At 35.8% G+C, this 115,343-nt stretch carries 117 protein-coding genes and 1 riboswitch; of the genes, 74 read left to right on the top strand and 43 right to left on the bottom strand.

What is annotated here, in order from left to right; all coding sequences use genetic code 11:
- Positions 1-77: 77 nt before the first annotated feature.
- The 4 genes from kdpA to kdpDN are packed head-to-tail and all read left to right on the top strand — an operon-like array spanning position 78 to position 5,658.
- Positions 78-1,745: a potassium-transporting ATPase subunit KdpA gene (gene kdpA / locus V7S50_RS25440; protein WP_242255793.1), complete on the top strand. Its 1,668-nt coding sequence runs from the start codon at positions 78-80 to the stop codon at positions 1,743-1,745.
- A gap of 13 nt (positions 1,746-1,758) precedes the next feature.
- Complete coding sequence (gene kdpB, locus V7S50_RS25435) at positions 1,759-3,849, top strand: potassium-transporting ATPase subunit KdpB (protein WP_242255794.1); 2,091 nt, start codon at positions 1,759-1,761, stop codon at positions 3,847-3,849.
- Between the two features lie 16 nt (positions 3,850-3,865).
- Complete coding sequence (gene kdpC, locus V7S50_RS25430; RefSeq protein WP_242255796.1) at positions 3,866-4,447, top strand: K(+)-transporting ATPase subunit C; 582 nt, start codon at positions 3,866-3,868, stop codon at positions 4,445-4,447.
- 56 nt (positions 4,448-4,503) lie between these two features.
- A complete protein-coding gene (kdpDN, locus tag V7S50_RS25425) occupies positions 4,504-5,658 on the top strand; it encodes a KdpD-like non-kinase potassium sensor (RefSeq protein WP_242255798.1) in 1,155 nt (384 codons plus the stop codon).
- A gap of 21 nt (positions 5,659-5,679) precedes the next feature.
- Here kdpDN and V7S50_RS25420 read toward each other — a convergent pair whose 3' ends face one another.
- Positions 5,680-6,861: an MFS transporter gene (locus V7S50_RS25420; protein ID WP_242255801.1), complete on the bottom strand. Its 1,182-nt coding sequence runs from the start codon at positions 6,859-6,861 to the stop codon at positions 5,680-5,682.
- 140 nt (positions 6,862-7,001) lie between these two features.
- On the opposite strand from V7S50_RS25420, the gene V7S50_RS25415 reads away from it, so the two are divergent.
- The 3 genes from V7S50_RS25415 to V7S50_RS25405 all read left to right on the top strand — a co-directional run bounded on the left by V7S50_RS25415 (position 7,002) and on the right by V7S50_RS25405 (position 8,774).
- Entirely contained in the window at positions 7,002-7,463 is a 462-nt protein-coding gene (locus V7S50_RS25415; RefSeq protein ID WP_242255803.1) for a MarR family transcriptional regulator, read from the top strand.
- Positions 7,464-7,591: 128 nt separating this feature from the next.
- A complete protein-coding gene (locus V7S50_RS25410; protein ID WP_063223689.1) occupies positions 7,592-8,446 on the top strand; it encodes a patatin-like phospholipase family protein in 855 nt (284 codons plus the stop codon).
- A gap of 124 nt (positions 8,447-8,570) precedes the next feature.
- Positions 8,571-8,774, top strand: a complete 204-nt coding sequence (locus V7S50_RS25405; protein ID WP_242255805.1) for a hypothetical protein — start codon at positions 8,571-8,573, stop codon at positions 8,772-8,774.
- A gap of 96 nt (positions 8,775-8,870) precedes the next feature.
- Here the strand turns inward: V7S50_RS25405 and V7S50_RS25400 are convergent, their stop codons facing one another.
- A complete protein-coding gene (locus V7S50_RS25400) occupies positions 8,871-10,172 on the bottom strand; it encodes an NCS2 family permease (RefSeq protein WP_242255806.1) in 1,302 nt (433 codons plus the stop codon).
- Between the two features lie 201 nt (positions 10,173-10,373).
- Between V7S50_RS25400 and V7S50_RS25395 the strand changes: the two genes are divergently transcribed.
- The 3 genes from V7S50_RS25395 (at position 10,374) to V7S50_RS25385 (ending at position 12,423) form a co-directional block, all read left to right on the top strand.
- On the top strand, positions 10,374-11,240 hold the full coding sequence (locus V7S50_RS25395; RefSeq protein WP_242255809.1) for an SDR family oxidoreductase: 867 nt from the start codon (positions 10,374-10,376) through the stop codon (positions 11,238-11,240).
- Positions 11,241-11,306: 66 nt separating this feature from the next.
- The gene (locus tag V7S50_RS25390) at positions 11,307-12,068 is read left to right on the top strand and encodes a L,D-transpeptidase (protein ID WP_252209194.1); all 762 of its coding nucleotides are present in this window, start codon (positions 11,307-11,309) and stop codon (positions 12,066-12,068) included.
- 103 nt (positions 12,069-12,171) lie between these two features.
- On the top strand, positions 12,172-12,423 hold the full coding sequence (locus V7S50_RS25385) for a hypothetical protein (RefSeq protein WP_000834195.1): 252 nt from the start codon (positions 12,172-12,174) through the stop codon (positions 12,421-12,423).
- Between the two features lie 11 nt (positions 12,424-12,434).
- Here the strand turns inward: V7S50_RS25385 and scrK are convergent, their stop codons facing one another.
- The 13 genes from scrK to V7S50_RS25320 form a co-directional block, all read right to left on the bottom strand.
- Positions 12,435-13,376: a fructokinase gene (gene scrK, locus V7S50_RS25380; protein WP_242255811.1), complete on the bottom strand. Its 942-nt coding sequence runs from the start codon at positions 13,374-13,376 to the stop codon at positions 12,435-12,437.
- Complete coding sequence (locus tag V7S50_RS25375) at positions 13,373-14,848, bottom strand: glycoside hydrolase family 32 protein (protein ID WP_242255813.1); 1,476 nt, start codon at positions 14,846-14,848, stop codon at positions 13,373-13,375. The genes scrK and V7S50_RS25375 overlap by 4 nt, the downstream gene beginning before the upstream one ends.
- A gap of 14 nt (positions 14,849-14,862) precedes the next feature.
- Positions 14,863-16,242, bottom strand: a complete 1,380-nt coding sequence (locus V7S50_RS25370; protein WP_242255816.1) for a sucrose-specific PTS transporter subunit IIBC — start codon at positions 16,240-16,242, stop codon at positions 14,863-14,865.
- A 129-nt stretch (positions 16,243-16,371) separates the two neighbouring features.
- The gene (locus V7S50_RS25365) at positions 16,372-17,358 is read right to left on the bottom strand and encodes a LacI family DNA-binding transcriptional regulator (protein ID WP_242255818.1); all 987 of its coding nucleotides are present in this window, start codon (positions 17,356-17,358) and stop codon (positions 16,372-16,374) included.
- 117 nt (positions 17,359-17,475) lie between these two features.
- Positions 17,476-17,691, bottom strand: coding sequence for a DUF1540 domain-containing protein (locus V7S50_RS25360; protein ID WP_063223698.1), 216 nt, complete (start codon positions 17,689-17,691; stop codon positions 17,476-17,478).
- A gap of 72 nt (positions 17,692-17,763) precedes the next feature.
- On the bottom strand, positions 17,764-18,183 hold the full coding sequence (locus V7S50_RS25355) for a thioredoxin family protein (RefSeq protein ID WP_000738460.1): 420 nt from the start codon (positions 18,181-18,183) through the stop codon (positions 17,764-17,766).
- 12 nt (positions 18,184-18,195) lie between these two features.
- Positions 18,196-18,615, bottom strand: coding sequence for a disulfide formation protein C (locus V7S50_RS25350; protein ID WP_000532269.1), 420 nt, complete (start codon positions 18,613-18,615; stop codon positions 18,196-18,198).
- Between the two features lie 165 nt (positions 18,616-18,780).
- Positions 18,781-19,029, bottom strand: coding sequence for a YhdB family protein (locus V7S50_RS25345; RefSeq protein WP_001195459.1), 249 nt, complete (start codon positions 19,027-19,029; stop codon positions 18,781-18,783).
- Positions 19,030-19,146: 117 nt separating this feature from the next.
- Entirely contained in the window at positions 19,147-19,656 is a 510-nt protein-coding gene (locus tag V7S50_RS25340) for a PCYCGC domain-containing protein (RefSeq protein ID WP_242255820.1), read from the bottom strand.
- A gap of 45 nt (positions 19,657-19,701) precedes the next feature.
- Complete coding sequence (locus tag V7S50_RS25335; protein ID WP_063223699.1) at positions 19,702-20,811, bottom strand: GerAB/ArcD/ProY family transporter; 1,110 nt, start codon at positions 20,809-20,811, stop codon at positions 19,702-19,704.
- Positions 20,812-20,827: 16 nt separating this feature from the next.
- Complete coding sequence (locus V7S50_RS25330; protein ID WP_242255822.1) at positions 20,828-21,910, bottom strand: Ger(x)C family spore germination protein; 1,083 nt, start codon at positions 21,908-21,910, stop codon at positions 20,828-20,830.
- Positions 21,907-23,424 (bottom strand): spore germination protein, encoded by a 1,518-nt coding sequence (locus V7S50_RS25325; protein ID WP_242255824.1) that lies wholly within the window; start codon positions 23,422-23,424, stop codon positions 21,907-21,909. Before V7S50_RS25325 ends, V7S50_RS25330 begins: the two co-directional genes overlap by 4 nt.
- A 126-nt stretch (positions 23,425-23,550) precedes the next feature.
- Positions 23,551-24,147 carry a hypothetical protein gene (locus tag V7S50_RS25320; protein ID WP_242255826.1) on the bottom strand — a complete coding sequence of 199 codons (597 nt, stop codon included), beginning with the start codon at positions 24,145-24,147 and terminating at the stop codon, positions 23,551-23,553.
- A 240-nt stretch (positions 24,148-24,387) separates the two neighbouring features.
- Between V7S50_RS25320 and V7S50_RS25315 the strand changes: the two genes are divergently transcribed.
- From V7S50_RS25315 to V7S50_RS25305, 3 genes are all read left to right on the top strand, one after another.
- Positions 24,388-24,948: a nitroreductase family protein gene (locus V7S50_RS25315; RefSeq protein ID WP_000214810.1), complete on the top strand. Its 561-nt coding sequence runs from the start codon at positions 24,388-24,390 to the stop codon at positions 24,946-24,948.
- A gap of 114 nt (positions 24,949-25,062) precedes the next feature.
- A complete protein-coding gene (spoVR, locus tag V7S50_RS25310) occupies positions 25,063-26,478 on the top strand; it encodes a stage V sporulation protein SpoVR (protein WP_063223703.1) in 1,416 nt (471 codons plus the stop codon).
- 107 nt (positions 26,479-26,585) lie between these two features.
- Complete coding sequence (locus V7S50_RS25305; RefSeq protein ID WP_242255828.1) at positions 26,586-27,848, top strand: neutral/alkaline non-lysosomal ceramidase N-terminal domain-containing protein; 1,263 nt, start codon at positions 26,586-26,588, stop codon at positions 27,846-27,848.
- A gap of 107 nt (positions 27,849-27,955) precedes the next feature.
- On the opposite strand, the gene V7S50_RS25300 is transcribed toward V7S50_RS25305, so the two are convergent.
- Positions 27,956-28,426: a MarR family winged helix-turn-helix transcriptional regulator gene (locus V7S50_RS25300; RefSeq protein WP_063223705.1), complete on the bottom strand. Its 471-nt coding sequence runs from the start codon at positions 28,424-28,426 to the stop codon at positions 27,956-27,958.
- 146 nt (positions 28,427-28,572) lie between these two features.
- On the opposite strand from V7S50_RS25300, the gene V7S50_RS25295 reads away from it, so the two are divergent.
- The 11 genes from V7S50_RS25295 to V7S50_RS25245 all read left to right on the top strand — a co-directional run bounded on the left by V7S50_RS25295 (position 28,573) and on the right by V7S50_RS25245 (position 36,324).
- Positions 28,573-29,157 (top strand): DUF3238 domain-containing protein, encoded by a 585-nt coding sequence (locus V7S50_RS25295; protein ID WP_242255830.1) that lies wholly within the window; start codon positions 28,573-28,575, stop codon positions 29,155-29,157.
- Between the two features lie 133 nt (positions 29,158-29,290).
- Positions 29,291-29,875 (top strand): DUF3238 domain-containing protein, encoded by a 585-nt coding sequence (locus V7S50_RS25290; protein ID WP_242255832.1) that lies wholly within the window; start codon positions 29,291-29,293, stop codon positions 29,873-29,875.
- A gap of 208 nt (positions 29,876-30,083) precedes the next feature.
- Complete coding sequence (gene cdr, locus V7S50_RS25285; protein WP_242255834.1) at positions 30,084-31,748, top strand: CoA-disulfide reductase; 1,665 nt, start codon at positions 30,084-30,086, stop codon at positions 31,746-31,748.
- 185 nt (positions 31,749-31,933) lie between these two features.
- On the top strand, positions 31,934-32,197 hold the full coding sequence (locus V7S50_RS25280) for a metal-sensitive transcriptional regulator (RefSeq protein ID WP_000456206.1): 264 nt from the start codon (positions 31,934-31,936) through the stop codon (positions 32,195-32,197).
- An 88-nt stretch (positions 32,198-32,285) separates the two neighbouring features.
- Positions 32,286-32,846 (top strand): sulfurtransferase TusA family protein, encoded by a 561-nt coding sequence (locus V7S50_RS25275; RefSeq protein WP_242255836.1) that lies wholly within the window; start codon positions 32,286-32,288, stop codon positions 32,844-32,846.
- 38 nt (positions 32,847-32,884) lie between these two features.
- Positions 32,885-34,015, top strand: coding sequence for an MBL fold metallo-hydrolase (locus V7S50_RS25270; protein WP_242255838.1), 1,131 nt, complete (start codon positions 32,885-32,887; stop codon positions 34,013-34,015).
- Between the two features lie 27 nt (positions 34,016-34,042).
- Positions 34,043-34,273, top strand: coding sequence for a sulfurtransferase TusA family protein (locus V7S50_RS25265; protein WP_063223711.1), 231 nt, complete (start codon positions 34,043-34,045; stop codon positions 34,271-34,273).
- Positions 34,274-34,303: 30 nt separating this feature from the next.
- A complete protein-coding gene (locus V7S50_RS25260) occupies positions 34,304-34,663 on the top strand; it encodes a rhodanese-like domain-containing protein (RefSeq protein ID WP_242255839.1) in 360 nt (119 codons plus the stop codon).
- Positions 34,664-34,677: 14 nt separating this feature from the next.
- On the top strand, positions 34,678-34,974 hold the full coding sequence (locus V7S50_RS25255) for a rhodanese-like domain-containing protein (RefSeq protein WP_063223713.1): 297 nt from the start codon (positions 34,678-34,680) through the stop codon (positions 34,972-34,974).
- 72 nt (positions 34,975-35,046) lie between these two features.
- On the top strand, positions 35,047-35,526 hold the full coding sequence (locus V7S50_RS25250) for a DsrE/DsrF/DrsH-like family protein (protein ID WP_000437730.1): 480 nt from the start codon (positions 35,047-35,049) through the stop codon (positions 35,524-35,526).
- Positions 35,527-35,559: 33 nt separating this feature from the next.
- On the top strand, positions 35,560-36,324 hold the full coding sequence (locus tag V7S50_RS25245; RefSeq protein ID WP_242255840.1) for a sulfite exporter TauE/SafE family protein: 765 nt from the start codon (positions 35,560-35,562) through the stop codon (positions 36,322-36,324).
- A gap of 60 nt (positions 36,325-36,384) precedes the next feature.
- Here the strand turns inward: V7S50_RS25245 and V7S50_RS25240 are convergent, their stop codons facing one another.
- Together V7S50_RS25240 and V7S50_RS25235 are read right to left on the bottom strand one after the other, a co-directional pair.
- Positions 36,385-36,825, bottom strand: a complete 441-nt coding sequence (locus tag V7S50_RS25240; protein WP_016089221.1) for a hypothetical protein — start codon at positions 36,823-36,825, stop codon at positions 36,385-36,387.
- Positions 36,826-36,973: 148 nt separating this feature from the next.
- Positions 36,974-38,182: an LCP family protein gene (locus tag V7S50_RS25235; RefSeq protein WP_242255842.1), complete on the bottom strand. Its 1,209-nt coding sequence runs from the start codon at positions 38,180-38,182 to the stop codon at positions 36,974-36,976.
- Positions 38,183-38,498: 316 nt separating this feature from the next.
- On the opposite strand from V7S50_RS25235, the gene V7S50_RS25230 reads away from it, so the two are divergent.
- Positions 38,499-39,497, top strand: a complete 999-nt coding sequence (locus V7S50_RS25230) for a YhdH/YhfP family quinone oxidoreductase (RefSeq protein WP_242255843.1) — start codon at positions 38,499-38,501, stop codon at positions 39,495-39,497.
- A gap of 38 nt (positions 39,498-39,535) precedes the next feature.
- Here the strand turns inward: V7S50_RS25230 and V7S50_RS25225 are convergent, their stop codons facing one another.
- Positions 39,536-41,191 (bottom strand): Na/Pi cotransporter family protein, encoded by a 1,656-nt coding sequence (locus V7S50_RS25225; protein ID WP_242255844.1) that lies wholly within the window; start codon positions 41,189-41,191, stop codon positions 39,536-39,538.
- 350 nt (positions 41,192-41,541) lie between these two features.
- On the bottom strand, positions 41,542-42,744 hold the full coding sequence (locus V7S50_RS25220; RefSeq protein ID WP_242255846.1) for an MFS transporter: 1,203 nt from the start codon (positions 42,742-42,744) through the stop codon (positions 41,542-41,544).
- Positions 42,745-43,064: 320 nt separating this feature from the next.
- On the opposite strand from V7S50_RS25220, the gene V7S50_RS25215 reads away from it, so the two are divergent.
- The 7 genes from V7S50_RS25215 (at position 43,065) to V7S50_RS25185 (ending at position 49,628) form a co-directional block, all read left to right on the top strand.
- Positions 43,065-44,153, top strand: a complete 1,089-nt coding sequence (locus V7S50_RS25215; protein ID WP_242255848.1) for a DUF871 domain-containing protein — start codon at positions 43,065-43,067, stop codon at positions 44,151-44,153.
- A 74-nt stretch (positions 44,154-44,227) separates the two neighbouring features.
- Positions 44,228-46,168 (top strand): BglG family transcription antiterminator, encoded by a 1,941-nt coding sequence (locus V7S50_RS25210; protein WP_242255850.1) that lies wholly within the window; start codon positions 44,228-44,230, stop codon positions 46,166-46,168.
- A gap of 110 nt (positions 46,169-46,278) precedes the next feature.
- Positions 46,279-46,599, top strand: a complete 321-nt coding sequence (locus tag V7S50_RS25205) for a PTS lactose/cellobiose transporter subunit IIA (protein WP_199677941.1) — start codon at positions 46,279-46,281, stop codon at positions 46,597-46,599.
- Position 46,600: 1 nt separating this feature from the next.
- Positions 46,601-46,906 carry a PTS sugar transporter subunit IIB gene (locus V7S50_RS25200; protein ID WP_242255852.1) on the top strand — a complete coding sequence of 102 codons (306 nt, stop codon included), beginning with the start codon at positions 46,601-46,603 and terminating at the stop codon, positions 46,904-46,906.
- 82 nt (positions 46,907-46,988) lie between these two features.
- The gene (locus tag V7S50_RS25195; RefSeq protein ID WP_071747814.1) at positions 46,989-48,299 is read left to right on the top strand and encodes a PTS sugar transporter subunit IIC; all 1,311 of its coding nucleotides are present in this window, start codon (positions 46,989-46,991) and stop codon (positions 48,297-48,299) included.
- The gene (locus tag V7S50_RS25190) at positions 48,275-48,553 is read left to right on the top strand and encodes a hypothetical protein (RefSeq protein WP_151631572.1); all 279 of its coding nucleotides are present in this window, start codon (positions 48,275-48,277) and stop codon (positions 48,551-48,553) included. Before V7S50_RS25195 ends, V7S50_RS25190 begins: the two co-directional genes overlap by 25 nt.
- Positions 48,543-49,628 carry a DUF871 domain-containing protein gene (locus V7S50_RS25185; protein WP_242255854.1) on the top strand — a complete coding sequence of 362 codons (1,086 nt, stop codon included), beginning with the start codon at positions 48,543-48,545 and terminating at the stop codon, positions 49,626-49,628. Before V7S50_RS25190 ends, V7S50_RS25185 begins: the two co-directional genes overlap by 11 nt.
- 273 nt (positions 49,629-49,901) lie before the next feature.
- On the opposite strand, the gene entC is transcribed toward V7S50_RS25185, so the two are convergent.
- The 4 genes from entC to V7S50_RS25165 all read right to left on the bottom strand — a co-directional run bounded on the left by entC (position 49,902) and on the right by V7S50_RS25165 (position 54,676).
- On the bottom strand, positions 49,902-51,275 hold the full coding sequence (gene entC / locus V7S50_RS25180) for a cell wall-binding protein EntC (RefSeq protein WP_336376604.1): 1,374 nt from the start codon (positions 51,273-51,275) through the stop codon (positions 49,902-49,904).
- Between the two features lie 448 nt (positions 51,276-51,723).
- On the bottom strand, positions 51,724-52,875 hold the full coding sequence (locus V7S50_RS25175) for an ABC transporter permease (RefSeq protein WP_412678171.1): 1,152 nt from the start codon (positions 52,873-52,875) through the stop codon (positions 51,724-51,726).
- Positions 52,876-52,901: 26 nt separating this feature from the next.
- Positions 52,902-53,576 (bottom strand): ABC transporter ATP-binding protein, encoded by a 675-nt coding sequence (locus V7S50_RS25170; RefSeq protein ID WP_000609098.1) that lies wholly within the window; start codon positions 53,574-53,576, stop codon positions 52,902-52,904.
- A complete protein-coding gene (locus V7S50_RS25165) occupies positions 53,573-54,676 on the bottom strand; it encodes an efflux RND transporter periplasmic adaptor subunit (protein ID WP_242255855.1) in 1,104 nt (367 codons plus the stop codon). The genes V7S50_RS25170 and V7S50_RS25165 overlap by 4 nt, the downstream gene beginning before the upstream one ends.
- Before the next feature lie 208 nt (positions 54,677-54,884).
- On the opposite strand from V7S50_RS25165, the gene V7S50_RS25160 reads away from it, so the two are divergent.
- From V7S50_RS25160 to V7S50_RS25150, 3 genes are all read left to right on the top strand, one after another.
- A complete protein-coding gene (locus V7S50_RS25160; RefSeq protein WP_242255856.1) occupies positions 54,885-55,619 on the top strand; it encodes a YwaF family protein in 735 nt (244 codons plus the stop codon).
- Between the two features lie 87 nt (positions 55,620-55,706).
- Positions 55,707-56,573, top strand: a complete 867-nt coding sequence (locus V7S50_RS25155) for an ABC transporter permease subunit (RefSeq protein ID WP_242255857.1) — start codon at positions 55,707-55,709, stop codon at positions 56,571-56,573.
- A gap of 1 nt (position 56,574) precedes the next feature.
- A complete protein-coding gene (locus V7S50_RS25150; protein ID WP_242255859.1) occupies positions 56,575-57,579 on the top strand; it encodes an ABC transporter permease in 1,005 nt (334 codons plus the stop codon).
- Between the two features lie 44 nt (positions 57,580-57,623).
- Here the strand turns inward: V7S50_RS25150 and brnQ2 are convergent, their stop codons facing one another.
- The 4 genes from brnQ2 to V7S50_RS25130 form a co-directional block, all read right to left on the bottom strand.
- Entirely contained in the window at positions 57,624-58,940 is a 1,317-nt protein-coding gene (gene brnQ2 / locus V7S50_RS25145) for a branched-chain amino acid transport system II carrier protein BrnQ2 (RefSeq protein WP_242255861.1), read from the bottom strand.
- 219 nt (positions 58,941-59,159) lie between these two features.
- On the bottom strand, positions 59,160-59,729 hold the full coding sequence (gene cotJC / locus V7S50_RS25140; protein ID WP_000265276.1) for a spore coat protein CotJC: 570 nt from the start codon (positions 59,727-59,729) through the stop codon (positions 59,160-59,162).
- A 12-nt stretch (positions 59,730-59,741) separates the two neighbouring features.
- Entirely contained in the window at positions 59,742-60,005 is a 264-nt protein-coding gene (locus tag V7S50_RS25135) for a spore coat protein CotJB (protein WP_001076510.1), read from the bottom strand.
- 8 nt (positions 60,006-60,013) lie between these two features.
- On the bottom strand, positions 60,014-60,229 hold the full coding sequence (locus tag V7S50_RS25130; protein WP_242255862.1) for a spore coat associated protein CotJA: 216 nt from the start codon (positions 60,227-60,229) through the stop codon (positions 60,014-60,016).
- Positions 60,230-60,277: 48 nt separating this feature from the next.
- Between V7S50_RS25130 and V7S50_RS25125 the strand changes: the two genes are divergently transcribed.
- Positions 60,278-60,691 (top strand): VOC family protein, encoded by a 414-nt coding sequence (locus V7S50_RS25125; protein WP_142332735.1) that lies wholly within the window; start codon positions 60,278-60,280, stop codon positions 60,689-60,691.
- A gap of 14 nt (positions 60,692-60,705) precedes the next feature.
- Entirely contained in the window at positions 60,706-61,485 is a 780-nt protein-coding gene (locus V7S50_RS25120; protein ID WP_242255864.1) for a DUF2935 domain-containing protein, read from the top strand.
- A 17-nt stretch (positions 61,486-61,502) separates the two neighbouring features.
- Here V7S50_RS25120 and ku read toward each other — a convergent pair whose 3' ends face one another.
- The gene (gene ku, locus V7S50_RS25115) at positions 61,503-62,315 is read right to left on the bottom strand and encodes a non-homologous end joining protein Ku (RefSeq protein WP_242255866.1); all 813 of its coding nucleotides are present in this window, start codon (positions 62,313-62,315) and stop codon (positions 61,503-61,505) included.
- 350 nt (positions 62,316-62,665) lie between these two features.
- On the opposite strand from ku, the gene V7S50_RS25110 reads away from it, so the two are divergent.
- The 5 genes from V7S50_RS25110 (at position 62,666) to V7S50_RS25090 (ending at position 66,079) form a co-directional block, all read left to right on the top strand.
- Positions 62,666-62,947 carry a YkvA family protein gene (locus V7S50_RS25110; protein WP_048526326.1) on the top strand — a complete coding sequence of 94 codons (282 nt, stop codon included), beginning with the start codon at positions 62,666-62,668 and terminating at the stop codon, positions 62,945-62,947.
- 17 nt (positions 62,948-62,964) lie between these two features.
- Positions 62,965-63,570, top strand: a complete 606-nt coding sequence (locus tag V7S50_RS25105) for a DedA family protein (protein WP_086420865.1) — start codon at positions 62,965-62,967, stop codon at positions 63,568-63,570.
- Positions 63,571-63,676: 106 nt separating this feature from the next.
- Complete coding sequence (locus tag V7S50_RS25100; protein WP_242255869.1) at positions 63,677-64,045, top strand: DUF3992 domain-containing protein; 369 nt, start codon at positions 63,677-63,679, stop codon at positions 64,043-64,045.
- A 20-nt stretch (positions 64,046-64,065) separates the two neighbouring features.
- A complete protein-coding gene (locus V7S50_RS25095) occupies positions 64,066-64,410 on the top strand; it encodes a DUF3992 domain-containing protein (protein ID WP_000525812.1) in 345 nt (114 codons plus the stop codon).
- Between the two features lie 202 nt (positions 64,411-64,612).
- A complete protein-coding gene (locus V7S50_RS25090) occupies positions 64,613-66,079 on the top strand; it encodes an RNA-guided endonuclease InsQ/TnpB family protein (RefSeq protein ID WP_242255870.1) in 1,467 nt (488 codons plus the stop codon).
- A 50-nt stretch (positions 66,080-66,129) separates the two neighbouring features.
- On the opposite strand, the gene V7S50_RS25085 is transcribed toward V7S50_RS25090, so the two are convergent.
- Positions 66,130-66,555 (bottom strand): S-Ena type endospore appendage, encoded by a 426-nt coding sequence (locus V7S50_RS25085; RefSeq protein ID WP_242255872.1) that lies wholly within the window; start codon positions 66,553-66,555, stop codon positions 66,130-66,132.
- 353 nt (positions 66,556-66,908) lie between these two features.
- On the opposite strand from V7S50_RS25085, the gene V7S50_RS25080 reads away from it, so the two are divergent.
- The 3 genes from V7S50_RS25080 to V7S50_RS25070 all read left to right on the top strand — a co-directional run bounded on the left by V7S50_RS25080 (position 66,909) and on the right by V7S50_RS25070 (position 69,829).
- Positions 66,909-69,368 carry a LamG-like jellyroll fold domain-containing protein gene (locus V7S50_RS25080; protein WP_242255873.1) on the top strand — a complete coding sequence of 820 codons (2,460 nt, stop codon included), beginning with the start codon at positions 66,909-66,911 and terminating at the stop codon, positions 69,366-69,368.
- Between the two features lie 80 nt (positions 69,369-69,448).
- Positions 69,449-69,652 (top strand): hypothetical protein, encoded by a 204-nt coding sequence (locus V7S50_RS25075; RefSeq protein WP_063223751.1) that lies wholly within the window; start codon positions 69,449-69,451, stop codon positions 69,650-69,652.
- 39 nt (positions 69,653-69,691) lie between these two features.
- Entirely contained in the window at positions 69,692-69,829 is a 138-nt protein-coding gene (locus V7S50_RS25070) for an RpiR family transcriptional regulator (protein ID WP_242255875.1), read from the top strand.
- A gap of 34 nt (positions 69,830-69,863) precedes the next feature.
- Here the strand turns inward: V7S50_RS25070 and V7S50_RS25065 are convergent, their stop codons facing one another.
- Positions 69,864-71,267 carry an amino acid permease gene (locus V7S50_RS25065; protein WP_063223753.1) on the bottom strand — a complete coding sequence of 468 codons (1,404 nt, stop codon included), beginning with the start codon at positions 71,265-71,267 and terminating at the stop codon, positions 69,864-69,866.
- Between the two features lie 278 nt (positions 71,268-71,545).
- Between V7S50_RS25065 and V7S50_RS25060 the strand changes: the two genes are divergently transcribed.
- The 9 genes from V7S50_RS25060 to V7S50_RS25020 all read left to right on the top strand — a co-directional run bounded on the left by V7S50_RS25060 (position 71,546) and on the right by V7S50_RS25020 (position 79,220).
- Positions 71,546-72,673: a cation:proton antiporter gene (locus V7S50_RS25060; protein ID WP_060633091.1), complete on the top strand. Its 1,128-nt coding sequence runs from the start codon at positions 71,546-71,548 to the stop codon at positions 72,671-72,673.
- 143 nt (positions 72,674-72,816) lie between these two features.
- The gene (locus tag V7S50_RS25055) at positions 72,817-73,113 is read left to right on the top strand and encodes an outer surface protein (RefSeq protein WP_242255955.1); all 297 of its coding nucleotides are present in this window, start codon (positions 72,817-72,819) and stop codon (positions 73,111-73,113) included.
- 17 nt (positions 73,114-73,130) lie between these two features.
- On the top strand, positions 73,131-73,994 hold the full coding sequence (locus V7S50_RS25050; protein WP_242255876.1) for a MurR/RpiR family transcriptional regulator: 864 nt from the start codon (positions 73,131-73,133) through the stop codon (positions 73,992-73,994).
- A 148-nt stretch (positions 73,995-74,142) separates the two neighbouring features.
- Complete coding sequence (gene murQ / locus V7S50_RS25045) at positions 74,143-75,027, top strand: N-acetylmuramic acid 6-phosphate etherase (RefSeq protein ID WP_242255878.1); 885 nt, start codon at positions 74,143-74,145, stop codon at positions 75,025-75,027.
- A gap of 24 nt (positions 75,028-75,051) precedes the next feature.
- Positions 75,052-76,416 (top strand): PTS transporter subunit EIIC, encoded by a 1,365-nt coding sequence (locus V7S50_RS25040; protein ID WP_063223761.1) that lies wholly within the window; start codon positions 75,052-75,054, stop codon positions 76,414-76,416.
- A 48-nt stretch (positions 76,417-76,464) separates the two neighbouring features.
- Positions 76,465-77,529, top strand: coding sequence for a DUF871 domain-containing protein (locus V7S50_RS25035; protein WP_242255880.1), 1,065 nt, complete (start codon positions 76,465-76,467; stop codon positions 77,527-77,529).
- A 160-nt stretch (positions 77,530-77,689) separates the two neighbouring features.
- Positions 77,690-78,094, top strand: a complete 405-nt coding sequence (locus tag V7S50_RS25030) for a DoxX family protein (protein WP_242255882.1) — start codon at positions 77,690-77,692, stop codon at positions 78,092-78,094.
- 154 nt (positions 78,095-78,248) lie between these two features.
- A complete protein-coding gene (locus V7S50_RS25025; protein ID WP_199677935.1) occupies positions 78,249-78,650 on the top strand; it encodes a nuclear transport factor 2 family protein in 402 nt (133 codons plus the stop codon).
- Positions 78,651-78,737: 87 nt separating this feature from the next.
- On the top strand, positions 78,738-79,220 hold the full coding sequence (locus V7S50_RS25020) for a PRK06770 family protein (protein ID WP_242255884.1): 483 nt from the start codon (positions 78,738-78,740) through the stop codon (positions 79,218-79,220).
- A gap of 33 nt (positions 79,221-79,253) precedes the next feature.
- Here the strand turns inward: V7S50_RS25020 and V7S50_RS25015 are convergent, their stop codons facing one another.
- Positions 79,254-80,165, bottom strand: a complete 912-nt coding sequence (locus V7S50_RS25015) for a DMT family transporter (protein ID WP_063223769.1) — start codon at positions 80,163-80,165, stop codon at positions 79,254-79,256.
- A gap of 205 nt (positions 80,166-80,370) precedes the next feature.
- Here V7S50_RS25015 and V7S50_RS25010 point away from each other — a divergent pair, with 205 nt between their 5' ends.
- The 6 genes from V7S50_RS25010 to V7S50_RS24985 all read left to right on the top strand — a co-directional run bounded on the left by V7S50_RS25010 (position 80,371) and on the right by V7S50_RS24985 (position 84,609).
- A complete protein-coding gene (locus V7S50_RS25010; RefSeq protein ID WP_098555725.1) occupies positions 80,371-80,865 on the top strand; it encodes an Lrp/AsnC family transcriptional regulator in 495 nt (164 codons plus the stop codon).
- Positions 80,866-80,993: 128 nt separating this feature from the next.
- The gene (locus V7S50_RS25005) at positions 80,994-81,449 is read left to right on the top strand and encodes an N-acetyltransferase (RefSeq protein WP_242255886.1); all 456 of its coding nucleotides are present in this window, start codon (positions 80,994-80,996) and stop codon (positions 81,447-81,449) included.
- A 356-nt stretch (positions 81,450-81,805) separates the two neighbouring features.
- Positions 81,806-82,150 carry a DMT family transporter gene (locus V7S50_RS25000; protein WP_242255889.1) on the top strand — a complete coding sequence of 115 codons (345 nt, stop codon included), beginning with the start codon at positions 81,806-81,808 and terminating at the stop codon, positions 82,148-82,150.
- A 2-nt stretch (positions 82,151-82,152) separates the two neighbouring features.
- Positions 82,153-82,467: a DMT family transporter gene (locus V7S50_RS24995; protein WP_000539670.1), complete on the top strand. Its 315-nt coding sequence runs from the start codon at positions 82,153-82,155 to the stop codon at positions 82,465-82,467.
- A 149-nt stretch (positions 82,468-82,616) separates the two neighbouring features.
- Entirely contained in the window at positions 82,617-83,195 is a 579-nt protein-coding gene (locus V7S50_RS24990) for a TetR family transcriptional regulator (protein ID WP_003293190.1), read from the top strand.
- Between the two features lie 211 nt (positions 83,196-83,406).
- Positions 83,407-84,609 (top strand): MFS transporter, encoded by a 1,203-nt coding sequence (locus tag V7S50_RS24985; protein WP_063223777.1) that lies wholly within the window; start codon positions 83,407-83,409, stop codon positions 84,607-84,609.
- A gap of 169 nt (positions 84,610-84,778) precedes the next feature.
- On the opposite strand, the gene V7S50_RS24980 is transcribed toward V7S50_RS24985, so the two are convergent.
- The 4 genes from V7S50_RS24980 to V7S50_RS24965 form a co-directional block, all read right to left on the bottom strand.
- Entirely contained in the window at positions 84,779-85,294 is a 516-nt protein-coding gene (locus tag V7S50_RS24980) for a type 1 glutamine amidotransferase domain-containing protein (protein WP_242255893.1), read from the bottom strand.
- A gap of 23 nt (positions 85,295-85,317) precedes the next feature.
- Positions 85,318-87,315 carry a catalase gene (locus V7S50_RS24975; RefSeq protein ID WP_242255896.1) on the bottom strand — a complete coding sequence of 666 codons (1,998 nt, stop codon included), beginning with the start codon at positions 87,313-87,315 and terminating at the stop codon, positions 85,318-85,320.
- Positions 87,316-87,507: 192 nt separating this feature from the next.
- Positions 87,508-88,707, bottom strand: coding sequence for an ABC transporter permease (locus V7S50_RS24970; protein WP_309259758.1), 1,200 nt, complete (start codon positions 88,705-88,707; stop codon positions 87,508-87,510).
- Positions 88,708-88,767: 60 nt separating this feature from the next.
- Positions 88,768-90,192 carry an amino acid permease gene (locus tag V7S50_RS24965; RefSeq protein ID WP_001186292.1) on the bottom strand — a complete coding sequence of 475 codons (1,425 nt, stop codon included), beginning with the start codon at positions 90,190-90,192 and terminating at the stop codon, positions 88,768-88,770.
- A 146-nt stretch (positions 90,193-90,338) separates the two neighbouring features.
- A riboswitch (Lysine riboswitch) is annotated at positions 90,339-90,526 on the bottom strand.
- 200 nt (positions 90,527-90,726) lie between these two features.
- On the opposite strand from V7S50_RS24965, the gene racE reads away from it, so the two are divergent.
- Together racE and V7S50_RS24955 are read left to right on the top strand one after the other, a co-directional pair.
- On the top strand, positions 90,727-91,557 hold the full coding sequence (gene racE, locus V7S50_RS24960; protein ID WP_242255902.1) for a glutamate racemase: 831 nt from the start codon (positions 90,727-90,729) through the stop codon (positions 91,555-91,557).
- Positions 91,558-91,657: 100 nt separating this feature from the next.
- On the top strand, positions 91,658-92,743 hold the full coding sequence (locus tag V7S50_RS24955) for a DUF3626 domain-containing protein (protein WP_242255921.1): 1,086 nt from the start codon (positions 91,658-91,660) through the stop codon (positions 92,741-92,743).
- A 77-nt stretch (positions 92,744-92,820) separates the two neighbouring features.
- Here the strand turns inward: V7S50_RS24955 and gapN are convergent, their stop codons facing one another.
- Entirely contained in the window at positions 92,821-94,260 is a 1,440-nt protein-coding gene (gene gapN, locus V7S50_RS24950; protein ID WP_242255924.1) for an NADP-dependent glyceraldehyde-3-phosphate dehydrogenase, read from the bottom strand.
- 590 nt (positions 94,261-94,850) lie between these two features.
- Here gapN and V7S50_RS24945 point away from each other — a divergent pair.
- The 5 genes from V7S50_RS24945 (at position 94,851) to V7S50_RS24925 (ending at position 101,127) form a co-directional block, all read left to right on the top strand.
- Positions 94,851-96,611, top strand: a complete 1,761-nt coding sequence (locus V7S50_RS24945; RefSeq protein WP_242255926.1) for an ABC transporter ATP-binding protein — start codon at positions 94,851-94,853, stop codon at positions 96,609-96,611.
- The gene (locus V7S50_RS24940) at positions 96,608-98,608 is read left to right on the top strand and encodes an ABC transporter ATP-binding protein (RefSeq protein ID WP_063223809.1); all 2,001 of its coding nucleotides are present in this window, start codon (positions 96,608-96,610) and stop codon (positions 98,606-98,608) included. Before V7S50_RS24945 ends, V7S50_RS24940 begins: the two co-directional genes overlap by 4 nt.
- Before the next feature lie 273 nt (positions 98,609-98,881).
- Positions 98,882-99,679: an amino acid ABC transporter substrate-binding protein gene (locus V7S50_RS24935; protein ID WP_242255927.1), complete on the top strand. Its 798-nt coding sequence runs from the start codon at positions 98,882-98,884 to the stop codon at positions 99,677-99,679.
- A complete protein-coding gene (locus V7S50_RS24930) occupies positions 99,666-100,364 on the top strand; it encodes an amino acid ABC transporter permease (protein ID WP_242255958.1) in 699 nt (232 codons plus the stop codon). The genes V7S50_RS24935 and V7S50_RS24930 overlap by 14 nt, the downstream gene beginning before the upstream one ends.
- Positions 100,365-100,392: 28 nt before the next feature.
- Complete coding sequence (locus tag V7S50_RS24925) at positions 100,393-101,127, top strand: amino acid ABC transporter ATP-binding protein (RefSeq protein WP_063223813.1); 735 nt, start codon at positions 100,393-100,395, stop codon at positions 101,125-101,127.
- Between the two features lie 50 nt (positions 101,128-101,177).
- Here the strand turns inward: V7S50_RS24925 and sasP are convergent, their stop codons facing one another.
- Positions 101,178-101,381, bottom strand: coding sequence for a small acid-soluble spore protein, SasP family (sasP, locus tag V7S50_RS24920; RefSeq protein ID WP_000013339.1), 204 nt, complete (start codon positions 101,379-101,381; stop codon positions 101,178-101,180).
- A 371-nt stretch (positions 101,382-101,752) separates the two neighbouring features.
- Here sasP and V7S50_RS24915 point away from each other — a divergent pair, with 371 nt between their 5' ends.
- Positions 101,753-101,998, top strand: a complete 246-nt coding sequence (locus tag V7S50_RS24915; RefSeq protein ID WP_242255929.1) for a hypothetical protein — start codon at positions 101,753-101,755, stop codon at positions 101,996-101,998.
- Positions 101,999-102,014: 16 nt separating this feature from the next.
- Here V7S50_RS24915 and V7S50_RS24910 read toward each other — a convergent pair whose 3' ends face one another.
- Both V7S50_RS24910 and V7S50_RS24905 read right to left on the bottom strand, forming a co-directional pair.
- A complete protein-coding gene (locus V7S50_RS24910; RefSeq protein ID WP_242255931.1) occupies positions 102,015-103,475 on the bottom strand; it encodes a YheC/YheD family endospore coat-associated protein in 1,461 nt (486 codons plus the stop codon).
- 20 nt (positions 103,476-103,495) lie between these two features.
- On the bottom strand, positions 103,496-104,548 hold the full coding sequence (locus tag V7S50_RS24905) for a YheC/YheD family protein (protein WP_242255933.1): 1,053 nt from the start codon (positions 104,546-104,548) through the stop codon (positions 103,496-103,498).
- A gap of 134 nt (positions 104,549-104,682) precedes the next feature.
- Here V7S50_RS24905 and V7S50_RS24900 point away from each other — a divergent pair, with 134 nt between their 5' ends.
- The gene (locus tag V7S50_RS24900) at positions 104,683-105,819 is read left to right on the top strand and encodes a DUF445 domain-containing protein (protein ID WP_242255936.1); all 1,137 of its coding nucleotides are present in this window, start codon (positions 104,683-104,685) and stop codon (positions 105,817-105,819) included.
- 142 nt (positions 105,820-105,961) lie between these two features.
- On the top strand, positions 105,962-106,318 hold the full coding sequence (locus tag V7S50_RS24895; RefSeq protein WP_060629704.1) for a YlbF/YmcA family competence regulator: 357 nt from the start codon (positions 105,962-105,964) through the stop codon (positions 106,316-106,318).
- A gap of 42 nt (positions 106,319-106,360) precedes the next feature.
- On the opposite strand, the gene V7S50_RS24890 is transcribed toward V7S50_RS24895, so the two are convergent.
- Both V7S50_RS24890 and V7S50_RS24885 read right to left on the bottom strand, forming a co-directional pair.
- Entirely contained in the window at positions 106,361-106,957 is a 597-nt protein-coding gene (locus V7S50_RS24890) for an NDxxF motif lipoprotein (RefSeq protein WP_242255938.1), read from the bottom strand.
- A gap of 21 nt (positions 106,958-106,978) precedes the next feature.
- The gene (locus V7S50_RS24885) at positions 106,979-107,539 is read right to left on the bottom strand and encodes an HAAS signaling domain-containing protein (protein WP_242255941.1); all 561 of its coding nucleotides are present in this window, start codon (positions 107,537-107,539) and stop codon (positions 106,979-106,981) included.
- 399 nt (positions 107,540-107,938) lie between these two features.
- Here V7S50_RS24885 and alsS point away from each other — a divergent pair, with 399 nt between their 5' ends.
- Both alsS and alsD read left to right on the top strand, forming a co-directional pair.
- Positions 107,939-109,627, top strand: a complete 1,689-nt coding sequence (gene alsS / locus V7S50_RS24880; RefSeq protein ID WP_242255943.1) for an acetolactate synthase AlsS — start codon at positions 107,939-107,941, stop codon at positions 109,625-109,627.
- A gap of 16 nt (positions 109,628-109,643) precedes the next feature.
- Positions 109,644-110,402 (top strand): alpha-acetolactate decarboxylase, encoded by a 759-nt coding sequence (gene alsD / locus V7S50_RS24875; RefSeq protein WP_242255945.1) that lies wholly within the window; start codon positions 109,644-109,646, stop codon positions 110,400-110,402.
- 138 nt (positions 110,403-110,540) lie between these two features.
- Here alsD and V7S50_RS24870 read toward each other — a convergent pair whose 3' ends face one another.
- Positions 110,541-111,158 (bottom strand): DNA-3-methyladenine glycosylase, encoded by a 618-nt coding sequence (locus tag V7S50_RS24870; RefSeq protein WP_242255947.1) that lies wholly within the window; start codon positions 111,156-111,158, stop codon positions 110,541-110,543.
- Positions 111,159-111,292: 134 nt separating this feature from the next.
- Here V7S50_RS24870 and V7S50_RS24865 point away from each other — a divergent pair, with 134 nt between their 5' ends.
- On the top strand, positions 111,293-112,165 hold the full coding sequence (locus tag V7S50_RS24865; protein WP_242255949.1) for a Cof-type HAD-IIB family hydrolase: 873 nt from the start codon (positions 111,293-111,295) through the stop codon (positions 112,163-112,165).
- 383 nt (positions 112,166-112,548) lie between these two features.
- On the top strand, positions 112,549-115,343 hold a 2,795-nt coding region (locus tag V7S50_RS24860), incomplete at its 3' end, for a SpaA isopeptide-forming pilin-related protein (RefSeq protein WP_336376602.1).

Raw genomic sequence — 115,343 nt, 5'->3', positions numbered from 1 at the left:
TGTTGCAGTAATTACGTTGTACTTAGTGTATGCATTATTAAATCCGGTAAAGTTTTAATTAGGGGGAGTCATTCATTATGATCTGGGTCGCAGTTGTTATTACAATGCTATTGTTTATTCTTGTGGCAAAGCCAACGGGAATTTATTTAGAGAAAGCCTTTCAAGGTAGTAAAAAGCTAGATAAAGTATTCGGGCCTTTTGAAAAACTTATTTTTAAAATTGCGGGTGTAAAAGAATACAATCAAACGTGGAAACAGTACGCATTATCATTAGTTTTATTAAATGGATTTATGATTGTTGTCGTATATTTCATTTTCAGATTACAAGGAGTATTGCCATTAAATCCAGCACACATTGAAGGAATGGAGCCTACGCTCGCTTTTAATACAGCAATTAGTTTTATGGCTGATACAAACTTACAGCATTATAGCGGTGAAAATGGTTTATCTTATTTATCACAATTAATCGGAATTACATTCTTAATGTTTGCAGCACCGGCAACGACTTTAGCGCTTGTTATGGCATTTATAAGAGGACTGGCTGGAAAAGAACTCGGTAACTTTTTCGTTGATTTTACGAGAGCGTTAACGAGAGTTTTTCTTCCTATCGCATGTATTGCGGCACTAGCCTTTGTTGCACTTGGCGTACCACAAACGTTAGACGGAGCAGTTACGGCACAAACGATTGATGGCGCGAAGCAAAGTATTTTACGTGGGCCAGTTGCATCATTCGTTTCAATTAAGGAACTTGGGAATAACGGTGGTGGATTTTTTGGGGCAAACTCTACACATCCTTTTGAAAACCCAGGACAAATGAGTAATATTTTGCAAATGATGCTTATGATGTTATTGCCAACAGCACTACCATTCACGTACGGACGAATGGTAGGAAATAAAAAACAAGGACGTATTCTTTTCGTTTCACTATTCATGGTGTTTTTACTAGGGTTTATAACGATTACGACATCTGAACTAAACGGGAATCCGGCATTAAATGGAATGGGTATTGAACACGTACAAGGAAGTACAGAAGGAAAAGAAGTAAGGTTCGGAACAGTATTTTCTTCCCTTTATGCGACTGTAACGACAGCTGCTGAAACAGGGGCTGTTAATACGATGCATGATACGTTAACACCAATTGGTGGGTTAGTTCCACTTGTAAATATGATGTTAAATACAGTATATGGCGGCGTTGGAGCAGGTTTTGTGAACATTATTATGTATGCGATTATCGCAGTCTTTATATCTGGATTGATGGTCGGACGGACACCAGAGTTTTTAGGTAAGAAAATTGAAGGTAAGGAAATGAAGTTAATTGCGGTAACGATACTATTTCATCCACTGCTTATTTTAGGATTTTCAGCATTAGCTCTTTCAACAAGTTTAGGAACGGATGCTATTTCTCATTTCGGTTTCCACGGTTTGACGCAAGTGGTATATGAATATACATCGTCAGCTGCGAATAACGGATCTGGATTTGAAGGATTAGCGGATAATACACCGTTTTGGAATATTACAACTGGTTTAGTTATGTTTTTAGGTCGCTATTTCAGTTTAATTACGATGCTAGCTGTCGCAGCTTCATTGAAAGAAAAGACGGTTGTACCAGAAACAGTCGGAACGTTCCGTACGGATAATAGTTTATTTGGCGGCATTTTCATCGGAACAATTGTAATTGTCGGTGCATTAACATTCTTCCCGATGTTAGTACTCGGTCCAATTGCAGAATTTCTTACATTGAAGTAATGGAGGGTAAATGATGAGACCGGTAGTAGTAAAAGAAAAAAGAGTAAATCAGTCACAAATACATGCTGTAGAAGATGAGGTTAGACAAGTGAAAGCGATGGATCGTGATATTGTGACACATGCGATGAAACAATCCTTTGCGAAATTGAGTCCGAAAGTCATGATAAAGAATCCAATTATGTTTGTTGTGGAAATTGGATTTATCACTACGTTCATTTTATCTTTTCTTCCAAGCAGTTCTAGTAGTATACCAGGATGGTTTAATATAACAGTTTCTCTCATTCTATTATTTACAGTTTTATTTGCTAACTTTGCAGAAGCTTTAGCGGAAGGTCGGGGGAAAGCGCAAGCCGATTCCTTAAAACAGTCGAAGAAAGATGTATTTGCAAATGTTGTAAAAGAAAATGGAGACACCGTTCAAGTTTCAGCAACTGATCTTAGAAAAGGTGACGTTGTTATTGTAAAACAAGGAGAAATGATTCCAAGTGATGGGGAAGTAATAAAAGGATTAGCGTCTGTCGATGAATCTGCGATTACAGGGGAATCAGCTCCTGTAATAAAAGAAGCCGGAGGTGATTTTTGCTCCGTAACAGGCGGTACGATGGTTGTAAGTGATGAGATTACGATTGTCATTACGAGTAATCCTGGTGAATCATTTATTGATAAAATGATTTCGTTAGTAGAAGGGGCTTCTCGTCAAAAAACGCCCAATGAGATTGCTTTAAATACAGTATTAACGAGTTTAACGCTTATTTTCTTAATCGTTGTTGTGACGCTGCCGATTTTTACAAATTACTTAGGATTTCAAATTGATACAGCTGTACTTGTAGCGTTGTTAGTTTGTTTAATTCCAACGACAATTGGTGGATTATTATCGGCAATTGGTATTGCTGGGATGGACCGGGTGACAAAATTTAACGTGCTAGCGATGTCAGGGAAAGCAGTAGAAGCTGCGGGCGATATTAATACAATTATTTTAGATAAAACAGGTACGATTACTTTTGGGAATCGAATGGCTCATACATTATTACCTGTAGGAAATGAAACGATTGAGCAAGTTGGAAAGTGGGCTGCTATTAGCTCAGTTTTAGATGAAACACCAGAAGGTCGATCAGTTATAGAATATGTAAAAACGAAGTCTATATCATATAATCGAGAAATTGCAGAACAAGGTGAATTTGTTCCATTTAAAGCAGAAACGAGAATGAGTGGTGTTGATTTACAGGACGGAACGAAAGTGAGAAAAGGTGCTGTAGGTAGCGTAATTGAATGGGTTCAGTCACAAGGTGGCACGATTCCGAAAGATGTAAATCAAAAAGCAGATTTCATTTCAAAAGAGGGCGGAACACCACTTGTAGTTGCAGTAAATAATCGTATTTACGGTTTAATCTATTTAAAAGATACAGTAAAACCTGGCATGCGTGAACGTTTTGAACAGTTGCGTCAAATGGGGATTAAAACGGTTATGTGTACAGGGGATAACCCATTAACAGCAGCAACAATTGCAAAAGAAGCAGGGGTAGATGAATTCGTTGCCGAGTGTAAACCAGAAGATAAAATTGCTGTTATTAAAGCAGAGCAAGATAAAGGGAAACTTGTAGCGATGACAGGTGATGGTACAAATGATGCGCCGGCATTAGCGCAGGCTGACGTTGGATTAGCAATGAATAGCGGGACGACAGCTGCAAAAGAAGCAGCAAATATGATTGATTTAGATTCGAACCCAACAAAAATTATTGAGGTTGTAGGAATCGGTAAGCAATTGTTAATGACACGTGGTGCGTTAACGACGTTTAGTATTGCAAATGATATCGCGAAATATTTCGCTATTATTCCAGCGATGTTTACACTTGCAATTCCGCAAATGGAAGCATTGAACATTATGAAATTAACATCACCACTGTCAGCGATTTTATCAGCATTAATATTTAATGCAGTTATTATTCCATTACTCATTCCATTGGCGATGAAAGGTATCGCATATAAACCGATGAGTTCGAATGCACTACTTGGCCGAAACCTACTTATTTATGGGCTGGGCGGAGTGATTGTACCGTTTATTGGAATTAAAGTAATTGATATGATTGTCGGTTTGTTCATATAAGGAAGAGGGGAAAAAGATGGCGAAGAAACAAAGTATACTATCACCGATTATACGTATTACTTTTACATTTTTAGTGTTGTGCGGCCTTGTATATCCGCTTATTGTTACTGGTATTGCGCAAGCAGTAATGAAGGATAATGCGGATGGAAGTCTAATATATAATGATAAAAATAAAGTGATTGGTTCTAAATTAATCGGTCAAAATTTCACAGATCCACGTTATTTTCATGGACGTGTCTCTAGTATTGAATATAAAGCAGAAGCGTCTGGTTCAAATAACTATGCACCGTCTAATCCAGATTTAGAGAAACGAGTAGAGAAAAGTATTGAAGAGTGGAAGAAACAAAATCCCACTGTTCCGGTTACAGAAGTGCCAATCGATTTAGTGACGAATTCAGGTTCAGGGCTTGATCCTGACATTAGTCCGAAGGCAGCTTCCGTACAGGTAGAGCGCATCTCGAAATTAACGAATATTTCGAAAGAAACGCTGGATCAATTGATTAAAGATCAAACGGAAGATGCGGCACTTGGCTTATTTGGAGAAAACCGCGTGAACGTTTTAAAGTTAAATTTAGAATTACAGAAATTAATGAAATAGTAACAGTGCTACCTCAATCTAACGGATTGAGGTAGCGTTGTTTCGAAAGAAAGGTTGTGAATGTTTTGTATGCGGATGACTATAAACCAACTTTTCAAAGGCGAACACCAGAAGAGTATTTAGAATATATTCGTCAGCAAAATCGCGGGAAGTTAAAGTTATATGTGGGGGCTGCTCCAGGAGTAGGGAAAAGTTATAAAATGCTCTTTGATGCAAGAGAGATGAAAAAAGATGGTATGGATATTGTAATTGGTTTAATTGAAACGCACGGAAGAAAAGAGACGGAAGAAGCAATTGCAGATTTAGAAAAGGTTTCTTTAAAAGAAATACAGTATAAAGGAAAAATATTTTATGAACTTGATGTGGAAGAAATTATAAAACGTGCACCGCAAGTAGTCGTAGTTGATGAACTGGCACATAGTAATATACCAGGTTCCAAACATAAAAAACGTTACATGGATGTGCAAGAATTGCTAGAGGCTGGTATATCCGTATTATCAGCGTTTAATATTCAGCATTTAGAAAGTGTTCATGATATTGTAGCTCAAATTACGAATATAAAAGTACGAGAACGAATTCCAGATTTTATTTTGCAAAAGGCGAATGAAATTCAGCTCGTTGATGCAACACCTGAGGTATTAAGGAAGAGATTAATAGATGGAAAGATATATAAGGAAGAAAAAATTCAGCAAAGCTTACAAAATTTCTTTACGCTTAATAATCTAGGGGCACTCAGAGAGTTATCGCTTCGTGAAGTTGCTGATGATATGGAAGAGAAAATTAGCCAAACAGTAATAGAACCGATTGGCGTAAAAGAAAAAATTCTTGTTTGTGTACAATATAGCTCAACAGCGGAGAAATTAATAAGACGAGGATGGCGCATGGCTGATCGGTTAAACGCTGAATTGTATGTATTAAATGTTGAAAGAGAAAATATAGACTCTCTTTCAGCTGGTAAAAAGCAAACAATTGAAGAATGGAAGGCGCTCACGAATCAATTTGATGCGAGTTTTGTGTTAGAAGAGGCAAAAGGGAGAAAGCCAGCGGATGTTATTATTGAAGTCGCGAAAAGATTACAAGTAACGCAAATTTTACTGGGGCAATCGGCAAGAACAAGGTGGGAAGAAATAAGAAAAGGCTCGATTGTAAATGAGATTATGAGACAAACGAAGTATATTGATATTCATATTGTTGCGGATCAACGAGCGTAAAATAGAGACCATCTTAGGTCTCTATTTTACTTTTTGTGTGGCGGGGAAGCGTAGCATTTTCATTGCATATAAGATTATGATTAGAAACATAATTGCACCTAGGAAGAAAATCCAAAAGTAATTTTGATTAAATAAAAGAAATCCACCTACAAGTGGCCCTGTGCTCATACCGAAATAGCGGATGAAGTTGTACATACCGATAGCAGTTGCGCGTTCTTGTACGAATTCTTCCGTTAATAAAGTAGTGTGAGTTGGCATAGACAGTCCCATACTAAAACCGTATAAAGAGGTAACGATAATGATGAATGGAATGTTGAAGCTATATGTGAAAGAGAATAAAGTGACACATATAATATTGAAGAAACTAGTAATGAATAAAGCTTGCTTTGTTGTGAGAAGTTTTTGCAAAAGTTTATAGCAATAACTTCCTAACATGATGGAAAGGGACATTGGTATAAACATAAGACCGATTTCACTTGCAGTTAGGTGAAATGAATTTGTTAAAATGCTTGGTAAAAAAACGAGAAAGCAAAAGTAAATACAAAATTGAATAAAGCCAATAAGAGTAATAGAAAATCCAGTTGTATTTTTTAAGATAAGCCAGTAATTCTTTTTTGCTTGCGGTTGCTTCATTACAGTTGGTTTTGTTTCTGGAAGTAGTGAAATGTTTATAATTAATAAGAGAATGCCAAGTATAGATAAAAACAGAAATACGGATAAGTGGCCATTTATACTGCCGAGATAACCACCAATTAGAGGGCCAACCGCAGGTGCGAGAGCAAGTAACATTTGATAGAGGCTCATTGCTTCTCCGCGTTCTTTTCCTTCAAATAAATCACCAATAATCGTTGCTGCGACTACAGGTATAGCTGCTATTCCTATAGCTTGAACAGCTCTAAAAAATAGAAATAAATAAACGTTCGCCGAAAAAGCACATCCAATTGAACCAATTGTACTAATGACTAAACTAGGGATAAGGACAGATTTTCTCCCTTTTGTATCAATTAAAGGTCCATAGAAGAGCTGCATAATCGCAAGAACGAATGTGAAAATTGAAACTGTTACATTTACAAGATAAAGAGAAGTGTGAAAAGAAGCTTGAATCATAGGCAAGATAGGTGTGTAAATATTTTGAGCGAAGGAACCGAGTAAGGCACTAATACAGATAACATATAAAATGAAATTTAGTTTGGATTTTTTCATTGTGTTAACCTCCTTTTTATTTTGTTTCCTTGGAAACTAAATTTATTTTAACATGTTTTTCTCACTTGTAAATATGAAAAAATGATTTTAAAATGGTATATAGTGAAATTGTTTCTTTGGAAACTTAGGGGGCGAACGGATTGGATTATGCAACGAAGCAAATGGAAATACTTTCGGACATTCGTACACTTTTGCATAAAAAAGAAGAACATTTGAAAGGACAAAATGAGAAGTTTCTTCGTGAGACAGGTGTAAGTGGTATGTCTTTATCTGAGTTACATGTGATCGAGTGTATCGGGAAAAATGGTCTGATGAATGTAACGGCAATTACGACAGAAATGGGAATAACGAAGGGCGCAATCTCTAAAATTTGTACAAAGTTGTTTCAAAAGCAATTCGTTGAGAAGATACAAATGTTAGATAATCAAAAAGAAATTTTTTTCCGCTTAACGGAAAGCGGAAATGAAATATATAAAGCTCATGATAAATTGCATAAACAAGCTGAAGAAAAGTGGCTGTTACTTTTAGATGGATATACGAAAGAAGAGCAAGACTTTATTCAAAGGTTTATAAAGGATGTCTCCAATCATTTGGAAATATAATTGGAAGAAAAAACTCCTTCATTTCAAGCCGTTTGAATATAATTTCTAAAAGAACTCATATATAATAGAAAAAGATACTTAACATAGTGAATAATTAAAGAGTCAATATATAAAGAGGAGAGAATAACATGCTTGAAAATACGGGGTTAGTATTAGAAGGCGGCGGTATGCGTGGTGTATATACGGGCGGGATACTAGAATACTTTATGGAACAAGATTTATATTTTCCATATGTAGTCGGTGTATCAGCTGGTGCTTGTCATGCAGCGTCGTATCTTTCCAGACAAAGAAATAGAAATAAAACGGTCAATATTGACTATGTATCACATCCGAAGTATTTATCGTATAAAAACTTATGGAGAAAACGTCAGTTATTTGATATGGATTTCATTTTTCATGAAATACCAGAAAAGCATGTGCCGTTTGATTTTGAAACATATTTTAATAGTCCCGAACGCTTTCTTGTAGGAACAACGGATTGTGAAACAGGACAGTCTGTTTATTTTGAAAAAGAGGGAACGAATGATGATGCGCTAAATTTATTACAAGCGTCTAGCTCATTACCTTTCATTGCACCAGTAGTAAATTACCGTGGTAAGCAATTATTAGATGGCGGGATTTCTGATCCAATTCCAGTTCGAAAAGCACAGGAGGATGGATTTAAAAAATCAGTCGTTATTTTGACGAGAAATCATGGTTATGCAAAAAAGAAATCAAAATTTGGCTGGGTTGCAGCGAAAGCATATAAAAAATATCCGAACCTTGTTAACACGATGCTGAGTCGTTATGAAGTGTATAATGAAACACTTCACTACATTGAAAAAGAAGAGCAAGCGGGTAATTTATTTGTTATTCGTCCAGAAGTGCCGCTTCAAGTAGATCGTATGGAAAAAGATGCGATAAAACTACAAAGTTTATATGAGCAAGGCTATGAAGATGCAAAGAGACAGTTTGCAGATTTGCAGGCGTTTTTGCAAAAATAATAAAAAGGCTGTGGAGAAGAATTTCTCTGCAGTCTTTTTATTATTGGTTTTAATTATAAATATTGGTTATGCGCGTTTTTGTTATGGTATATTATGGATAAAAGTATGTGGAGAGGTGATACATATGGAAAATGTATATAAAGGACTTAGATATACTGGATTTACTATATTGCTTATTTTTGGTGGGGTATTTTTACTACGCTGGTTCGTTCACGATGAAATGCTACTGGATCAGCTTATTGGGTGTAGTGTAGGGATGATAATGGTTATTTCATCAGTTTTTATTCAAAAGTATAGTAATGAATTACAGGTGAATGAGAAGTGTTAAAAGTAATTCGTGTGATTATTGTAAAAGGAAAGTAGAGCATCGAAATTCGATGCTCTATTTTTTTATGTATAAAAAAATCCCTCAAAAAGAGGAATTTTAATGTGGTAAGAAAATCAATTGATAAGCAAACAAAATTCCAAATACATATACAAGTGGGTGAACAGAACGGAATTTACCTTTTGCCACTTTCATAAGTGGGTATGAAATAAATCCAAGTGCGATACCTGTTGCGATACTTGATGTAAGTGGCATGCTTAAGATTACTAAGAATGCTGGGAATGCTTCATCAAATGCGTCCCAATCGATGTGGCGAACTGAACCCATCATAAGACTACCAACGATAATTAATGATGGTGCAGTAATAGCTGATACACCAGAAACGGCACTTACTAATGGTCCGAAGAATGCTGCTAGTGCGAATAGAACAGCTACTGTAACTGTTGTTAAACCAGTACGACCACCAGCTGCAACACCAGCAGAAGATTCAATGTAAGCTGTTGATGGTGTTGTTCCGAACATAGAACCGATTGTTGCTGAGAATGAGTCAGATAGAAGAGCACGTCCAGCTTTTGGAAGCTTTCCGTCTTTCATAAATCCACCTTGTTGAGCAACGCCAAGTAATGTACCTGTTGTATCGAATAGTGTAACAAGGAAGAATGAGAATACAACGCCGTATAATCCGTAGTTAATTACGTCAGATACAGCAGTGATTGGATTTGAAACGATAATTCCTTCTGGTAATCCTGGCATTGATGTAACACCGTTTGAGAATGTTAATTGTCCTGTGAAGAAAGCAATAACACCAGTTAATAGCATACCGATAAATAGTGCGCCATTTACATTTAAAGACATAAGGACAATTGTAATTCCAAGTCCAGCTAATGCTAGTAGTACTGGAGCAGAGTGAAGGTCACCAAGCCCAACTAAGTTTGCTTCATTTTTTGTAACGATACCTGTTAAACGTAAACCGATAAAGGCGATGAAAAGACCGATACCAGCAGTAATTGCATGTTTTAAGTTTTCAGGAATTGCTTCCATTAATTTTGTACGGAAAGATGTGAATGATAACAAAATTAAAATCATACCTGCTACGAATACAGCAGAGAATGCAATTGCGAAAGTCATGCCTTCATGAGCTTTTACAACAGAGTAAGAGAAGTAAGCATTTAATCCCATACCTGGTGCAATTGCGATTGGTAAGTTTGTAAAGATTGCCATAAATAATGTTCCGACAACAGCAGCGATAATTGTTGCTGTAAATGCTTGTTCAAATGGAACACCTGCATCCCCAAGGATAACAGGGTTTACCACAATGATATATGCCATTGTTAAGAAGGTAATAATACCTGCCATAATTTCAGTTTTAATAGAAGTTTTATGTTTTGAAAGGTTAAACATATAAACATCCTTTCTGTTTACGAATAATTTTCACAACAGTTATATATAATATTCGCTTTTTAACTATTTTGCAATAGTTTTGCATAAAAAGTTTACAACAATTCATATTTTGTGTCTTAAATTCGAATATTAATCGTAACATGATGTGTGAATTTCAGGTTTTATTATGCACATGATAAGGAAAAGGAGTTGAAAGAAGCTATGCCGCAGCAAAAAAACTTTGTAACAATGCCTGCACAACATCAAAATAAACAGCCTGGCATTGAATCATTAATGAATCCTCTACCACAGTTTGAAGATCCCAATTATAAAGGAAGCGAAAAGTTAAAAGGAAAGAACGTATTAATTACAGGTGGAGATAGTGGAATTGGACGAGCTGTTTCCATTGCTTTTGCGAAAGAGGGGGCAAATATTGCGATTGCGTATTTAGATGAGGAGGGAGATGCAAATGAGACGAAACAATATGTTGAGAAAGAAGGCGTAAAGTGTGTATTGTTGCCAGGTGATTTAAGTAATGAACAGCATTGTAAAGATATTGTGCAAGAGACCATACAGCAGTTAGGCAGCTTAAATGTTTTAGTAAATAATGTCGCGCAGCAATATCCGCAGCAAGGATTAGAATATATTACAGCGGAACAGTTAGAAAAAACGTTTCGTATTAATATTTTTTCTTATTTTCACGTTGCGAAAGCAGCACTTTCTCATTTAAAGCAAGGGGATGTCATTATAAATACGGCATCTATCGTTGCGTATGAAGGAAATGAAACGTTAATTGATTATTCCGCAACGAAAGGAGCGATCGTAGCTTTTACAAGATCACTTTCTCAATCGTTAGTGCAAAAAGGGATTCGTGTAAATGGTGTTGCGCCGGGGCCAATTTGGACACCACTTATCCCATCAAGCTTTGATGAGAAGAAAGTATCACAGTTCGGGAGCAATGTTCCGATGCAGAGGCCTGGTCAACCATATGAATTAGCGCCAGCATACGTATACTTAGCGTCTGGGGATTCATCCTATGTTACGGGGCAGATGATACATGTAAATGGGGGAGTTATTGTAAATGGATAGTTTTCATTTATAAGAGCAAAGTAAAGTTAATTCCACTTATTATAGTGAGCGCTAGGGGGGATATAGATGAAAAAGTTATGTTTCGTCATACTATTATTTTTCATCCTACCGGTTAGTGCTTTTGCTGATACAGATCATTTAATATTAGTGAATCTTACGACAAACCAGTTGTCTTTTTTTGAAAATGGAAATTATACAAAAACATTCCCCGTAACAACTGGAAGAGATCGTACACCTACGCCTGAAGGTAATTTTTGTATTATAACTAAATATAAAAATAAAGAATACCATCGAAAAAAAATAGCTGGGGGTGCACCAAATAACCCTCTTGGTACGAGATGGCTTGGGCTAGATAAGAATGAATATGCGATTCATGGGACAAATCGGGAATGGACGATTGGAAGTAGGAAATCAAATGGGTGTATTCGCATGCATGACAGGGATATACAGTGGTTATATGATCGAGTCCAATTACAAACAAAAGTAATCATTTCTCGTTTTCATACGAGCCCCGAATATGAAGCAAATAAGCTTGGTTACCGCGTTGTGAGTTGGAGTGGTCGTAAAGTAAAAGAAGAGCAAATTGGCATGCTTACGTTAGTAGACCGTGCCGATATATATTGGCAAGAACCAAATGGGCAGCTAACGAAAGTGAAAACAGTATTACCAAACGAAAGATATGCAGTGTACTCAAAACGAAAAGATGGAATATATTATATAGGAAACAATTTGTATATTGTGGATGAAACAGGAGGAAAAATTCGTTATGAACAAATTCCTTCTTCGACTTTAAGTAATATATATAAACGGAAATATAATGTTCCGTAATGGCTACCGTATTATAGACGGTAGCTTATTTCTACTTTGAGTTTAACTGCAACTATTGTATTTTGCTGAATATAATACAGTACAGATAGGGGGCGGTTACATTATGAAAAGTGAATTTGCGTTTAAAGTTTTCTTAGTAACGACCTGTTTATTTATCGTGTATTTGTATGCGTTTCTCGTATTTTCGTTTTATGTTCCATATGTTGATTTAATATTGTTCTTCGGATTTATTTGGGCGTTTGTTAAGGCAAGGGAAGGGGAGAAGAGTATATATCGGCGTATTACCTTATGCGGGACGGCCGTTCTCGTTATTTTGTACTTTTTTATTATGCATGATTTTTGGAGGGGAATGTAAAAAGCATACGATTACTCGTATGCTTTTACATCTGTTAATGATGGAAGAGAGGAAATGGCTCCGTAATTTGTACATGTGAGAGCACCTACTTTATTTGCAAAGGAGATAAACGTTGTTAAATCTTCAAAATTATGAAGAAACATTTGTTCACTTTTAGCAATTTGGTATAACATTGCTCCAACGAAAGCATCACCAGCGCCAGTAGTATCAACTTGTTGAATAGAGATAGAAGGTACAATAGTTTGCTTATCCTTTGTTGCAAGAAGAGTACCGTCTTTTCCGAGTGTAATAGCTACGGCTTTCGCACCATGATTTAATAATTTGAGTGCAGATTGTTGTAAATCACTCTCTTTAGAAAGCATAATCGCTTCTTCTTGACTTACTTTTACAAAATGAGCATGTTTTATAAAAGTTAAGCAATCTTGAATAAATTGTTCGGTATTTGTAATGAGCGCATTTCGGTAATTTGGATCAAAAGAAATAAACTGGCCACTTTCTTTTGCATGTTGTAGAAGTTGAAAATATGTGTCTTTTAACGGGCTGGACAATAAAGCTGTCGCTGAACCAAAATGGATTAAATCATTCGTTTTTATTTTTGATAAATCAATGCTATTGAAATGATATTCACCGTCTGCGCCACGCATAAAGGTAAAATCACGCTCACCATTTTGATCGATAGATACGAATGCAAGTGTGGTTTGTTTATCCTTGATGAGCATGGAAGTGTCCACATATGCATGTTGTAAAGTTTGTTCAAGAAATTCACCAAATGGATCGTTTCCTACTTGTCCCATAAATGTAGCGTGTCCACCTAATTTTGTAATAGCAGCAGCAACGTTAGCAGGTGCTCCACCAGCCTTTTTTTCGAAATTTGAACCGTTTACTAAAGAAACATTGGTATTTCGGCAAACGAAATCAATTAATAGTTCACCGATACAAAAGACATTTCTCATACAATCCCTCTTTTCAGCTTATATTGTGTAATGATAAAGTTTAGTTTTGCATCTGAAAAGATTGCTATATGATGTTTCAAGTCTTTTCGAGGAAAAACTCGGGACGTAAAGACTGTTGAACCATCGCATAAGAAAATTTCCACGATGCTTTTATCTACAAATATTTGTAGTTCTATCGTATCTTGAATATTAATTTTTTTATAGCGTTCATAACCATATTCTCCGCCAAATTGATGGCAGAAGTTGCTCCTGTCCATAGAAACAGTACCTTCTTTCCGATTAAATGTAATTGGAAAACATTCCTCCTCATTGTGGAAGAGAGAAAGCCCAAAACGCTTTGCATCTTCTGTTTTAAGGGTAACAATTAATTCATAGGATCCTTCATTATCAAGCGTTGATAATACGTTTAATCCAGCTGTTATATCTCCTGAAATTTCTTTTTTTGTTGTTCGTAGTTTTGTTAATTCTGAAACTGGTTTTTGTTTTAAGATATTATCTTCTAATGTTAATTCACGTGGAAGTGTTAAACAATGAGCCCACATATAATCATCAGAAGGATATGTGATTTCACTTGATCCTGCCCAAGCAAACAATAGGCGACGACTAGTAGAGTCTTCTAAAGTTTGAGGGGCATAAAAATCGAATCCTTTATCAACCTCGTAATAGGAATCAACATGGAAATGTAAATTTTCAATATCGAAATGGCCTATAGCATAAACAACATTGTATACATTTTGGAAATTTTCTTCTTCTTTTTCAATTCCTTGAGGTGAAAAGAGAAGTACATCTTTCCCCGATAATTGGAAGTAATCGGGGCATTCCCACATGAATCCAAATTCTTTTAAGTTTGTTGTAATTTCACCTTGGAAATTCCAATTGTATAGGTCTTGTGACTTATATAGTAAAAGAGTTCCAGTTTTATTTTTGCGTTGTGCACCGAGTAACATATAGTATATATCGTTATGTTTCCATACTTTTGGATCACGCACATGTTTTGTATATCCGTCAGGGATTACATCAATAATAGGATTATTACTATATTTCGTCATCTTATATTGAGAATCCATTATTACCATACAGTGTTTTGCATCACGGGAATTATCAGATTTTTTTATATTTCCTGTATACAGTAAGTGAAGAAGTCCGTCTTTTACGATAGCGCTCCCAGAATATGCACCGTGCGATTCATAGCTTTCAGTAGGTATGATAGCTACAGGCATACGCTCCCAGTTAATAAGATCTTTTGATTTCACATGCCCCCAATGCTTCATTCCGTGAATGGGACCAAATGGATACCACTGATAAAAAACATGATATTCATCATTGTAGTATGATACACCGTTAGGATCATTCATTAGTCCAAAGGATGGGTGGATATGATAAATTGGTTTCCATGAATCTTGGTTTGCAATTTCATATAAAGAATGTAATTCGTCTTTATCAGATTGCAATATTGTTTTATATTTTGACATAGGTTTTCTCCTCGCTATTGTTTACTTTCTTTATATAAAATGAATGTGGCAACAAAAGCAGTGATAACTGCAATAGCGAAGCCAATTATATAGTGAATCATGTTCATCATGCCAAGAGGTGCAACAATTGTAAGCATCGGAATACCTGTTAAACCGTATGCGTTAGCTGCTACTTGCATCCAGACAACGTAAGCGCCTCCAATTGCGCCGCCAATAGCTGCTGCAATAAATGGTTTACCCAGTTTTAAATTGACACCAAAAATAGCTGGTTCCGTAATTCCTAAAAATGCTGAAGCTGCTGCTGGAATTGCAATTTCTTTCGTTTTTTTGTTTTTTGTTTTGAAATAAACTGCTAAAGTAGCCCCACCTTGAGCAACGTTCGCCATTGACCAAATAGGGAGTAAGAAATTGACACCGATATCTTTATTTGCAAGTAAGCCCGCTTCAATAGCGTGGAAGCTATGATGTAAGCCAGTAAGAACGATTGTTGAATACAATCCGCCGAATATAAGTCCAGCTACTGGTCCTGCAAATTGATAAATTGTATTTAAAAGGTACGTAATGCCGTCACCGATTTTATATCCAATTGGTCCGATAATAATAAGTGATAAAAAGCCAGTTATAATAATTGTTAAGAATGGTGTAACTAATAAATCTAAAGAGTTCGGAACACGTTTTCGAAGTTCTTTTTCAATTGTACTCATAACATATACGCATAATAAAATAGGTAAAACAGTACCTTGATAGCCAATCATATCAATATCCATACCAAGGAAATGTAAAACAGTTGGTTTTGCATTTGAAAGAGTCCAAGGATTTGTTAAGCTTGGGTGAGTTAATATACCACCAATAACTGCACCTAAGAAAATATTTCCACCAAATTCTTTAGCGGCACTCACTCCAATTAAAATAGGTAAAATAATGAAAGCTGCACTTGAGAACATATCAAGTAATTGGATAAGTGAGTGATCTCCAGCAACTAATTTAAACGCTTTCAACATTCCGAGTAGACCCATAAGTAAACCGCTTGCGACGATAGCTGGAATAATTGGAACAAAAATATTGGATAGTGTCTTTGCTAGGCGGGCGATAGGATTCATTTTTTTCTTAGGTATATCGTTTGATGTTGTAGAATCTAGTTCGGCTATCCCAATTAGTTTTGAGAATTCATCATATACTTTGTTTACTATGCCAGTTCCAAAAATAATTTGGTATTGTTCAGTCGTTGCAAAAGCACCTTTCACTTCATCGATGTTTTCGATTTCGGAGGCGTTTATTTTGGTTTCATCTTTTAGTACAAGACGAAGGCGAGTAGCGCAATGTGTAGCGCGAACAATGTTTTCCTTTCCACCGATGTTTTGTAATACTTGTGTTGCAATTTGTTTCATATTCATAAAAATTCCCCCTTACTATATTTTTATGGAACCGGTTCCGTAAGTAGTTAAAATAAAAAAACAGGGAATTGATGTGAAGAATCCTGTTTTTTTATGTGGAACCGGTTTTATTTTTATTATAGAGTGCCTTTAAATTTTGTCAACGCTTTCTTGGATTTTTAATGTATAACGAGAGTGTAATATTTTTGGTATAGTTTTGTTTTCGACAAGCTGTGAAAGAGAAGTGGCAGCAAGCTTTCCGGCATACTCATAGTCAAACGCAATTGTCGTTAAGCTAGGGTGTACCATTTCTGAAATATCATATCCCCCAAATCCTGTTACAGAAATATCATTTGGTACAGAAAGAGAATGGGAGTGAATGACTTTCATTGCCCCAAGTGCGATGTTATCTGTAGCACATACGATAAGCGTTGGACGGTTATTACTTAAAATATGTTGTACTTGTTTCATGGCATCTTCTATTTGGAAAGATGTTTCGTAATAACAAACACTGCAAGTTGGTTCTAAATTTTCAATGGCTTTTTGAAAACCGTTTTTTCGATTTATACCAACAGAAATATCATCTTTTTCTACTCCTAAATAGGCGATATTTCTATGCCCTTGTGATAACACGTATGCTCCTAACTCATAAGCTGCATCATAATCATCATGAACGAGGCAATATTGATCTTTATATTCTTGCCCAACGAATAAAATAGGGATATTTGAATTAGCAATAATTTGTTGATGCTTATTTGTTAAAGTTTTGGTTAATAAAATAATGCCAGCTACTCTTTGTTTTATAAAGTTTTCCATTGCTTGTATTTCAGTTTCAATTGTTTGATTTGCATTTGCTACAAGCATTTGATAGTTATTTTCCTGTAACGTATTATCAATCCCAATAAGTGTTTTCATTGTAGCGAAGGAGTCTAATCGGGGGATAATAACACCAATTAAATTTGTTGTTTTTGCTTTTAAGCTTTGAGCAAATGTATTGGGAGAAAAATTTGTTTCTTGAATAATACTTTCGATTTTAAGTTTTGTTTTATCACTTACGTATCCACCGTTTAAGTAACGAGAAACTGTGCTTTTTGCAACTCCAGCCAATTTGGCGATATCTGCAATTGTTTTAGTCATATTATTTCACCTTCGTATTCATAAAAATATTAATTTTATTATAGGGAGAATTGGGGAGGACGTAAACAAGAAGAGGAAAAGAAAAAACCACCTCACGTATATGAGGTGGAGTATGTGTTAATATCTTGGCTTAAAAGTATGACAACAAGTTTCTACACTCGTTGCTACAGAACTTTCTAGCGTCTCGTTTGTTAAAACTGCACTTGTATACGAATCATTTTCAGTTTGACCCGATTCATCTGCATCTGGCTGAACGATAATCGCACTGGCTTGACAAAAGTTACCTTGTCCCCAAAATGAGCAATTGGAAACAGAGCATCTTACTTCTGGCATAAAACCCCCTCCTTATACATTAGTTTGGGAATTTACGCCCATTTCATGTGTAGAAGGAGTTTCCTTTTCTCGTTATTTCTTCGTTTGTTCAAACCATTCTTTGAATTTTTCTTTTGATTGTTCTCCGCTAATACGGCTTACTTCTTTACCATCTTTAAAATGAATAATTGTCGGTGTTCCTTGGATATTGTATTTATCCCAAGGCTCGTTTAAATTTTCAATATCAATTACCTTCATATCAACATTTAAATCTTTCGCTAAAGGTACAACAATAGGAGAGACCTTTTGACAATGAACGCAAGAGGTTTGATAAAAGTAAATCGTTTGTTCTTTTTTATCTTCTATATTTTTATTGAGATCCTCAAGAGAAATTTTATTTGAGTAGTAACCTTTTTCATCTGTCGATGCGTTTTTCTTTTCCATTTGTGTTACAGCAAAGATTGCCGCAAATAAGACGATAATAATACCGCCAAATATAAGCATTTTTTTCATTCTTTCATCTCCTTATTTGTTTTTGATGACAATAAAGCTACAAACAGCGATTGTAATAAAGCCGATAAGTGCTAAAAACGGGATTGTCACAAAGCCGAACCAGTTTATGTATTCTCCCGTACATGGTACACGACCGCAAGCGGCCCCAGCAGCTGAAAATGCTGCGATTTTTTGAATCGCATAGTGATATAAAGAAATACAAGCACCAATACTTGCAATTGGTAAAGAATAACTTGCGATGCGATAGTCTTTTTTTACTACAGCGATACCGAGCCATAACACGAATGGATACATAAAAATACGTTGATACCAACAAAGGACACAAGGCTCAAATTTCATGATTTCGGAAAAGTATAAACTTCCTAGTGTAGCGATAAAAGAAGCTCCCCAAGCGGTAAGTAAAGCATATTCTTGCTTTTTTTCTCGTCCCATATTTTATACCTCACTTATAATAGTTACATACTAAATTATAGTATGAAGTGGCACAGAAAAGAAAGAAAAAATATGTTTATCAATAAAAGTTTTATAAGGGAAAACTTTTATTGATATAAACATTTTAAAAAAGCGCTATTCTCCAGAAGAGAATAGCGCTATATTTTACATTTGAATTTGCTCTACTTCTTCTACATGTGACTTTTGGGATGCGTGGTCAATATATTGAAATAGGAGCTGCAATTGTTTATCAACTTCTGGCAGTTCTTTACTGTATTGATAAGCGTGTAAAAAATGCTCAATACGCTTAGAAAATAATTGATCGTTCGTTTGAACCATGAGAACGAGTAATTTATCCCAATTACAGCAATACGTGTAATAGAGAGCTTTATCATAATCGTTATATGTTTGCACTGTGTACCCTCCTTACCGAGAGTTATATATAGTGTGTGATAAGTAAGGAGAAATACACTTGAAAGAATTTGTTAAGAAAAAAAGTGAATGAAAAAAAACGAGGTGTGTCCTCGTTTTTTAAGCTTTTGGCATTGGCGTAGGTGTTGGTTTGCCATAACCTTCTTTGTATTTATTATCGATATAGTTACGAATTTCAAGCGTTGATTTTCCTTTTTGTTTCATCGAAGCAGATTCAACAGCGATTTCTAAGCAATTGACGCAAGTCGTTGCATGGGAATCCCAAACAACTTCACCATTCTTTTTAATTTCACGAATAAAGCAATTTTTATTATTTTTATGTCCTACACTTTCACCGCAACCACAGTAACATGGAATCCAATTTAATAGCTCTGCATTTTGTCCAGCGACAGTGTAGATATCTTTCATTTGTGGATCAAGCTTGTCTAGGAAGGTAGGAAGTGTGTCGACTCCTTTTGTTTTCTCTTGAATGTCAGCTTGCTGAGTGTGCGATGCATGGTCGTGCTCTTCTTTTGATTCAGATGATTTTTTTTCATTTGTACCACTGCTTCCGCATCCAGCAAGAATTAAACTCAGTACTGCAAGTAAAGAAAATACATATTTCTTCATACGCTTGTCCCCTTTACAAATGTATTAATCAAATTGTATCAGAGATTATGGTGTGTCGGGTGAAGATTTTTTTGACCGATTTTTGAAATGCCATCGTAGTGAATGGAATAGAAATAAAATCGGGATATAAGCGTATACAATATATAAGCCAGCTTGAGATAGTATTGTATTTAATGTGTTTATACTTTCACGGTTTTTAAAAAATAAAGAAGCTATAAAAACGATGAAAATAAAAAACGGTAATGTAAATTTAAATGAAATATGAAATGAACGCTTCATCGTTTGACATGATGACCAAATAGTTAAACAAAGGTTCGGCAAAATAATTAAAAACCAAACAAAAATAATAATATATTCAAACCGTTGAATGAAAGGAACTTTAATTATTTTCAACATTGTTAAAGTAGGCCAAATAGTATGATTTAATTGTCCTTCACTATAATACATAAAAGATACAATAGCTAAAACTACATAAATTAAAGTGCTAAAAACAATTCCTGCATGAGCCCATCTTTTTAAAGATTTTCCTTTTTCAATAAGTGGATAGAAGATAAGAATTGTTTCAAAGCCAAGAAACTCTAATGCAGATTGTTTTGCAGATATAAGTATGTCAACAGGTGAATGTGTAAAAATAGGTAAAATATTACGAAAATGAGCATATTTCATTGGATAGATTAAAAAGAATACAACGAAAATAGGAAGTACAATACCCCAAAAGCATATCCCTGTCACAGAGCGGAAGCCGCCTTTTATAATGTAGTAAGTGACTAATAAAAACATAAGTGTAAGTTTCCATAATTTAATAGTAGGGAAAATCCAAACTTGTATTACTTCCATATATGTACGAAGAACAGTAAGGCAGAATAATAAGCAATAAAGAGTAAAAATCATGGAAAATATAGAACCAATCCATTTTCCAAAAGTTGTTGTGTGAATGCTAATTAAATCTCCATCTTTTTCTAACATTTTTAACATACAAAACAGCACAATATGAGTTGCAATTCCCGCAATAATGAGAGAAATCCAGGCATCATAACCAGCGTTTTTTAAAATTACACGTTGATATCCGAGAACTCCTATTCCGATTTGAAGAGAATGTAATAAGATAAATGCAAAGTATGGAGAGACTGTCTTTGCTTTACTCATTGTATTCATTGCTTATTTCACCTCACTATTCCCCGATTCCAGATTGTACAATATTAAGATCTAAATTTATATCCACTGCTACATTTTTATACATATTTCGAATTTGTTTTATATTCCATTTTCTCGTATGGCTTCTAATTTCATCTCGTATTCCTAAAGGATCAATTTCCTTTTCTTGAAATTGTTTTATTAAATCTTCGCAGTCTTTTTCAACATTTCGTTCAATTTGTTTTTTTATATAATTGATATTTGTTTTTTTTCTTAAATCAATCCAATCAGGAGAGTTTTTAATTAATCCATTTAATTTTAAATGGATTTTTACCTTAGGTATGTCGCCAGTTTGATCTATATCATATTTATTTTTCCCAGCTAAGTTTTGTATAACAACCATACCTTTATGCTTATCCTTTGTTATCGCTGCCTCGTAACGTCCATTTTTCGTAGGATTAATAAGTAATTTTGCTAAAACAGAATGTCTTTTATCCGTATACATAACGACTTTATCGCCTTTTAAAAAAGCAAGTCCTTTGACAGCGACAGAATGATTATCGCCCATTCTAATATAGGGGACGTAGGCATCACATACAGAAGAGTAGTAATTATATAAAAAAATGTTTAATGAGGTTTGTGGAATGTTCTCATTTCTTATATTTTGCTCGAGTAAATCAGCAATATATAACGATCCATTTTTTTTTCCGTAATTTAAAAGTTCTTCAGCCGATCCATCTACAATTGCTAGTTGTACATCACGCCCGATATTTGGGTCACGTTGTAAGTTAGTAATAATTTCTCCCATTCCGCGTTCTCCTAGAGCCTTTCCAAATAGGACGACACGCATTTGACCTACAACAACATTGTGAGGAGATTTCGCATTTAGTCGTGAGGCGATCGTCTCAAGTGAACGGGCAGATGTTGATTGAGTTTCTGGTTTAGACTTTACACCATGTGTGTACTCTGGGAATAAGATAGTCCCTTGGAATCTTTTGTTTTTTGTGATGTCGAATCCAATAATATGAATAATACGCTGTGCATCCACTATATACGTTTGTGTACAGCCAGTTTGTAGAATGAAAAAGATAATAATAAGGTACAATAAAAGTTTTTTCATTCATTATCACCATCACGTTTCTGTTTTGCTTTATTCGGATTATAACGCCATTTTGATTTTGGTCTAAGGAAAGAAGGTCTTTGTGCCGTTTGACTAAATGGTAATCGAAGAAAACCTTCTGCTGTACCTAAACCACGAAATGGATATAAAGGTAATAAATAAGGTGATCCAAGTGATTTTAATTTAATTAAATGAGCTAAAATAAATACAAATCCGACAATAAGGCCTAATCCTCCGAATGCGCCAGCTAAAAGAATAAGCGGAAAGCGTAACAAACGGATAGTAGAAGACATCTTCACAGTCGGTGTTGTGAAAGATGCAAGGGCGGATAAAGCAACTGCAATTAATAGAATTGTACTCGTTAAAGCTGCTTCAACAGATGCTTGTCCAATTACAATCCCACCAACAATCCCAATTGTTTGTCCGACTTTTGTCGGTAAACGCGCTCCCGCTTCACGAAGCAATTCGATTGTAATTTCTAAAAAGAGTGCTTCTAGAATAGGAGGGAAAGGTACGTTAGCCCTTGAGAAAATAATAGGACCTAGTAAATCGGCAGGAATCATTTGATAATGATATGTTAAAGCCGCTGTATAAATAGCGGAGGAAAAAAGAGAAAATATAGCTCCGAAAAAACGAATAATACGAAAGAAAGATCCAATCATCCACGGTAAATAATAATCTTCTGGTGAAATGAAAAAATCCAGTAACGTTGTTGGTCCTGATAAAGCATATGGAGAGCCATCTGTTAAAATTAAAACTTCTCCGTTAATTAAAGCAAATACAGCTCGATCTAATCGTTCTGTAGGTAATAGAACAGGGAAAGGTGAATTGCTATTATCACTAATAAATTGCTCAATCATAGTTGCATCAAATGGGACATCAAAGTCAATGTCCTCTAGCCGTTGTATTGCAGTATTGATAAATTGTTCATTTGTAACTCCGTCTATATAAGCAACTGCTACTTTCGTTTTTGACATAGACCCCACGGTAACTTCTTTAAAAATGAGTTGCTCAGTTACAATGTTTCGGCGTAATAAGTGTATATTTGTATCAAGGTTTTCAACGAAACCGATTTTAGGTCCGATTACGCTATACTCATTTTCTGTATCGTTATATAATCGTGTTCCTAAAACAGTACTCTCGGCACGAATTAAAGCATATTGATCGGGATTCAAATTGTTTTTTAAGCGTATTAAAATATATCCATCTAATAATTTCTCACGAATATCATCAATAGAAGGGGAGGTAATAATATCTTCAATAGAGACGATATTACATAAATCAGAGATGTTTTGGATTTGTTCCGATTCCTTTTTTATAGGAGTTAAAATGAATTGTTTAATAATAAGTGCTTCCACGACAGATTTATAATAAAACAAGCATAACGTTTCATCTTCAAGTACGTTATAAGAGACAAAATCGCTAGATTCTGTCAGGGTTTGTATAAATTCTGGAATAGAACAAAGTGTTTTTGTATTAGTCTTTTTAGATTTCTTAGATGATAAACCGAACATTTTCCCACCCCCTAACATATATCATTTACTTGTGTTAGTTTTTGGGAAAGACGGGAATTTATACTTGAAAATTGAAAGTTCATAAAGAAAAGGAAGAGTATTGAAAATCTCTTCCTTTTTGGCGTGTTAATTTGTTTTCTTTTCCTTAATCGACTTTACTAATTTAATCATTTCTGCGCGTATATCTTCTTTGTTTACATTTAATTTTTCTGCAATTTGTTTAATATCCATTCCGTCTTTTTTCATTTTTAGTACATCATTAAGGGGAGTATTACTTTTTTGAGAGATGATTGTTAATACCGTGAGCTGACGTAATCCGATATTATATTCTTTCATTTTTTGTTTTAGTCCATCTGGTGTAGATTTTTGCATATTTGCTAATTCTTGCAGTAGTGCTTTTTTTGTTTCTTTATTCATATGATGCTTTTTCAATTTATTTGGATCTACACCGAAATATTCGGCTGTTTTCTCCCAAGATTTATTTTGTTTATAGTAAGCTAAAACGTCTTTTATTTCTTTTTTACTAATTCTTGCAATGTGGGCAGCTTTCCAAATTTCATGTTTGTTATAGCCGAGTTTTTCGAGTGACTGCATTTCTTCTTCTGAAATAGGCTTATGGTGATGCAATGTTACTTCTTTTGGCGTAGCAGCGAAGGTAGGGAAGACGGTTGCCCCAAATAATAACGCTGCCATAGTCATACTTACTGCGATTTTTTTGTACATATAAACTCCTCCTAGATGGATAATGTGGAAAACTTTATACATATCATTTCCATAAAATGTGAAAAACTTGTGAACAAGCTAAGTTTTTTTATTCACAGGATGATGGAATGATGTTTTGAAAGTTTTCCAACATAAAACATTGATTAATAGTAAAAAACTAAGGTATAATCGAAATTGAAAATCAATATCAATACTAAAAATAATCTTATACATATAGATAAAAATAAGGGAGAGAAAAATATGACTACATATACTTCCATCGCAAATGTGATTAAAGAAAGACGTTCTGTTCGTACATTTACAGATAAAGCAGTAGACAAAGAGTTATTAATTGAATTATTAAACGACGCAACATGGGCACCGAATCATAAACACCGTGAACCATGGAATTGTAAATTATACATTGGAGAAGGCCGTCAGAAATTAGTAGATGCAGTATTAAACTCTTTCACAGAAGAAGAAAGAGCGAAACGGGGTAAAATTTTATCTGATCGTTTCTTAAGCACACCTGCACAAATCGTTGTATATATAAATGAAGATCCACGTCAAATTCAACGTGACGAAGATTACGCTGCAACATGCGCATTTATGCAAAACTTCCAACTTCTTGCTTGGGAGCGTGGATTAGGTTGTGTTTGGAAATCAGGCGGATTGAACTACAACCCATTATTTATAGAAGGACTCGGTTTAACAAGAGGCCAACGTATTGTTGGAATTCTTCATCTTGGCTATTTCGATAAAGCACCAGAAGGAAAAGCTCGTACACCGATTACGGAGAAGATGGAGATTATTGAGGGTTAATAGATGAGACATTCTCGTTTTTACGAGGGTGTCTTTTTATTATGCAATCAATCCTCATGAAAGCTTGTTCTCAATCATACACTTTCTTAAGGGAAAGTGTAAGGAGGGAAAATAATGAGAGCAAGTGACGATAAAGCACTGCAATATGCGATTGCGGAAATTACGGAAATTGCGACTGGATTTGGGCTTGATTTTTATCCGATGCGTTATGAAATATGTCCAGCGGAAATTATTTATACATTTGGTGCATATGGGATGCCAACGCGGTTTTCACACTGGAGTTTTGGAAAACAGTTTTTCAGAATGAAATTACAATACGATTTAGGTCTTAGTAAAATATACGAACTCGTTATTAACTCTGATCCATGTTATGCCTTTTTACTAGATACGAACTCGTTAATTCAAAATAAATTAATTGTAGCGCACGTTTTAGCGCACTGTGATTTCTTTAAAAATAATATTCGTTTTTCAAATACGAAGCGAGATATGGTAGAAAGTATGTCAGCGACAGCTGAACGGGTGAAAGCATATGAGCATAAGTACGGAAAAGAAGAAGTAGAAACATTTTTAGATGCCGTACTTGCCATTCAAGAGCACATTGATCCTTCGCTCATGCGCCCAAAACTTGCGTGGAGTATTGATGATTTAGAAGAAGAAGTAGAAAAGAAAAAGGTATCACAATACGATGATCTATGGAATTTAGATGATCGAAACAAAAAGAGAGAACGATCCAATATACGCAAAAAGAAGAAGATTCCACCGCAACCAGAGAAAGACTTGCTCCTCTTTATTGAAGAATATAGCCGTGAGCTAGAAGATTGGCAGCGGGACATATTAACGATGATGCGCGAGGAAATGTTATATTTCTGGCCGCAGCTTGAAACGAAGATTATGAACGAAGGCTGGGCTTCCTACTGGCACCAGCGCATACTTCGTGAAATGGACTTAACATCTTCTGAAGCGATCGAATTTGCAAAGCTTAATGCGGGTGTCGTTCAGCCATCAAAAACAAGCATTAATCCATACTACCTCGGTATTAAAATGTTTGAAGATATTGAAGAACGCTATAACAACCCGACAGAAGAAATGAAACGCCGTGGTGTAAAACCAGGGTCTGGTCGTGACAAAATCTTTGAAGTACGCGAAATTGAATGGGATGTATCGTTCTTAAGAAACTATTTAAATAAAGACCTCGTAATGCGAGAAGATATGTACTTATTCCAGCGCCAAGGAAAAGAGTATAAAGTAATAGATAAAGAGTGGGAACATGTGCGTGATCAACTCGTAAATATGCGTACAAATGGCGGCTTCCCGTACCTAGTAGTAGAAGACGGAGACTACTTAAAGAACGGAGAATTATACATTAAACATAGTTACGAAGGAATCGAGCTTGATTTAAAATACTTAGAAAAGGTATTACCATATCTTCATCAGCTGTGGGGAAGAACAGTGCATATGGAGTCAATTGTGGAGAGTAAGGGCGTTGTGTTTTCTTATGATGGGAAGATGGTACATCGGAAGTATGTGTGAAGGAAAGAACGGACATAGAATGCTATGTTCGTTCTTTTTTATTTGGAACAAGGTCAAATATGCTATTCTTGAAAAAGGGAGTTACATAGAGAAATGGAGAGGTTCAAATGAGCAAAGTAGGGGTATGTAAGGTGGATATTACGCCGCCTATAGGTATTGATTTTGTCGGATATCATAGAGAGACAGGAATAAATAATATTGAAGAGCGTATTTATGGGACGGTTTTTGTATTTGAAAAAGGTGAAATGAAAACTGTATTTATAAGCATTGATAATATTGGGATGTTAGTAGAAGATACGAATATGATTCGTGAGCGAGTAGCGAGTGAGCTTCATGTACCATTTGAGCGAATAACGGTTGTTTATACTCATACGCACTCCGGTCCAGAGACAGTCGGTGATGATCCGCTAGTGCAATCGTATAAAACGATTTTAGTAAATAATGTAGTGCATGGTGCTGTTACTGCGAATAAAAACTTGAAGCGATGTGAAGTTGGCTGGGGTGTTACGACAGGTGGTATTGGGGTAAACAGAAGAGAGAGAACATCTGATGGAAGAGCAAAGATGGGAATAAATATAGAGGGTGTTGTAGATAAACGGATTGGGATGTTGGCAATAAGAGATGCTGAAACGAAAGAGTTATCTGGGATTATAGTGTTTTGTACGGCGCATCCGAATGTTTTAAAAGGTGATAGTGATGTATTATCAGCAGATTATCCCGGGATGGCGCGAGAGATTCTTGAGAGAATAGTAAACTGCCCTATTATTATTGTGCAAGGTGCTGCTGGAAATGTGAATGCGAAGTATCGTGGTTCTAGGGAAGCATTAACACAAATGGCTTACATGCTTAGTGGACATGTATTAACGATGTTATCGACAGTTACATATAACCCGATTGTAACTGTAAGAACGATTTCGAGTACGATGCAAATGAAGTTGAAGGATATTCCTGAAATTGATGAGATACGAAGCATGGCCCAGTTAGCTGAGAAGCAGTGGGGCGTGAATACGGATGAATGGCTTACTATCGTTTTAGAGAAATATAAGCAAGGTATGTGGCAGTTAAGTATTGATTTAGAAGTGCAACTGTTTCAAGTTAATGATGGTATGTTCTCCGGTATACCGATGGAACCTTTTTCGGAAATGTCATTAGAAGTGAAAGAGCGTCTTCAAAATGAACTAGTTTTCTTTGGTGGATATATGAACGGATATATTGGTTACTTGCCGACAACGGAAGAATTTGTATATGGTGGATATGAAGTAGAGTTGAATCCTATTGTGTATGGGGTAACTACGAATTTATTGATGCCACCTGAGGAGAACACAGCGGAGTTGGTTGTGAAGAGAGTTATGGAATTATATAACGCGTAAAAAATATATTCAGTAGAATAAAATTTAAAGAAATTAATGATTTTTAATATATCTGTAGAAAACGAATCCATTTTGAAAAAGATGAATCAAAGTGGATTCGTTTTTGTTTACCAGACAGGTCGTATATTTGATGATAACTTCTCTGTATTTTCTTTAGTAACGAATGTTGTTAAATCTTCTTTTAGCATTTGCATTCGTTCTGTACCTATATTTTCAATCCATCGCTGCTCTATTTCAGCTACTATTTCTTCTTTTGCTTTCATTACTGCTAAACCACGTTCGGTTAAAACAATGATTTTACCCCTTTTATCAGTAGGGTGTGTTTTACGTGTAACGTAGCCACTATTCTCAAGAGAATCCACCATTTTACTTATAGCTTGTTTGGAAACCCCTAAATATTCAGCTAGCTCTATACCAGTTGCCCCATTAGGAAGGATGCGTTTGAACATAAAACCATGTGCTGGTCTAATATCTTTAAATCCCAATTCACTTAATCTGTCATGTAGCTCAGTAATTAATGTGCTAAATGATAATGATAAAAGCGATGTAAGATCTAACTCGTTAAATGTTTGATCCATATATATAACCTCCGCGCTTGTAGTCAATTAAGTTGACTATATGTAATACCTATTGTACTATATACAATATAGTCAATCAAATTGACTATATTTTGTTGGTAGAACAAATAATGACTTATATAATATAGAATCAATGGAGGTTTCACATGGTTAATATTGTAAAAATTAGAGGGAGTGTCTTTGCACCATATGCATCGCTGGAACCTATTAAGGATCCTGCAACAGGAAGATCGTTTGAATATGCTGGAGATGCACGTGAGTTTACACCATACGCGGTGAACGCAAAGCGTTCAAGATTAGAACAAGAAGTGAATATTGATTTTTATAAAAGAGAAATTTTCACATATGCAGATGCTTGTATCGTCACAGTGAAGATTACAAATCCAGATGGCTCAACCGAGCATAAAAAAGGAGAAACAAGTACAGAAAACATTGTATGTACTAATATCGTATGGGGCGAGGATGAAGTTTCATTTGAAATGAGAGCAAGTGCCAGTAATCCGTTAAATGCGGCAGCACCTGCAGCTGATTATTTGTTGGCTATACGAGTTAATAAAAGTGGTACTGTGCATGTTGAAGGTGTACATGATGGTTTCCCTTGCTATGAGTTTTATAAACAAGTAGATTTTGGTTCATTTGAATTAATATATATACATGATTTTAGAGAAACAAATGATACTCCAGCAGCACTAGCTGGAGAGATGGAATATAACTTTAAAACGACAGTCTAAACATAAATATAGCGCTATTTTTAGAAGGAAGTAGAAAAGTAAAAGAGAAATTTATTGGTTTTAGCATTGAAATTATGGTCTATTTTACTCAATAGTATTCAGTATCTAAAATAAAATTATAGAGGTGTTTCTTATGACTAACATCGTGAAAATTAGAGCCAGTGTATTTATTCCAATGTCTTGGACTGAAGCCAAAAAGGATATGGAAACAGGAAAAGTAATTCAATTCGAAGGTGATTCGCGTGAATTTACCCCACATGCGGTAAATACGATGCGCTCTAGAGTTGAGCAAGAGGTAGTAGTTGATTTTTATAAAGAAGAAGTGTTTTCATATGCGAACACGGGTATTACGACCGAGAAGGTTACAAGTCCAGATGGTTCTGTGAGTAAAAGAACAGGGAAAGCAAGTACAGAAAATATTGTGTGTGCTGATATCACATGGAATTCTGACGGTGTACAATTCAAAATGAGTGCGAGTGCAAGTAATCCATTAAATGTATATGCACCTCCTGTGGATTATGTATTACATGTATGTGTGAAAAAGGACGGCAGTATTGATGTTCAAGGAGAGCATGATGGTTTCCCTTGTTTTGAATTTTATAAACAAGTAGATTTCGGTTCATTTGAAAAAATATATACACATGATTTTAGAGAAACTGGTGATACAGCGGCAGCGCTAGGTGGGAACATGGAGTATAGTTTTACAAAGAGATTGTAGAAAGTATGACAATGGAACGATTGATTGCTTCATTTGTAAAGAACTTGGAGATGTCTAAGTTCTTTTTTATTTGTTTCAAATTTGTGAAAGAAAGACATATTGATTGAAATTAAATTTTTTATACTCTATTATATACCCATACAGGTATGGGTTTTGAGTGTGTGATACATGAGGAAATTAAATAATAAATAATATGGAGGTTTGAAATGTGTCTAGAAAAATAGTTGTAGTAGGCGGAGTTGCGGGCGGAGCATCAGTGGCTGCAAGGCTTCGTCGTTTAAGTGAAGAAGATGAAATTATTATGGTGGAGCGCGGTGAGTATATTTCATTTGCAAATTGTGGATTACCATACTATATTGGCGGTGTCATTACAGAAAGACAAAAATTATTAGTACAAACTGTTAAAAGAATGTCGAAGCGTTTTAATTTAGATATACGTGTATTGAGTGAAGTAGTACAGATTAATAAAGAAGAGAAAACAATTACTATAAAGAATGTAACGACAAATGAAACATATAACGAGGAATATGATATTTTAATTCTTTCACCAGGGGCAAAACCAATTGTTCCACCTATTCCAGGTATTGAAGAAGCGAAGGCGTTATTTACGTTACGGAATGTACCTGATACAGATCGTATTAAAGTGTATATTGATGAGAAGAAACCACATCATGCGACGGTTATTGGTGGCGGATTTATTGGAGTGGAAATGGTTGAAAACTTAAGAGAACGAGGAATGGATGTTACTCTTGTAGAGATGGCGAATCAAGTGATGCCGCCAATCGACTATGAAATGGCAGCGTATGTGCATGAGCATATGAAAAATCACAATGTTGAGCTTGTTTTTGAAGATGGTGTAGATGCATTAGAAGAGGACGGGACTGTTGTACGTTTAAAAAGTGGTTCAATCATAGAGACAGATATGATTATTTTAGCAATTGGTGTACAACCAGAGAGTAGTTTAGCGAAAGATGCAGGATTAGCATTAGGAGTTAGAGGAACGATAAAAGTAAATGGAAAATTTCAAACATCGGATCCACATATATATGCAATTGGTGATGCGATTGAAGTGAAAGATTTTGTTACTGAAACAGAAACGATGATTCCTTTAGCGTGGCCGGCTAATCGTCAAGGTCGTATGTTAGCAGATATTATTCATGGACATACGGATTCTTTATATAAAGGTACGCTGGGAACTTCTGTAGCTAAAGTTTTTGATTTAACAGTTGCTTCGACGGGAGTAAATGAGAAAATATTAAAACGATTAAATATACCCTATGAGGTAGTACATGTACAGGCAAATTCGCATGCTGGATATTACCCGAATGCTACGCCAGTGCTAATAAAATTAATTTTTGATAAAGATGGCGGAAAAATTTATGGAGCGCAGGCGTTAGGACGTGACGGTGTAGATAAGCGTATCGATGTTATCGCAACGGCAATAAAAGCAAATTTAACTGTAATTGATTTGCCAGATTTGGAATTATCATATGCTCCGCCCTATTCTTCTGCAAAAGACCCAGTAAACATGGTAGGGTATGCGGCAAGTAATATAGTAGATGGTTTTGTGTACACAGTACAATGGCATGAGATAGATCGTATTGTTGAAAATGGTGGATATCTTATTGATGTTCGAGAGACTAATGAACTAAAACAAGGAATGATTAAAGGCTCTATTAATATTCCATTAGATGAATTACGTGATCGTTTAGATGAAGTGCCAGTGGATAAAGAAATATATATTACTTGTCAACTTGGTATGAGAGGGTATGTTGCAGCGCGCATGTTAATGGAAAAAGGATATAAGGTAAAGAATGTAGATGGTGGTTTTAAATTGTATGGGACAGTATTACCAGAACGTGTTGTATATTGATATTTTTTCATCTTCCACTTCAAAATTAGGTGGAAGATGAAAGCCTATAGATTAAGGTTTCATTTTGTGTTTTGTGAATATATAAGGTGGAAATTTAAAATAGGGGTTTACAAAATACCCTATAGGGTATAATATATTGTCATAAGTTATAAATGGTGACATAATGGTAATGAGGTGATTATACAATGGAATATAATCAAGATATGAAAAATAGATTGAAACGTATTGAAGGGCAAGTTCGTGGTGTGCTTCGTATGATGGAAGAAGGAAAAGATTGCCGAGAGGTTATTACACAGTTAACGGCATCTCGTTCTGCACTTGATCGTACAATTGGACTTGTTGTTGGAACGAACTTAGAGCAATGTTTGCGTGAACAGTTTGAAAGTGGTAATGGTTCAAATGAAGAGTTAATTAAAGAAGCTGTTCAATTACTTGTGAAAAGCCGATAATCTGTCAAACGTAAGTGTTGACAGATTTTCAAAAACATTTTATTATACCCCTACAGGTATGTGTATATAAGTTATGGAGGAATCGACTATGAGTATAAAAGTGGATATGAGTTTAGATTGTAAAGGTTTGGCTTGTCCGATGCCGATTGTGAAAACGAAGAAGGCGATGGAAGGGTTGACGCCAGGGCAAGTGATTGAAATTGAGGCAACAGATAAAGGGTCTACAGTAGACATACAAAGCTGGGCGAATAAAGTAGGGCATCAATATATCGGGACGAAACAAGAGGGTGATGTTTTGATGCATTATGTTAGGAAAGCACATGAGCATGAAGTGGATGAAGTAGTGAAGTATCCTCATACAATTACGAATGCGGAATTGCAAGATATAGTATTAAGTGGTGAAGAGTGTACTGTAGTAGATGTTCGTGAAGCGGCGGAATTCGCCTTTGGTCATATTCCATCGGCCATTTCGGTGCCATTAGGTGAACTAGCAAGCGCAGGATTAGATAAGACGAAACAAATTTATGTTGTTTGCCGAACTGGTAACCGTAGTGATGTAGCTTGCCAAATGTTGAAAGAGCAAGGTTATGCAAATGTGAAAAATGTCATTCCAGGTATGGTAGAGTGGCAAGGTAATATAGAGAATTAAATTTTTTTAAATAAAAATATACCTCAGGGGGTAAGAAGATGAGCGTTAAATCATTACAAGCAAAAGATGTGGCAGAGAAAGTTTTATTCGGAGAGTTATTCATTTTAGATGTTCGTAATGAGAAGGATTATGAAGAATGGAAAATTGAAGGGAAACAAGTTTCTTCTATAAATAAACCATATTTTGATTTGTTAGATGGTGTAGATCATATTGTAAGTGAATTACCTAAAGATAAAGATGTTTTAGTAGTGTGTGCAAAAGAAGGGTCTTCTATATTTGTGGCAGAGCAATTAACAGAGGCTGGATTAGAAAATATTTATTATTTAGCTGGTGGTATGAAGGCTTGGAGTGAATATGTAAAGCCTATAAAAGTTGGAGATTTAAAAAATGGCGGAAGTATGTATCAGTTTAACCGCCTTGGAAAAGGCTGTTTATCTTATATGGTCGTTTCAAACGGTGAAGCAGCAGTTATTGATGCAGTAAGAACAGTTGAAGCATATGAAGAATTTGCGAAAGAGCATGATGTTACGATTACGAATGTAATGGATACACATTTACATGCAGACCATATTTCTGGAGGACGTAAGTTAGCGGAAAAAGTAGGTGGTACGTATTGGTTACCGCCAAAAGATGCGGAGGAAGTTGTTTTCGCATACGAACCGCTTGTAGAAGGATCTGTTATTACGGTGGGGGGTACTAAAATTGAAATTGACGCATTATACTCACCGGGTCATACGATTGGAAGTACATCATTTATTGTAGACGATTCCTATTTATTATCGGGCGATATTTTATTTGTAGATTCAATCGGGCGTCCAGATCTTGCTGGGAAGGCTGAAGATTGGGTAAGTGATTTACGTAATACTTTGTATAGCCGATATAAAGAACTATCTCAAAATTTAGTTGTGTTACCGGCTCATTATTCAAAAATAAGTGAAATGAACGAAAGTGGTATTGTTAGCGCAAAATTAAAAGATTTGTTTGCGTATAATGCAGGGTTAAATATTGAGGATGAGGTAGAGTTCCGTAAAACTGTAACAGAAAACTTACCACCTCAGCCAAATGCATATGAAGAAATCCGTCAAACAAATATGGGTAAAATTCATCCGAGTGTAGATGAAGAGCGTGAAATGGAGATTGGTCCAAATCGTTGTGCAGTGCACGAATAATGAAATAAATAAAAACTGGAGGAATAGATGATGAATGTAAAACAAGTATTAGATGCGAAAGATTTAGCATGTCCAATGCCGATTGTAAGAACGAAGAGAGCGATGGATACGTTACAAACTGGAGAAGTGTTAGAAGTACATGTAACGGATAAAGGGTCAGTTAAGGATATTCCAGCATGGGCAAATAAAAGTGGTCATGACATCGTAAAGCATGTAGAAGAAGCTGATGTGCTGAAGTTTTGGATTAAGAAGGCATAGTAGTTTTATAAATGTAGAGAGGTTGGTTATATGAACACAATATTAAGTACGCTTTTCATTGTACTTGCTGCATGGTTTGTTATTTCACGCTTTTTACCTGTGAAAGGTGTTCAAAATATAAACGGAAAAGAATTAAAAAGTATAGTAGGAAAACAAGGGAAGTACTTTATCGATGTTCGTACAGTAGGTGAATATACAGGAAATCATATGAAAGGATTTCAAAATATCCCGTTAAATGAGTTAGCTAGTAGAGCAAGTCAGTTAGATAAAAATAAGGAAGCAATCGTTATTTGTCAGAGCGGGATGAGAAGTAAGCAAGCAGCAAAAGTATTAAAGAAATTAGGATTTCAGCACGTTATTAATGTTTCAGGCGGGATGAATGGTTTGTGAGGAGAAAATTTAAAATGAAAGAAATGACAGCAAAAGAATTAGAAGAAAAATTGTTACGTAAAGAAGCAGTAAATATTATAGATGTACGTGAAGTAGAAGAAGTAGCTGAAGGGAAAATTCCAGAAGCATGTAATATTCCACTAGGGCTATTAGAATTTCGTATGCATGAGCTAAATAAAAAACAGGAATATATTATCGTTTGTCGTTCAGGCGGAAGAAGTGCAAGAGCCGTTCAGTTTTTAGAAAGTTATGGTTTTCAAGTGATCAATATGGTAGGTGGTATGTTAGCTTGGGAAGGTAAAGTCGTATAGTACAGAGGTAAATGATTTGAGCCTTTTTATAAACAATCAAATACCCCTATAGGTAATTGGAGGGAGAACAACATGGAACAACAGAAGAAAACAACAATCGTTTTATTTAGTGGAGATTATGATAAAGCGATGGCTGCTTATATTATTGCAAATGGTGCAGCTGCTTATGATCAAGAGGTTACTATTTTTCATACTTTCTGGGGATTAAATGCTTTAAGGAAAGATGAACATGTGAAGGTAAAGAAAACTTTTATCGAAAAAGTATTTGGAAAAATGATGCCGCGCGGAGCTGATAAGATGGGATTATCAAAAATGAATTTTGCCGGTATGGGACCAAAGATGATTAAAGGTATTATGAAAAAACATAATGCGATGCCTTTACCAGATTTAATGGATTTGGCGAAAGAACAGGGGATTAAACTTGTAGCTTGTCAAATGACAGTAGATTTATTAGGGTTAAAAGAGGAAGAGATTATGGAAGGGGTAGAGTTTGCAGGAGTAGGAGCTTATTTAGCAGATGCTTCAGATGGGAATGTGAACTTATTCATTTAAATCACCTTCTTTTTAGAAGGCGGGGGATATAAGGTGAGTTTAGTCGTATTACTTTTTATAATTGGGTTTATAGGATCATTTATATCGGGAATGGTTGGAATTGGCGGTGCGATTATTAATTACCCGATGATCCTATACATTCCGGTATTGCTAGGATTTACTGGTTATACGTCACATGAAGTGAGTGGTATTACAGCGGTGCAAGTATTCTTTGCAACTTTTGCAGGGGCATGGGCCTATCGAAAAAGTAATGATATGGATAAAACGCTAGTTGTGTATATGGGAGCTAGTATATTAATAGGAAGTTTCATAGGGAGTTTTGGTGCTAACGTATTGGAGGAACATACGGTAAATGTTGTTTATGCAGCATTAGCAACAATTGCTGCTATTATGATGTTCGTACCGAAACGTAATAATGGTAATGAAGTGAAATATAATAAATGGTTAGCAAGCTTGTTAGCTTTTATTGTAGGCGGAGCGTCAGGCATTATAGGTGCTGGAGGTTCGTTCCTTTTAGTTCCAATTATGCTAGTTATTTTAAAATTACCAATACGTACAACAATAGCGACATCTATTGCTATTACGTTTATTTCCTCAGTAGGGATTACAACTGGAAAAGTGATAACTGGGCAAGTAGTTGTAATTCCAGCTCTTATCATTGCGATTGCAAGTATCTTTGCTGCGCCGCTTGGAGCGCGAGTTGGGAAGAGGATCAATCAAAAAGCACTACAATATATGTTATCGATTTTGATTGTAGGCACTGCTGTTAAGATGTGGTTTGATATGATATCGAAATAAAAGGATGGCGCTGCTTGCAGCCCATCCTTTTATTTATCCCGCTATTTGAGGACAGGTTGATTATGCCCAAATAACTTTCATTAAGTTTTTATATTCGTCATTTGCTAATTTATATAGCATTCTCGTATGTTCAAAGACAAGTGCTGGATTAAAGTTTGGTTCTGAGAATGCAAGAGATGCTGAAATATCAATTGCATTTTGCTTGTTTAATGTGAATTTTGCAAATCGATAAGATGTGTTTAATTCATTGATAACGTGCAAAATATCATTTGTTGATGCTTCATTAGGTACGTGAGCAACATTGAAGCAGTATATATCTACAGTAGGATGTTCGTTTTGAAAAGCAGCGATAAGTTGAATTTTTGCTCCAGCTTCTGTCTCTAACCCTACTGAAAAATGAACAGAACCATCATTTTCATCTATATTTTCTTCCATGTATATATCGTTTGACTTTAAGTAGTCTTTAAAATCTGAGATGTTATGTTTTACTGCAGCTTTCATATGTATGAGCCCCCTGATAATTGGAATAGATTGCTACTATTTATTATAATTTAAAAATATTAAAAAAGATAGTTAGAAAGTTCTGATTTTTAATTATGGAGAAATAAAAAGAAGCAGTACTCTACCTCCATAGAGAACTGCTTCTTTTTTATTCATTGTCGTTAGACGATGTTTCTGTGTCTTCACTGCTATTTTTATTCTTATTTTTCACTTCATTGTTACTTGATTCGCGTTCACTTGAATTTTCAGACTTAGATTCTTTTGTTTTCTCTGTACTTGTTTTCTTCGAATCAGAGTCTGTTTTTGTATATGCAGGTAATCCAAGGTGAGTACGAAGTTGGTTTGTAACAGTTGCTAATTCTTTTTTATCTGGATTGTAGTAATACGTTCGGCCACCACCAGCAGATTTGCTACATGTATCGTCACCTTTTTCCATATAGCAGTCGTCACCTTGAATTTGTAATTTCTCAATTGAAGAATCCGCCCCATATTTATAGAATGAAAGCATATCATCGAATGTTAAGTTTGTAACGAATTGCCCGTTAATATCATCAATAATATTACCAACTTTTGTTACAGACCCAACGCTTGTTAGTTTCTTTAAAATTGCTTCAATAACGAGTTGTTGACGTTGTCCACGCATTGCATCACTATCGATGTGGCGCGTTCTAGCAAGAGCGAGAGCTTCTTCACTATTTAGCTTTTGAACACCTTTTTTCAGGTGAATTGCATCAGCATTATCATTACTATCTTGTTCAGTGAATTCAACTGGTACATCGACTTCAATACCGCCTAAATCATCTACAATTTTCATAAATGATTTGAAGTTAAACTTTACAAAGTAATCAACAGGAACATTTAGTAATTTTTCAACTGCATCAATACTTGCTTGTGGTCCACCATCTTTTCCGTTTTTAGTAGAACCGTATGCATGAGCGTGTGTAATTTTATCTTTTTTCTTTTCCACTGGAATATAAGTATATGTATCTCGTGGAATACTTAATAGTTTTACAGTTTTGCTATCTTTATTAAACGTTGCAAGTAATAGTGCATCCGTTCTTATAGCTTCACCGTATTCTTTCCCACGGACATCGCTTTCATCAACACCCATTACTAAGACAGAGACATTGTTCGTAATAGGTTTTACAGCTTTATCACGTAAATCAGATTTATCACCGCGTGCTAAATCGTGTGCGGCATTTCGAACAGCAGAAGATGCTTTATTTACTAAAAACCAAGTATAACCGCCACCTACTATTAAAAAGAATAGAATAACGCTTATAATAATTTTTATTTTTTTCTTACTATTTTTCGGTTTACTGCGTGTATTTTCTTGCAAAGATGGGTTTTGCTCCATTTCTTGTACTCCTTCATTTGAATTGAAATACGACACTCATATCCACTTATTATAATGAAATTTAGCGAAAAAAAACATTACAAATCATTTACATTTCGTAAAAATTCAATTTATTTATAAAAAGTCAGATTTTCTATATTTTATTTTTGAGATGTAGAATAAGTATAAGTTGTTTTAGTAGAAATGAAAATATGTATTATGAGAAAGTAATAGAGAAGTAAGATTTGTTGAAATATAGCCAAGAAGAAATGAGTAGCCGTATGTATATTTTCTATATAATAAAGAAGAATTTTACGGATAAAGGAGAAAGAGCATAATGAATCATACATCATTCCGAGCAATCGTTGTGAACGAAACAGAAAATAAGCAGTTTGTAAGAAACGTTGTCGAGAGAGAAGTAAGTAGTTTACCTGAGGGAGACGTATTAATACAGGTTCATTATTCTTCATTAAATTATAAAGATGCTCTTTCAGCCACAGGTAATAAAGGTGTTACGAGAACATATCCTCATACACCAGGAATTGATGCAGCAGGAGTAGTTGTGAGTAGTGAGGATGAAACTATTAAGCTAGGAGACCAAGTCATTGTAACGGGATATGATTTAGGTATGAATACTTCTGGTGGTTTCGGAGAGTATATTCGCGTGCCAGCATCTTGGATTATCTCTTTGCCAGAGGGAATGTCATTAAAGGAAAGTATGATGTACGGGACAGCAGGTTTTACAGCTGCTTTATCAGTATATAAGCTTATTAGAGCAGGAGTAACGCCTAGTATGGGCGATGTTTTAGTAACGGGGGCTACAGGCGGCGTAGGGAGTGTGGCTGTTAGTATTTTAAGTAGGTTAGGATATAACGTAGTAGGAGCGACAGGGAAAATGGAAGAGGAAGAGATGTTACTACGTTTAGGGGCGAAAAAGGTGATTCATCGCGCGGAATTGAATGATGAATCCGGAAGACCAATGCTTAAAGGAATATACGCCGGAGTTATCGATACTGTAGGTGGACATATGTTAGAAACAGCTTTGAAAACGGTAAAGTATGGTGGTTGTGTAACGACATGCGGTAATGTGGCCGGCCAGGAATTACAAACAACGGTATACCCGTTTATTTTGCGAGGTATAAGCCTTTTAGGGGTAGATTCTGTGCAATGCCCAGTGGATGTGAGAAGAGATGTATGGACACTCTTAGCAAGTGAATGGGAAAATAAAGAGTTACTATCTTATACAGAAGAATGTACATTAGAAGAGTTAGATGAGAAGTTTACACTTATATTGCAAGGAAAGTTAAAAGGAAGAACAATAGTAAATATGATATGAAATGAAAAAGAGACGCTTACATTAGCGTCTCTTTCCTATTATAATGATTGTTTTAAATTGATTTTTCCTTGTTCACCTAAAACACCATCAGCAATATTTACAGCGTGATCACCGATACGCTCTAAGTTACTTACCATATCAACGAAGATGATACTTGCATCGCCAGAACAGCTACGTTCGTTTAGACGTAATACGTGACGTTTACGAAGAACACGTTCCATTTGATCGATTTTACGTTCTTTTGCAATAACCGTTTGTGCTAGTTCAGTATCGAAGTTTGTTAAAGCGTTGATTGCATCTTGTAATGTTGAAATTGTTAATTCAAGCATTTCATTTAATTCAGTTAGTGCTTCGTCTGATAGAGAAACACGATTTGAAATTTGGAAGTCTACAAGTTCTACAAGGTTTTCTACATGATCACCGACACGTTCAATATCTCCAACAACACCCGCTAGAACTGAATGCTTCTCAGAGTCTGTAGGTGAAAGCGGCTTTTCTGATAGTAAAACTAAATACTCGGTAATTTTTTTATCTAAATTGTTAATAGCTCCTTCTAATTGAGTAGCCATATCAGCGTGTTTTTTGTCTTGTGTGTTTAAAAATTGATTTGCTTCGTTTAATCCATGTAATGAAAACTCAGCCATACGGACAACTTCTTTTTGAACTTCTGTTAAAGCGATGGCTGGAGATTGTTCGATAAAGATTGGATTTAAATGTTGTGGTTTGAAATCAATAGCTGCATCTTCACCACGAATGATTTTTGTTACAATCCATGCTAATACAGCGATGAATGGGAACTGAATAATTGTATTCGTTACATTAAATGTTCCGTGTGCAAATGCGATTGTCATTTCTGGATTTAAGTTTAATGACGTTTGGAAATATTGAATTAAACTTGTAAAAGGTACTAATAAAATCGTAAAGATAATCGTACCGACGATATTAAAAATAACGTGAACTAATGCAGCACGTCTTGCAGCAATAGAAGTACCGATAGCTGCTAATACAGCTGTAATTGTCGTACCAATGTTATCACCAAATAATACAGGAAGAGAAGCTTGTAAATCGATTGCACCTTGACCGAATAGTTCTTGTAAAATACCGATTGTTGCGCTTGAACTTTGTACAATTAAAGTGAAAACTGTACCGACAACGATACCTAGAATTGGATTGTCACTCATGCTAACCATTAATTCTTGGAATGATTCTAAAGAGCGAAGAGGCTTCATACCTGTGCTCATTAATTCTAAACCGAAGAATAACATACCAAAACCGAATATAACTTGACCGAAAGAATGTACTTTTTTATTTTTAAAGAAGAATAATAAGATAGCTCCAACTGCCATAATTGGGAGAGCGTATTCTCCGATTTTAATTCCGATAATAAATGCAGTAACTGTCGTACCGATGTTCGCACCCATAATAACACCAATTGCTTGTCTTAATGTCATAAATCCGGCACTTACAAGTCCGACTGTTAAAGCGGTTGTTCCTGAACTTGATTGGATTAATACAGTAACTAACATACCTGCTAGTACACCCATAAGTGGGTTTGTTGTAAAGCGATCTAGAATATCGCGAAGACGATCTCCAGCTGCTTGTTGCAGTCCATCGCCCATGTATTTAATTCCGAATAAGAAAATACCTAATCCACCAATGAACTGGAAGATCATATCTTGAACATTGTATTCCACGCATTCCACTCCTTAAATTTCATGTACGATGTAATTATTAACTAAACCGTGAGCCACTGTAAACGATTTATCAGTAAAATTTACACTAAATTTACAAAGGGATGAAAAGTTTACAATTCTTTAAAGAAACAGCTGTATTTTATTGGTTTTTATCTTTTGTAAATCGTATTTTTGTAAAGAAATCACACTCTTTAGAATAGTGTTTTTCATTTGTATATGAAGGAAAGCGTCTGTGAGTTCATCGTATATTTTTTGATGAAAGGTAAAAAAATATGTAGGAAATGCATGTAGTTTTATAACAGCAAAATAAGGGAGAACCATTCTTTTGACACGATAAAAAAGCCGCTGAATTATCCAGCAGCTTTTTCCGTATTTTTATCACCATGCTTTTGTTTTCTTATACTTGTAATGTAAATGAAGAGGAAAGCAATAAGTAATAGAGAGGAATAGCGATATACCGTTGCGTAGTTTGTAAAATGTGCAATGAATCCAAAAATAATCGCGCCAGCACCAATTCCAAGGTCAAATGCTGAGAAGAATGTAGCTGTTGCAACGCCTCGTCGGTGCGGTGCTACTCGGTCGATCATCCATGCTTGTAGTGCAGGTTGAATCGCTCCGAAACCACTTCCGTAGCATGCTGCTGCAATAATTAAGCTTGGAATAGTAGTCGTATACGACAATAAAATAATACCTGTAAACGTAATAATAACTCCTGGAATTATAACGAATGAATGACCTTTCGCATCATATAACTTTCCAGAAAATGGACGAGTAACAGCGATTGCAAGTGCATTAAATAAGAAGAAGAGGCTTATATCAGCAATGCCGACTTCCGTAGCAAATAACGTAATAAAGCTTCCGATTCCTCCGTACATTAATGTAATACATAATATTAATAATGAAGGAAGTAAAGCTTTGCGCTCAATAAAACCATCGAGAAAGGTACCGGATGTTTGCTTCGGTGGTTGTGGCGATTTTTTGATTTGAAGTAGTTTCGTTAATATTAATGAAACAATTGTACAGGAAAGTGCACATAAAAAAAGAATCGTGAAGTTATATGTTTGCATAAGCCAAAGTCCGATCAGTGGACCGAGCGCCATTGCAATTGTTCCAGAAAGTCCGAAATATCCCATGCCCTCACCGCGGCGAGCTTGCGGAATTAAATCTGAAACGACAGTTCCGTATGTAGTCGTTGTAATACCAAAACCAGCTCCATGTAAAATTCGAACGGCAAGCAATAGGAAAACAGTTGAAGCGAAAAGATAACTACCCATAGCGAGTAAACAAATAGCAGTGCCAATCATTAAAATGATTTTTTTATTGAATTTCTGCAAGGCGTTCCCAGTTAGCGGTCTAACAAAAAGTGCTGCAACGGTAAACATACCGACAACAAATCCGATATTGGAACTTGTGCCGCCAATTTCTTTCACATAAACAGGTAAAGTCGGAATTAACATTTGAAACCCTAAAAACATACATAAGTTTGCCAGAATTAGCGCAAAAAACTCTTTCGTCCATAACGGTTCTCGTTTTACGAGTATTGCTTCTCCCATATATTCATCCCCTATATAAAAAAATTCTCTTTTCTTTCGAGTATATGTATTGGTCAATGTAACAGTCAAGGAAGGTGCCTTGAAAACGTACAACAATTTTCGAGGTAAAAAAACTGACAAATTTGTGGAAAGACTACACAACTATGAAAAAAAGATGTAAAGTATAGATGTATAGACTAGTAATTATTATGAATGATAGAAATTATTTTTTCTTTAACGAAAGCGGATTCAAAGGATAGTGGAAGAGAAGGGGATATATACTTTTTCGCTACATATATTTGAAAAGGTTTACAATATGATGAAGAAAGAGGCGTGTACATATGAGACGATTAGGTATTTCTATTTATCCAGAACATTCAACAGTAGAGAAAGACAAGGAGTATTTAACATTAGCAAGTAAATACGGATTTAATCGTGTATTTACATGTTTATTATCTGTAGATGGTGAAAAAGAGAAAATTATAGAAGAGTTTAAAGAAACGATCTCTCATGCAAATGCATTAGGTTTCCAAGTGTTAGTTGATATTAGTCCAGCTGTTTTTGAACAACTAGGTATTTCGTATAATGATTTATCGTTCTTCCATGAACTAGGTGCGTACGGTATTCGTTTAGATGTTGGATTCTCTGGTTTAGAAGAATCGATTATGACTTACAATCCATACGGCTTAAAAATTGAGATTAATATGAGTAACGGTACGAAGTATGTAGATAATATTATGAGCCATAGACCAAATCGCGAAAATTTAATTGGTTGCCATAATTTTTATCCGCATCGTTATTCAGGATTATCATACGATCATTTTATTAAATGCTCGAAACAATTTAAAGATTACGGTATGAGAACGGCTACTTTTATTTCATCATTTGATGCAACATATGGACCTTGGCCAGTAACAGAAGGATTATGTACGTTAGAGAAGCATCGTGAATTACCAATGACAACACAAGCGAAGCATTTATTTGCGACGGAATTAATTGATGATGTTATTATTGCGAATGCATATGCGTCAGAAGAAGAATTAGAGGCACTAGGTGCATTAAATAAAGAGAAACAAACATTTGATATAGAGTTATATGATACAACGACAGAACTAGAAAGAATTATCGTATTAGACGAACCTCATTTTTATCGCGGGGATGTATCTGAATATATGATTCGCTCGACACAAAGCCGTGTGAAATATAAAAAAGAAGAGTTTAAACCTCATAATACGCGCGAAATTAAGCGTGGCGATCTTTTAATTGATAATGAGCAATATGGTCAATATAAAGGCGAATTACAAATTGCATTAAAAGACATGGTGAATACAGGAAAAACAAATGTAGTTGGCCGAATTGTGGAAGAGGAAATTTTCTTATTAGATTATTTACAAGCATGGGATAAATTCGGATTTACATTAAAGAAATAGATAAAATCAAAGGGAAAAACTACTGACTTCAGCAGCTTTTTCCCTTTTATATATATAGAGTGAGAGGAAGAGCTATGACAAAGGTGCATCAGCGATTAATTTCTATTTTAGAAGAGTTTTTAGAAGAGAAATCGATGTTAAATCGAGCTTTTTTAGCAAGCCGTTTACATGTATCAACGAAGACGATTCAAAAAGATATAAAATTATTAAATGATATATTGGTAGAAAACGGAGCGAAAATTGAATCGCAAAGAGGGACTGGATACGAACTAGAAATTATACAAACGAAGAAGTTTGAAGAGTTTTGCATGAGTCTATTTCAAAAGCAGACGGAAAAGATCCCATCTTCTTATGAAGAAAGGGTAGCTTACATTCTGCAACGTATTTTAACGACAGAGGGATATGTGAAGCTTTCACAGTTAGCAGAGGAGATTTATGTGAGTAAATCGACTGTGAATTTAATTATGAAAGATGTTACAGATATATGTGGTCGCTATAAACTGCAAATTGAAAAGAGACCGTATTATGGTATACGTATTGTGGGTGAGGAGTTTCATATTCGTTCTTGTTTATCACAATATGGTTTACCGCGTTATGACCATACTCCGTTTCATGAGCAATTTGAGCAGAGTGATACATATTTATCGTTACCTCATATACCGCTTATCCGTTCGGTTATATTAAAGTATATTGAGGGAGGGACGATATATTTATCAGATATAGAAATTGATAATTTAGTTATTCATATTGCAATCGCATTAAAGCGTTGTGAGGATCAGCATTATATGAAAGGGCTGAATAAGGAGCAAGCTGAACTTATAATAAAGAAAGAATATGCAATTGCGAAACAGATTGTAGGGGATTTAGAGAAAGAGTTGCATCTTTCATTTCCAGAAGAAGAAGTTTTATATGTGACAATGCATTTATTAAGCACTGCTGTTACAGCAAAAGATCGTTATGAAAATGTGGAAGAACTATTAGGGAAAGATCTATATGCATTCATGCAACATATTCTTTTTAAAGTAGCAGAAGAACGGAATCTTATTTTTTATTATGATGAAGAATTATTATTTGGATTTGGTGTTCATTTAAAAACGTTATTAAACCGTTTGAAGTATAAGTTAAATACGAGAAATCCTCTTTTGGCAGAAGTAAAAAAGAATTATCCGTATGCTTTTGAAATTGCGGTTCTCGTTGGAGATATAATTGGTGAATATACAGGTGAGTCGATTCCGGAAAGTGAAATTGGTTATATTGCGATTCATTTCGGCGGAGCGATGAGCCGTTTACAGGAACAGAATCAAAAGAAAAGATGCTTATTAGTTTGTGCGACTGGTCAAGGAAGCGCCCAGCTATTGAAATATAAAATTTTATCACAGTTCCGAGATAAATTAGAGATTGTAGGTATTACAGGTTATTATCAATTGAAAGTAGAAGAACTTTATAAAGATAAAATAGATTGTATTATTAGTACAATTCATATACCGAGTGGTTTGCCTGTGCCGGTTATAAAAGTGAACTCAATATTTGATGATAAAGAGATTAAATCGATTGGTCAGCAGTTGTTTACGCATGTGAATAATAGTGTACAGCAATATATTAAGAAAGATTTAATCTTTTTAAATCATAGTGCTTCTACGAAAGAAGAGGTAATTCAGTTTTTATGTGAGAAAGCTGCTGAGAAAAACTATGTACCAGAAAACTTTTATGGTTCTGTTATGGAAAGAGAAAATACATCTCCGACAGCGGTTGGGAATTTAGTTGCGATTCCTCATCCGATGCAGTTATTAAGTGCGGAAACATTTTTGATGTTTTGTACACTTGAAAAGGCTGTTGATTGGGGAGATAAAAAAGTACAACTAATTATTTTATTTAGTGTAAAGCGCAATAATAATGAAGATTTACAACGGCTTTATGATTTTTTATATGATATTATGTCTAGTCAAAGTACGATAGAGAAACTAACTCAAACTGAAGGTATTGAAGATTTTCAAGAGATTTTACTATTGGTTTAAAAAAGTATATAAAAACTTCCGTTACATAACGGAAGTTTTTTATGTTTAATTGTATGCGTTTTCATAATAAGATAAAAATATAGAAAAAAGATAGCTTGGGGGAATTTAAAATGACTGATATGCAAACTCCATTTGCGTTAATTTTACATGGTGGCAACGCGAGAAGCGCATCGCTTGAAGCAATTGCTTTTGCAAGACAAGGAGATTTTGAGAATGCGAGTGAAAAGATGAAACTTGCTAGTGAAGAAATTTCAGCAGCTCATCGTATTCAGACGGATTTAATTCAAGAGGAAGCAAGAGGAAATCATGCAGAAATAAGTTTACTGTTAGTGCATGCACAAGATCATTTAATGAATGCAATTACAGTGAAAGAACTTGCGGAAGAATTTATTACTCTTCATAAACGAGTGGAAGAGAAAGTGACAGTATAAGATGTACATTTTATTATGTTGTGCAGCAGGTATGTCAACGAGTATGGTCGTAAGAAAAATGCAAGAAGAAGCAAAGAAGCAAGGAAAGAATTATAAAATTAAGGCGGTTGATTCAGAACTAGTGAAGCTTGAAATTAAGGAAGCTGATGTCGTTTTAATCGGTCCGCAAGTGAAATATTTATTTCCAGCGGTAGAGTTTCTTGCAAATTCATATAATATACCAGTTGCGATTATAGAACAACGAGATTATGGCATGTGTGATGGTTTGAAAGTGCTTAAGCAAGCAGAACAATTAGTTTTAGCATAATTATATTTTTTTAAATATAAACATTATAATGTTATAACTTTATTTTGTTCTTTCGTAGAAAAGAGAAAGAGGAGGGGTATTGATGAATGGATTTATGAGTTTTATGGAACAAAAGATTATGCCAACAACGCAAAAGATTGCGGGACAGCGACATTTATTAGCAATTCGAAACGGGGTTATTTCTACATTACCGTTAACGATTGTCGGATCATTTTTCGTTATCTTTTTAAATTTACCGATTGATGCATATATGGAGTGGATTGCACCGTTTCGTCATATTTTAGATATTCCATTCCGATTTACAGTAGGATTAATGGCATTATACGCAGCATTTGGGGTAGGGGCTTCGCTCGCCAACTTTTATCAGCTCAATCAATTAAGTGCAGGATTATTATCCGTACTCGCCTTTTTACTAGCATCGGTTGAACCAATTCAAATCACGAAAGCTGTGCCAGGTGTTATTGATGCAGGTAGATATATTTCAGTAGGAACATTAAGTGCAACATCTTTATTCGGCGCAATTGTTACAGCATTAATTGCAGTAGAAATTTATCACTTTATGATTAAGCATAATATCTCGATTAAATTACCAGATAGTGTACCACCAGCAGTTGCAAACTCGTTTGCAGCATTAATTCCAACTCTAGTCGTTATTCTTTTATTCTGGGGCATTCGTTACGGTTTAAAATTTGATGTAAATACAACGATCACATATTTAATCGCACCATTAAAATCAGTATTAGTAGGAAATAATTTATTCGGCGGTTTATTAACAGTATTCTTAATCGTGTTCTTCTGGTCATTCGGTATACATGGACCAGCGATTTTAGGACCAATCATTCGTCCGATGTGGGATTCAGCAATTCTTGAAAATATGGAAGTATTCACAGCTACAGGAAATGCACATCAGTTACCAAACTTATTTACAGAGCAATTTATTCAATGGTTCGTATGGATCGGTGGATCAGGCTCAACGTTAGCTTTAGTAATTATGTTTATGTTCTCTAAATCTAAGTTCTTAAAAGAGTTAGGTAGATTATCATTTGTACCAGGTTTATTCAATATTAACGAGCCGATTATTTTCGGGGCACCAATTGTAATGAACCCAATCTTAATTATTCCGTTCGTTATTACACCGTTAGTGACAACGACAGTATCATATTTCGCAGTGGTTTCAGGTATGATTCCGATGATGATGGCGAAGTTGCCATTTACGATGTTAGCACCAATTGCAGCGATTATTAGTACGGACTGGACAATTATGGCTGGTGTACTTGTACTTGTTAACTTTGTTATCTCATTCGTTATTTACTATCCATTCTTCAAAATGTATGAGAAACAACAATTAGCAGGAGAGGAGAAAACAGAATGCTCGGAGCAATTATCATCTTAATTACATTTGTAGCGGGACAGTGTATCGCACATTATTCAAAATGGGTACAAAGTAAATCGTTATTAGTGTTACTACTCGTATCAATTTTATTTATCGGTAGTTCAATGGGTGCCTATGTAATGCTAAGCTTACAATCACCGTACGTTATCATCGTACCAACGATTTTATGTGCAACATGTTTATCTGCAAAATATAGATTTACGAGCATGGCATTAATACAACGTGTGAAGGAGATGCAAAAGCATGGAGCGTAAATTAGGAATTTCACTTTATCCAGAGCATTCAACGAAAGAAAAAGATATGGCATACATTTCGGCAGCGGCACGCCACGGTTTTTCAAGAATATTTACATGTCTATTATCTGTGAATCGTCCGAAAGAAGAAATTGTAGCTGAATTTAAAGAAATTATTAATCATGCAAAAGATAACAATATGGAAGTTATTTTAGATGTAGCTCCAGCTGTCTTTGATCAGCTCGGTATTAGTTATAGTGATCTATCATTTTTCGCAGAGTTAGGTGCAGATGGTATTCGTTTAGATTTAGGATTTGACGGATTAACAGAAGCGAAAATGACGAATAATCCGTATGGTTTAAAAATTGAGCTAAATGTAAGTAACGATATTGCGTATTTAGAAAATATTCTTTCGCATCAAGCGAATAAGCCAGCTTTAATTGGTTGTCATAACTTCTATCCGCAAAAATTTACTGGACTTCCGTATGACTATTTCATTCGCTGTAGTGAACGCTTTAAAAAACATGGTATTCGCACAGCAGCATTTATTACGTCACATGCAGCTAACATCGGTCCATGGGATATTAACGACGGATTATGTACGTTAGAAGGGCATCGTAATTTACCAATTGAAGTACAAGCGAAACATTTATGGGCAACAGGGCTAATTGATGATGTGATTATCGGAAATGCTTATGCAAGTGAAGAAGAGTTAGAGAAACTAGGAAACTTAAATCGTTACATGTTACAGCTAAAAGTAAACTTTGTAGACGAAGCGACTGAAGTAGAGAAGAGAGCGACACTGCAAGAATTACACGTAAGACGTGGTGACATAACAGAATATATGGTACGTTCTACAGAAGTACGTAAAAGATACAAAGACTATGACTTCCCGGTGCGCGAAAGTGTACTACAGGAAAGAGGGCAAGTTGTAATTGGTAACAACTCATTTGGTAAGTATAAAGGCGAACTACAAATCATTCTAAAAGAAATGCCGATAGATGAACGGAAAAATATCGTCGGCACAATAGCGGAAGAAGAGTTATTCTTACTAGATTATGTAGGAGCTTGGACACAGTTTACTTGTGTGGAATAGGGAAGTATAGGGGGCTGTCCGAATTTTGGGCAGCCTTTTTATCATAAAGTACTTTGTAATGTCAAAGTTTGTCGGTAAATCGATATCCCTTGTCGAATAGTTGATATATTATAAGTTACGATAGATATATTCGAAAAATCGTTGATATATTGTAGGTTACGATAGATATATTTGAAAAATCATTGATATAATTTCAGGTAGAAGTATATTTTCCTTTAGAAGGAATGCAAAAAGAGTCAGCCTCAATGAGACTGACTCTTTTTTATATGGTAACTAGTTTAATACTTTAACTGTAACTGTTTTACGTCCCCAGTTACTTGATGTGCCTTTATCAGGCATTAAAACATCAATTTTATTTCCTTTAATAGCTCCACCAGTATCACCAGCGATTGCTACTCCGTAACCTTCAACCCATACTTTTGAACCTAATGGAATGACACTTGGATCAACTGCGATTAGTTTCATGTTTGGATTAGCTGTTAGGTTGTGACCTAAAGCTGATTTTACTTGGTCGCCTGCTTTATAACCATTTTCAAGTGGATCTGCTGTGTAAGCTGTTGCTACAACGCGTAACTCACGAGAAGATGATGGTGCACTTGTTTCAGTTTCTTTTGCAACAGGTTGTTGTGTAGCTGGTTTTTGAGTTTTAGCCGCTTCACGAGCTTTAGCTGCCTCTTGAGCTTTAACTTCTGCTTGAGCTTCAGCTTCTGCCTGAGCTTTAGCTGCTTCACGAGCTTTAGCTGCTTCTTGAGCTTTAGCCGCTGCTTGAGCCTCAGCTGCTTCTTGAGCTTTAGCTGCTTCACGAGCTTTAGCTGCCTCTTGAGCTTTAACTTCTGCTTGAGCTTCAGCTTCTGCCTGAGCTTTAGCTGCTTCTTGAGCTTTAGCTACTTCACGAGCTTTAGCTGCTTCTTGAGCTTTAGCCGCTGCTTGAGCTTCAGCTGCTTCACGAGCTTCAGTTGCTGCCTGAGCTTTAGCTTTTGCTTGAGTTTCAGCTACTTCACCAGCTTTAACTGCTTCACGAACTTTAGCTGTATCTTGAACTTTAGTTGTTTTTTCAGCTTTAACTACTGGCTGTACTTTAATTGGAGCTTTACCTGTTAAGTAAGGAACATGAACATAAGCTGTTTTTCCGTTATATTCAAATTGGATCCAATCATTTTCAACTTGGTGTGTTGTTTCAATTACATCATCTTGTTTCAATTTACCAAGAATTTCTGAGTCTGTGTTTGCACCAGCACGTACGTTTAATACGTTTGCTGTTACGTAGTAAGTGTCTTTTGTGTAGTCAGCGCTAATGAAAGCTTCTTTACCGCTATTCAATTTCACTTTTGACCATCCGTTTTCTGTATGTAAAACGTTAACTTTATATCCATCTAATAATTTTCCTACAACTTTTGATTCAGTAGTTGGGTTTTCTCGTACATTTAGTACATCAGTCGTTACGATTGTTTCTGCTTTAGCAGATGTTGTGAAAATCCCAAGACCAAAAACCGCTGCTGTTGCTATACCCATAAATTTTTTCATAATAGCCTCCATTGCATTTGTTTTCGTTGACCTCATTATAGCAACCATTATTTTCTTATTTGCGAAAAACATCGAATTACAAAACTTTCGTAACGGGGCTTTAATATTCTGTAATAATTCCAGTAATATCCTAAAAGCGCTTTCTTATAGTTTTTAGGGGAGGTTTGAGCATGTTATACATAAAATGGATGGTATTTCAATTTCTAATAGGTTAATAGTGTTTCTGTAGTGTTACATAAATATTTCTTAACTGTTACGAAAATGACGTATTTTGCTGTTGGAACAGGTGATTAGTTATGTAAAAATAACTATTTTAGCTGTGGAGGAATATAAATGAGGTGAAATTTAATAAAAAATCGCCGTAATTGTTACAAAATAAGTCGAGGTATGGAAAAAATTACGCCTTGATTTTGGTCTGTCACATATTATTTTTGCAATAATAGGATTCTATAATAGCTTTAGTAGGTTAAAATAATTAAAGGTGTTTATAACGTGAAACATATATAATAGAAGAAACACGATTTAATAGATAAATAAAAAACGTAAGAGTGTAAACTCCTACGTTTTTTATTTATTCATATCGTAAACATTCAATTGGATCCAGTTTTGCAGCTTTGTTAGCTGGTAGTAGACCGAATATAATACCGATTAACATTGAGATACCTACTGCAAGAAGTCCAAGTTCTTTTGAGACAACGAGTGGCCATCCGGCAAAGATTGAGACGATCCAAGCGAAGAAGATACCGAGCATGAATCCGATGAAACCACCGAGTCCTGTTAAAATACAAGATTCGATTAAGAATTGTGTTAACACTTTACCGCGCGTCGCACCAAGTGCTTTACGAATACCGATTTCACGTGTACGTTCTGTTACAGATACAAGCATAATGTTCATTACACCGATACCACCAACAAGTAAGGAAATAGCGGCAATACCACCGAATACCATCTTCATCATACCGATTGATTCATCTAATTGCTTTGTAAATTCACCTAAGTCTTGTGCTTCGAATTTATGCTCAAATTTAGGAGCTTTCATTTCGTTTAAAACAGAAACGGCTTGTTTTTCTACACTTTTACGCTCTGTCGGAGAGGTCATTGTTAATCTTACAGAGTCATACTCATTTACTCCTGAAATGACAGGCGCGTTTTCAAGTGACGTATAACCTTCAGGCATAGGCATTCCGAAGTCGTTTTTCGTTTCGTATACACCGACTATTTTATACGGCTTTCCTTTTATATCTGTGTATTGATTTGATTCCCAACCACTAAATAATTTGTTGAAAGCTTCTTCATTTAATATAACAGCAGGGATTGCTTGGTTTAATTCGCTGTCGTTTAATTCACGACCGTGAACTAATTTTATTTTCGAATCTGTCATAAAGGCGCCTGTTCCACCTTTTAAGTCAAGATTTACATCTTTTGAACCAGAAGATGCTTTTACTTTCATACTTACATCAGGATACACATCTTTAACGCCTGGTACAGTTTGCAGACGGTTTAGCATATCAGCTGTAATTTTGGCATTATCTGTTCCATAGTCAGGATTGTTGTAGTAAATCGTTACTTCGTTATCTTTTCCTTGGCCTAATTCTTTTTTAAACTTTGCGTTAGTACCATCACCCATTGAAATGATAGTAATAATGGCACTAATACCGATAATAATACCTAACATCGTTAAGATAGAACGCATTTTATGAGCAAAGATAGAGGAAAGGGCCATGCGTATATTTTCACTCGTGTTCAAAATTAACCTCTCCAATCTTGGACGATATTTCCGTCACGAATTACAATTTGGCGGGCTGCTGCTTCCCCAATTTCACGATCGTGGGTAATCATAATGATTGTTGAGCCTTGTTTATTTAATTCGTAAAAGAGGTCCATAATCTGTGTACTTGTTTTCGTATCAAGCGCTCCCGTTGGTTCATCGGCTAAGATGAATTTCGGGTTATTTACGATTGCACGTGCAACAGCGACACGCTGCTTTTGTCCACCTGATAATTCGTTCGGCAGGTGAGTGGCACGATCAGCTAAACCTACTTTTGTTAAAGCAGCTAATGAGCGCTCACGTCTTTCTTTTTTATCGACTCCAGCGTAAATAAGAGGTAGCTCTACATTTTGAAGTGCTGTAAGTCTCGGTAATAACATGAAGTTTTGGAATACGAACCCGATCTCTTTATTACGAACGCGTGCAAGTTCTGTCTCAGACATGTTTGAAATATTTTGACCAGCTAGTTCGTATGCACCTGTCGTCGGTTTATCTAAGCAACCGATAATGTTCATTAATGTTGATTTACCAGAACCAGATGGTCCCATAATAGAAGTGAATTCTCCTTGGTTCAGTGTTACGTCAATGCCGTGTAATATTTGAACGGATTCTGCACCATTTTGGAAAGATTTCGTGATGCCTTTTAAGTTAATCATTCAACGACAACCTCCATACCATCTTTTAAGTCTTTTTCAGGTTTAGAGATAATTTGTTCTCCTTTTTTCACTCCAGAAACTTTTGCTTCGCTATCTGTTTCGAATTCAATAGTAACCGCTTGTTCTTTCGCTTTGCCATCTTTTACAACGAAGACAATATTTTTGTCACCTTTTTTCACGATGCTACTTTTCGGAACAATCGTACCAGTTGCTTCGCCAGATTTACTTGTTACGTAAACGTGGAAGCCGTTTTGTAATTCTTCACTATTATCTAATGTGACAGTGAATTGATAGTTAGAAACTGTTTTGTTTTCATCCATACTCTTTAATGGTGTAGAACCGATTTCTGTTACTTTTCCTGTCCAAGTCTTACCAGCGACCGTTTTTGATGAAACAGTTACTTCTTGCCCAACTTTCATACTAGCAAGCTCATATTCAGAAAGTTGACCTTTTACTTTAAATGGACCAGCGTGACGAAGTGTAATGCCGCTCATACCTGTTTTTTCATCAGCAATTTTTACGATATCATCAATTACGCCATCAGCAGGACTTGTTACAGAAAGTGTATTTACTTTCTCTTTTGCTGCTTTAATCATTTCATCAGCTTTTTCAACTTCAAACTTTTTCATTTCAAGTTGTGATTCTAATTGTTGCACTTCGATTTCGGATGCTTTTAATGCTTCAGCGGGAAGGCCTGCATTTTTATCTTTTTGTAATTTTTGTTTCGCTGTATCAATTTGTTTTTGGAACAATGTTACTTCTTTTTGTGCAATTTTCTTTTGCATTTCTGCTTCTGTTACACCTTGTTTCGCAGTAGGGTCATTATATTTAAAAAGGAGTTGACCTTTTTTCACTTCATCATCTTTTTTTACAGATAATTCATACGTACCTTTTGTTGGATCAAATGAAATTGTTTCGATTCCGCTTGGAATGACTTCACCGCCAAATTTTTGCGCGTTTTCAATTTGTTTTTCTGTTACTTTATATCCGCTATATGCCATTGCAACATCTGAACCACCGCCAGCAAATGCAAAATATGATCCAGCTGCAATACCGATTGCTACTACACTAGTAATTAACACTTTATTTTTCTTCTTCATCTATTTATCACCTTTTCGTTCGTTTTAGTATCTACATTCAGTATAGAAGAGGTGAAGAATCTGACAAATCGTTTTAGCTTACAATAACCTTACAGTTTTGTAAGGTATGAATATGTAAATGTAAGGTAGAGGTTGTCCTAGCTTAAGCAAATGAATTGACGCGTCGTTTTTTTCTTACAATAATATTGTAGGAAGGAGAGGAAAAAAGATGGAAGCTTATTTTAGTGCACATCCATTAAAACCGTTTATTCCATACTCAAGGCAACATGCCATTATATTATTTATTATGTTGGTGGGGATCGTTTTTTTATATCAATACCAAGATGTATTACGTCAAAGTGAGTGGAATATAACGGTTCGATATGCGATTGCATTTCTATTTATAGGGAGTGAAATTGGACTTCATATGTGGGAGTGGAAAGCGGGGATTTTTGAGCTAGCCACTTCATTACCGTTTGAGTTGTGTACGATTAGTTTGTTGTTAGCGTCAATTATGATTGTAACGAAAAGTTATCGCATATATGAGATTGTATTTTTTACGGGAATTATTGGTGCATCACAAGCTATTTTAACGCCGAACTTGCAGTATGCTTTTCCGCATTTTCGATTCATTGAATATTTCATCGCGCATGTATTACTCATTTGGGCACCGCTCTTTACGACTTGGGTAGAAGGGTATCGTCCGACAGTACAATCTATTAAACGCACGATGATATTTTTAAACATATTGATTCCAATTGTTTCGTTTGTGAATTACAAAACGGGTGGAAATTATATGTTTTTAGCTCATAAGCCAGAAACTGCTTCATTACTTGATATGTTAGGACCGCATCCTTACTATATTATTTCATTAGAACTCGCAGCGCTTATTGGATGTTTTATTTTGTATATGCCGTTTGCGAAAAGAGAAAAACAGGTACACAAAGAATCGTTAGGGTCATAACCTAGCGATTTTTATATATTGAATATTTACAATTCAGAAAATTAAGAATAAAATTAAGGGGTAAATTATAGAGAGAGAAGGGCGAAAATGGTCAAAAAAGTATTTTTGAATGGAATGGAAGTGACGATTCAATTTCTTATTTCGATTTTGGGTATTATTATTTTAGGGGCTCTGCCGAAATTATTTTATGGATTTGAGCTGAACGCATCGAAGTACATACAGAGTTTAAAAGAAATATTTACGAACTTAATGGATATTTCCAATTTGCAATATGTGAGAGGTAAATTTTTATTTCCGCAGTTGTTCGTCCATTATAAAGAAACGATTATTATTTTTTTAGCCGCTTTTTTCATTTCATTATTGGTAGCATTTTGTATTGTTTATGTAATTATGAGTAGTTCATCGCGTCTACAACATCGAATTAAATCATTTCTCATCTTTCTAGAATCCATTCCAGATATTCTTCTTATTTTAGGTTCACAAATTTTAGTTGTATGGTTTTTTAAACAAACAGGTTTTTTACCTTTTCAAATTGCTTCAATTGGAGGCGAGTCGATTAGGGGGTTGCCAATATTGTGTTTGAGCATCCCGACTACGATTATGTTTGTAAAAATGGTCGTGCTTCGTTTTGAAAATGAACTAGAAAAAGATTATGTACTATTTGCTAAGGCGAAAGGGCTGGGGCGCTTTCATATTTTAAATCGTCATATTTTACGAAATGTGTTGCTTAGTACATTATTCTTTGCGAAAACGAATATCTTTTTTATGTTATCTAATTTATATATTATAGAATGGATTTTTAATACGGGTGGTATTTTTATGTTTTTGAAATCGTATGAGGGTATTAGAGTTGAAGTTTTTATCGTGAGTGTACTGCTTATTTATATTCCGATTTTTATTTTATTTAAATTGTTTCATTATCTCATTCCGGCTGCGATGAAGGAGAGATTATAATATGTGGACGTATATAAAACGTGATAAAAGATTTTGGATAAGCATTGGGTTTCTTCTCATATTAGTTCTGTTGAGCATTGGAAATACGTTATGGAATGATGGGCACATTAGACAAGTTACATTGCAATATGATGCGGATGAAAATCCACAAGTGCCACCTTTTTCACCTTCATTACAATTTTTACTTGGGACAGATCGGAAAGGGTATGACCTGTTACATTTAGTCATTGAAGGCGCGAAATGGACGATTGGTATATCTATTTTAATTGCGGCACTTAGAATGGTAATAGGTGTATTTTTCGGTGTCGTGCTCGGAACGTACATAAAAAGAGGATTTTCAAAAATTGAAGCTTTCTTTGATAGTTTTACAGTTATTCCGACAGTTATGATTGCGTATTTTTTTCTTCAATTTGCAAGTACATTTGGAAGTGGGGAGGAAACAACAACCTTTTTTGAAAGGGCTTCGTTTCAAGTTATCTTACTTGTAATGCTTGTAATGCCAGTTATTGCACTGTATGTTGCGAAGGAAGTTCGTAAATTGCGAACGGAGGAATTTGTTGATGCCGCGCGCATATTAGGTGGATCGAGAAGACATATTGTTATAAAGCATCTTTTCCCGCATCTTTATATGACGTTTATACTTGTATTTTTTCAGCAGTTTACGCAGACTCTTACTATTTTACTGCACTTAGGGTTACTAGAAATATTCTTTGGCGGAACGGTTAAGTTTTTAGGACCGATAGAAGAAATAGAATCTTACACACATGAATGGTCAGGGTTAATTGGAGTCTATTTTAGATCATTAACAGTGAATCCGTGGATCCCTCTCGTTCCGATTACATTTTTTGGACTTACTATTTTTTCAGGAAATATGATTGTAAAAAGTATCGAAGAGGCGATGATGAAAGTAAGGTTAGGAGGAGAGCTAAAGAAGGATGTTGTAGAAGAGGAACAATCTGTTGTGCAGTCGAAAGAAGAGTTATTTACTTTTAAACATACGATGTGAAGAGAAAAAGAAGCAAGCATGGATTTCATGCTTGCTTCTTTTCTTTATTTTGTAGAAACTTCACCTTCAGCTTCTGTTTGGGGAATGTAGTATCCGATTATACCACCGATGATTGCTGGAATAATCCAACCAATTCCTAAGCTATAAAAAGGAATGGTGTGTACGATATTAGCAATAAAGCTTGGTATCATTTCCACATTATCCAGTGCATGAATACAGCTAATAAGGAATGCTGCGATCATTGCTCCGATGTAGACAGAAGGTTTACGTTTCGTATATTTGTCAATAAATGATACGAAAATTAAAATGATTGTAATTGGATATAAAATAATTAATACAGGTAATGTAATTTTGATTAATAAACTTAATCCTAAGTTTGAAATCACGAAGCTAAAAATACAAACGTATAGTACGAGCTTTTTGTAGGAAACGTTTGTTAGTACTGTTGCAAAATAGTTGGCGAATGCACTTACAACACCAATTGCAGTCGTTAAACATGCAAAAATAATTGCGATACTTAATAAAACATTACCGCTTGTCCCAAAGAACTGGTACATAACAGTAGCTAATAGTTGACCACCGTTCTCGAATTGTCCTAAGTTGCCGTTTGAAGCGCCGATATAACCAAGTAAGAAATAAACAATTGTTAAGAATAGAGCTGCAATGCTCCCACAAATAATTGTATATTTTGCGATCGATTTTTTCTCTTGTATACCGTTTTGGCGAATTGCATTTACAACGATTGTTGATAATACGAGAGCACCAATTGCATCTAATGTTAAAAATCCTTCAAGAAATCCTTTGAAAAATGGAATTTCTTTATAGTCACCAACAGGTTCTGCAAACGTTCCTGGTGAAAGAATCGCTTTTGTTGCCATAATTGCAATAATTACAAGTAGAATTGGCGTTAATATTTTTCCGATATGATCTACTAATTTTGATGGATTTAATGATAAGAAGTAGGCGACTGTAAAGAAAATTGCACTAAAAACTAACATAGAGTACCATTGGTCTGGGAAAAGTGGTGCAATCCCAATTTCGTAAGATACAGATCCAGTTCGTGGAATAACAAATAGTGGGCCGATTGAAAGATAAATAATGATAGCGAATACTGCTGCGAATTTTGGATGAACACGGCTTGCTAAAGTGTTAAAACTACCACCGGCAAGGGCAACAGCGACGATAGCTAGTAAAGATAAACCGACGTCTGTAATAATAAATCCTGTAATGGAAATCCACATATTTTCTCCGGAAGAAAGACCGAGAAGAGGCGGGAAAATCATATTACCAGCACCGAAGAAAACTGCGAATAGTAATAAACTAATCGAAAGTATTTGCGCTGGTTTTAAAGTTGTACGCATATAAAGAAACTCCTCCTAATGAGTGTTTTTGTCGAAAATTCAAACAATTTGTCGAGTAACTGTTATTATTTTAAAGGTCTGATGACTAGAAAGCAATAGGGAATTTTAAAAATATTTTAAAATAATGCGTAAAATTGAATAAATATACTATTTATATGCTTAATATAGGAAGGATTTAACTTTAAACGTAAAAAAACACATATCGCTAGGATATGTGTTTTAAAAAAATATTTTTTTATCACGTTCTTCTTTTAAAATTTCAACTGCTTCTCGGAAACGTTGTGAATGGACAATTTCTCGTTCACGTAAGAATCTCAAGCTATCATTTATATCGGGATCGTCAGATTGGTTAATAAGCCATTGGTATGTGGCCCGTGCTTTTTCTTCAGCCGCAATATCTTCGTATAGGTCGGCAATTGGATCGCCTTTAGCTTGTATATAGGTTGCAGTAAATGGAACACCAGCTGCGTTATGGTAGTGAAGTGCGCTGTCATGGTCGACGTAATGAGGATCGAGACCAGCTGCCTTCATCTGTTCAGGAGTCGCATCTTTCGTCAGCTTATAAACCATCGTAGCAATCATTTCAAGATGAGCAAATTCTTCTGTACCAATATCGGTAAGGAGGCCAATGACTTTATCGGGAATTGTATATCGCTGATTTAAGTAACGGAGTGCAGCAGCTAACTCTCCATCTGCACCGCCATATTGTTCAATTAATAATTTTGCGAGTGCTGGATTGCAAGTTCCTACTTTAACTGGGTATTGCAATTTTTTTTCATAAATCCACATAGTTTCTCTCCTTTATATTTGCCATGGCCAAGGACCTTTGCTCCATTCCCAAGGGGCATTAGAATAGCTATTTCCAAACTGTTGGAGTGGTCCGTATTTTTCTTCCATCTTTTGTTTTAATACTCTTCGTTTATAGGAAAAGTCATTAAATTGATTAATAGCAGCAGTGTCATCTGGATGTGTATCTAAATAAAGAGTAAGTTCAACTAGTACAAAGTCCAGTTCTTGAAGCTCCAGTAAAAGCTGATAGTATTCTTCTGGTAGCGATTGATTCACGTCAATAGTCACCGCCCTTTTTTATAAGGATTTTCATAATAGTCATAAAAAACAGGCCATAAAGTCCCTTTTTGTAGTGCTTCTTTTGGCGTGAATTGCGGTAAGTTTGGCGGTTGAAAGCCTAAAAATAAATTAGGAGGAGTAGAATAATATTTTTTTCCGATAGGAGGACAAGGATCGAGAGGACTATGATAGGGCACGAATGATCTCATATATTGATTCACGAATAAACCTCCTTAAATGTTCATTACTATGTATTCTATTCAGACATAATGAGCATTTATGACACATATAAAAAAGTAATAGGTACGGGGGGAATGAATGTGGAGACTGTGAAACAATTCATTGTATTGAAAGTGAAAAACTTAAAGGAAACTTTGTATTTTTACGAAGGGATTTTAGGGATCAAACCTAGTTTAGAAAGACCACAATCAGATGTAACAGGGGTTTGGTATGATGCTGATTCAACGAGAATTAGTTTTGTTATGAATCGCATGTTGGGTGGACAGGAGAAGAGTGTTATGAATTCATGTGAGGTTATAACATTTTCGATTTCTAACATAGAGAAGTTAAAAAAGAAGCTAGCGTTTTATGAAATTTTATATACAGAAAATAAACGTGAGAAGAGTATTGTAGTACAAGACCCAGATGGATATAAACTTGAAGTAATAGAAAAGGACGAATAAACGGAGGGGATTTAGTGGAGAGGAATTATGAAGAAAGTGCGTTATTTGAGCATCAATTTTGGCTAAAAGTGTTGAGTGATCATTCGCAATTTTTACTTGATGCGTTAGCTCCGAAGGAAAAAGAAGATATAAAAAAAGCTACTTATTTTGTTGAAACATTTACGAATTTGTTAAATAAAGTTCAGAATGTCAATCTTATTGTATTTTCAAAAGAGGCAGAACAAGCTGCAAAGGAAATACGAACGTTTAAATTAAATATTATACAGAAACAGTTGGAAGGGAAGATTACCATTCATTTTACGCCAACTTTTATTAATCATATGGTAAACGAAGTGGAAGAGTATATAATGGTTTTAGAGTTTTTGAAGAAAGGGGAAATTCCACCTGTTTTTCATGAACTGCATTATCATCTCGTTTGGTTAACAGATGCAGCTGGTCATGCAGGCTCTATTTCTGGTGGGTTAGATCTTGTTGAAAAAAGATTAAAAGAGAAAAGTGAAGAATTCGAGAAGCACTTTGAACAATTTTATTTGAAGGCAGTTGAAATGACAGGGTATTTAAGAACAGAGCTTCACCATTTTCCAGCGTTAAAGAAGTTTACAAAAGATGTTTCACTTGAACTAAAATTATTTTCACATTTTTTACATGAAGTTGAAGAATTGGAGTTATCAAATGAAATATTAAGTGAATTATCAGCGAGAATGGCAGATCATATGGCAAGAGAGGAATGTTATTACTTATTAAAATTAGCTCAATCGTCTGGGCTTGAAATGCCGAAGTGTAATCCGCTTTAAAGAACAAGAGGTCAATCTTATTTGGCCTCTTGTTCTTTTTTATTTTCTCTTTTTATTTTTGCTTGTTCAATACTTGCCTGTAATGTCTCCATAATATTGATGATGTTTGGAGCAGGAGAGATTGTTTCCGTTTTTTCCTGTTGTTCAACTTTATTTTCGATTAATTCGGTAAGAGCTTCTTTATACTCATCTGTATACATTTCTTGTTCAAAAGGATTTGTAAGATGGTGGATTAAATTGATTGCCGCGGTGAGTTCTTGTTTTTGGATAGGATAATTCTCGTTACTTGGTAAGTTAGGTGTTTTTGTTATATCGCGAATTTCATTAGGATAGTGAATGGTTTGTAATATAAGCCCATCTTCAAAGTTACGGATAATAGCTAAATGTTGTTTTTTTCTAATGGAAATATGGATCAGACCAAGTTTATTCGTACGTTCAAGAGCTTCTTTTAATAATAGATACGATTTTTCGTGTCCTGGAGTAGGGCCTATAAAATAAGAACGATCATAGAGAACTGAATCAATTTCATTATTTTGGACAAAAGATATAATTCGAATAGATCGTGGTTCGTGAGCTTTTTGCAATGCAGCTAATTCTTTTTCATCCATAATAATGTACTTATGAGGTGCGTATTCATAGGCTTTTACAATATCTTTATCATCAATTTCTTCATCCGTACAATCAGGAGCAAATTTTTTATATTTAATAGGTGTTAAGCATTCTTTATGGAGACTCAAAAATTTTATATCGTTTTCTTCTACGGCACTGTATAGTTTGATTCCTATATTTAATAGTCCAAGTGAGAGTGCACCTTTCCATACGGTATGCAAATAAAGCCTCTCCTTTCCTTAAAAATGATTATGTATATTATGAGATAGTAAGAAATTTCCTATACGTTTTTTGTTTTTACGGAAGGTTAAGCAGAAGGGTGTGGGATATAAAATATATTGACAAGCCCTCCAAAATATTTTAATGTGATTGTATAAAATTGTGTATATAAAGGGGAGTAACTTATTACAGTAAAGTCGTCATTACAGGGAGAAACCCTCGGCTTTATTGGCAACGTTTCGTTGTTAGTGAGACCTTTACCAGCAATGGTAAAGGCCCCTTATTGTCTTTTTTAGGACCCTTACCATATTTGGTAGGGGCCTTTTTGTATACAAGGAGAGGAGATATAAAAATGAAAAAACTTATTAGTAGATTAAGAGTTGTATTTCATGTTCGCCGATTTGTTCCATTCCTATTTGACTTTTTTACTTCAAAAGAGGTTTCAATAAAGAAGAAAATCTTATCCATTGCTTTTTTAGTTGGTTATGTAGTGATGCCGCTCGATTTAATTCCAGACTTCTTACCGTTTATCGGTATTTTAGATGATATTGGAATTGTGTTATTTATTTTGAACCGAATTGTAAAAATGGCGCCAGTTCAATTACAAGAAAAGCATAACGTAAACGTAGGATAGGAGTTGGGATAGAAAATATGGAGCAAATTATTTTAGATATAATTGAGTTTTTAAAGCAGTTTTCTTATTTTGGAGTTGTGTTAGCATTAACTTTTGAATTTATTCCAGCAGAGGTAGTTTTGCCTATGGTTGGATATTGGGTGTACGAGGGTGATATGAATTTTTGGCTAGCTGTATTGGCTGGAACACTTGGCGGAACGACAGGACCATTAACGTTATACGCACTCGGTTATTACGGTGGTCGTCCTCTATTAATAAAATACGGGAAATACTTCTTTATTAAAGAAGAACAAATTCAAAAAGCAGATGATTTCTTTGAGAAGTATGGACCAGTTGTAGCATTTGTTGGCCGCTTTGTACCTGGAGTTCGAACGCTTATTTCTGTTCCATGTGGTATGGCAAAAATGAATATATGGAAATTTAGTATTTATACATTTGTAGCAATGTTCCCGTTAACGACTTTATATGTCTATTTTGGAATGAAATTAGGTCCGCATTGGGCAAAAGCGGCGGATGTTGTTGGACAATATATGTTACCAATATTACTAGTCGTGGTTATTTTTGTAGGTGGTATTTTAATCTATAAATTTATGAAAAAAAGAAATAGAACGGAATCTATCTAGTCAGTAGTAATCAGGTTAAATTTTTGAAAATAGATGAATAGTACAGGCAAAAGACTCTGAAGGACATACACATATAGGGAATATAAAAGAGAGAGGGGAAACAACTATGTCTTGTGAGTGCTCAGGGACAGCATTAACTTGTTGTCCAGATAAAAATTATGTACAAGATAAAGTGTGTAGTCCGTGGTCTGCTACTGTAGTTGCAACAGCAATTGATAATGTTCTCTATACAAATAATATTAACCAAAACGTAGTGGGTACTGGTTTTGTTAAATATGATGTTGGACCAGGCCCAATTACTGTAGAAGCGCTGGATTCTGCTGGTGCTGTAATAGATACACAAACATTAAACCCAGGAACGAGTATTGCTTTTACGTATCGCCGCTTTGATAGTATACAAGTTGTGTTACCTGCAACACCTGCTGGAACGTATCAAGGAGAATTTTGTATTACAACACGTTATCCACTTTCATAGCAGAATAGGAGAGGATCAAAATGGGAATGAGAAGTTCCAGTTTGTCTTGTTGTTCTAATAAAACGCTTGTACAAGATCAAGTATGTACAGACTGGTCTATTACAGGTGCTGGTACTCAAATTGTATATACAAATAATATTACGCAAGAAGTATATGGTTCGGGTTACGTGAAATATGATGTAGGTGCGGCTCCAATTACAGTTGATTTTTTAGTAGGTGCTACAGTAGTTGATACCATTACTGTTCAACCGCAAAGTAGTGGTACTTTCACTGTACGATATTTTACTACCGTTCGAATTACTACAACAGGAACAACTGTTAATCAAGGCGAGTTTTGTATTACAGTACGTTATCCGATTTCATAAAAAAGCATACCGTAAATGGTATGCTTTTTTAATTAAGGAAGTAATGAAATTGGTATTCTATCATGCCTTTCGAGAGGACTCCCACCTCTAAACGTAAGTGAAGGTGGTGAGGTGAATCGAAAGAAATATTTTATTTTCAAGAAAAAAACAGAAACATACGTTCTGTTTTTGCTATAATATCCTTAACAAGGAGGTGAATAAAATGACAAAGGAAAATCCATCAAACTATAAAACTCTTCAAATTTGGATTAAAAAAGGGCATCGTATGTATTCTTATTTTCAAGAATGTTGTCATAACGCTAAGAACATGTACAACACCACAAACTTTTATATACGCCAGGTGTACACTGGATTAACACAAGAAAAAGAGTTGCAGCCTTTGCAAAAAGAAGTTCTGGATAATATTCATAAAAATATTGGTAAGATGAATGACACACAACGTCTTGCCTATCAGAAGAAATTGGAAAAAGAGAAATTAAAGCCTAAAGAAGAACAGAAAGAGATTAAATGTAATTTGTTTTCAGAACCTAATTTTGAAAAACCTTATGTAGATTACAACTTTCTAGATGCACTATTTAAGGCTATGATTCAAAATGATTATCGAGTTTTGCCTACGCAATGTAGCCAGTCAATCATGAAAGGTTTGTTCCAAAATTGGAAATCTTTTTTTGCTAGTTTAAAAGACTATAAAAAGAATCCAAACAAATATGCTGGAATGCCTAGGATTCCAAAGTATATCCGTTCTTCTGAAAAAGAGATTCTGTATACAAACCAAGATTGCATCATTAAAAACGATAGATTTTTAAAGTTTCCAAAGACGAAATTGCAATTAAATATTGGGAAACTAGGTTTCACTGAAGGTAAACTGAAACAAGTTCGTGTGATTCCAAAATACAATGAATATGTAGTGGAATTGGTAATTGATGTTCCTTCTGAACAACAAATTATTGAAGAGAATGCTCGTTATATGAGTATTGATTTAGGGATTGATAACCTTGCAACCATCGTAACAAACACAGGTATGAAACCTGTCCTTGTTAAGGGCAAACATGTCAAAAGCATAAATCAATATTACAACAAAATGAAGAGTCATTTTACAAGCATTCTTAGAAATGGAAAACAAACTAATGAAGGACCTTTTACTTCTAAAAGGATAGAAAAACTTCATCAAAAACGTTACTTGAAAATAAAAGACGTCTTCCATAAAGTTAGTCACCACATCGTAAAACTAGCTCAAGAAGAAGTTTGTAAAATCGTTATTGGTCAAAACAAAAGTTGGAAACAAGAAACGAATATGGGAAAAAGAAATAACCAATCGTTTTGTCATATCCCGCATAATTTACTGCTTCAAATGATTACATACAAAGCAAATGCTGTAGGCATTCAAGTTGTTGTAACTGAAGAATCATATACATCGAAAGCAAGTTTTCTGGATAACGACTTCATTCCAACGTATGGAGAAAATGACCAAAATACAACTTTTTCAGGAAAACGAATAAAGCGCGGCATATATCGTTCAGCAAATAAAACTTTAATTAATGCAGATGTAAATGCTGCGGCTAACATTTTACGAAAAGTAATCCCAAATGCATGGACAAATGGGATAGAGGGGTTAGGCGTGAAACAGCTCGCTAATGTGTTAACTCCCCTGACGTTAATCGTCCGTTAGGTCGAAACGTTAGAAACCCCCACTTCAAGCTTTGCTAAGTGGGGGAGTGTTCATAAGCAGCATGTAAATTGGCAACAGTACTTGCCTTCTAAATATAGTGAAGGATTATTTTGTATATTAGTAAGACTGACTGACTGTAAGTCTTTTCCTGTGTACGATATTGTATTACCAGGAAACACGGTGAAAATATTGGTTACTGCTCCAACAATTTCAATTGTAATTGCTTCTGTGCTGCTAGTACTATTGTAAACCGAGACAGTACCTGATATAGGTAGTATTCCATCACTTTGCCACAGTATCATCGATTGCGATGCACCTTTGGCAGAGGGAATGGTGTTATTCGTTATGAGGAAATTTCCTGCAAATTCATTCGTTACTCGCTCGCAATTTGGGTTTGGAGGAGGGGTCGGTGGACAAGGGTCTGGGAAAATGATAGATAAAGGAGCAAAACAGCCGGTATTTTTTTTGTTATTCAATACAACCCCTCCTTTTTAAGTAGTCTTTTACTACTATTAAATGTAGAAGCATGGCCGATGTGTTAAAAAAAGAAGAAAATGTTAAAAATTAAGATTGTCTAATAGGCTTAAAACTTAAATTATTATTTATGTTATAGAAAAGATTATATGTGAATAGACATGGGAAAAGAATGCTCAGACTCTTTTAGACAAAAAGTGGTTGTATAAGATAATACAAGGAATGTTGGACTTCATTTCTAATTAACTATATATTTACAAAAGTCTAACAAAATTCATTTGTTATTTAAACGACATTAATATGTTTTAGATAAAATAGCCCTTGTAATGAATTAATTATTATGAGGAGGATTCACGTGGACAGAACTGCTTTACGAAAAGTAAAAGGTCTTATTGTATTATTAATGGTTTTTGTATTAGCGTTTGTATCATTTCCGTGGAGTACATCAGTTAAAGCGGAAGAGAAGAAGCAAGAAAAGGCACCTAGTGAAAAGAAGATAGTTTTTCCAGTTGTAAGTGATGTACATATTAAAAATAGTGGAACGGACGATACGTTTCGCTGGAAGCGAGCGATTGAACAGCTCAATACGCTTGCACCAAAGCAAGATGCTTTTGTTATCGTAGGTGATTTCACAGATACAGGGTCTGTGCAGCAATATGATCGTTTCATGCAAGTGTATAACGAAAATGCAAATAAAGATGCAGTACGAATGAATTCTCTAGGAAATCATGATTATTGGAACGGTTTATCTGTAGAGGGAGCGCAGAAGCGTTTCTTAGAAAAAACAGGTATGGAATCAATTTATTATCATAAAGTGATAAAAGGGTATCACTTCCTTGTTATGTCGCCAGAAAATGGGACAACACACGGATATTATTCAGATAAGCAAATTAATTGGTTAAAAGAAGAGATGGTGAAAGCACAAAAAGATGACCCAGAAAAACCGATTTTCGTATTTTTACATCAACACATTAAAGAGACAGTTTACGGTAGTCATGAATGGGGAACACAAGATAGTGCAAAAATTAATGCGGTATTAAAAGAATATCCGCAGGCTATTACGTTTTCAGGTCATTCACATTATCCGCTAGATGATCCAAGATCGATTCATCAAAAAGACTTTACATCAGTTGGTACATCTTCAGTAAGTTATATGGAAGTTGAAGGTGGTAAAGTACAAGGGAATATCCCGCCAGAAGCTAGCACGTTAAGCCAAGGTTTACTAGTAGAAGTAGATGATGAAGAAGTAACGATTAATCGTCGTGATTTCCATACAAATTCTTGGACAGGCGAGCCTTGGAAAATTAAATTACCATCAAAGAAAGAAACATTTACACATGTAGAAGATCGTGATAAAGAAAAACCATCTTTTTCGGCAGATGCGAAGTTATCAGTATCAAATATAACAGAAAATGCAGCAACAGTAACATTCCCGCAAGCTGTGGACAACCTTCTTGTTCACTCTTATCGTGTACAAGCTAGAGATAAGCAAACAGGAGAAATTAAGAATAAGTTGTTAGCATTCTCAGAGTTTTACCGTGACCCAGTGCCGAAAGACCTTACATTTACACTGGCAGGATTAGATGGCGGAAAAACATATACACTTGAAGTAGTTGCAATTGATTCATTTGGTAATGAAAGTGTGCAGCCTTTAACAGCAGAAGTTACTACGAAGAAAGATAATATTGATCCGAATGTAAAAGTGCCAAAGGCGGACGTTTTTGATGTGAATTTCTTAGACGGTACATTTAAAGATAACTCACCGTTTGGAGTAAAAGGTGATGTGAAAGGAAATGTATCTATTGCATATGATAAAGCTTTAAAAACAAATGTAATGAAATTGAATGGACAAGCTAATACATTTGGATATCTTCCGTTTTCAGCAGCACAAAAAGAGAAAGTAGTAAATACGTTCACGCTAGAAACTGTATTTTCAATGAATGAAATTCGCGGACAAGGTATTTTACAAAATACAGAGAGTGGCGGAGTTGGTTTTGAATCTACAGGAAGTGGAAATGTTGAATTATGGGCTCATATTGGTGGTAGCTATAAACGTGTTGGAGTTCAATTAGAAGCGAACAAAACGTATCACTTAACAGGAACGTATAACGGAAGTGAAGTAGCTATTTATGTCGATGGTAAAAAAGTAAATAGCCAGCCAGCTAAAGGGAAAGTGTCTCATCCGAACGTACCATTTGCATTTGGAGCTGACCCTGATAGTAATGGAAATGGCGGTATTCCGTTAAACGGACAAATTGCGCTTGCAAAATTATATAGTAAAGCGTTAAGTTCTTCAGAAGTATTAGCAGCTTACAATGAGTTTTCTAACCGCACGAAGTTAGAGCAAGTGAACGCGTTATATGAAGAGCTTGGAAAAGTAAAAGAAGTGTTAGCTGGTACGTATGAATTTGGTGATAAGCCAGGTCAATATTCAAAGGAAGCATTTCAAGAATTAGAGAAAAGCTATAATCATGCAAAGCAAGTGTTTGAAAATCTAGCAAGTACTGGGGAACAAATTGTTCAAACATATAATGAACTAAAAACTGCAAATCAAACATTTATACAATCTAAAGTAGTAGAACAACCGAAAACATTGAAAGAAAAATTACAAATTAATATTGAATCTGCAAAAGGAGTAGTGAAAAAAGCGCAAGATGCAAATGTAACGGACGGTTCAGTGAAAGCACTGAGTCAAAAAATTACGGTGGCAGAAGCTGTAGTGAAAGATGTAAAAGTAAAAGATGCACAGGTAGAAACGATGAATCGTACATTAGAGTATACGATTTCACTCGTTGAAAAAAGCATAAACAAATAAGAGAGAAGAAAAAGAAGCTTATCATGATAGGCTTCTTTTTTGTTATACTAAAAATAGCATAGAAAAAGGGAGCGAATAATTTGGAACAGAAAAAGCTAAAAAGAATTCTTGAATATGTATGGATCGCGGTTGTGCTCCTTGTAGGATATTATTTATTAAAAGATAAAAGTATATGGATTCTATTTTTAATGACGTTTTTATTAGCGGGTTTAGGCACGTTATTTATTAACTTTTTCTTTGATAGTTTGAATGCATGGAAGAAGAAAAAGAAGGGAACGAAGTAAAGGAGGGAATATATGCAAAAGTGGAAGCTTATATAACAGGTGAGTATTTTCATAGTACTTGTAGGTATTGGCGTTTTTAAATATTCTACACCAATAGGAAATTGGGCATGGTTTACAGCTTGCATCGGCATATTTTTCACTTTACAATCGTTAACGAAAAAGCATAATCAGACATGAAGAGAGCTCGCCGTTTTATCGGCGAGCTATTTTGTTATGCTTTTTTTTGTTCATCATTCTTTTTTTCGCTAGCTAAGTGACTATGTTTTCTAGAGTAGAAGAAATAGAAGCATAAGCCGACTAGAAGCCAAACTGCAAAGCTAATCCATGTCGTTTTAGACAAATTAATCATTAAATATAAACAGCAAAGAATTGCAACAACTGGTAATACAGGTACAAAAGGTGCACGGAATCCGCGTTTTAAGTCAGGATGAGTTTTTCGTAAAATAAGTACAGCGCAGCAAACGAATGTGAAGGCTGTTAATGTACCGATGTTCACTAAGTTAGCTAATACATGTAAGTCTAAAAGTCCTGCTAATAAAGCCGACACAACGCCAGTAATCCACGTGTTTAATAAAGGGATTTTTACTTTTTTATTCACACGTGCTAACGCTTTTGGAAGTAAACCGTCGCGGCTCATCGCATACGAAACGCGAACTTGTCCATACATAACGACTAAGAGAACGGTTGTCATTCCAGTCATTGCCCCAACAGCGAGTAACCCTGCAATGGCATCTTCACCAACGAAATGTAAAGCAAACGCAACTGGATCAGAAACGTCTAATTGTGTATACGGAACCATACCTGTTAAAACGAAAGATACAATCATATATAAAACGGTACAAATGAGAAGGGAACCGATAATGCCAATTGGTAAATCACGCTGTGGTTTTTTCGTTTCTTCTGCAGCGGTTGCGATTGCATCAAATCCTAAGAAGGCGAAGAATACAGTGGCAGCCCCAGTAATAATACCGTCGTATCCGAATGGAATAAACGGTGTCCAATTTTCAGGTTTTACATATTTTGCGCCTGCTACGATAAAGGCGATAATAACAGCTAACTTGATAAGAACCATAATATTATTAATGCGTGCGCTTTCGCGTATACCAAAGCTTAAAAGACCGGTAATGAGTAGTAAAATACAAACAGCTGGTAAATCGATGAGACCACCTTTTCCTACGCCAGGGGCCGAGGCGATTATGGCGGGCAGATGGATGTTAAATCCTTGTAGTAAAGATTGTAAATAACCAGACCAACCGACAGCCACTGCTGCGACTGCAAGTAAATATTCGAGCATTAAACACCAGCCGACGATGAAGGCGACGACTTCTCCAACTGTCATGTATGCGTAAGTATACACACTTCCTGAGACAGGAATAGAAGAAGCAAATTCGGCATAACAAAAGGCTACACAAGCACAAGTAAATGCAGCAATAAGAAATGATAGCATAATACCAGGACCAGAATGTTTCGCTGCGACAATACCTGTTAATACAAAAATCCCTGTCCCAATTACGGCGCCAATTCCTAAAAACGTTAAATCAAGTGCGGTCAATGTTCTCTCTAATTGCCGTGGTGATTCAGTACTAAGCGGTTTTTTTCGTAATAATGACTTCACTTTGGACTCTCCCCCCGTTTTTTCATTTCCATAACTGCGAATATAGTATGAGCCCACTAGAAAAGAGTATGTAAGTAAATGGAGGTACAGTTATGGTGCGTAGTTTTTTAAAATTGCTGGATTAATTTTAATATAATTCAGAATATTTTGTCAAATAAAAATATGACAAATAAAATGCGGATGAATAGGAGAAACTACTTGCAGGAATGGACGAGGGTTAACAGAGTGAAAAAAAACCACTCATAAAAGTTTCACTTTATAAAGTAGGAGAAGATGCTATGTTATTTTATTTTGAACTTGTCGTCATTTTACTTTGTACGAAATTAGCTGGTGATATTAGCGTGAGACTCGGCCAGCCTTCTGTACTTGGTAAGTTACTTGTTGGTATTATTATCGGTCCGGCTGTACTTGGTATTATTAATAGTTCTGAACTAATTGATGAATTGAGTGAGATTGGTGTTTTACTCCTTATGTTTATGGCGGGGCTTGAAACAGATTTAGAAGAGTTAAATCGAAATTTGAAATCATCATTTGCAGTAGCGGCTGGTGGAATTATTTTTCCTTTCATCGGTGGTTATGTAACAGGATTGTTGTTTGGATTGATGCAATCTCATGCGATTTTCTTAGGTTTATTACTTTGCGCAACGTCAGTTAGTATTACGGTGCAAACGTTACGTGATTTAGGGAAAATGAATACGAGAGAAAGTACAACGATTTTAGGTGCAGCTGTATTTGATGATGTCATCGTCGTTATTTTATTAGCGTTTGTGATGAGTTTTTTAGGAACACAAGATGTGAATATAACACTTGTTATCGTAAAGAAAATTATTTTCTTCGTCAGCATTGTTTTTATCGCATGGAAAGTTGTTCCGTGGATTATGAAAATGCTTGTGCCACTTCGTGTAACAGAAGCGTTAATTAGCGCGGCTCTTATTATTTGTTTCTCTTTTTCGTACTACAGTGAAATGATGGGGATTGCAGGTATTATTGGAGCATTTGCAGCCGGAATTGCCATTTCTCAAACAGAGTATAAGCACGAAGTAGAACATAAAATTGAACCGATTGCTTATGCGATATTTGTACCAGTTTTCTTCGTAAGTATTGGAATGGAAATTACATTTCAAGGTATCGGAAGTCAGCTTTGGTTCATTATCATCATGACGCTCGTTGCGATCTTCACAAAGTTAATCGGATCAGGTTTAGGAGCAAGACTAACAGGATTCAACTTACAATCTTCTATTAGTATCGGTGCGGGAATGGTGTCGCGCGGAGAAGTAGCACTTATCATCGCAGCAAATGGACTTACGGCAAATCTATTAGCGAAAGAAAATTTCACAGCGATTGTTATTGTTGTTATATTAACGACAATTATTACACCGCCGCTTTTGAAGAAGTATTTTGTATAGAGGAGAAGAGCTTATCTGATGTAGGTAAGCTCTTTTTTTATTCTAAAAAGCAATGATCCTGTAGCATAGAAGGTTTGTAAGTATGGTAAAATCTATGTATATGATGTGGGCAAGGAGAGGGAAGTGTGAAGGTTATAGGTATAATGATACTCCTGTTGTTGTGCATACCATTTACTGCATGGAAAGAATCAAAAGTGAAAGATTTTCCGGTTTCTATTTTTTCTTTCTATGTAGAAGACGAAAACCTGAAAGACTATAAGTACACTGCTTTTGTACCTGACTTTGCAGTTTGGATAGGTGGTTGGGAAAAACAGCAATCTGAAGGTGAAATAACGTCATATAAAAAAGGGGATCGAACTGTAATTGTTCACCATCCACCGGGTAATGATGGTTTTTATCTTTATGATACAAAAGAGATTAGAGAATATACGCAACCGTAAGAAGTGGAGGTTAAATAGTGAAAGCTTCTACATTACTATTTAAAATTGAAAGTAATATGGATCAATTTTCACCAGCTGAAAAGAAGGTTGCCATGTACATAATGGAGAATGCAGAGATTGTTCCGAATTTAACGACGAAAGAAGTGTCAACGAATGCAGGCGCAAGTGAGGCGAGTGTTGTTCGCTTTTGTAAGTCGATTGGAATCGGAAGTTTTAAAGCATTTAAAATAGCGCTCGTTCGCGAATTAACGATTGCTGATTATAATATTAATGATTTTTCAGTGATGAATACGGAAGATGGACCGTACGACTTGTTTAATAAAGTTACATATGTGAATAAAGCTGCAATTGAGGCGAGCGTTACTGCTATTGATAAGAAGGAGCTTGAGAAAGCTGCAGATCGTATTGTAAATGTGGATAAAATTATATTTTACGGAGTAGGCGGATCAGCTACCCCAGCGATGGACGGGGCTTATAAATTTACAAGGCTCGGATTTACTGCAATGATGCTTTCTGATTTTCATATGATGTTGCCGCTTGTGACAAATTTAAAAGAAGGCGATATATTTGTGGCGATTTCAACATCTGGTCGAACGAAAGATGTACTTGAAATGGCGCAATATGCGAAGAGACAAGGTGCAACAGTTATTGCGATTACGAAGCTTGATCAATCATCACCTCTATATAAAGAGGCAGACATCCGTCTTTGTATGCCAGATGTAGAACAAGATCATCGTATTGCGAGTATTGCTTCAAGAATGACACAATTGAATATGATAGATGCTTTATATGTGATTACGTTTAATCGTATTGGTAATAAAGTGTTGGATCAATTTATGGAAACAAGAGAAGAAGCTTTGCGATTACGGAAGTTAAAATGAAAAGATGGGGAAACCCATCTTTTTTTGTACTGACATAAATTCGTCATGAAAAGAAATTAAATTTCATAAAATAATAAAGTAATGTTGATTTTAAATTTCTTAAAGTTATAATAAAAGTATGAAATTAAATTTCAAAGTGGGTGGTAATATGTTAGAGAATTTATCGACAGAACATCGTAATGAGAAGACGATGAATTTAGACGAGATGAGCATAAAAGAAGTTTTAAAAAGTATGAATGAAGAAGATCGAACTGTTGCATTAGCAGTTGAAAAAGAGATAGAACAAATTGAAAAAGTTGTAGAGGCTGTTATTCAATCTTTTGAAGAAGAGGGACGTTTAATTTACATTGGGGCTGGTACGAGTGGTCGTTTAGGTATTTTGGACGCAGTGGAATGTCCGCCGACATTTGGCACAGATGATAAAATGGTGCAAGGATTTATAGCAGGTGGTTTGAAAGCGTTTACTAAAGCGGTGGAAGGTGCCGAAGACCGCGAAGAGTTAGCAGAAGAAGATTTAAAAAGTATTGGATTAAACGAGAAAGATACTGTGATTGGAATTGCAGCAAGTGGTAGAACTCCTTATGTCATTGGTGGCTTGAAATACGCGCATAGCGTGGGAGCGAGCACGGCGAGTATTTCTTGTAATAAAAATGCTGAAATAAGTAAATATGCAAAACTAAATGTAGAAGTAGAAACAGGCGCAGAAATTTTAACAGGCTCAACGCGTTTGAAGGCTGGTACAGCGCAAAAATTAGTGCTGAATATGATTTCAACAGCTTCTATGATTGGTGTGGGGAAAGTATATAAAAACTTAATGGTAGATGTTCAGTCTACAAATGAAAAGCTAGTAGAACGATCAAAACGAATTATTGTGGAAGCGACAGGCGTCAGTTATGAAGTAGCAGCAGAGCATTATGAGAAAGCAGAACGTAACGTGAAAGCTGCGATTGTTATGGTGTTATTGCAGTGTGAGTATGGGGAAGCACTGAAGAAATTAAAAGAAGCGAAAGGGTTTGTGAAGAAGGCACTATAAAATAATAGGGAGGGGGATTCTATTATGAGGAAAGAAGAGAGAATGGCGAAAGAAATTTCAGAGCAACTTGGGGGAGTAAAAAATATTCGCGGCATTGCTCATTGTATGACGAGACTGCGATTAACACTTCATGATGAAAGTAAAGTAAACATGGACCTTTTGAAAAAGGTTGAAGGGGTTATGGGTGTTATTGAAGATGAGACGCTTCAAGTTGTTGTTGGGCCAGGGACAGTAAATAAAGTAGCAGCTGAAATGGAAGGTTTAACGGGACTCCGAATCGGTGAAGTGGCAGATCATCATCTTGAAGATCTTGGGCAAGAGATGAAGTCAGAGATTAAGAAGAAAAATAATACACCGGTGAAAAACTTTTTAAGAAAAATAGGAAGTATTTTCATTCCGTTAATTCCGGGTCTTGTTGCATCAGGTATTATAAATGGAGTTGCTAACTTTGCGAAAAACGCAGGTGCGGATCCGAATGCAACTTGGCTACAAATGTTACTACTTATCGGCGGCGGTATCTTTACATTTTTAGGGATTTTAGTCGGTTGGAATACAGCGAAAGAGTTTGGCGGGACACCAGTTCTTGGGGCAATTGCTGGTATTTTAATTTTTAACCCGGCGATGGCGAATGTGAAATTATTCGGTGAAGCGCTCGTACCCGGACGGGGCGGATTATTTGCAGTTATTTTTGCAGCGTGGCTTATGGTTGTAGTGGAAAGACAAGTTCGAAAAGCAGTGCCAAATGCAGTTGATATTATCGTGACACCACTCATTACTGTGTTAGTGGTAAGTATCGTAACGATGTTGGCAATTCAGCCGGTAGCAGGTTTCTTATCTGAAGGAATTACTAGCGGAATTAATGGCATTTTAAATATTGGCGGAGCGTTTGCAGGAGCAGTACTTGCTGGAACATTTTTACCGCTCGTTATGGTCGGATTGCATCACGGTTTAACACCGATTCATATGGAGTTTATTAATCAAACGCACGTAACGCCTTTATTACCAGTACTCGCAATGGCTGGTGCTGGGCAAGTAGGAGCAGCCATTGCGATTTTTGTAAAAACAAAAAACAAACGGCTTCGTAACGTAATAAAAGGTGCATTGCCAGTTGGATTTTTAGGAATTGGTGAACCGTTATTATACGGGGTTACATTACCACTTGGGAAACCGTTTCTTACAGCTTGTTTAGGGGCAGCTGTCGGCGGTGCATTCCAAGCAGTTATGCAAACAGCTGCACTCGGAATCGGTGTATCAGGATTATCTTTAATCCCATTAATTGCTGATAATAAATATTTATTATATTTCCTTGGATTAGTAGTGGCATATACTTTCGGATTCATCTTTACGTACTTCTTCGGATTCAAAGAAGAAATGGCAGAAAACATATAGAGAAAGGGATTCCTTTCTCTTTTTCTATTCATAGAAAGGAAGATTCATATGATCGGAGTTTCAATTTATCTTTCAAAAGAACGAGTAAAGAAGCAAGAAGAGTGGCTAAAAGTAGCGAAGGAAAATGGATTTTCATCTATTTTTACATCACTTCATATTCCAGAGGATGACCCTGGTACGTATAAAGATTTAATACAAATACTTGGGAAGCAAGCTCTTGAAAATGAAATGGAATTAATGGTCGATGTTTCTCCAAAATCGCTACAGCATTTAGGAATGACGTACGAAAATGTGGAAGAGTTAGTAGACTGGGGCATTACTGGTTTACGAATGGATTATGGCATCACGCCGAAAGAAATTGCACGCGTATCTCATAAAATGAAAGTAGCTTTAAATGCGAGTACGATTACAGATTCATTTTGGAAAGAGTTACTTTCAGAAAATATACGAGTAGAGAATGTAGAAGCGTGGCATAATTTTTACCCGCGTCCAGAAACAGGACTAGCAAAATCATTCTTACAAAACCAAAACCAATACTTACATGAATGCGGGATAAAAACGATGGCATTTATTCCGGGAGATGGTGAAAAACGTGGTCCGTTACATAAAGGCTTACCAACGTTAGAAAAGCACCGCAATATGCGCCTGCTTGAAGCATACTTAGAACTTGTACAAGATTGTGATGTAGATAAGGTGTTAATTGGAGATATAAGCGGAAGTCTAGAAAGTGTACAAGAAATAGCGAGTGCGAGTAGAGGGATTATTCCGCTGCGGTACAAATCGTTTATATGTGATAAAGAAGTATTAAAAGTGGTGGAGAGAGTGCATACAAATAGACTAGATCCGGCTCGTGATGTCATTCGGTCTGTAGAATCACGAGAAGAACATAAAGTGATGTTACAGCCGATGCATACCATTTCAAGAAAGAAAGGTAGCATTACAATTGATAATGAACTGTACGGTAGATATGCTGGGGAGATGCAAGTTGCCACACATGATTTGCCTGTAGATGAGAAAGTGAACGTCGTTGGCATGGTTGTAGAAGAAGACTTGTCTTTATTGCCGTTTGTTGGCGCTGGAAAAATGTTTCAAATTTTTTGTGCGATAGAGTAAAAGCTTGAATTAGCGCTACTTTGTAAGAAAACATTATCCGTAAAAGGGATAATGTTTTTTGTTTTGGTTAAAAAAGTATTTGACGAATGAAATGAAATACCGTATTGTTTTGACTTGTAAATAAAAGTTCACCATAACAAAACAAAAAGGAGAGAAAAAAATGAATCAATATATTGGGAATTTAATTATTCGTATCGTATTAGGAGTGACATTCTTTGCACACGGCTTAGCGAAGTTTCAATCAGGTATCGATAACGTAGCAGGCTGGTTTACAAGCATCGGCTTACCAGGTGGCCTTGCATATGGCGTAGCAACAGTTGAATTAGTGGGTGGTATATTATTAATTATTGGTTTAGGCGTACGATATGTAGGATTGTTATTTGCTCTTATTTTAGCTGGAGCTATCGTAAAGGTAAATGGAGCGTCAGGATTATTAGGAGATGGAAAGAATCCAGGATATGAATTAGACCTTGCATTATTATCAATGGGTGCGTATTTATTCGTTGTAAAAGCAGAAGGATATGTAGATCGTTTCTTAAAAGAGAAAGTAATGAAAACGAAGTAAACTTATTTATAAATTGTTGACTTGAAGAATGATTGTAACTATAATGATTACAACATATAGATTAAGAATGAAACAATTTAAATATTTTTTTACACAAGTTGTAACTGCAAATGTTACAACTTGTGTAAAAATAAATAAAACAGGAGGAAGTAATATGCCTAAATCAAATTTAGAAATTATTCAAAGCACGTATGAAGGATCCGCTTCTTCAAATGCAAAGCATTTAGCAGAAGCCTTCTCTGAAAAAGTGGAATGGACAGAGGCAGAAGGATTCCCGTACGGGGGAACTTATATAGGTGTAGAAGCAATAATGGAAAATGTATTTAGTCGTTTAGGATCAGAATGGGATGATTATAAGGCAAGTGTAAATACATATCATGAAGTAAGCGGAAAAGATGTAATTATTGCTGAAGGTATGTATTCTGGCGTTTATAAAGAAACGGGAAAATCATTTAAAGCAGAATTTGTTCATGTATGGCAACTTGAGAACGGAAAAATTGTAAAATTCAAGCAATATGTGGATAGTTATATTGTACGAGAAGCAATGAAGGTTTAAAATGAAATAAGGAAACAAATGGAATCGACTGTGCCCAGGCGATTCCATTTGTTTATGTGATTATTAGGGGAATGGGGAGTACATAATATGAAAAAATGGATAATAGGGACAATTACAATGATTGTAATTGTGATAGGAGCTGTATTCGGTACTACTAAACTTCTTAATTATATAGAGGAAGAGGAGAAGAGTCTTAAAACACAAAAAGTAATGGGCCAACAGGAAAAGAAAGTTGAGGCAGAGAAGCCACAATTTAGTGAAGATGAAATTATTTCTACCATGCATAGGATGGTACATCAAAAAGTGAAATCCTCTGAAAAATGGGGATTTATTGAAATGACAAATAAGGAAATTCGTAGTGCGAAGACCGCAGTAGAAAGCAGTACAAATTTTAAACATAAGTCAAAGCTACTTGCCACTTTAGAGCGCTGGGAGAAAGGGGATTTCTCACAAACGGTTGAGGAGCATAACTTTTTGTGGGAAATTCAAGGTGGTGATACTGGAAAGGCAACAGAACGTTTATCGCCAGAAGAAGAAAAGCAGTATGTGAAAGAAATGAAACGTAAATAAAAACATCGCCACTTTGGTGACGATGTTTTTTGATTAAGAATGTTTTCGCATTAAAGCTCTAGTTGGCTGAACAACAACAGTTTTGAAATGAGAAAATAAATAGCATCCTGTCACAACGATAATGGTCCCTAAAATTTGTATCCACGTTAATTCTTCTCCGAGGAACAGGAATGCTAAAATAGCTGTGAAAATCGGATTGAAGTTTAGAAAAATCCCTGATGTAGTTGCTCCTAATTTTTGTACGCCAATATTCCAAAATACCATACAAAGAACTGTGGAAATAAGTCCAGTATATAAAAGTGATGTGATGAAAGAAGTATTTATATTTGAAACAGTGAAACTCCCTATATTAAATGGCAGTAATAAAATAACGCCGAAAATACCAGAATATAATGTCGCCATAAGTGGTGTAGTTGTTTTTGTTGCCCACTTACTGCAAACAGAATACATTCCCCAAATACAAACTGCCCCAATCATCCATAAATCTCCGCTATTAAAATGTAGTGAAAATAATAGTGAGAAATCACCTTTTAATAGAACAAGAATAACCCCAAAGAATGAAAGAATCATGGATAGAATTTGAAGTGTATTTACTTTTTCTTTTAGAAATAATACTGAAAATAGTGCAATTGAAATTGCGTTCAATGTAGAAATAAGTCCTACATTTGTTGCAGATGTTTTTTCTAGTGCTAAAAATTGAAAAATGTTAAAAAGAGCGACCCCTGAAATCCCCATTAGTATTAAAGGAAGTATGGCAGCACGTGGTGGAATGATTTTCTTCTCTTTAAACCATACCATCGGTAATAAACAAACGATGGCAATCATCCATCTTAAGTTTGTAAGTGTCATCGGCGACGCATGATCAACGAGCGATTTTCCAACGACGAAATTTCCTCCCCATAATAAACTCGTTAATAATAGTAAAAAGACATAAAAATAAGGCATACTAAAATCCCCTTTGTTGTAATCAATGTGAATTGTAAATAATTTTAGCATTTTTCTTTATTGTGTAATATATTCTTTTGTATAATGGATAAAAGTCGATAAAATGTTTTGTTATGAATACCATTTGAAGAAAAATATTCAGTTTTATATAAGTTATAAGGTGTTTTTTCGAAGAATCATCGGTAAGAAAAAAGGGGAAATTATAATGGAGTCGTCTGTTATTAAAGTGTTGGATGATTTAGATGTACAAATTTTAGATATATTACAGAAGGAGTCACATGTAAGTAATGCAGAGCTTGCGCGGCGCGTTAATTTATCACCGGCTGCGATGCATGCAAGAATAAAAAGATTAGATGGAGAAGGGTTCATTGATAAGCAAGTAGCCATTTTAAATCAAGAAAAGCTTGGTTTTGATTTGTTATGCTTCATTTTTATGAGTACGAATATTCATCAATCGGATAAACTTGAGGTGTTGGAAAAAGAATTAGAGTCAATGCCTGAAGTGTTAGAATGTCACTGTTTAACAGGGGAGTATGATTATTTATTAAAGGTTGCAAATCGTGATCGTAAAGAATTAGAGCAGTTTATTAGAAAGCTGAATAAGCTTGGTATTACAAAGATACAAACGAGTTTGGCACTTCGTGAAATTAAATATTCGACGGTATTGCCGATACGAAATGAGGAACCAAGCATCGATTAGATTGCTTGGTTTTTTGTTTGTATAAAGTGATTGACGAGGAGAAAAGAGAGATGTATTATTATATGAAATTATGTATTAAAATTCATTTTAAGTTATAAATATTAATATCGGGGGTAAGGGGATAGAATATGAAAATCTGTAATGCGGTTACGAGTGATGTGAAAGGAATTTATAGTCTCATTGAAGTTTATGCAAAAGAAGGAGTGGTTTTACCGCGTTCTCTTTTATCTCTCTATCAATATTTACAGTGTTTATATGTTATGAAAGAAGGAGAGAACATCGTTGGAGTTGCTGGTTTACATGTGTTAGGGGAGGATCTTGCAGAAGTCCGGTCATTAGTCGTTTCGCATACATATGCAGGAAAAGGGATCGGACGTATGTTAGTGAATCATGTCATGAATGAAGCAGCGAAAATAAAAGTGAGTAGAGTTATTTCTTTAACCTATGAAACGGAATTTTTTCAAAAGTGCGGATTTGATTTTGTGAATAGAGATGCATTACCAGAGAAAGTATGGATTGATTGTAGACATTGTCCAAAGGTTGATTATTGTGATGAGGTGGCGATGATTCGGTATGTTGGGTGAAGCAAAAGAAAAAAGAGCAGCTAGCAAAAGCTAACTGCTCTATTTAAGGGATCTCTCCAAGGGGGAGTGGAGAAAATATTATGTTACTAGCAGTATTGACAGATTATTAGGAAATATACAAATCGGATGAAATAAATTTTTAAATAACTTTTCGATATTGACAGTTTTTAAAATATTCATGTACAATACATATGAATGACATTCAGTCATTTTTTGTGGCAGGATGTAGTTAGTTTGAAAACGGAACAAATATAAATGGTAAATGAGGATGATAGTTGTTTATATATAGTAGGGATGAAAGAGTATATTTTTTTAAAACAAAAATGACTGATAGTCAGTCATAAGAGGTGAGAGGTATGAAAAATAAAGCTTGGTTATATGTCATATTAACATGTATCTTTGAAATTTTTTGGGTGTTTGGTTTTAATACAGCTGATACGTGGTGGCATTGGATAATTATTTTAGGAGTTATTGCTGTTGATTTTCACTTCCTTTCTAAAGCGTGTGAACATCTTGCAACAGGGACTGTATATGCTGTGTTTGCCGGAGCCGGTACGGTAGGTACGTTCTTAATGGATGTATTCCTTTTTGGCGGCAGTTTCAGTGTAGGGAAATTATTCTTTATCATGATGGTTGTAGCCGGAGTTATCGGTTTAAAGCTAGCTGATAATAAAGAAGAAACTATGGAAGGAGCTGCTTAAAGATGGGTTGGTTTTTCGTATTTTGTGCTGCAATTAGTGAAATAGTCGGTGTAATCGGTCTTAAAATGTATAGTAAAGATAAGACGTTAGCAAATGGTGCAATTTATATAGGTGGCTTTGCTACATCCTTCGCATTCTTGTATACATCGTTCTTATTCTTACAAGTAAGTGTCGCGTATGCGGTTTGGATTGGTATTGGAACAGCGGGTGCCGTTTTATTAAATATGTTCTTGTTTGGTGAGTCAAAAAGTAAAGCACGTATCATTAGTGTGGCACTTATTGTATGCGGAGTGACAGGATTAAAGGCTCTTTCGTAAAGATATATTACATTTGATCTCCTAATGGTTTGTTAGGAGATTTTTAATATTAAAAAATGATTTCCTCGCAGAGTTCACTATCATTGACAGTACAATCGATTATCTTATAAAATGAGTGACAGTCATTCAATATGTGTGAAAGGGTTTAGATGATGAATAAAAAAGAAAAAATTGTCTATGCAGCGATTGAAGTGTTTCAGGAAAAGGGCGTTGAAAAAACGAAGATTTCTGATATCGTGAAATTGGCTGGCATTGCACAAGGAACTTTCTATTTATATTTTCCTTCTAAGTTATCTGTTATGCCTGCAATAGCAGAAGTGATGGTTGAAAAGATGATACTTACGGTGAAAGAGAAAGTGCAAAATGATGCGCCTTTCTCAAGTAAAGTTACGCAAGTAATAGATGCGGTGTTTCACTTCATAGAGGAATATCGTGAAATACAAGCTTTAATGTATGCGGGTCTTGCATCTACAGAACATATAAAAGAATGGGAAGCTGTGTATGAGCCTCTTTATATGTGGCTAAGTGAATTTTTAAGTGAGGCGAAAGAAGCCGGTGAAATTCGTGAGTCAGTACACGCAGAGCGAACAGCGAAGTTATTTATTGCTCTTGTTGAATCAGCAGCGGAACAAGTTTATTTATATGATCATAAAGATGATGAGCAAGTCGAGCTACAAAAGGCAGAAGTACTAGATTTTTTAACACATGCACTACATATAAAGAAATAGTGGGATGAACCTGTCTGAAAAGGTAGGTTCATTTTTGAGGAAAACTGAATGATAGTCATTCACCTAATACTTATGTATGTGTGGAAGGATAGAGTGAAATTCTAATGAGTGGAGCATCTCCACTCATTATTAGCCCACAAAGAGCAGGATAAAGAAAAAGCTTCTTGGGCATTATTTTTTGAGAGGAATTTACGGGAAGAGGTGTTAAAAAGTGAAGAAACCGATAAAAGAACAAAAGATGGTATTGGTCATTCTTTTGAGTAATATATTTATTGCTTTTTTAGGGATTGGATTAATCATTCCGGTTATGCCGTCCTTTATGAATGATATGGGTTTAACAGGGAAGACGATGGGTTATCTCGTTGCAGTGTTTGCAATGGCTCAGCTTATTGCTTCACCTATTACCGGTCGCTGGGTCGACCTTTATGGTAGGAAGAAAATGATAATCATTGGATTATTTATTTTTGGTGTTTCAGAGCTTCTTTTTGGATTAGGAACAGATGTATGGATGCTCTATGCAGCGAGGGTGTTAGGCGGAATTAGTGCAGCGTTTATTATGCCAGGTGTTACGGCATATGTTGCTGATATTACATCTATGCAGGAACGTCCAAAGGCGATGGGATACTTGTCTGCGGCAATTAGTACCGGATTTATTATAGGGCCTGGAATTGGCGGATTTATTGCAGAATACGGTATACGTGTGCCGTTTTTCGTTGCAGCAGTAATTGCCTTTGTAGCATGTGTGATTTCGATCTTTATTTTAAAAGAACCATTAACGAAAGAAGAGCTTGCAGAGATTTCTTCTAATACGAAAGAATCAAGTTTTATTGGGGATTTAAAGAAATCGTTACATCCAATGTATGCAATCGCATTTATTATCGTATTTGTACTTGCATTCGGTTTATCGGCGTATGAAACTGTGTTTAGTCTGTTTTCTGATCATAAGTTTGGATTCACACCGAAAGATATTGCTGCAATTATTACAATTAGTTCAATCTTTGGGGTAGTTGTGCAAGTATTTATGTTTGGAAAATTAGTTGATATGTTTGGTGAAAAAGTGTTAATTCAAATCTGTCTAATTGTAGGTGCAGTATTAGCATTCGTTTCAACTATCGTCTTTAATTATTGGATTGTACTTCTCGTTACGTGCTTTATTTTCCTTGCATTTGATTTACTTCGTCCAGCTTTAACGACGTTTTTATCAAAAGCAGCTGGAAAAGAGCAAGGATTCGTTGCTGGTATGAACTCGACTTATACGAGTTTAGGAAATATCGCCGGACCAGCGATGGGCGGAATATTATTTGATATGAATATTCATTATCCATATGCATTTTCAGGAGTTGTTTTAATAGTTGGTCTCGGTATTACATTTATGTGGAGAGAGAAACAGCTAGCTGAGAGTTTTGCGAAGTAATAAAGCCCCTTACGATAGTAAGGGGTTTTTGTTTTATCCTGGTATTTATGGGAGTCGGGCTGCCCATAAACGCACGATTGGTGTGAACTAATACTGAGTGGGGATGAAGAAAATCCCCCACCGAGTACATTTTGTTTTTCATACAAATAAAAGAGGTTAACCAAAGTAGCTATCCTAATATACGTAAAGATTCTTCAATAAACGCCGGTATATCTTCTGGCTGTCTACTTGTGACCAGCTGATTTTGGCATACGACTACTTCTTTGTCGTGAAAGTTTCCGCCAGCGTTTTTTAAATCGACTTCAATAGATTTATATCCAGTTACATCACGTCCTTCAAGTGTTTGTGCAGTGATGAGTAGCTGAGGTCCGTGACAAATAGCGAAAACAGGTTTGTCCGCATCCATAAATGCTTTACTAAAGCGTACAAAACGCTCATCTGCACGAAGTATATCAGGGGAAAATCCACCTGGTATGAAGAGGGCATCAAAGTTCTCTGGAGAAACATCATCAATACTTTTATCAATCACGACCTCACTTTTTCCTTGCTTACCCTGTACCGTTTTATCCTTTTCCATTTCAATAGTTGTTAATTCATATCCCTTTTGATTAAAAGCTTCTACTGGCTCTGTGTATTCTGTATCCTCGAAATAATCCGTTATTAAAATAGCAATTTTTTTACTCATTCTAATTCGCTCCTTACATTATATTATCGGTTCCAGGATCTTCCTTGGGCAATGCCTTCTATAAATGATTCAATTGAAGTGTTTGTTAAGTTGTAAACTCCTGCTCCATCCAGTTTAATCTTACTATGGTCCAAAGCATGGGGATTACTAAGGACATGAGCTATCGGTTTAAAATGTTTAAAAGTAGTTTCTGCAAATTCTAAAACAGGGGGGTGAATGACAGACTCACTACTAAACACTAATACTGCATCAAAAAGGGAGGAATCTGTTGTTGTATAAGTATCAGTTACTTTAATGGAATCATTGAACTGATAAATTTTATTATCTATGATGCTATAGTTAATTCGGTGTTGTACAAAAGCTTGAATCCATTCGGACAGAAGTGAGACGCTTGGGTCGCCATTTAATAGAATTGCAACATTTTTGGAATCAGATTTAAAAATAGTATTGGACATGCTGAGTGCAGGTGATTTTGCATCTGAATTTACTTCGTGATTTTCCTTAGGTAAAGGCGCTCCAATAATGTTAGCGACTTCTTGTGCTAATTGACGATCGACGTGGTTTAGGAGAGCAATTACATTTGCCTTCACCATGTCTGATTTACACTTCCCAACTTCAAAGCAAAAAGCTTCTTTTATGTGCTGCTTTTCAATAGGGCTCATACTATTGTAGAAAAGTTTAGCCTGAGAATAAAAGTTAAGAAAGCTTTTACTGCGACCTCTAATTTTATGTCCATCAATCTTTTCCTGATAATGTTCATATCCTCCTTGTTCGGCTTGGACGGTTGCTGGTTGATTGTTATTTAAGCCATTAGGATGATAGCTTGTTTGACCGCGATGAATCTGCATTTGATGCATACCATCACGTTGATTATTATGAAAAGGACATACAGGCTGATTGATAGGAATTTGATGGAAATTAGGGCCCCCTAAACGAGATAATTGTGTATCTGTATAGGAGAATAATCTTCCTTGCAGAAGAGGGTCATTTGAAAAATCAATACCTGGTACGACATGACCAGGGTGGAAAGCTACCTGCTCCGTTTCCGCAAAGAAGTTATCAACATTTTTGTTCAATGTCATTTTACCAACTAGTTTTACAGGAACTTCTTCTTCCGGCCATAATTTCGTTGGATCTAAAATATCAAAATCAAATGTATGCTCATCTTCTTCTGGAATTAGCTGTAATCCGAGCTCCCATTCCGGATAATCCCCTTTTTCAATTGCTTCATATAAATCTTGACGATGGAAATCAGGATTTTTCCCAGCAATCTTTTGAGCTTCATCCCACACTAATGAATGAACCCCAAGGGCAGGTTTCCAGTGAAACTTTACGAAATGGGCTTTTCCTTCTGCGTTAATGAGTCGAAATGTGTGAACTCCAAAACCTTCCATCATTCGTAAACTACGCGGAATAGCTCGGTCGCTCATTTGCCACATGACCATATGAGTGGACTCAGGATTATGCGCAACAAAATCCCAAAAGGTATCATGAGCGCTAGCTCCTTGAGGAATATCATTATGTGGTTCTGGTTTAACTGCATGGACAAAATCAGGAAATTTAATAGCATCTTGGATAAAGAATACTGGCATATTATTACCCACTAAATCATAGTTTCCTTCATCTGTATAAAATTTTGTGGCGAATCCGCGTACATCTCTTACTGTGTCGTTGGATCCTTTAGAACCTTGAACGGTCGAAAACCGTACAAATACAGGTGTTTTCTTTGAAGGATTGGTAAGAAAATCTGCTTTCGTATATGTTTCTAACGATTCATAAAGCTGAAAATAACCATGAGCGCCAACTCCGCGTGCATGAACAATCCTTTCGGGAATTCGCTCGTGATCAAAATGGGTCATTTTCTCGCGAAAGTGGAAATCCTCCATTAAGGTTGGGCCTCTTAAGCCCATCTTTAAAGAAAATTCATCTTCGGCTATTTTTAATCCTTGGTTTGTTGTTAAAGCATGTTTGCATTGATTATTGGTAACGTGTTGTTCCAGTTGTTCCATTTTTTTATTCACAATATAGGCCCCTCCTTTGCCCTGTTAATTTAATAAATACCCTTTTTATTAGGACGTAAACATGTATTATTGTTTTTGTATGTGAAAATCATAAAATATCGGTTGTTTCAGTGATTCTTGTTTGAGGAAGAAAAATAAAAAAGCCAAGGAGATCATTTATTTTCTCCTTGGCTTTTAAGATAATTCTTTTCGTTAAAACGAAGAAATGCGTTGCTTCGTTTTTGGTACAATAATAAATTTGATCCAGAGTAACCCGAAGATCATAATGATAAGGCTATGTAAAATTTGTACGGTAGCAATGAGTATAACACTTGAAAATACAACGAGTTGAATGCTTAGTAATATAAAGATTAAGCTAAGAAATTGCTTCGTTTTTTCTTCAGTAGTAATTGGATATAATGCTGCAATAATATTTCCCGAAAAATATTTCCACAGGGAACGGAGCTGCATAGAAATCATATATAGGACGATGTAAGCGATAGCGCCCTTTACGTATATGTTGGGTATAAAATATAAGGCGAAGGCACCGATTAATCCTAAGCGAATATATATACCGAAATAATCATTCCCGCGTAAAAATGCTAGTGTATATAAATAGAAGAAAGTTGCTCGTTTTTTATGTAATAAAGGTTCAACCCAATTGGTAAGCCATTTTCTTTTATTTACTTGTTTATTCAGTTGCGGAACATCGGTGAAAATGCTAGCAAATTGATAGAAACGAACGTTCATTTTTTCTTCTTGTTCAATTATGTAATCCCACGGTATTCGTTTTGTAGGTTGCTTTTTCGTATATAGAAAAAGGAAAGTAAGTAGTAAGAGTAATCCGCCCAATATGAGAACATTTGCCGCATAAAACAGCATGTAAATAATGAGGGCGTTACAAGCAATACGAATAATTAACCATATGCTTTTTTCATGACTATCACGCCATATCCAATGTATGTATATGTTCCAAGCTTTCGTAATCATTAAAACGATAAAGATTGTACATAAGAAAGGCACAGTTAATTGTAATGATTGCAGTGCAAGCGGGACGAGAATAAGGAACGTAAATAATAATGGGAAAAGCTGAATGATGTAATTATATAGAAGAGATTTTTTGAAATAAGAAGTTAATTTCTCTTCTAATGCAAGCAAATAAACAGCATCAGGCTTTTGGATAAATGTACGTATTGGGGTTCTTGATATAACCACGGTTAGGACGATTGTAATAAGCAATAAGGATACTCCTGTAGTAGGAGTTGCCTTAAGAAACTTTGCGTAATAGTAAGCACCTATACAGGAAACAAAGATGAAGCTATATAGTAAACCGTTAATCATACGTGCAAAGTATGTAATGATATTTTGAATATGTTGTTGGAAGCGACTGCTCCATAGCGATTCGATTGACATGTTTTTCACCTCTTTGTTCTATTATATATGTTTTACAAAAGAAAAAACGAGCAAATTGCGTTATGCAACTTGCCCGTTTTTCTTTTCGTTATTTTTTTTTTGATCACGATTCATTAATGGATAGAAGGCAAAACCGATTACGAATAAACCAATTCCAAGAAGGAACGTTTTAATATCGGAGGCCCCCGTTTTAATAACCCATAGTGCGTAACAAAGTGCAATAACGGCGACTATGCCATCTGTAATTCTTGCTCGCATTTCATTTTTATACGTTTCACCAGTTGCGACTAGTTTTAACTGGAAGATTGGTGAAACTAGATATGGAATGAGATAGGCCAGTGTTGATACGGTAATAACGAATGTATAAGCTTCCGCAATGGTTCCTGATAATGTTGAGAATAGGAACACTTGCGACATAATGTTTGTTAAGCGTAATGAATAAATTGGACTTCCTTTTTTATTTGTTTTTGTGAAGAAGGAAGGGAAGAAACCTTCTTTTGCTGCTTGATAAGGTACTTCTGAGCTTAATAAAATCCAGCCTAAGATCGAACCGAATAGGGAAGTAAGAGCAAGTAATGCCATCAGTTTCCCGCCGCCATGACCCATTGCAGCATTTAGTGCATCTGCTAATGGACGTTCTGAAGCTTGTAATTTATCAACGTGAAGTACACCCATTGTTAAAATTGTAATTCCTAAGTAAATCGCAACTGTAATAAGTAATCCTGCAACTGTTGCACGTTTTACTGTTTTTGGAGAAACAGCACGGTTTGATAAAAGAACCGCTGATTCAATTCCGATAAATGCCCAAAGTGTTGTAAGAGCAGCTAAGTTTACTTGTGAAAGAAGACCGTGTGATACACCTGATTTATCGATCATCGGTGTGTACCATTGTCCAAACTTAGAAGCTTCGAATGCAAATAACGTAACGACGATGAATAAAAGGAATCCAGTTACTTTCGTTGTTGTTGCTAAGAAGTTTAGTTTTCCAGCTCCGCTTACACCGTTTGTTAATATAATATGAGTTCCCCAAAGTAAGATGGAACAAATCGTAAATGTAATTAGTTTTCCGACTTCTATGTTAAAAGAACCGATTGAAAATAGTAGTCGTGTATCTTTCATAATTGGGAAGAAGAGTGATAAATATCCCGCGAAAGATGTAATAATGGCAACATTACTTGCCCAGTTTGCAACCCAATATCCCCATACCATACTGAAACCAGCCATTTTTTTCTTTTTTGGTGTTGAGAATAAAGCATATGCATGACTTTGTGGTCCTGTCGTTAAATCAGGACGACGAATTGCTAAATTACCGAAAACAAGAGCTAGCATTAAAACACCAAACCCTGTTGTTAACCAAGCTAAAGTGACACCGAGAGGGCTTGCTGTTTGTGCCAACGTACTTGGCACCATGAAAATCCCAGCGCCAACCATGTTACCGACAACGAAAGCTGTTAGTACCCAAAAGCCCCATTTTTTTTGTTGCATAGAAAATACCTCCAAAGTTAGTATAACCAAGTCAAGCGAGGAGATATGTATGTCTTCTTAGTAGAGAAGAGAAGTCCCAAACAAAACAAAAAAAGCACGTAATCTGCCGCTACATGCTTTCTATCTTATAAGAAACCCACGACATACCTCTCGATAGCTCTCCACAAACGAAACGTTTCGTTTGTGACAGTTCTGCACTTATTAAATGCAGACCCAGCAAGCGTGCATGGTGGACACGGGCTTACTTCGGCAATCATTCCTTTCTCATTCCTTCATCAATGCCACTACATCTCCTGAAATGATACTCTTAATGATTGCAACCTCTACCTCACCGAGATACGAATGAGGATTTAAATATTAAATTAACGTCTTTAAGAGTAACAAATGAATTTTTATACGTCAATGGATATATTAATAATCAGATTATAGAGAAGAGTTTGTGATTAAAAGGGAGAGGGATTATTATGTAATATTGAATTTTCATAATATAATAAATGTTATTGACGCTAGAAGATTGAAAAGGGGATGAAGTATATGTCTGTATGTCATAAACATTCAGTGATAGGTGTGTTAGATTCGGGAGTTGGGGGATTAACAGTTGCGAGCGAAATTATAAGACAATTGCCTAAAGAGAGCATTTATTATCTTGGTGATAATGAGCGTTGTCCGTATGGGCCAAGAAGTGTAGAAGAGGTACAATCTTTCGTATTTGAAATGGTTGAGTTCCTCAAACAATTTCCGTTAAAAGCTCTAGTGGTAGCATGTAATACTGCTGCAGCTGCTGCATTGACTGCGCTGCAAGAAGCACTGTCCATTCCGGTTATTGGCGTTATACATCCGGGAGCAAGAGCGGCAATTAAAGTGACAAAGAAAGGGGAAATCGGAGTAATTGGAACTGTAGGTACGATACAGTCTAATATGTACGAAAAAGCATTGCACGAGCTTGATACATATTTGGAAGTACATAGTCACGCGTGCCCGACTTTAGCTACAGTTGTAGAAAATCAATTAGAAGATATTGCATATGTAACGCAGCAAGTGAAACAAGCTTTACTGCCATTAACGAAAGTAGATATAGATACGTTAATTCTTGGATGTACGCATTATCCACTTTTAGAGTCCTATATAAAAAAGGAACTAGGGGAAGATGTAACGATTATTAGTTCCGCAGAAGAAACAGCGATAGAGTTAAGCACAATTTTACAGCACAAAGGAATCCTGTCTGATAACCTGAATCCGAAGCATCGCTTTTTTACAACAGGCTCTGCCTTATCATTTGAACAGATTGCTGAGCGCTGGCTAGGGTATCAAATTTCTGTAGAATGTGTGAATTTACCTATAAAAAAGGCTCGTATCTATAACTAGGATTTGTTAAAGTGCTTTTTGTTCAATTTGTATAAGAAGGAAAAAATGCACCTTTAATTGAAAGGATTAAGGTCATTTCAATTAAAGGAGAGGTTTGATTATGGATTTATCAAGGTCTCAATTATTTGCTTTAGAGTATATTTCAAAATATGCAGAGAACGAAAAACGCGGGGCTAAAGCAACAATTAATCATATACTTAACATGTCTAATATTACAGATGAAATATTTGAAGAAGCTGTTGTTAATTTAAAATCTCATGCAAGGATTGCTTTACACTTTCATCCAGACAGACTAGATTCGAATATGAAAAATATTGCTGAAGCACTGCTTGAGCAAGGCATATATAAAAGTCAGTTTGAAACATTGCTGTCTAATGGAAGTGTATCTGCTTACCCTGGTGGTGAGCGTGATCTTTGGGAAAAGAGAATATTTGGAGGAGCATATCAACTAGAGGGTGTAACGAATAACCAACGGCCAAAGTATGGAGCGCTAAATTTGATGTTACACCCAGATGGGCCTGCTCCGCGTTTTGGGTCATGTTACTTTCTCTTATCTCCAAAAGTTTCTTATCGCTCTACATATACGTATTTAGATTCGCATCAAGATCCAAAAGAAAAGGGGACTTATGAAGAGTTTGATATGATTTTAGCTGCTCTTTTGGAAGAGACATTCGTAAGAGAGTTTGCAATTGGGGAAGGGAATTTGAATCCAACAAGATTCATTAATCATTTACTGGCTAATCTGGAAAGGCCGTTAATAGATTCAGCAGACAAAGAGCCAGCCCGTAATCTTAATCATTATATTGAAGCGCAAGTTCATGGAGATATTTCTCTTAAAGAAGACGTGGAAGCGCTTGTTGCGGATCCTTCATTTAAGGGTACGGATGTAGGAAGAACTTTAGAAGAAATTTGCCTGAAGTATTCTATTGATTTGTATTGGCACATGGGCTTTATACTTATGGTAGACGAAATTCCAATGGATTTTAGAGGTTCAAAAATGCCATCTTTAGCAAGACGCATTGCACGGAATAATTGTATCGATGCAAATATAATTGGCTCTGCTGTAGTGGATTTGAAACAAAATCCATTATCTTGGAGTGATCGTGGAACTTATGAGGAAGTGCTTCAGGAATTAAAATTATTATGGCATGTTTTAGTTCGGTTTGGGAAACCAAATCAGAAGTAGAACTACATACTCTGTTTTTTGAAGTATGTATACAAAAAGAAGCTGATCTAAAACTAGATCAGCTTCTACATATAAGATTAAACGAAGTTTAATACAGTTACTTTTTCGCGTGTCATAGACTCAAGGCTCTTACGAATACCTTGTGCGCCCATACCTGAACCTTTTACACCGATGAATGGGAAGTGGTCAGGGCCGCGCTCTGTGCGTCCGTTAATTTGAACAGAACCAGTTTCGATTTTGTTAGCAATTGCAAATGCTTTGTTAATGTCTTTAGTGAAGACACTTGCTTGCAGGCCGAACTCTGATTTGTTAGCAATTTCAATTGCTTGTTCATCTGAAGAAACACGGATGATTGGAAGGATTGGGCCGAATGGCTCTTCCCAAGCAACTTTCATTTCTTCTGTTACGTGGTCGATTAATGTTGGGTAAATTAAATTACGCTCACGTTTGTTACCGATAACGATCGTTGCACCTTTTTCAACAGCGTCGTCAACTAAACCTTGAACGAAGTCAGCAGATTTGTCGTCGATTAATGGAACGATTGTGCTGTCTTGTTCTGGAGATCCAACTGATAGATCAGCTACTTGCGCTTTTAATAAGCTAACAAGCTCGTCCGCTACGTTTTCGTGTACAAGTACACGTTTAATAGCTGTACAACGTTGACCAGAGTAAGAGAATGCACCGCTTACGATATGGTTTGCAGCGTCTTGTAAGTCAGCATCTTCACGAACGATACCAGGGTCTTTACCACCAAGTTCTAATACAAGTGGAATCATTGAAGCTTTTTTCGCTAAATGTTTACCTGTGTTTGTACCACCTGTGAACGATACCATATTGATGCCTTCGTGTTCTACTAAGTAGTCACCAATTACAGAACCACGTCCTGTCGCTACGTTTACAAGACCTTTTGGAAGGCCAGCTTTATGAAGTGCTTCAACCATTTTAATACCGCTAATTGCACCTTGAGTTGCTGGTTTAAAAATAACAGCGTTACCCATAATTAATGCTGGTGCAAGTTTTGCAGCAGATAAGTTTACTGGGTAGTTAAATGGTGCGATTGCTAATACAACACCAAGTGGTGCACGTTGGATGATCGCAAGTTTAGATTTCGTTCCGCCAGGGAAGCTATCGCCCATCATGCTTTCTCCGTGCATATGTAAAGCTTCTTCGATTGTGTAACGAATAAAGTCAGCTGTACGAACAACTTCTTTCTTCGCATCTTTATATCCTTTACCGACTTCTTTCATAATGATATCGGCAATTTCATCTTGCATATTTACGAGCTCATCAGCCCATTTATATAAATACTTTGCGCGATCTTGTAGAGAAGCTTCCGCCCATGATTTTTGAGCTTCTTTTGCAGATGCAATTGCTTCATCTACTTCTCCGCGAGTAATTGCTTGTACTTGTCCAATTACTTCGTGTAAGTATGGAGATGGAATTTCAATTGTCTCTCCTGAAGAGCTTTCTCTCCATTCTCCGTTTAAATAAAATTTGTACGTATTGCTAGTTGTCATGATTAGTCCTCCTAAAATAGCAACTTGTAAGAGTGAGTATAAGGTGATTGTAGGGGGTTTGATAACATTTTTCAAATGAAATGTTTGTGAAAACGATTTCTTATTCTTTTTTTATTTTGTATGCCCTTTCTTACAGAAGATTCCCTTATTTCAAAATGGTGTATTATATATTTTTGTTTAATGTGTGAAAAAACAATTGACAGAATACTCAATAAAGTTGTAAGATTATAAATGGAAAATAAATGAAGGGGGTGTGCGTAATGATTGTAATCGTAAATGTAAAGGGCTTAGCTCTGTTAAATGGCAGAAAACATTTATATCATTACGCAACCCGTGCGGATATATAGGGCATCTTTGTCTTATAAAAAGCGTACGTTGCGTATATCGTAACGTACGCTTTTTATGCATTTTTGTGCATATCGTCAAGCGACGGTATGCTTTTTTTTGTTTATTTTCCATGTTACTATATAAAATTTTGGAAGGTGGAAAAATGTGATGAGATTGTATGGGTTACGAAATGTAAATGTGATGGGTCTGGATAGCGGATAAAGAAATGAGATTGAAACGAGAACGAGAAGGGAGAGGTTACATTGTTATCAGTATTACTAAAGTTAAAATGGTTTTTTCAAGAGCATTGGAAGAGATATAGTATCGCCATTGGAGCTCTTTTAATTGTGAATATAGTTGAGGTTATTCCCCCGAAAGTGTTAGGGGTTACGATTGATAATATAAAAACAGGAACGTTAACGAAAGAAGCAATTATGCAGTCTATTCTTATTTTAATAGGGGTTACAATCGTTGGATATGGTCTTACTTTTGTGTGGCAACATCAATTGTTTGGCGGAGCATTCGTACTTGAGAAAACGATGCGTTCTAAATTTATGGGGCATTTACTTAAGATGACGCCAACATTTTATCAAAAAAATCGTACTGGTGATTTAATGGCGAGAGCGACAAACGATTTAAAAGCAATCGCTATGACAGCTGGTTTCGGTATATTAACGCTCGTTGATTCTAGTTTATATATGCTTACGATTGTCTTTATGATGGGATTTACAATTAGTTGGGAGCTTACATTTGCGGCACTTATACCGCTTCCGATTATGGCGTATGCAATGAATATATATGGAAAGAAATTGCATGAAAGATTTACAGTTGCGCAAGATGCGTTCGGTGATATGAACGATAAAGTACTAGAGTCAATAGCTGGTGTGCGCGTGATTCGTGCATACGTACAAGAAAATGCAGATCAAGAAAGATTTCATCATTTAGGAGATGACGTCTACGAAAAAAATATGAAGGTAGCTAGAATTGATGCACTATTCCAACCAACTGTGAAAATGCTTGTTGGCCTTAGTTATTTAATTGGTTTAGTGTACGGCGCATATCTTGTATTTCAATCAAAGGTGACACTTGGCGAACTTGTTTCCTTTAACGTGTATTTAGGGATGATGATTTGGCCGATGTTTGCAATTGGCGAATTAATTAATGTTATGCAAAGAGGAAATGCTTCATTAGATCGTGTGAATGAAACGTTAGCGTATGAACCAGATGTGAAAAATCCCGAAAATCCAAAGCTTGTACAAGAGCCGGATTATATTCAGTTTGATGACGTTACCTTTTCATATCCTTCATCAACTGAAACAAATTTAAAGAAGGTTTCGTTTACATTAAAACAAGGGGAAACACTTGGGGTTGTTGGAAAAACAGGAAGCGGAAAAACGACACTCGTACGTCAGCTTCTTCGCCAATATCCGCTTGGAGATGGGGATATTGCAGTCTCTGATGTGACGTTAGATAAAATAACGAATGAAAATGTACTTGGATGGATTGGTTATGTACCGCAGGAGCATATTTTGTTCTCTAAAACAGCGAAGGAAAATATTTTGTTTGGGAACAGGGAAGCGACGGAAGAAGAGCTTGAGAAAGCAATTGAAATTGCGGCGTTTAAAAAGGATTTAGAGTTTTTACCAGAAGGGTTAGAAACGCTCGTTGGAGAGAAAGGTGTTTCTTTATCAGGAGGGCAAAAACAAAGGATCTCGATTGCGCGAGCTGTTATTCAAAATCCAGAAATTTTAATTTTGGATGATTCTTTATCAGCTGTTGATGCTCGTACAGAAGCAGCGATTATCGAAAATATAAGAACAGAAAGAAGTGGAAAAACGACGATTATTACGACGCACCGTTTATCAGCCGTACAGCATGCGGATTGGATTCTGGTTATGGATGAAGGTGAAGTAATAGAAGAGGGTACGCATGATCAGCTTATCAAAAGCGGAGGCTGGTATGCGGAGCAGTTTGAAAGACAACAAGGTGAAAGTGAAAGTGCAGATAGTGGGGTGAAAATATGAGCGTTTCAAAACGATTGTTTCAATATGCGATGAAAGTGAAAGGAACGATTTTTGCAGCGATGCTAATGTTATTTATTTTCGTCATAGCAGAGCTTGCTGGTCCTTTCGTCGCGAAAACGATGATTGACGATCATATCGTTGGAATAGAGAAACCTTGGTATGAAACAGAAAAGAGTGAAGAGGCTGTTTCGTATAATGGCACCTTTTATAAGCGAAGCGATCGCTTTGAAGAAGGGGAGAAAAAAGGAAAAGAAGTACGCGTGATGCAGGTCGGTTTTCAATATTATTTTGTACCGAATAAAGTGAATGTTGAAGGATCACGTACTGTAAAAGGTGATATGATTACCGTTCAAAATGGTAAGGCAGTGCAAGTGTATAAAGCGAAAGCATTAACGAAAGAAGAAGTATTTGCGTTTTATAAACCAGAAATAAACCGTTTATTATTACTTGGTGGTGGCTATTTTGCTTTATTAGTAGTCGTGTCATTGTTTGCATATGGAAAGCAGTTCTTCTTGCAGAAGGCAGCGAACAAAATTATTCAAATTATGAGGGAAGATGTGTTTTCTCATATTCAAACGTTGCCGATTCGTTATTTCGATCATTTACCAGCAGGGAAAATTGTGTCGCGTGTAACGAATGATACGGAAGCCATTCGTGATTTATATGTAACGGTGCTGGCAACATTCGTTTCTAGTATCATCTATATTATTGGGATATTCGCTGCGCTATTTTTACTCGATGTAAAGTTGGCAACGTTATGTTTACTCATCATCCCAATTTTAATTGTTTGGGCTATTTTATATAGAAAGTATGCGTCTGTATACAATCATAAAATGCGTTCACGTTTATCAGATATTAACGGAACAGTGAATGAATCCATTCAAGGGATGCCGATTATTCAAGCGTTCCGTCAAGAGCGTGAAACGAAAAAAGAGTTTGAAGAATTAAATGGCGATTATTTTAAGTATCAAAATAAAATTTTGAATTTAAATGCCGCAACTTCGCATAACTTAGTGTCTGTATTAAGAAATATCGCTTTCACAGGTGTGATTTGGTATTTTGGTGGTGCTTCATTAAGTGCTACAGGCGTCATTTCTCTAGGGATACTGTATGCGTTCGTTGATTATTTAACACGATTGTTCTCACCAATTACAAATATGGTAAATCAGCTTGCTAACTTAGAACAATCGCGTGTTGCATCAGAACGTGTTTTTGAATTGTTAGAGGAAAAAGGGGAAGCGGTAGAAGAGGAGCGTATGCCTCGCTTACAAGGGAACGTGAAATTTGATAATGTGTCGTTTTCTTATAATGGAAAAGATGAAGTGTTAAAAAATATTTCTTTTGAAGCGAAACAAGGCGAGACAGTGGCACTTGTCGGTCATACTGGATCAGGAAAAAGTTCCATTATGAATGTACTCTTTCAGTTTTATGAGTTTGAAAAAGGAAAGCTTACAATTGACGGTCACGACGTAAAAGAGATGCCAAAACAAGCAACTCGTGAACATATGGGAATCGTATTGCAAGATCCGTTTTTATTTAGCGGGACAGTAGCATCTAATGTTAGCTTAGAGAATGAAAAAATTTCAAAAGAGCGTATTGTAAAAGCATTGCGTGACGTTGGTGCTGAAAGATTTGCGAACAATATAAATGAAGAAATTACAGAAAAGGGAAGCACACTTTCTACTGGAGAACGTCAGCTTATTTCTTTTGCTAGGGCACTTGCTTTTGATCCAGCCATTTTAATTTTAGATGAAGCGACATCTAGTATTGATACAGAGACAGAAGCGATGATTCAACAAGCACTAGAAGTTGTGAAAAAAGGAAGAACGACATTTATTATTGCTCACCGACTTTCAACAATTAAAAGTGCAGATCAAATTATTGTGCTTGATAGAGGGACCATTTTGGAAAAAGGTTCTCATGATGAACTAATGAAAAAGCGCGGGCGTTATTACGATATGTACAAAACGCAAATGGAAGGAAATCAGAGCGCTTAATATGCACGGGGGGAGAACTTGCGATTTTCGCAAGTTCTTTTTTTAGTGAATCACGGTAGTTAAATAAGAAGTATTATTTTACCTTTCCTACAATAAATGCTATATTAAAAAATGTTACTTATTTTTTGTATGTAGCATTATTTTTCCCTTTTGTTTGATTATGAAGAAAAAGGATAAACTAAATAAGAACATTTTCATTGAAAAATTGTTCAAGATTGCATACAATCAATATAGTTTTTAAATTCCTATCAGAATACTTGGAGGATTACCATCATGAAAAAATTATTTTCAGTACTTGCAGTAACTACATTAGCGATCGGGATTATAGCGGGCTGCGGTAAAGAAGAGAAAAAAGATACAGCTAGTCAAGACGCGTTACAAAAGATTAAACAAAGCGGTGAACTTGTAATTGGTACAGAAGGTACATATCCACCATTTACATTCCACGATTCAAGCAATAAATTAACTGGATTCGATGTTGAATTAGCAGAAGAAGTTTCAAAACGTTTAGGAGTAAAGCCTGTATTTAAAGAAACACAATGGGATAGCTTACTTGCTGGTTTAGATGCAAAACGTTTTGATATGGTTGCGAATGAAGTTGGTATTCGTGAAGATCGTCAAAAGAAATATGACTTCTCTAGCCCATACGTTTCCTCTTCAGCGGTATTGGTTATTGCAAAAGATAAAGATAAACCTGCTACATTTGCTGATGTAAAAGGATTAAAAGCAGCACAATCTTTAACAAGTAACTATGCAGATATTGCTAAGAAAAATGGCGCGGAAATCACGAATGTAGAAGGCTTTAGCCAAGCGGCAGAATTATTAAACACTGGCCGTGTTGATTTCACAATTAATGATAAATTATCAGTGTTAAACTATTTAGAAACGAAAAAAGATGCAAAAATTAAAATTGTAGATACAGAAAAAGAAGCGTCACAAAGTGGATTCTTATTCCGTAAAGGTAGCGACAAGCTAGTACAAGAAGTAAACAAAGCGTTAGAAGATATGAAAAAAGACGGTACGTACGACAAAATAGCGAAAAAATGGTTCGGTGAAAATGTATCTAAGTAGTGCATTGGCTTCAGATCGATTGTCTACTTGGATAGATATTATGCAGTCTTCCTTCATGCCTATGCTGAAGGAAGCTGTTTTTACAACAATTCCATTAACGCTTATTACATTTATTATCGGGATTATACTTGCGACGTTAACGGCGCTTGCACGTATTTCAGGTAGTTGTATTTTACAATGGATTGCTCGTATCTATGTATCTATCATTCGCGGAACGCCACTTCTTGTACAATTATTTATTATTTTCTATGGTCTTCCAACTCTTAATATTGAAGTTGAGCCATATACAGCAGCAGTTATTGGATTTTCATTAAATGTCGGTGCATATGCATCTGAAATTATTCGTGCTTCGATTCTTTCCATTCCGAAAGGGCAGTGGGAAGCAGCTTATACAATTGGGATGACATACCCGCAAGCGTTAAAACGTGTTATTTTACCACAAGCAACGCGCGTATCAATCCCGCCGCTTTCAAATACATTTATTAGCTTAGTGAAAGATACTTCATTAGCATCGTTAATTTTAGTAACAGAAATGTTCCGAAAAGCGCAGGAAATTGCGGCAATGAACTACGAGTTTTTAATTGTTTATTTTGAAGCAGGTCTTATTTATTGGGTTATTTGTTTCTTACTATCAATCGTACAGCAGATGTTAGAGAAGCGTTCAGAACGCTACACGTTAAAATAATCCTTTTACAAAAGGAGTTTTTGTTTTTATGATTTCAATTCAGCACTTACAAAAAAGTTTCGGAGATAATACCGTACTAAAGCATATAGATTTAACAGTTGAGAAGGGCGAAGTTGTTGTTATTATTGGACCGTCTGGATCTGGAAAAACGACATTCTTACGCTGTCTCAATGTGCTAGAAACGCCGAACGCTGGTAGTATCAGCATCGGTAATAAAGAGCTCGATTTCTCTCAAAAAGTATCGAAGAAAGATATTGTAAACCTTCGTACACAAACAGGTATGGTATTCCAGCACCATAACTTATTCCCGCATTTAACAGCACTTCAAAATGTAATGGAAGGTCTCGTTACAGTGAAAAAGATGGGGAAAGAAGAAGCGAAGAAAAAAGCAAACTACTTCCTTGAAAAAGTTGGTCTTGCGGATAAAGTAGACTTATATCCGTTCCAATTATCAGGCGGACAACAACAGCGCGTTGGAATTGCTCGCGCGCTTGCGATGGAGCCGGAAGTGTTACTATTTGATGAACCGACGTCAGCACTTGATCCTGAACTCGTTCAAGAAGTTCTGAAAGTAATGAAAGAACTTGCTAAAGAAGGCATGACGATGGTTATTGTAACGCACGAAATGCGCTTTGCACATCAAATTGCGAACCGTGTTATTTTCATGGATGGCGGTGTCGTTGTCGAACAAGGTACACCAGAAGATGTATTTACAAATCCAAAAGAAGAACGCACGAAGAAGTTTTTACAAATGTTGCAGTAAATAAGGAAGGTCTCAAGGCATATGCCTTGAGACCTTTTTGCCATATATATTTATTTTTGGAATCCGCCAAGGCTTTGCTCAGCCATTGCAACTAGACGTTTTGTAATTTCTCCACCAACAGAACCGTTAGCACGAGCCGTAGAATCTGCTCCTAATTGTACACCAAATTCTTGAGCGATTTCGTACTTCATTTGGTCGATTGCAGCTGTTGCTCCTGGTACTACTAATTGATTTGAAGAATTTTGGTTTGCCATAGGAATATATCCTCCTTAGAGTTATAAAAATTTTTTTTGGTTGGACTAGCTGGAGTTGAACCAGATTATCGCCCCGTTGGCGCTAATCCATCGGTAATTAAGTTTGTACTCATAGTATGGATGTTACCTAGAAAGATATACAAAAAAATAATTTGTAAATTTTGTAAAAAAATCTTAGTGATTTCGTAAAGTATGAAATAAGAGTAATCGTTGTATTTTTTAGAAAGAAGGCTAAACTAAGAGCAATATGAAATATATTTTTCTTTTTGTATCCTGCTATTGTGAGGCAAATCATTAACTTCTTATTTTAAGTAAGAATAGGGCAAGCCGCTCCTATACGTAGCTAGATACAATTATATGGAGGAATCGTGATGGGAATTTGCCCGCTTTGCAACGCATTAGAATCACAAACATATTCTTGTCAAAATTGCCAAGGTATACTCCAAGATTATGGGAAGGCTGTAGATTACATAGACGATTATAGTGCGTATATGGACCAAGAATTATTAAGTGCAGTAGATGGATTAACAAATAATAATTCAAATGAATACTGCAATCATATTTTTTATTGCGGAGTATGTAATGTGGAAACAGAGGTTGTAGTAAAACTTGTATAAATAGAAAACTTCCACCTTATGAATGAGGTGGAAGTTTTTGTTTTCGTATTTGTGAGTGAATCATAGGGGACGGGATATGCTCGGTGCTTGAGGAAGACGCTGATTTTATTTGAGACATTTTTTCTTTTGCATCGCGCAAAGAATGCTCAGTTAAGTAGATGGCATATTCGTAAAATAATTGGCGCGTCAGTTCACTTTGTTCTTTTAACTTTTCATCTTGGAATACAGTTCGCCCAGGTTTAGAATTTGCTTCAAAGAGCCACGGGTTTTCCTGCGTGTCTAAACCGATATCAAAACCAATTTCTCCAATATTTCCGGTTACTTGTTCATCGAGCGCGTAACTAATTTGTAAGGCTGTATGTTTTAATTTATTTTCAATTTGAACTTGTTTTGTTGAATCTGGAAAAAGTTCTTGCAGTAATTTTGTATCACCACCGCTATTTACATGCGTTGTTAAGCTACCTTTGCCAGCAATTTTTGCGACGATTGCACTGACCATCCATTGCCCGAAATGATTTTTATTTGTATGAATGCGGAAATCAACAGGTTGCCCGTCGAAGCGAAGTAAGGAAATACCTTGTTGTACGATAAACTTTTTTAAATCATGTCCTTTTAACACATGGTTCAGAAGCGTTTCTAATGATTGGTACTTTCTTAGTTTATTTTCTTCATTTTCGCGATAACGACAGTAGTAGCAATTCTCTGTTTGAGAATAAAATAGTTGATGAATATTTCTACCGAAGCTACCATGAATCGGTTTCATGTAAATGGATTTATACGTTCCAAGAAATCGTTCAACTTGTTCGAAGTGCTGAAATGTTTCTGTGTTTGGTAATAACGGCACAATGGATTCATCTTTCATAAGAAGTTGATGCACTTCCCATTTATTAAAAAAACCTGGGTTAAACCATGGAATAGCATAGTCATGCTCTAATTTTCTTTTTGCCCTTACGATTGGTTTATAATTTTCGGCTTTCCGATTTGGTAATCGGTCATAAATGACATTCGGCAAAGGGACTTTTTTCTTTATCCACTGCTGCTCTTGAAAGAAATATCCCTCAATTGTTTCGTCTTCCCAGTCAATATGTTGCACACCAAAAACAAATACAAATGGTCGCAAAGTGAATGGCGGCGTTAGTAACTCGCCAAGAGAAGTTGAACGGTTTCCTAAAGGATTAGAAGAGTCATCGTTAAAACCAGTTGTAAAAATCCCGATTAATGGTCCGAAAATAATGGTTTCATTTTGAGTGAATGCATGGATAGTAGTGGAATGAGGAAGTAAAAGCCTTTCTGCAATTTGTTGTCCGATAATGATTTCACGAGTAAAGGAATAATGAATTTTTACATCTTCACTTGCAACATGGCGTACGCCGAAGGAAAGGGATGTAATAGGTGGTGTAATGGAAAAAATATAAGGTAAAGTAATACTATTTGGATGCTCATTAGAAATGTTTAATGTATATATGTGCTCTTTCAAAATGGGTTTACCCCCTTTCATTATGGTGTGAAGCGACTAAATTTTAGTGGTCCATGATATATTTTTTCGGCTAATGAATCACTATGACGAATGTAATGTTCGTACGGGGGAATCGTGTTGACATACATAAGCCAAATAGCCCCCTTTTGATCCATAATGGTGGAAAGCTCTAGCTCGAATAATGAAGAGTAAGATTGATCTAGTGTTTGAAACACTTCATTTATAATGTCTTGTAAAGCGTCTTGTAATAGTTGTACACCGGTACTAGATAGTACGTATTTAATTTTTGAAAATGAATGCAGCGAGGAATCATCCGTTGCCGAAAGTAAAAGTTGATTTGGAAATGAGCTTTTTTGTATAAATTGACCGATAACGTTCCACTCTCGTTCTTTATTTTTTTGCAAAATGGTTCGAATATGGAGTGGGTATGTTAATTGATTTGGTGATTGTAGCATGGTATGGGTGATGTAACGTACTGAACGTATATTAGATTTGTACCAAGATATAAATTCATCAGTCCGTTTAATTGGAGTAGAAGTATGATAGGCGTCATTTATTGTATCAATATGAAACGTTTTATTTTTATAAGCGACCCGGTACAGACTATCATTGGAATGTGTATGAGTAGGACGTATAATAATATCTTTTGTTTTTAATAACAGTTTGAAAACGTTTTGTATCGTTGCTATTTCAAATTTTGGTATATAAGGAGATAATTTTTTATTCGTGAGAAATACATCATGTAGTTCGCTTAAGTCAATGAGTGTGTTATTTAAAAAGGTAGTGGAAGGACGGTTGTGTAATGAGTGAATAATTGACTTTGCTTTTTCGAGGTCTGTTTCCTCGTTAAAAGAAGAACGATCGTATATATAAGAAGGAATAGGGAATATTTGTTCTTTCCATTTTCCTGTATCCGTATCATAAATCAGACCAGAAATAAGATCTGTTTTAGGATCAATACCAAATGGCGTAAACTGGGCAACGACATTATGATAAAGCCGAGCACGTTTAGCGATTTCGGTGTAATACGTTTGCTCATAATGAGGCCAGCAAGTTAAAATACCGAGAACCAACGAAATCACTCCTTTACTAACAAAATGTTGACATAATAGGAGAAGCTATATATTGCAAATACGTTTTTATACCATTATACTTTTGTCCGTATGATGATATGCTATAGTTTTGGAGAAGCGAAAGGTTGATTGTAATGAATATATGGTTAAGTATGTTAACGACGACAGGGCTCGGAGCAATTATTGGGGGATTCACAAATCATTTAGCGATAAAAATGTTATTTCGTCCTCATCGCCCTATTTATATTGGTAAGTTTCAAGTGCCATTTACACCAGGATTAATTCCGAAGCGCCGTGATGAGCTTGCTGTTCAATTAGGGAAAATGGTTGTAGAGCATTTGTTAACGCCAGAAGGAATCGGAAAGAAGTTAACAAATGAAGAGTTTCAAAAAGGTTTAATCCAATGGGCACAAGTAGAAGTGGATAAAGTAATTACGAATGAACAGTCGTTAAGACAAATGTTAGAAAAATGGAACGTAGCGCATGTAGAAAAAGAGGCAACCGGGAAAATCGAACATGTGATTACAGAAAAAATAGAGGCATTTTTAGCGGAGTACTATACATATACATGGGAACAAGCCTTACCTCATTCTGTTCATGAAAAAATAGAGAATGCGATCCCAAATGTCTCGGCGTTTATTTTAGAGCGAGGAATTAGTTTTTTTGAAAGTGAAGAAGGGAAAGCTCGTCTTTCCAAAATGATTGATGATTTCTTTGCTTCCAGGGGAACGCTGCTTAACTTAGTCGGAATGTTTTTAGGGAATGTAAGTGTAGTGGATCGTGTGCAGCCAGAAGTTATTAAGTTTTTAGGGCAAGATGGCACGAAACAACTTTTAACTGATGTACTGCAAAAAGAGTGGGAGAAGTTAAAAGGAAAAGATGTAAAAGAGTTAGAAACGTTTGTAGAAAAAGAAATGATTGTAAGCTCCATATTGTCAGCAGTTAAAGTTGAGGAAACAGTGAGTAAGTTTTTAAACCAATCTGTACAGCAAGTATGTGAGCCAGTTCGAGAAACAATTATTGAAAAGGTAGTCCCGAATGCAGTAACGAAAGGCTTGAAGTGGGGAACAGAAAATGTAGCGAGTATATTAAATAATCTTCACCTTGCGGAAATCGTCCAGCAAGAAGTATCCACATTTTCAACGGAGAGACTAGAAGATTTAGTTCTGTCCATTACAAAAAATGAACTAAAAATGATTACGTATTTGGGAGCATTATTAGGCGGAATGATCGGACTCGTGCAAGGATTGCTATTGTTGTTTCTTAGATAATAAGGTGAGTACATAGAAATAAAAGTGAAATTTCTTCACATCTCTTGCATAGTTTGATATGGTAAGAAGAGGTGCGTATGTAAATGCACGTAAAAGGCAGTGCGAGAGAAAAGCGCTAGCCTTCTAAAGGAGGAAAAATAAAATGACAAAAAACATTCATGATGTAGCATATGAATTACAAAAAGCAATCGCTGAAAACGATGATTTCAAAACGTTAAAAGAGAGCTACGCAGCAGTTCAAGCTGATGCAGCTTCAAAGAACTTATTCGATGAGTTCCGTACAATGCAACTTAGCCTACAACAAAAAATGATGCAAGGTCAAGAAATCACTGAAGAAGACAACCAACAAGCACAAGAAGTTGTAGTTCGCATTCAACAAGATGCTAAAATTACAAAGTTAATGGAAACTGAGCAACGCTTAAATACAGTTATCACTGACGTTAACAAAATTATCATGAAGCCACTTGAAGAATTATATAACGCGCAACAACAAGCGTAATGAGAGAAGACGCTCCTAGTATAGGGGCGTCTTTTTTGTTTGTTATTTGTGGAAATACTCAGTCTCAATATTCTTCTCCTTCAAAAACTTTTCAATTTCTTTTTGCTTCCTACCATTAACTTTCTCAAAGCGTTTTGTAAAAGAAAAATCAGTCTTGAACAAGTTACCATCTTCAGCGAGTTTGTCTAATTCTTGCTCTAGTTCTACTGAAAGTGCCGTAGACGCTGAAATGTAATCATGAATTTCCTTTGAAGGCTGTTTATAATCATTAGGGATCGTATTGTTATTAATAAAATTAAGGAAATTCGCATCGTTTTGTTGCGCTAAATCTACTAGTTGTTTTAATTTCTCCCGAACGGATTCCGTGACTTCTTCGTCAGACATGGTTGACGAAAGTGGAACGATGTTTTTGTCTAACTCTCCGCTATAATCTAAATAAGTTTTTATATTTTGTTCCATCTCGTCTTCATTAATAGTTTCATTCTTTTTTGAAGAAGTGAATATAGTTTCTGGAATTTTAACCGTAACATCTTTAATAGATTGTACATCGTTTTCTTTCTTATGTTGTACACTGTTTGAACAAGCTGATAGAAATAAAATTGTAAGTAACGTGAGTAGGTATAAAATATACTTTTTCATATTAATCTCCTTTTACATTCATTAGTATCTTTGTAAAATAGCTATATTCCATTTCAAATACTTTACTAAAAGTGCGTATATATGTTTGACCATTTGATAACATATGACGGATATGAGTAAACCGACGCAAAAAGCGATGAACACATTATAAACATCGGAATAACTAATTTGATGAAACCCTTTAAAGAATCCTAATCCTATTAATAAAATAGGTGAAATAATTAATAATGGAGTGGCAATGATAAGTGCTAGAAGAATCGGTAATAAAAAGAGTAGTACGAAAAAGGCGATAATGATAAAGGTAAAGTTTAAAACACTTAAGCTCATAACAGAAAATAGTGCGGTTATCATATTTTTAACGCTTCGTTTCTTGTCAGCATTGCTTATTGCATAGGAAACAGTAAGTTCTTTAGCAATAGTTTTAGGGTTTCCTAGTTTTTTAGAAATTTCCTCTTCAGATTTTCCATCTTGTTTACCACTGATAAAATGGGTTTCATACTCCGAAATAATATCTTTCTTCTCTGCATTAGGCATATTCCGCAGGGAAGAACCAAGTTGTTCTAAAAATTCACTTTTGTTCATAACAATCACTTTCCTTTATTGAATGATGAATTAAAGTTGAGAATGCTATATTTTGAAAGGGGGATACGAATTATAAAGTGCATTCCAATTAATGGGTATTCCAATATTTACAAATATATCATTTGCTAGTGTTCTTTGCAAGGTACTGTGAAGTTTTTAATACTGTAACGAAATGGAAGTTTCTCTTACATTTTTAGAGAAGTTATAAAAATATTATTTTAGGATAAACAAAGAGTTGTAAGCGCATTCTCTATTGGTTGTCAAAATAATGTCATATTCATATTCTTGGAAAAATAATGCATTTGTAATATAATGATAAATAATACTTCACCACATTAATTAACTAGGTGAAATTAAAAATCTTTATTACACACATTATGAAATAAAGGAATGATTAGTTTGAGTACAGATGTAAAAGCAAACGACGTGAAGACAAAAACAAAAGGAGCAGATCTTGTTGTTGATTGTTTAATTAAACAAGGTGTTACACATGTTTTCGGTATTCCAGGAGCGAAGATTGACTCTGTATTTGATGTACTGCAAGAAAGAGGACCAGAGTTAATTGTTTGTCGTCATGAACAAAACGCAGCATTTATGGCAGCCGCGATTGGTAGATTAACAGGGAAACCGGGTGTGTGTCTTGTAACTTCAGGACCAGGGACATCAAATTTAGCGACCGGTCTTGTTACTGCGAATGCGGAGAGTGATCCCGTTGTTGCTTTAGCTGGTGCAGTTCCGCGTACTGATAGATTGAAACGTACGCATCAATCTATGGATAATGCTGCACTATTCGAACCAATCACAAAATATAGCGTAGAAGTAGAGCATCCTGATAATGTGCCAGAAGCACTATCAAATGCATTCCGAAGTGCGACTTCTACAAATCCAGGCGCTACTTTAGTAAGTCTTCCGCAAGATGTTATGACTGCGGAAACGACTGTAGGGTCTATCGGTGCGCTTTCTAAGCCACAGCTCGGAATCGCTCCCACACATGATATTACATATGTAGTAGACAAAATAAAATCAGCGAAATTACCAGTTATTTTACTTGGTATGAGAGCAAGCACAAATGAAGTAACGAAAGCTGTTCGTGAATTAATTGCGGATACAGAACTTCCTGTCGTTGAAACATATCAAGCAGCTGGTGCCATTTCACGTGAGTTAGAAGATCATTTCTTCGGCCGCGTTGGATTATTCCGTAACCAACCAGGTGATATTTTACTAGAAGAAGCAGACCTTGTTATTTCTATCGGTTATGATCCAATCGAGTATGATCCAAAGTTTTGGAATAAACTTGGAGATAGAACAATTATTCATCTTGATGACCATCAAGCAGATATCGACCATGATTACCAACCAGAGCGTGAATTAATTGGCGATATTGCCTTAACTGTAAATAGCATCGCAGAAAAATTACCGAAACTTGTATTAAGTACGAAATCAGAAGCAGTGTTAGAAAGATTACGCGCGAAATTATCAGAACAAGCAGAAGTTCCAAACCGTGCTTCGGAAGGTGTTACGCATCCGCTTCAAGTTATTCGAACACTTCGTTCTTTAATTGATGACGATACAACTGTTACGTGCGATATCGGTTCCCATTACATTTGGATGGCAAGATGTTTCCGTTCTTATGAACCACGTCGACTATTATTTAGTAACGGTATGCAAACGTTAGGTGTTGCACTTCCTTGGGCAATTGCTGCTACTTTAGTAGAACCAGGTAAGAAAGTAGTTTCTGTATCAGGTGACGGTGGTTTCTTATTCTCAGCGATGGAGTTAGAAACAGCAGTACGTTTAAATTCTCCAATCGTACATCTTGTATGGAGAGATGGTACGTATGATATGGTTGCGTTCCAACAAATGATGAAATACGGTAGAACATCAGCTACAGAGTTCGGTGATGTTGATATTGTGAAATATGCAGAAAGTTTCGGTGCGACAGGTCTTCGTGTTAACGCGCCTGATGAATTAGAAAGTGTATTAAAATCCGCGCTAGCAGCAGACGGTCCTGTCATTATTGATATTCCAATCGATTACCGTGACAACATTAAATTAAGCGAGAAATTATTACCAAACCAATTAAACTAATGGAGGCAGATTTGAGATGACTGTTGCGCAATTAATTGATATTGATGCAAAAAGAACGAAAACGAATAACGAAGTATATCAAACATCTACAATGCTTGCGCTATTAGATGGTATATATGACGGTGTGATTAGCTTTGAGGAACTAAAAGAACGTGGTGATTTCGGCATCGGTACATTTGATCAATTAGATGGTGAAATGATCGCATTTGATAATGAGTTTTATCATTTACGTTCAGACGGTTCAGCAGAAAAAGTAGAACCAGAAGAAACAACACCGTTTGCGACTGTAACGTTTTTTGAAAAAGAAATGAGTTATACAGTAGAGCGTCCGATGAATCGCGAAGAAGTTGAAGCATTATTACATGAATTAATGCCTAGTAAAAACTTATTTTATGCGATTCGAATGGATGGTACGTTCCGTGAAATAAGAACGAGAACTGTTCCAAGACAAGAAAAACCGTATACACCGCTCGTTGAAGTGACGAAATCACAACCAATCTTTTCATTTAAAGATACAGAAGGTACGCTAGCTGGATTTTGGACACCAGATTATGCGCAAGGTATTGGGGTAGCTGGTTTCCACTTACATTATATTGATGATGAAAGAAGCGGAGGCGGACATGTTTTCGACTATGTTGTTGAAAACTGTACGATCCAAATTTGTCAAAAAGCTCATATGCATTTAGCACTTCCAGAAACAGCTGACTTTATGGCGGCTGAATTATCTAGAGAAAATTTAGAGGATAATATTGCGACTGCGGAAGGTGCGGAGTAAAAGGGAGGGACTGTTCCATTTTGGAACAGTCTTCTTTTATTCGTAATGTCATTATTTGTCGGTAAGTCGATATTCCTTGTCGAATCGTTGGTATATTTTTAGTTATGATAGATATATTTGAAAAATCGTTGATATCGTTTATTTCTTTGAAACAAACGGATGCCCCTCATAATAAAAACGCCACGGATAATGTACAGCTTCTTCTGCATAGTCGATGTTAATACGAGGTCCTGCTGTTATTTTATATTGTGATGATATGTGTTCTTCTTCTGGGACGAGTTCAATATGCAATGTGTCACTTTGTAATGATACGCCTCGTTCTTCTAAAGTAATTCCGAGTGCACGGCATAGTTTGCCAGGGCCATTTGTTAAATTTTTATACTGCGCCTTTGTAATGTCGGTTTTGTTGTAGCGTGCTAGTTTTATTTCTTCTATTCCATCTACTGGTTCAAGGGCTCGAATGAGCACGCCTTGCGGGGTACCAATTGGCGCTGTAATGACGTTAAAACAATGATACATACCGTAAATTAAATATACGTAAGCATGTCCTGGTGCACCAAACATAACTTCCGTGCGATCTGTTCGTCTGCCGCCGTGACTATGTGCGGCTTTATCATCGGGACCTTTATATGCCTCTACTTCAACAATGATGCCGCTTCGCTTTATTCCGTCTACAATATGAACCAGCTTTTGTCCGAGTAATTTCTTTGCTATTTCTAACGTATCGCCTTCATAAAAGGAAGGAGGTGCCTGCATTGTACTATCTCCTTTACTGAGTGTATATGTATATAGTAAACCAAATTTTCAGTAGTAATTCTAACTCGTTCTATTTGCTACATTTATTTCATAAATTATGGATAGAGTACAACAGCGAAGAGGGGGAGTGCGACATGATTTATCGCTTACTAGCTCTTAACATAGATGGGACACTACTATACAACAACGGAAAAATTGCAAAAGGATTAAGAGAAACAATTGAATTTGTGAAAAGAAAAGACGTATACGTTACATTATTTACGAGCCGTAATTTTCAATCTGCTCATAAAGTAGCAAAGGCGTTAAAATTAGATTCTATATTAGTGACACACGGTGGTGCTTTCGTTTCAGCAACGTTAGATAAGCCTTATGTTCAAAGAAGATTATCGGAAGAGAAGACGTTTAACATTGTGCAAGTATTAGAGCACTTTGATTGTAACGTCCGCATTTCTCATGAACGTTTTTCAATCGGAAATCGCGAGAGAAATACACCAAACTTAATTGCACGTACTGTGTTATCGAGTGCAGATCCGTTATTTTATCCAGTTCAATTTGTAGATTCATTAGGTGATGCGCTTCGTGATCATCCAGTAGCGGCGCCCAAAATTGATGTTCTTTTCCAAACAAAAGGTGAAAAAGAACGAGGGCTCAATACACTAGGAAAAGCGTTTCAAGATCTAGAGTATGTTGAATGTGATTCAAAACGAATAGAAATTTTGCCGCAAAACGTATCAAAATTACGTGGATTACAATTGCTTGGAGAGCATTTGAATATTTCGCTAAATGAAATGGTTGCGATTGGAGATAGCATGGAAGATTTAGAGGTAATTGAAAATGTAGGTCTCGGGGTAGCGATGGGAAACGCGCCTGTAGAGGTAAAACAAGCAGCCGACTGGATTACACGTTCAAATAGTGAGAACGGCGTAGAGTATATGATTAAAGAACATTTCCGTAAGCAATTCCCGCTTCCGTTTTTGAAAAATCATAAAAATACACCGAAACAATAAAGGAAAAACGTAGCTTTTGGCTACGTTTTTTATTGGTTTTATTCGAAAAGTGAAAGCGTTTTATAAAGGTGAATTGTGTCTAAAATGTATACAATTCACTTGAATCCTTTAGCAAACTATTGTAAAGTGGATGATGTTGCCAAAATAGTTACACCACATGAAATATTCTCCATGTTAATTTTATTGAGCTCCCATACGTAAAAAATACTTCGCATGTTAGTTTAGTTCACGTGTTATTTCAAAAATGAATTGTAGTAATATTATTAATTAGTTGTAGAGTTTCTTTGGTTTGTTTAAATGGATTATTTTAAGTTAATGTGAGTAAGACCTGGTACATATGAAATGAGCTTCTTTTCGTAAATCTAGGAATTTTAAAAGGGGGAATGAATTTTTTGACGAAATCATATAATCAAAAAATAAAAAAATTAAGTAGTAGTTTTATAGTCGTGTTACTAGTATGTATGAATTTTTTAATCCATTTACCAAATAAAGCAGAGGCAGCTACAACAGAATTAAAAGGTTTAGGTGATGTATCTTATTACAACGCCGTCATTTTTGGAGATCATAGTGCAACGAGTGCAGATATTGAAGGTGCGATGGCCATTCAAAAAAATATGAATGCATCAAGTTATACAGTCTTAGCAGCTGCAACTGGAGCACATAACTTAGCTGGAGCAACATGGGTAGAGGAAGGATATCCATCATTATTACTAGGTGGTCAATTTACGAAAGCGGGAACAGGACAAGTAATTGTTCAAGATGGAACAGTGGCGATGACAAAAGATGGTGACCCAGAAGGTGCAATGAAGTCATCATATGACCGTATTTCTTATAAAGAGCAAGCGGAGATTGATGCTAAATTTAAAGAGTTTAGAAAAGACGTTGATAGCGTAATTGAGGATGCGGGCCAATTACATACTGATAAACCAAAATCGGGTATGACCTTTGGGATCGGTGAAGATGTAAATAATCCTAATATTTACGTTTCTTCAGGACAAAATGGAAAGAAAACATTTGATGTAAAAGACGTTTTCCTTCCGAATGTAGACAATAAAGATTTTATTGTTATTTATTCAGATGCGGAAACAGTTAATTTTGCTAGTGGTGCAATTTTGTATGATACAAAAAACACTGGGATGGCAACAGACTTAATTAATACATCTCAAGCATACGACCCTAATTCATCTTTTACTGAGTTAGCTAGTAAAGTCATTTGGGTATTCCCTAATGCTAAAAAGATAACAACTAAAGGCTATGGTGTAGTAGGGAGTGTATTTGCACCTAATGCAGTTGTAGAGACAAAGGGTGGCTCTATTAACGGACAAGCCTTTGTTGGTGGATTACACCAAAGAGATGGCTTTGAGGTTCATAACTTTAAATTTAATTGGCCGAAATGGAATAAGCCAACAGCTGAAAAAGGAAATTTGCAAATTAAAAAAGTTGATGAAAACAATGAAAACATTGTTTTAAAAGACGCAAAATTTGATGTTATAGATAAAGAGAATAATGTTGTAGATACGGTTACAACAAACGAAAAGGGTATTGCGGAAGTTAAAGATTTACCATTTGGTGACTATTTTGTAAAAGAAATAAGTGCACCAGAGGGATATATAAAAATCGATACACCAGTAAAAGTAACAATTGATAGCACAAACGTAATGAAAATTGTTATGAAGAATACAAAAAAAGTAGAGACTGACCAATTTAAATTATTGAAAAAAGATAGTGAATCTGGTCAACTTCTACCAGGTGCAAAATTTGATGTTGTAGATAAAGATGGGAAAGTTGTGGAAACAATTATTACAGACGATAAAGGTGAAGCTTTATCGAAACAACTTCCAGTTGGAAGCTATACATTAAAAGAAGTAACAGCCCCGAAAGGGTATGAATTATCATCTAGTTCAGCTTCTGTTGATGTAGAGGCTAATAAAGTAGTTACTGTAGATGTGTTGAATAAAAAGATACAAGAAAAAGTAACAGGTCAATTTGAAATCGTAAAAGTAGATGCAAATGATAAAACGAAGCTATTATCGGACGCAGAATTCGCAGTGTATAAAGATGGTAAAGAAGTAGAGACATTACGAACAGATAAAACAGGTAAAGTAATCTCTCAGAAATTAGAACCAGGAACATACACATTAAAAGAAACGAAAGCACCACAGGGATATAAGTTGTTAAAAGAGGAAATTGAAGTCGTTGTGGAAGCAAATAAAGTGTTACAAGTACAAGTAGAAAATGCGAAAGAACTAGGAAGCTTACAAGTAATCAAAAAGGATGCAGAGAATGGAAAAGTTCTAGCAGACGCAGAATTTAAACTAAAAAACGAAGCTGGTCAAGTAGTTGGAGAAGCGAAAACAACGAATAAAGACGGTGTAGTAACATTCGAAAACTTAGTGCCAGGAAAGTATACGTTAGAAGAAACGAAAGCGCCAGAAGGCTACAAAGCAGTAGAAGTAACAGTGGAAGTAAACATTGTAGCAAATGAAGTAGTGAAACAAGAAGTATTGAATGAAAAAGTGAAAGAAAAGATTAAAGGTCAAGTAGAAATTACAAAGGTAGATGCTAATGATATAAATAAAACATTAGCAGGCGCAGTGTTTGAAATTTTGAAAGATGGAGTAAAAATAGACACATTAACATCAGATGAAAATGGTAAAGCAACTTCGAAAGAACTGGTTCCAGGAGATTATATTTTAAAGGAAGTTCAAGCGCCAGAAGGTTATGAGTTATCTGATAAGGAAATCGAATTTACGATTTCTAATCAAAAATTTGAAGTTGTAAAACTTCAAATTACAAATAAAAAAGAAACAGAGAAACCAGGTGAAGAAACAGGAAAACCAGGTGAAGAGACAGGAACACCGGGTGAAGAAACAGAAAAACCAGGTGAAGAAACAGGAAAACCAGGTGAAGAGACAGGAACACCGGGTGAAGAAACAGAGAAACCAGGTGAAGAAACAGGAAAACCAGGTGGAGAGACAGGAACACCGGGTGAAGAAACAGAGAAACCAGGTGAAGAAACAGAGAAACCAGGTGAAGAAACAGAGAAACCAGGTGAGGAAACAGAAAAACCAGGTGAGGAAACAGAAAAACCAGGTGAGGAGACAGAAAAACCAGGTGAGGAGACAGAAAAACCAGGTGAGGAAACAGAAAAACCAGGTGAGGAAACAGAAAAACCAGG

Source organism: Bacillus sp. CCNWLW194 (assembly GCF_037120585.1).
Taxonomy (GTDB): Bacteria; Bacillota; Bacilli; order Bacillales; family Bacillaceae_G; genus Bacillus_A; species Bacillus_A basilensis.
Note: the sequence above shows the minus strand (reverse complement) of the source record. Positions and strands in the feature narration are given on the sequence as shown.

Excerpts from the sequence above, each read along its gene's own strand:
- V7S50_RS25255 (WP_063223713.1), top strand. The coding sequence starts at position 34,678 with ATGAAAGAAATGACAGCAAAAGAATTAGAAGAAAAATTGTTACGTAAA.
- V7S50_RS25170 (WP_000609098.1), bottom strand. The coding sequence starts at position 53,576 with ATGATTAACTTAAAAGGCATCACGAAATCTTTCCAAAATGGTGCAGAA.
- V7S50_RS25320 (WP_242255826.1), bottom strand. The coding sequence starts at position 24,147 with ATGTACAAAAAAATCGCAGTAAGTATGACTATGGCAGCGTTATTATTT.
- V7S50_RS25165 (WP_242255855.1), bottom strand. The coding sequence starts at position 54,676 with ATGAAGAAGAAAAATAAAGTGTTAATTACTAGTGTAGTAGCAATCGGT.
- V7S50_RS25020 (WP_242255884.1), top strand. The coding sequence starts at position 78,738 with ATGAAAAAATGGATAATAGGGACAATTACAATGATTGTAATTGTGATA.
- V7S50_RS25150 (WP_242255859.1), top strand. The coding sequence starts at position 56,575 with ATGTGGACGTATATAAAACGTGATAAAAGATTTTGGATAAGCATTGGG.
- V7S50_RS25420 (WP_242255801.1), bottom strand. The coding sequence starts at position 6,861 with ATGAAAAAATCCAAACTAAATTTCATTTTATATGTTATCTGTATTAGT.
- V7S50_RS25395 (WP_242255809.1), top strand. The coding sequence starts at position 10,374 with ATGCCGCAGCAAAAAAACTTTGTAACAATGCCTGCACAACATCAAAAT.
- V7S50_RS25215 (WP_242255848.1), top strand. The coding sequence starts at position 43,065 with ATGAGACGATTAGGTATTTCTATTTATCCAGAACATTCAACAGTAGAG.
- brnQ2 (WP_242255861.1), bottom strand. The coding sequence starts at position 58,940 with ATGCGTACAACTTTAAAACCAGCGCAAATACTTTCGATTAGTTTATTA.
- V7S50_RS25360 (WP_063223698.1), bottom strand. The coding sequence starts at position 17,691 with ATGCCAGAAGTAAGATGCTCTGTTTCCAATTGCTCATTTTGGGGACAA.
- V7S50_RS25035 (WP_242255880.1), top strand. The coding sequence starts at position 76,465 with ATGATCGGAGTTTCAATTTATCTTTCAAAAGAACGAGTAAAGAAGCAA.
- V7S50_RS25095 (WP_000525812.1), top strand. The coding sequence starts at position 64,066 with ATGGGAATGAGAAGTTCCAGTTTGTCTTGTTGTTCTAATAAAACGCTT.
- kdpA (WP_242255793.1), top strand. The coding sequence starts at position 78 with ATGATCTGGGTCGCAGTTGTTATTACAATGCTATTGTTTATTCTTGTG.
- V7S50_RS25055 (WP_242255955.1), top strand. The coding sequence starts at position 72,817 with ATGATACTCCTGTTGTTGTGCATACCATTTACTGCATGGAAAGAATCA.
- V7S50_RS25025 (WP_199677935.1), top strand. The coding sequence starts at position 78,249 with ATGCCTAAATCAAATTTAGAAATTATTCAAAGCACGTATGAAGGATCC.
- V7S50_RS25365 (WP_242255818.1), bottom strand. The coding sequence starts at position 17,358 with ATGACTAAAACAATTGCAGATATCGCCAAATTGGCTGGAGTTGCAAAA.
- V7S50_RS25340 (WP_242255820.1), bottom strand. The coding sequence starts at position 19,656 with ATGAAGAAATATGTATTTTCTTTACTTGCAGTACTGAGTTTAATTCTT.
- V7S50_RS25410 (WP_063223689.1), top strand. The coding sequence starts at position 7,592 with ATGCTTGAAAATACGGGGTTAGTATTAGAAGGCGGCGGTATGCGTGGT.
- V7S50_RS25305 (WP_242255828.1), top strand. The coding sequence starts at position 26,586 with ATGAGCAAAGTAGGGGTATGTAAGGTGGATATTACGCCGCCTATAGGT.
- V7S50_RS24915 (WP_242255929.1), top strand. The coding sequence starts at position 101,753 with ATGGGAATTTGCCCGCTTTGCAACGCATTAGAATCACAAACATATTCT.
- V7S50_RS24955 (WP_242255921.1), top strand. The coding sequence starts at position 91,658 with ATGGATTTATCAAGGTCTCAATTATTTGCTTTAGAGTATATTTCAAAA.
- V7S50_RS25350 (WP_000532269.1), bottom strand. The coding sequence starts at position 18,615 with ATGGGACGAGAAAAAAAGCAAGAATATGCTTTACTTACCGCTTGGGGA.
- kdpB (WP_242255794.1), top strand. The coding sequence starts at position 1,759 with ATGAGACCGGTAGTAGTAAAAGAAAAAAGAGTAAATCAGTCACAAATA.
- V7S50_RS25060 (WP_060633091.1), top strand. The coding sequence starts at position 71,546 with ATGTTATTTTATTTTGAACTTGTCGTCATTTTACTTTGTACGAAATTA.
- V7S50_RS24935 (WP_242255927.1), top strand. The coding sequence starts at position 98,882 with ATGAAAAAATTATTTTCAGTACTTGCAGTAACTACATTAGCGATCGGG.
- V7S50_RS24995 (WP_000539670.1), top strand. The coding sequence starts at position 82,153 with ATGGGTTGGTTTTTCGTATTTTGTGCTGCAATTAGTGAAATAGTCGGT.
- V7S50_RS25385 (WP_000834195.1), top strand. The coding sequence starts at position 12,172 with ATGAAAAGTGAATTTGCGTTTAAAGTTTTCTTAGTAACGACCTGTTTA.
- V7S50_RS25210 (WP_242255850.1), top strand. The coding sequence starts at position 44,228 with ATGACAAAGGTGCATCAGCGATTAATTTCTATTTTAGAAGAGTTTTTA.
- V7S50_RS25030 (WP_242255882.1), top strand. The coding sequence starts at position 77,690 with ATGAATCAATATATTGGGAATTTAATTATTCGTATCGTATTAGGAGTG.
- V7S50_RS25270 (WP_242255838.1), top strand. The coding sequence starts at position 32,885 with ATGAGCGTTAAATCATTACAAGCAAAAGATGTGGCAGAGAAAGTTTTA.
- V7S50_RS25205 (WP_199677941.1), top strand. The coding sequence starts at position 46,279 with ATGACTGATATGCAAACTCCATTTGCGTTAATTTTACATGGTGGCAAC.
- scrK (WP_242255811.1), bottom strand. The coding sequence starts at position 13,376 with ATGAGAAATGTCTTTTGTATCGGTGAACTATTAATTGATTTCGTTTGC.
- V7S50_RS25040 (WP_063223761.1), top strand. The coding sequence starts at position 75,052 with ATGAGGAAAGAAGAGAGAATGGCGAAAGAAATTTCAGAGCAACTTGGG.
- V7S50_RS24890 (WP_242255938.1), bottom strand. The coding sequence starts at position 106,957 with ATGAAAAAGTATATTTTATACCTACTCACGTTACTTACAATTTTATTT.
- V7S50_RS25200 (WP_242255852.1), top strand. The coding sequence starts at position 46,601 with ATGTACATTTTATTATGTTGTGCAGCAGGTATGTCAACGAGTATGGTC.
- V7S50_RS24900 (WP_242255936.1), top strand. The coding sequence starts at position 104,683 with ATGAATATATGGTTAAGTATGTTAACGACGACAGGGCTCGGAGCAATT.
- V7S50_RS24965 (WP_001186292.1), bottom strand. The coding sequence starts at position 90,192 with ATGCAACAAAAAAAATGGGGCTTTTGGGTACTAACAGCTTTCGTTGTC.
- V7S50_RS25325 (WP_242255824.1), bottom strand. The coding sequence starts at position 23,424 with ATGTTCGGTTTATCATCTAAGAAATCTAAAAAGACTAATACAAAAACA.
- V7S50_RS25280 (WP_000456206.1), top strand. The coding sequence starts at position 31,934 with ATGGAATATAATCAAGATATGAAAAATAGATTGAAACGTATTGAAGGG.
- V7S50_RS24885 (WP_242255941.1), bottom strand. The coding sequence starts at position 107,539 with ATGAACAAAAGTGAATTTTTAGAACAACTTGGTTCTTCCCTGCGGAAT.
- V7S50_RS25190 (WP_151631572.1), top strand. The coding sequence starts at position 48,275 with ATGCTCGGAGCAATTATCATCTTAATTACATTTGTAGCGGGACAGTGT.
- V7S50_RS24930 (WP_242255958.1), top strand. The coding sequence starts at position 99,666 with ATGTATCTAAGTAGTGCATTGGCTTCAGATCGATTGTCTACTTGGATA.
- V7S50_RS24895 (WP_060629704.1), top strand. The coding sequence starts at position 105,962 with ATGACAAAAAACATTCATGATGTAGCATATGAATTACAAAAAGCAATC.
- V7S50_RS25330 (WP_242255822.1), bottom strand. The coding sequence starts at position 21,910 with ATGAAAAAACTTTTATTGTACCTTATTATTATCTTTTTCATTCTACAA.
- V7S50_RS25125 (WP_142332735.1), top strand. The coding sequence starts at position 60,278 with ATGAGCATTTATGACACATATAAAAAAGTAATAGGTACGGGGGGAATG.
- V7S50_RS24970 (WP_309259758.1), bottom strand. The coding sequence starts at position 88,707 with ATGTCAATCGAATCGCTATGGAGCAGTCGCTTCCAACAACATATTCAA.
- V7S50_RS25295 (WP_242255830.1), top strand. The coding sequence starts at position 28,573 with ATGGTTAATATTGTAAAAATTAGAGGGAGTGTCTTTGCACCATATGCA.
- V7S50_RS25315 (WP_000214810.1), top strand. The coding sequence starts at position 24,388 with ATGACTACATATACTTCCATCGCAAATGTGATTAAAGAAAGACGTTCT.
- V7S50_RS25275 (WP_242255836.1), top strand. The coding sequence starts at position 32,286 with ATGAGTATAAAAGTGGATATGAGTTTAGATTGTAAAGGTTTGGCTTGT.
- V7S50_RS24940 (WP_063223809.1), top strand. The coding sequence starts at position 96,608 with ATGAGCGTTTCAAAACGATTGTTTCAATATGCGATGAAAGTGAAAGGA.
- V7S50_RS25400 (WP_242255806.1), bottom strand. The coding sequence starts at position 10,172 with ATGTTTAACCTTTCAAAACATAAAACTTCTATTAAAACTGAAATTATG.
- V7S50_RS25370 (WP_242255816.1), bottom strand. The coding sequence starts at position 16,242 with ATGAATATGAAACAAATTGCAACACAAGTATTACAAAACATCGGTGGA.
- spoVR (WP_063223703.1), top strand. The coding sequence starts at position 25,063 with ATGAGAGCAAGTGACGATAAAGCACTGCAATATGCGATTGCGGAAATT.
- V7S50_RS25000 (WP_242255889.1), top strand. The coding sequence starts at position 81,806 with ATGAAAAATAAAGCTTGGTTATATGTCATATTAACATGTATCTTTGAA.
- V7S50_RS25250 (WP_000437730.1), top strand. The coding sequence starts at position 35,047 with ATGGAACAACAGAAGAAAACAACAATCGTTTTATTTAGTGGAGATTAT.
- V7S50_RS24925 (WP_063223813.1), top strand. The coding sequence starts at position 100,393 with ATGATTTCAATTCAGCACTTACAAAAAAGTTTCGGAGATAATACCGTA.
- V7S50_RS25230 (WP_242255843.1), top strand. The coding sequence starts at position 38,499 with ATGAATCATACATCATTCCGAGCAATCGTTGTGAACGAAACAGAAAAT.
- V7S50_RS25290 (WP_242255832.1), top strand. The coding sequence starts at position 29,291 with ATGACTAACATCGTGAAAATTAGAGCCAGTGTATTTATTCCAATGTCT.
- V7S50_RS25005 (WP_242255886.1), top strand. The coding sequence starts at position 80,994 with ATGAAAATCTGTAATGCGGTTACGAGTGATGTGAAAGGAATTTATAGT.
- V7S50_RS25015 (WP_063223769.1), bottom strand. The coding sequence starts at position 80,165 with ATGCCTTATTTTTATGTCTTTTTACTATTATTAACGAGTTTATTATGG.
- V7S50_RS25390 (WP_252209194.1), top strand. The coding sequence starts at position 11,307 with ATGAAAAAGTTATGTTTCGTCATACTATTATTTTTCATCCTACCGGTT.
- murQ (WP_242255878.1), top strand. The coding sequence starts at position 74,143 with ATGTTAGAGAATTTATCGACAGAACATCGTAATGAGAAGACGATGAAT.
- kdpC (WP_242255796.1), top strand. The coding sequence starts at position 3,866 with ATGGCGAAGAAACAAAGTATACTATCACCGATTATACGTATTACTTTT.
- V7S50_RS24870 (WP_242255947.1), bottom strand. The coding sequence starts at position 111,158 with ATGCAGGCACCTCCTTCCTTTTATGAAGGCGATACGTTAGAAATAGCA.
- V7S50_RS25155 (WP_242255857.1), top strand. The coding sequence starts at position 55,707 with ATGGTCAAAAAAGTATTTTTGAATGGAATGGAAGTGACGATTCAATTT.
- V7S50_RS25010 (WP_098555725.1), top strand. The coding sequence starts at position 80,371 with ATGGAGTCGTCTGTTATTAAAGTGTTGGATGATTTAGATGTACAAATT.
- V7S50_RS24865 (WP_242255949.1), top strand. The coding sequence starts at position 111,293 with ATGATTTATCGCTTACTAGCTCTTAACATAGATGGGACACTACTATAC.
- sasP (WP_000013339.1), bottom strand. The coding sequence starts at position 101,381 with ATGGCAAACCAAAATTCTTCAAATCAATTAGTAGTACCAGGAGCAACA.
- V7S50_RS25240 (WP_016089221.1), bottom strand. The coding sequence starts at position 36,825 with ATGAAAGCTGCAGTAAAACATAACATCTCAGATTTTAAAGACTACTTA.
- V7S50_RS25355 (WP_000738460.1), bottom strand. The coding sequence starts at position 18,183 with ATGAAAAAAATGCTTATATTTGGCGGTATTATTATCGTCTTATTTGCG.
- cotJC (WP_000265276.1), bottom strand. The coding sequence starts at position 59,729 with ATGTGGATTTATGAAAAAAAATTGCAATACCCAGTTAAAGTAGGAACT.
- V7S50_RS25405 (WP_242255805.1), top strand. The coding sequence starts at position 8,571 with ATGGAAAATGTATATAAAGGACTTAGATATACTGGATTTACTATATTG.
- V7S50_RS25105 (WP_086420865.1), top strand. The coding sequence starts at position 62,965 with ATGGAGCAAATTATTTTAGATATAATTGAGTTTTTAAAGCAGTTTTCT.
- V7S50_RS25160 (WP_242255856.1), top strand. The coding sequence starts at position 54,885 with ATGGAAGCTTATTTTAGTGCACATCCATTAAAACCGTTTATTCCATAC.
- V7S50_RS25235 (WP_242255842.1), bottom strand. The coding sequence starts at position 38,182 with ATGGAGCAAAACCCATCTTTGCAAGAAAATACACGCAGTAAACCGAAA.
- V7S50_RS25220 (WP_242255846.1), bottom strand. The coding sequence starts at position 42,744 with ATGGGAGAAGCAATACTCGTAAAACGAGAACCGTTATGGACGAAAGAG.
- V7S50_RS25265 (WP_063223711.1), top strand. The coding sequence starts at position 34,043 with ATGATGAATGTAAAACAAGTATTAGATGCGAAAGATTTAGCATGTCCA.
- V7S50_RS25175 (WP_412678171.1), bottom strand. The coding sequence starts at position 52,875 with ATGGCCCTTTCCTCTATCTTTGCTCATAAAATGCGTTCTATCTTAACG.
- V7S50_RS25375 (WP_242255813.1), bottom strand. The coding sequence starts at position 14,848 with ATGTCAAAATATAAAACAATATTGCAATCTGATAAAGACGAATTACAT.
- V7S50_RS25100 (WP_242255869.1), top strand. The coding sequence starts at position 63,677 with ATGTCTTGTGAGTGCTCAGGGACAGCATTAACTTGTTGTCCAGATAAA.
- V7S50_RS25260 (WP_242255839.1), top strand. The coding sequence starts at position 34,304 with ATGAACACAATATTAAGTACGCTTTTCATTGTACTTGCTGCATGGTTT.
- racE (WP_242255902.1), top strand. The coding sequence starts at position 90,727 with ATGTCTGTATGTCATAAACATTCAGTGATAGGTGTGTTAGATTCGGGA.
- V7S50_RS25110 (WP_048526326.1), top strand. The coding sequence starts at position 62,666 with ATGAAAAAACTTATTAGTAGATTAAGAGTTGTATTTCATGTTCGCCGA.
- V7S50_RS25185 (WP_242255854.1), top strand. The coding sequence starts at position 48,543 with ATGGAGCGTAAATTAGGAATTTCACTTTATCCAGAGCATTCAACGAAA.
- V7S50_RS25300 (WP_063223705.1), bottom strand. The coding sequence starts at position 28,426 with ATGGATCAAACATTTAACGAGTTAGATCTTACATCGCTTTTATCATTA.
- V7S50_RS25090 (WP_242255870.1), top strand. The coding sequence starts at position 64,613 with ATGACAAAGGAAAATCCATCAAACTATAAAACTCTTCAAATTTGGATT.
- V7S50_RS25195 (WP_071747814.1), top strand. The coding sequence starts at position 46,989 with ATGAATGGATTTATGAGTTTTATGGAACAAAAGATTATGCCAACAACG.
- V7S50_RS24980 (WP_242255893.1), bottom strand. The coding sequence starts at position 85,294 with ATGAGTAAAAAAATTGCTATTTTAATAACGGATTATTTCGAGGATACA.
- gapN (WP_242255924.1), bottom strand. The coding sequence starts at position 94,260 with ATGACAACTAGCAATACGTACAAATTTTATTTAAACGGAGAATGGAGA.
- V7S50_RS24990 (WP_003293190.1), top strand. The coding sequence starts at position 82,617 with ATGATGAATAAAAAAGAAAAAATTGTCTATGCAGCGATTGAAGTGTTT.
- V7S50_RS25335 (WP_063223699.1), bottom strand. The coding sequence starts at position 20,811 with ATGAATACAATGAGTAAAGCAAAGACAGTCTCTCCATACTTTGCATTT.
- alsD (WP_242255945.1), top strand. The coding sequence starts at position 109,644 with ATGACTGTTGCGCAATTAATTGATATTGATGCAAAAAGAACGAAAACG.